We start from the raw sequence: 115343 nt of genomic DNA on the forward strand, positions 1-115343 counted from the left end.
CTGTGACGGGATAGTAGCCGTGAATGATGCAGCTGCCACAAATTCTATTTTAAAAGCCGCCTACAAAAACGCTTCAAACAAAAAAACCTTCGTGTGGACAATGGAAGATTGGCAAAAGAAATGCCAAAAAGTCTTAACCAGTGACAGCCGCTATTTTCTTATCACTAAAAATCCAATCGACATGAAAATGATACTCGTTGATCAAAAATTTGATCCCGGCATAAAAACAATAATAATCGGCCCGTGCAACGAGCGTCCCGGTTCCATCCAACTTGGCAACAACCAATCTATAACCAAGGACGAGGCCGTTGCCCTTGAAAGTATCATGCAAGCCGGTTACGAAGTTGAATTTGCCCTCATCAAAGAAAAAGCTATCGGTAACTGGAAAAAATTCCGCGGACAATTTGGATTTTCCTAATGATAAAAATTTTAGTTATATAAGCTTGTTATTGGAAATATCGCTATATTAATTAATTTTTTCTAAAACTACTATGATTAAAGAAAGCGAGTGAAACTTATGGAAATCAATATTTTTCAAGCTGTTTTACTGGGGATTTGCGCTTGCTTATCAAGCATGCCCGGACTTGGCGGTACCACATTCGGTAACTACACATTAGGCCGGCCCCTTGTCGCCGGTCTTGTGGTCGGACTAATATTAGGTGACATACAAAGCGGCATTATCATAGGCGCCGCAATACAGGTAATATATATAGCTCTCGTAACACCGGGAGGTACGGTTTCAGCCGATGTTCGTGCTATCAGCTATATTGGTATTCCCCTTGCTATCTGCGCCGTTAAAGGTATGGGATTGAATCCAGCGACCGCGCAAGCTCAGGCGATGGCCGCTGCATTAGGTGCAGCAGTTGGTACTTTAGGTACAGTTTTATTCTATGGCACAGCTACCATAAACCTTATCTGGCAGCATATCGGCTGGCAGGCAGTAGAAAACGGTGACTTTAAAAAGCTTTACCTCGTTGACATGGGTCTGCCATGGATATCACATATAATTTGTTCATTTTTGCCTACCGTCCTTATAACAATGGCCGGTGCCGGTATGGTAGATATAATGAAAGCCTATATGCCAATGGATGGAATAGCCATGAAAACACTATTCACAGTGGGAAGTATGCTGCCTGCTGTAGGGATTGCCATCTTATTGAAACAAGTAGTCGATAAGACAACGGACTTTATTACATTTTTTTTCGGTTTTACATTAGCTTCATGTATGGGACTTAATCTGATAGCATCTGCTATTATCGGTTCATTTTTAGCCATTTTAAATTATAAAATCACTATATTGCAAAGCAAAAAAGTCACTGCTGGCACTGATTCCGATAATGATGAGGAGGACATCTGAAATGAAAAAATTATCCCAAAAGACTCTGAATAAATCTTTCATAACATGGTTTTACGGCAATCTTACTTGTTTTTCCCAGGAACACATGCAAACCTTTGGTTATTTATGTGCAATGCTCCCTATCATTGAAGAACTTTACGATAAACAAGAAGATAGAAAATCCGCAATGCAGACATATACCGCATTTTTTAATACCGAACCACAGATCGGCAGTTTAGTGGTCGGCATGACAGCAGGACTTGAAGAAGCAAAAGCCAACAACCAGCCCATAGATGGTGAAGCCATTAATGGTATACGCGCTGGCCTGATGGGTCCTTTGGCCGGCATAGGTGATTCCATGATAGTCGGCACTCTAATACCGATACTTTTGGGCATAGGGCTTGGTCTTTCCGGTGGAGGCAGCCCGCTTGGCGCTATTTTCTATATTGTAGTATGGAATGTCCTAATGTGGTTCGGCATGAAATTTGCCTATTTTAAAGGTTACGAACTGGGCGGCCGGGCTGTTGAGATTTTAGTAGGTGAAAAAGCACAGGCAATTCGTGATTCAATCATAATGATTGGTACTATTGTCATCGGTGCTGTGGCTGCTTCATGGATAAATATTAATACTGCATTAATGTTACCCGGCGGCGGAGCACTGCAAAAAACTCTTGACGGAATATATCCGAAATTTCTTTCTGCGGCAGCTGTCATATTTTGCTGGTGGTTAATGAGCAAAAAAAATATTTCACCAACAATGGTAATGTTATTATTAGTCGTCATTGCCTTTGTGGGCGTTCTCATAGGTTTCTTTAATCCCGGTTTATCTTACTGATATAGGTAATAAACAACACAAACGGGCTGTCACAGGTAACCATTTTCATTCATAAACATGCAGTATTTTACTTTCTTTGCCTATTCCTAAAATGGCAGGGGCCCGCACAGCGGTGGTGGATTGCATCCTTATGAAGTCAATGCTGTTCATGTGACAGCCTCTTTTCAATGTTTTTGTAATGTTAATATCATTTGAAAAAACATTTTTTAATATAATAAAATATCATTTTTTATTTATTGCCAAAAATATCATCTTATATACAAAAAATTATTCAATATAAATGACATCAAAAGGATTTATCTGTTTGAATATTGAAATAAAGATAATATTAATACATCAGCATCAACAAAATTCAACCAAATTGTAATTTTATTAGTTTAACACTGATAACCTCTTATCTGCGAACTTAAAGCAACTTATACCTGTCAAAGGATGTAGTGTCATCTATGAATAAAAAATATCGTAAATGTTTATTTATATTAATAATAGCATTAATATTATTATATATATTTCATATTTTAAATATTTTCTTAATGAATGACGATTTTTCAATGCGCCATAATGAACATCGTAAAAAATTTGGTGCCATTTATATGACATTAAACAATCCATTTTATGAAATAATCGATGATGAAATACGAACTGCTGTCGAAAAAAATGGTGATATTCTGCTGACGCGTGATTCAGCTCTCAGCATAGAACGTCAAACAGCAGAAGTACAGGAACTTATCAATGACGGTATCGATCTACTATTTTTGAACCCTGTCGACTGGGAAAAAATGAAACCTGCAATTGCTTTGGCCCAAAAAGCCCACATACCAATAATTGCGATTGACACCGATATAGACGATACTGCCGTGACGTGTACTATAGTATCCGATAATTATATGGCGGGTGTCGAATGTGCCGAACATATGATCAACCACCTATCCGGTGGCAATATAATCCTTTTAAAACATTCACAGGCAAAATCTGCCGTCGACAGAATAAATGGCTTTACTGATACCATAAAACCATATCCTGCATTCAAAATAATAGACTCAGCTGAGTGTAAAGGACAACTTGAACTGGCTATGCCAGCAATGAAAGCTTTAATAAAAAAACATCATGATATAAATGTTGTCATGGCATTGAATGATCCTGCTGCAATGGGCGCAATGGCTGCTTTAAAAAGTGCCGGCCTTCTTTCCAGGGTCAGCGTATACGGTGTAGACGGTGCGCCCGAAACCAAAGAAATGATTGTCAATGGTAATATGACTGCTACTGCCGGACAGTCACCGCGTGAAATAGGACGTCTGGCATCTCAAAAAGCATATGAAATACTTAATGGTGTTAATAACGAAAAAATAATAAGACTGCCTACAACGCTTCTCACGCAAGATAATATTCCCCAATACAATATTGATGGGTGGAATTAATATGCTGCCTTTAAAAGCAACTGTAACTGAAGCAACGCTCGCTGTACACTATTTCTTATATATTTTCAATGCCGCAGTAATATTTTTTCTTGCTGGTTTTATGAGTATGACTCAATCAGCTGCATATCATACTGCGTGATAACGGTATCAGCTGTAAAACTATAACTCAAGGCTGGGGACTCAGGCACATGCAGGAACGAATAGAACTTCTAAAGGGAACCCTCCAATGCAATAATCTTACCGACGGTTTTATTATCAATGCAATGATACCAATAAATAAGGGAGGTAACTAGCAATGATAAAAATAATGATTGCCGACGATCAAGAACTTATCCGTGAAAGCTTAAAAATAGTATTAAATATGTCACCTGATATGAAGGTCATTGCCACAGCAGAAAATGGTATTGAAGCGATGGAATCCATAAAAAAGAACCATCCCGATATCGTGCTCATGGATGTACGCATGCCCAAACTTGACGGAGTACAGTGCACTAATCTCATCAAAGAACATTATCCACAAATAAAAATAATTATCCTTACGACCTTTGATGATGACGAATATATATATAACGCCTTAAAATTTGGTGCCAGCGGTTATCTTCTAAAAGGTGTTTCCGTCACCGAACTCACCACTGCCATTCGCACGGTAATAAACGGCGGTGCAATGATAAATCCCAATCTCATAACGAAAGTAATAAAATTATTTTCAGAAATGGCCCAAAGTAACTTTGCCGTAAGAGTTGAAAAAAATGGTAAAAAAAATCTTACACGTACAGAAAAAAAAGTGATTTATTTAGTCGGACGTGGATTATCCAATAAAGAAATAGCGGAAAAAATAAATTTATCAGAAGGTACTGTGCGTAACAATTTAAGTTCCGTACTAAGTAAACTAAACTTACGGGATCGCACACAGTTGGCAATATGGGCAATTCAAACCGGAATGATGCAGCCCATTGATTACGAAGCGTGATATCGCATGAATAAATTTAAAATATTGGCAATGTTTGCTCTCATATTTGCATTTATCTGTTTTTCCTACTATGCTTATACTAAAAGACAAAAACAAATAATAATCCATCTGGGGATCTTTACCGGCAGCAATTGGAATGTCCCGGCCGGTGACCCTTATGCTGTTGTTGATAATGCAATAAGTAATTTTGAAAAAACTCATCCCAACGTAAAAATTATCTATGTTAATGGCATACGAAAACAAGATTATGCCGAATGGTTGTCCGAACAAGTTCTTAAGGATAACGAACCCGATGTATTTATGGTTTTATCTGATGATTTCAATTTATATTCATCTATAGGCCTCTTGCAAAACCTTGATGATTTCATAAACAATGATACTGATTTTTCTTCCAATGCATATTATAAACCGGCTCTCGACTATGGAAAATACAAATTTCAACAATACGCATTACCCTTTGAAAGTGTTCCCACACTGATGTTTGTCAATAAAACTCTATTGGAACATGAGGGAATTCCTATTCCCAATAACAATTGGACCTGGCAGGATTTCCTCGATATATGCCGTGCAGTAACTAAAGATACTAATAATGACGGACAAATAGACCAATTTGGCTGCTATGATTATACTTGGCAGCAAGCTGCAATAAGCAACAACTTACAATTATTTAAAGAAGATGGTACTTTTTCCCATTTTGCCGATAACAAAATGAAAGAAACACTACAATTTATGATTGAATTAAGACAAATAAACCATGGCTGTATCGTCACTGCCAAAGATTTTGATATGGGAAAAGTTGCCTTCAGACCTTTTACTTTTGCTGAATATCAAACATATAAACCCTACCCCTGGCGAATAAAAAAATATTCTTCCTTTGAATGGGACTGCATTAAGATGCCTGCCGGACCATCGGGCACAAATATCTCACAACTTGATACATTACTTATTGGCATTAGCAGCCGCAGCAAACAAAAAACTTTGGCTTGGGAATTTTTAAAAAAACTCTGCTATGACAGTGAAACACAAAAACTGCTTTTAAGTAATTCCCAGGGTGTTCCTGTAATAAAAAGTGTCGTAGAATCGAACGAGGCCGGACAAGACTTGATGAGAGATGCCCCCGGTGATGAAAAAATGAATATTTCAACAATCAGTAATGTCATGGAAACAGCTATCTCACCGCCGAAATTCAAAAAATATTCTCTATCCATGCTTATAGCTGACAATGAAATCAAAAAAATAATTGACGGAACCATTCCGCTCAACAATGCCTTGAATAAGGTACAAAAAAAAGTTAACGATTTTTTACAAAATTAATTAATGGAGGTATTATGTCGTTTAAAATTATATTTTCCGACATCGATGGCACACTTCTCAATTCTCATCATCAAATTTTACCAAACTCAATTTCCGCCATACACACACTCAGTAAAGCAGGTATTACCTTTGTACCTGTTTCCGCCCGTATGCCGGCAGCAATCAAACCGATAATCTGCCAAATTGGCATCAAAACGCCCATCATAAGTTATAATGGTGCTTTAATCCTTTCTGCTCAAAATAAAAAAATATACAGCAAACAATTACCGCCTGACTCTTGCCATGCAATTATCAAAAAAATTCATCAGCAATGGCCGCAGTGCATTATAAATTATTACACCAATGATTGCTGGTATGTAGAAAATATTTCTCCTGCCAATATCCAAACAGAAATACAAATCACCGGTGTCACTCCAGTCATAAAAAATTTCCCTGCATTATTAACAAATAAAAATCTTTTACCGCATAAACTTTTATGCATGGCTTCCCCTATGGATTGCGCACACATGGAAACAATGTTATCTGATGTTTATCCCGAACTCACCATTGTACGTTCCAGTCCCACCTTGTTGGAGATAGTTGATAAATCAATATCCAAAGCCCGGGCAGTGAAGATTTTTCTATCCCACTACGCCGTCACACCAGCACAATCAATAGCTTTTGGGGATAATTACAACGATATTGGTATGTTAGCGGAAGCCGGTATAGGTATTGCCATGGGCAATGCCCCTCAAACCGTAAAGGCAAGTGCCGACAAAATAACAGCCACCAATGATAATGACGGAATATATGCTGCTTTGCATACACTCGGATTAGTATAATATTTATATATAAAGTACATTTGCGGCTAAATTGACAAACAAATAAAAACAACATATAATCAAAAGGAGTGTCAAGGTTGCTTGACACTCCTTATCGTATTTACCATTCAGGCCTTATTTACATAAAACTGGCCTGCGTCATCTATCCGGAATATTCCACCTTGCCGCATCATTTGCCATACAATAGTCATGTTTATGGTTTTATTTAGTGGACAAGTTCAATGGGTTGATGATTCCTAAATTTCAAGGGCAGTCAACACTCCTTTGAAATAAGAACTTCATTATAAGGGAGAAACATTATTATGGCAGAAAAACGCGGTATTCTAACCGAAGAAGGCTTAAAAAAAATTGAGCAGCAATTAGATAATTTAAAAAGTGTTCGCCGTATCGAAGTAGCACAGCGTATAAAACAGGCTATTGACTTTGGCGATATCAGTGAAAACTCTGAATATGACGATGCAAAAAATGAACAGGCATTTATCGAAGGTGAAATTCTCCGTTTGGAAAAAGTCCTGCGCGAAAGCGATGTCATCCATGATACCCAAGGCGATGGCAGCGGTATCATCCGGCTCGGTAACAAGGTAGTTATCCGTGATCTTGAATTTAAAGAAGATGAAACCTATACCATAGTAGGCTCTGCTGAAGCTGATGTCACTGATGGTAAGATTTCCAATGAATCACCGGTTGGTGCAGCAATTCTCGGGCACAAAGTTGGTGATACAGTTAACGTAAAAGTTCCTGCCGGACTATTAAAATACAAGATAATGGAAGTAAAATAATAATATTGGAGGATTTCAATGGCTAAGCATCAACCTCAGGAAAATCAGGATATAAATGAATTAATGATAGTGCGCCGTGACAAAATGCAGGCGTTTATTAATAAGGGAATAGAACCGTTTGGTAGAAACTACCCCGTAACACAGCACGCACAAGACATATTAAAGGATGCGGATAATTTAGAAAATAATGCTGCAGAAGTTCGTATAGCCGGACGTCTTATGGCTATACGGGGTCATGGCAAAGCCAGCTTTGCGGTTTTGGCCGACATCACTGGTGATATCCAGATTTATTTTAAATTGGATGTACTCGGTGAAGAGCGCTATGCTAATTTCAAATTATTGGATATTGGTGATATCATCGGTGTTACAGGAATTGTATTCAAAACGCATCGCGGTGAAGTGACCGTAAAAGTTCAGGATTTTTCCATTGAAGCCAAATCACTGCGTCCGCTGCCGGAAAAATTTCATGGTCTCAAAGACATTGAAACCCGTTACCGCCAACGTTATTTAGATTTAATCGTCAATCCGGCCGTAAAAACTACCTTCATCAACAGGACAAAAATCATTCAGGCAGTTCGCCGTTTTCTTGATAACAAAGGTTTTTTGGAAGTAGAAACGCCGGTAATGAATCCGATAGCCGGTGGAGCCAATGCGCGTCCTTTTATCACTCATCATAACGCATTGGATATGGATATGTATCTGCGCATAGCGACTGAATTATATCTAAAACGTCTTATTGTCGGTGGCCTGGAACGTGTGTATGAGTTAGGCCGCATCTTCCGCAATGAAGGTGTTGATAACCGCCATAATCCGGAATTCACTTCTGTTGAAACATATCAGGCTTTTGCCGACTATAATGAAGTAATGGATATGACCGAGCAGCTCATAGCTCAGGTTGCCAAAGATGTATCAGGCACCGCCAAAATAACCTACCAGGGTACTGATGTTGACCTCAGCCACATCCGCCGCATTACTATGATCGATGCCGTAAAAGAGGCTGTAGGAAAAGATTTTACCACGGTTACAACGCTTGAGCAGGCTCGTTCTATTGCTGATGAATTAAAAGTGCCATACGAAACTCATCATGGAATTTGGGAAATAATGTATCAAATTTTCGACGAAAAAGTTGAAGAAACACTCATTCAGCCAACTTTTGTAATACAATATCCCACAGCCGTTTCACCACTTGCTAAACGCAATCAGCAAAATCCCGATTTTGTCGACAGATTCGAATTATTTATCTGCGGCCGGGAACTGGCCAATGGTTTTTCCGAACTAAATGACCCAATCGACCAGAAACAACGTTTTATTGATCAGCAAAAACAACGTGAACTTGGCGATGCTGAAGCCCATATGATGGATAATGACTTTATTACGGCCCTAGAATATGGTCTTGCCCCAACCGGCGGACTTGGTATCGGCATTGACCGCTTGGTCATGTTGTTAACTGACAGTCCATCCATACGCGATGTAATACTATTCCCTCATATGAAAACAAAACCAATGGAATAATTAAAAAACTGACTTTTAATTTTAGATTTATAAATTTATAATCTGATTTTAAGAGCCAGTTTTTTTTACAGGCAAATCATCTTATGTTATTAATATTTAACCGTCATATACATCTACATGTAAGACCTGTCCAAGTGCCGCATATTTTCCAATTCACTGCTGCTATTGATACCTATTAGTATAAATAATGACAATCTTTTTCTGCGAAAAAAACCCATCTAATATAATTGTACTATAATAAATAATTTTTTTTATTATAAAGCTGTTTTTTTCCCTGAAGAGCTTTATAATAGTTATTAAATAATAATTATTATAAAGTCAATAATTAGTCTAAGGAGGAAAACAGCATGCTATTATTACATTTTGAAAAAGATAATCTATTTGCAAAAAAAATTGCCCATATTGCCGGGCAACAAGAATTTCTATATGAACAAGCTGACTGTTTCGAACAAGTGTATAAAAAAATCAGCAAAAGAACTTTTGATTTATTAGTCATCGATCAAAATATTAATAGAATACTGAATAATCATGTTCTAAAAGAACTGACATCAACGGGCTTTGTATATCCCCCTATTATTGTGATAACTTCAAAAGATAATCTTTATATAAAAAAACAATGTTTTAATATGGGAATACTGGCTTATTTTCAAAAAAATGCGTTTGATACAGCTCGTTTTACAAAATATTTACAAACCATAAAAAATGAACATGAAAATATTGATTTAATAAAGAATTTTAAAATTGCTGTAATTGATGATGACTGTTTTTCCCTTGAAACGATACAAACTTTTTTTCTTACATATGGAATAAAAAATGTAAATTATTACCAAAAACCATCTGAATTTTTAGTCCATGCACTGGAGTACAATTTTTTTCTGATAGATTTGGTGATGCCAGAATGCAACGGCGATGATCTTATCGCATATATCAGAGGAAAAAACGAAAATGCAATTATTATTTTGATCACAGCTTATAATAACGATAATATAATACCGCATTGTCTGAGCATTGGTGCAAATGATTTTATTCTAAAACCCCTTGACTTCAAATTATTCATGATCAGAATAAAATCCTGTATTAACCAGTATTATTTAAAAAAAGAACTCATATTTAAAAATGAAAAATTTTTTAATATGGCAACGAGAGATGCTTTAACGGGTTTATATAACCGTATATATTTCATCGAAACTTGTAAAAATAAAATAGAAGAGACCCGCAGGACTGCCCTTCCCCTTTCATTTCTTCTCTTAGATATTGATCACTTTAAAAGCATCAATGATGAATATGGCCATTTAAAGGGAGATTATGTTCTTAAAACACTAGCGCAAATTATGATAGATACTTTAAGGAAATCTGATATCATTTGCCGTTGGGGAGGTGAGGAATTTATTATCCTGCTAATCAATACTGATGCAAAAGCTGCGGAAAAGGCAGCAGAAAAATTACGAACAGCAATATCTTTTCATCATTTTGAAGATATAAATAAAATTACATCAAGTTTCGGATTGACCGAATATCAAAAAAATGATACTGACGAAAGTATCTTTAAAAGATTGGATAATTCTCTTTATCTTGCAAAACTAACCGGACGAAACAAAGTTATAAGTGATGAAGTTTTGAATATTGCATATGGCAAAAAACCAATGGCCATTGAATGGGGTCCTTTTTTTAAAAGTGGTAACTCTTTCATTGACAAAGATCATCATTTATTGATAAGTACATCCAATGAAATTATATACAGTTGTTTTTCTACGGGCAGGCCGAAAAACTTTTTAAATTTATTTAATTTATTATCTGACGAACTTGCAGAGCATTTTGATCGAGAAGAAAAAATTTTAAAAGAATTTCGTTACCCATTATATACTGATCACAAAAATATCCATCATGATTTACTGCAAAAAACAATTACTATGGTCAATAATCTTAATTCTCAAGAAATAAGCTTTATAGACGCTGCAAAATACTTAATACAAGAAGTAATAGTTGGACATATAATAAAAAGTGATTTTGATTTTTATTATATTTTAAATAAAAATCTGACTAAAAAATAATTTTCAAAACTATTTTATCTGTGCGCTTGATATAAATTTTATAATTATTATTTAATTTATACCCATGTATCAATTACCAAACTAACACTAAATATATTGTTTAACATTTGCATCTTTCAACAGATAATACATTGCATCCTGCGTAAGTACTTCAACTGTTCCAGATGGAGAATATTCATCACTGTAATATTGATTGTTTTTGTATATGCTATACGTATTTGTCCTTGCATCATAGACAACCAATTGTAAACCCACCCGACTGAACAAATAAGGATTTACATCATCATATACACCATATGTTATTTGCTGCATCATTGAGTTGACTTTAACTCCAATTATAAGATCCGCTCCGAGTGATTCAGCTAATTGTTTCATACCATCCTGTCCCATGACATTAACTTTTGCATTAATTAACCTGCTTGTCTCATCCGCAGTTCTTTTTTCATCAATATAAGTAATCCTTTTCAAAATACCATTCAACGGAACATGCAATGCTTTTTTCAAACTTTGGTAAATATATGCATCAGCCTGCCCATATTCCTCATCTGCCCCAATAACAGGCATAACGGCTGCTATTGTCGGTGATTTTGTCTGACTTGCCATATCCCCGATGACTTCTTGCGCTGTGCTTATCTTATATGGCATTACCAGACTAAATACTGATAAAAACATAACCAATCTTATTATTTTTTTCATTAAATCACCCGTTTTTATTTAAAAAATAATTTTTTTCCCGTAAAGGTATTGCAATATCTCTATGTATATGATATTATAATATCCGTTGCTGATGCTGACCTCGTTACGGTAAATTACATTAGTTAATCTGCTGAGGCAAGTATACAGTTTAATGGCGCCTTCGTCAAGCGGTTAAGACACCGCCCTTTCACGGCGGGTTCATGGGTTCGAATCCCATAGGCGTCACCATATTCGGGCGATTAGCTCAGCTGGGAGAGCGCTTGCCTTACAAGCAAGATGTCAGCAGTTCGATCCTGTTATCGCCCACCAATCACGGCCCGGTAGTTTAGTTGGTTAGAATGCCGCCCTGTCACGGCGGAGGTCAGGGGTTCAAGTCCCCTTCGGGTCGCCACTTTATTACTTACTTTTAGGTGATATATAAATATGCCTCGGTAGCTCAGTCGGTAGAGCAGGGGACTGAAAATCCCCGTGTCAGTGGTTCGATTCCGCTCTGAGGCACCATTTTTATATAGTTCTTTTTCCAGTTCAACATGCGGGTGTAGCTCAATGGTAGAGCCCTAGCCTTCCAAGCTAGTCACGTGGGTCCGATTCCCATCACCCGCTCCATTAAAAAGATATATGCCGGGGTGGCGGAACTGGCAGACGCACGGGACTTAAAATCCCGCGGATAGAAATATCCGTACCGGTTCGATTCCGGTCCTCGGCACCATCTTTTATTTATAGGCGGCCGTGGCGAAACGGCAGACGCGCTAGCTTCAGGCGCTAGTGAAGGCAACTTCATGGTGGTTCAAATCCACTCGGCCGCACCAATTTTTCTCGCCTTAATTTGTTTATATGCGGTCGTGGCGGAATCGGCAGACGCGCTACTTTGAGGGGGTAGTGACCACAAGTCATATGGGTTCAAGTCCCATCGACCGCACCAGCTTTGTATATTAGCCAAAATCTTTTGATTTTGGTTTTTTTGTATTTAAACCTTATATAAACATACTTTGCAATTTGCAAGCTGTCACACATAAACATTTTCATTCATAGATATCACTCATACAGCAATCGTTTATTTCATTTATTATGGAAATATAAGTACATATGGTGATTATCTCTTTGTTCCCCTTTAGAAGAACGGGGAACAGAGGACCGCGCAGCGGTGATGGGCTGCACATTTGCAATACTGTTCACACTGCAGCTTCAACTTTAGACTATTGTTATACAAGCATTGCAAAATCAACCTTGATATAATAAAATATATACAGTCTGTAATTTAAATTATTCTTTTGGGAGGCTTTTTATTATGAAAAAATGGATATGTTCCGTATGCGGTTGGATTTATGATGAAGAAAAAGGAGATCCCGATTACGACTTGGCACCAGGCGTTCCTTTTGCTGATTTACCAGATGATTTTGTCTGCCCCATCTGCGGTGTAGGTAAAGATCAGTTTGAAGAAGAAGCATAATTTATTAAACTGAATAATACTACTTAAGACACCTAAAGTAAAATATTTGCTTCAGGTGTTTTTTATTATAATTAGACACTTACCATATAACTATCATTTTTTTCGACAACTATGTTATAATATCTTATAGATATTTGTTTAATTATATTATATTCTAACAATTTATTTACTATGTGCAACTAATTGCCAAGGAGGGAATTGCTATGCCTGTAAAGAACTGCATGGAAGCTTTTGTATATGAAGCAATTGAAAATATGCTTGATTCATATCCTGGTATATGCACCTGTGAACAGTGTCAAAAAGATATAGCCGCTTATGCGCTCAACCATCTTCCACCCAAATATATACGGACCAATATTGGTGATATATATACACGGCTTGACCTATATGACAAGTCTCAATATACTCAAATCATGCGGGCAGTAGCTCAGGCAATTGAAGTTGTCAGTAAAAATCCGCACCATCAACCAGGTATCAATATCAACAAATAAAGGTGATAAACTTGCGTATTACCGCAAAAATAAAAAACGAAATGATCAGCCGGCTGGAAAAAATATATCATGATACAAAATCTGCACTCAACTTCAATAATCCTTTTGAACTTTTAGTCGCAGTTATCTTATCAGCCCAATGTACCGATGTACGAGTTAATGTAACTACCGGCCGTCTGTTTAAAAAAGCTGCTACTCCTGAAGCCATATTATCATTAGGATTAGATGGCCTGGAAGAAGAGATACGTGACTGCGGCCTCTTTCGCAATAAGGCAAAAAATATAATGAAAACCTGTCAAAAACTCCACGATGATTACGCTGACCAGGTCCCCAGCGACTATGATGAACTGCTATCTTTGCCCGGTGTGGGACGAAAAACGGCCAACGTTGTCTCCAGCATAGCATTTGGTCGTCCGGCTATTGCCGTTGATACTCATGTATTTCGTGTTTCCAATCGGTTAAAGCTGGCCGTAGGCAACTCACCGGAAGAAGTCGAAAAAAAACTTCAAAAGGCCATTCCTGTAGAAAAATGGTCTGCTGCACACCATTGGCTTATCTGGCATGGTCGAAAAATCTGCAAAGCCCGTCATCCGCTTTGCCAGAAATGCCCGCTTAATGACCTGTGCCCATCAGCGTCACTATTGGAAACTCCAATAGCCTAAAATATTGCATGTTATAATTTAACGAAAGAAAGTGTGATTCAGATAATTTACCGTAATGCCATACTATCCGATATAGAAGTCATTCACCCACTGGTCTATAAATATGCCCAGGAAGGTCTCATGCTGGCCCGTTCACGCAACCAATTGTATGAAACCTTACGTGACATGATTGTTGCCGAAGAAAATGGTGAAATATTAGGTGTTGGCGGTCTGCATATTGTCTGGGATGAAATAGCTGAAGTCAGGACATTAGCCGTTGCCAAGCAGGCTACCAGACGCCACATTGGTTCCGAAATAGTTTCCCGCCTGATAGCCGATGGAAAAAAGCTGGGTGTAAAGAAATTTTTCACCTTAACTTACCAGCCAGAATTTTTTAGCTCATTAGGATTTAAAGAGGTAACGAAGGATGAACTGCCGCAAAAGGTCTGGAAAGAATGTATAGACTGTCCCAAATTTCCCAACTGTGATGAAATTGCTATGATATTATCTGACTAAAAATCAACCGAGCAGCCCATAAGAATTTCACCTTATTCATCAGACCAGAAATTTGCCGCCAGTTTTCCTTTAGATCCCACCTCGCGCTGGAACATCCCTGCCTCCGGCTATGTTCTTCCCACTGCCGGATGGATTCGGACTTTCACCATCACCAGTTAGGAACGTGCGCCACCAGGCGCACCCATAATAAAAAGGTACTATGATCAAAATTCATAGTACCTTTTTTATTATGCCATATGTGCCGCTTGTTCTTTAAGCCGTGCTATCCGGTCAGCCGTAGCCGGATGAGTCGAAAACAAACTGGCAAAAGATATATCCTTACCCGCCAGCGGATTTATTATATACATATGCTCAGTCGCCTGTGATGCCTGCGGCATCGTACGATGATGAGCATAATAATCTATTTTCTCTAGAGCAGAAGCCAATGCCAATGGATCTCCACAGATTTTTCCGCCACCTTTATCAGCAGCATACTCGCGTGAACGGGAAATGGCAAGCTGAATGACTGTAGCAGCCAATGGAGCAACAATTACTGCTACCAACAGTCCAATTATCCCACCACCGTTATCTTCATCATCATTGCTGCGGCCAAAACCGAATATAGCTGCCCATTGAGCCATATTCGCAAGCATGGAAATAGCCCCGGCAAAGGTCGCCGCTATTGAGCTGATGAGAATATCACGATTTTTCACATGGGTTAACTCATGTCCCAGCACACCAGCCAGCTCTTCATATTCAAGTGCTTCCATAATCCCAGTTGTCACGGCCACAGCCGCATGACTGGGATTTCTTCCTGTCGCAAACGCATTAGGAACATCCGTATCGATAATATACACCTTCGGCATCGGTAAGCCGGCTCGCCCTGCCAGATCGGCAACCAGCTTATATAAACTAGGTGCATCTTCAGCACTTACTTCATGCGCCCCTGACATTTTAAGAACAATCGAATCACTAAACCAATAGGAAAAAAAATTCATTCCTACCGCCACTACAAACATTATCAAAGCACCGTGCTGTCCGCCAACAAGCCCGCCCACAGCTATGAGCAGCGCCATCAGCAATGCCATCAACGCAGTTGTTTTAAGCATATTCATAACATATATCCTCCATAAAACCATTATCAACAAATTAAAATCCTGCAGGCAAAACCTTTGTAATCACTAACCTACATGCAGAACAACTTAATCACATCCCCATAATCTTCCTATAACAATTATAACCTATATTAGCAATTATATAAATATAAAACTATATAAGAATAAAACCAGCAGGCAAACAACGCCTGTTGGTTTTATCATTAAAGTATTTCGCTGACTACACACGACCAGCCTTTACCCTTATAAGCGTTGTACCCACGAGAATTAGCGTAGCCATAGATTTTTGAATTGCCCCGGACATCACTTTCGATTTTATATCCATACTTGGCACCACTGATAACCTCCTGTACTGCCGCAATATTTTTTAAATTATTTTTCAACACATTACTGTGATCCTTGGCAGCAATTACCCATCCTTCTGAATTAATCACATAAATCTGCGCTGCTGTACCAATTTTAGCCGAATCAACAATATCATAGATATAATCCCAATTAAATCGCGATGAAAAGTAACCAATTATATCACCGTTATCTTCTAATATAGGTGTAGTATAAGCAACTGTGGGCTTATTTACCGTTGGTGATACATATAACTCCGAGGCAGATATCTTATTTGATTTCTTAGCATCACTAAACCAAACACGCTCATGCATATCCTCACCTATAGAGCTGTCATTCACGGCTGCCGCAACAACTTTGCCTGATAAATCCAATATATATAAATCAAGGTACACTTCGTAAATATTAACAATATTTTTCAAAAAAACACAGCCGGTTTGTATAACAGATGATGTATTATCTCTCAGACAATTTTTAACCGGCTCAAATTTTGCCCACGCCTGTGCATCACAGTTACGCTCAAAAAGATTGCGTTCAATTTTATCCATTATATCATAAGCTACGTCAGCTGTACGAACACCCATTACTTCATTAGCCTTGCTTACGATATTCTTAATTATCTCATCACTTTCCTTAGTCGAAGAAAGACTCCTTGTTGCTAATTTTTTTATTTCTTCAGCAACAACACTGAACCCTTTTCCCGCTTCACCGGCCCTGGCCGCTTCTATTGCCGAATTGAGCGACAGAAGATTGGTCTGTTTGGCAATTCCCTGGATAGATTTATTTACCTCACCCATTTTCTGAGTGGCTTCTTTCAATTCCACCAATAATAACGATGCATCAATTTCCTTATCCTTTTTCATCCAAACTGCCCCTTTTGTAAAATTACCTGAAATGTTAAATATCTTTATACTAATAAAATCATGAGGAAAAGCTTCTCTAGTTATAAGAGTATAAAGGAAAAACACTATTAAATCAATAAAAAATACACTCCAAAAGTAATTTTTGTCAATTTACACAAAAGTCAGCAGTTGATTTTAGTATCAATAACACTGCCTGACATCCCCAAAAATCAATCCAATGACTGAATAAGAACAATACCGGTTATCATGCACAAGATTCCGACCAAAGCACTTCCCTTGAGTTTTACATGGAAAAAAGTCGTATCAATAAAACTGGTCAGCAGCATTCCGGCCGCTCCCCACAAAGCATAAGCAATACTCAGATCCATTGTCCTAATTGCCTGCCCCAGCATAAAAAATGCCGTTACTATACATAATATAGCACTAATTCCATAAATCTTATTTCTAAAACCCGCTGATTTTTTCAGCAGAACATTTGATGCCATATCCAGCAGGACAGCCAGCAATAAAAATATAACTCCGTTATTCATGCTTTTCACCGCCAATCGTGCCTGTCTTTAACAAAAATATCCCTAAAAGTATTGCCGAAAATCCGACCAGTTTAGGCAGCGGCAGTGTTTCTTTAAACATAAGGCAACCGACAGCGGTAATGATCATCAATCCCAGACCTTCCCAAACAGCATATGCTGTACTCATCGGAATTAAAGTTATAGCCTTTGATAAAAGAAAATATGATAATCCAATCATACCAAATATGAAGAAATATCCTTCAATTGATTCACGTCCTCCTAGTATCTTCATCATCGTAGTTCCGGTAACTTCTGCAATGACAGCCAATATAAGTGCATACCATTGCTTCATAATATCTAACTCCTCACATAAGATCCCATTGCCCATCCGATAAAACTATTGTAAGATTTGATATGAGCACAACAGCTATGGACACTTGCCGCATTATCAACCTTTACTTTACATATATATTATATCATGATGTCATATGTATTGACGAACGGGATTAATCAAGGTTACTAAATCCTATCGCCGGCTATTTGCATCCAAGATAATTGGCGGCATTATTTCTCAGTTCTTCATCATTCTCCTTCATTTTCCTTACTTATTCATGTATTTTTTTTACCAATTAATGTTTTCTCAGAATGCATTTTAACATTATTTTTATCTATTTTTTTGTATTATTTACTTTTTTAATTTTATCTTACATCAATTGATTCTGGTTGTATTGCAAGAAAATGTATACTACAATATAATCATAATTTACTGTTGTTTCATTATATTTTCAAATATTCTGTCGCACGTAATCAATTTCATTCATACATATGCCATATACCGTTTTCTTTGTCCGCTCCGGAAAAGGAAGCAGTCAAAATGGGGCTATGAATTAATAGCGTTCGTGCAGCAGTCCTATATTCATGGAGGTGCCATTTTGTTTTCTTACAATAAAGCTTATCTGGCTGCTATAATTTATACATTTATAATCGGTTTTTCCTTTATGTTTGTCAAAATAGCCTTACTGACAGCTGATCCATCAGACATACTGGCACATCGGTTTACTGTTGCCGGTTTAGCTTCAATTATTGTATTTTCCTTTAATAAAACAAAACTTCGCATGCCAAAACAAGACTTCATCAAAATTCTGCCCTTAGCTCTGCTTTATCCGGCTTTATTTTTCTGTTTCCAAGTATTCGGTTTATTCTATACCACATCTGCCCAAGCCGGTATCATTCAAGCCTGCATTCCAATATTGACACTACTTTTGGCAGCATATTTTTTAAAAGAATATGCCAGCAGCAGGGAAAAACTTTTTACTTTTCTGTCAGTCACCGGGGTTATTTATATTTTTGCCATGAGCAGTTTTTCCGGTAAACAGGGAAATTTACTTGGTATCCTGCTGATTTTTTTATCAGCTCTGTCAGCCTCGTGCTATAATGTTCTAGCCCGCAATCTGACAAAAAAATATACTACTTCAACACTGACATATTTTATGACGATATTTGGCATGATCATATTCAATTTTATTGCAATAATTAAACATTTATCCACCCACACCCTGACAGACTATTTTATGCCTTTTACCAACAATAGCTTTTTATTGTCGATTCTCTATCTGGGTGTGCTTTCTTCTTTATTGACAGCCTATCTGTCAAACTATGCTTTATCCAAAATAACAGCTTCTAAAATGAGCCTTTTTTCTAATTTAGCCACTCTCATAACTATATTTGCCGGTATAATTTTCTTAAAAGAAACACTGCAATACTACCACATCATAGGAGCTGTATTTATCCTGGCGGGAATAATCGGAACAAACTGCTCTTCATCCAAGAAGTGATTTTTTCAGACAACTTTGCTTACTAAAAAAACACATTGACCAGCAGTTTTATGACAACTGCCAATCAATGTGTTTTTTATTGCCGATCTCATATTAACTTATGACTAAATTATTTATATTGCATTCTAATCCTGCCCGTCGAATATTCCCAAAATCTGTCCTATTTGCAAATTCACTCCGAGCACATTTACTGTAGGTTCCCCAAATACCCCTAGAAATCTATCTTGTGTATTATGCGCCACAATATCTTTCAATACATCTTCCGTAAGTCCTGTATTTTGCGCCAGTGCGGGAATCTGCACTGCAGCTGCAGCCGGACTGATCTGTGGATCAAGTCCCGAACCGGAAGCTGTCAGCAAATCCGTGGGGATATCTTCTTTGGCAATTGTCGGATTTGCCGCTAAAAAAGTATTCATGTCATTTTCCACTCGTTCTGCCAGTTCAGGATTAGTTGCTGAATAGTTTTTAGACCCAGAGCTCACTCCACTATAAGTACCATCATCTTTTTGTTCCTGAGTATAAGTATTGTAATCAACCGCCGAAGGACGTCCCTTCATAAACCGCGGATCACTAAAATCCTGCCCGACAAACTTTGATCCTACAGCTGTACCATTGACCTTGATTATACTGCCATTGGCCTGCACCGGAAAAATCAGCTGACTCAATCCGGTCAACAACAACGGATATCCCAACCCACACAACAGTAAAAAAAATATTGTCACTAAAAAAGGCCTTTTAAACCCCTTTATTACTTCAAGCATAAATATACCTCCCATTAGCATACATACCACTGTTATATTCCACATCGTCTTAGCACACAAAACTACTCAGGCATCTTTGCTATATCCTGCTTTTTATAAAACATGAATACATTACAGAAAATTTACTATCTGCACTTATCAACCAAAGCATGTTCAAGTATGACCGGCCAAATTGATTAAATTTGAGTCCCACAATGCGAATAATGTTTTTATTTATAAACCAATCATTGACAGTAATGGTGCAATTACCATATCAATTACTTTTATACCAATAAATGGAGCAATTATACCACCCAATCCATAAATCAGCATGTTATGGGAAAGCATTTTTTCCGCACGCTGCGGTTCATATTTTACCCCTTTCATCGCCAGCGGTATCAAGCAGGGAATAATAATCGCATTAAACAGTAGTGCCGACAATATTGCGCTATAAGGTGTAGCCAATGCCATTATATTTATCACTTTCAACTGTGGAATAACGACCATGAACATTGCCGGTATTATAGCAAAATATTTGGCAACATCATTGGCAATGCTAAACGTTGTTAATGAACCGCGCGTAATCAAAAGCTGCTTGCCGATTTCGACAACATCCAGTATTTTTGTCGGATCTGAATCAAGATCCACCATATTGGCAGCTTCCTTGGCTGCCGAAGTACCGCTGTTCATGGCAATGCCTACATCAGCCTGGGCTAAAGCCGGGGCATCATTAGTTCCATCGCCGGTCATTGCTACTACTTTACCTTTGGATTGTTCTTCTTTTATCGCTTTTATCTTATCTTCCGGTTTGCAGGCAGCAATAAAGCTGTCCACACCGGCTTCCTGTGCTATTGTGGCTGCCGTCAGCGGATTATCCCCCGTGCACATTATTGTCTTGATACCAACGGCACGAAGCCGTGCAAAACGTTTCACCAAACCGGGTTTTATTGTGTCTTTCAAATAAATAACACCATAAACCCTATTATCAACACTTACGACCAGCGGTGTTCCGCCTAGTTTGGCCACATCATTCACTTTTTCTTCCAAATCACTTGGTATATTTCCGCCATTTTCCTGTACATAGCGGCAAATGACATCATAAGCCCCCTTGCGTATTTTCCTGCCATCCGGCATATTTACCCCGCTCATCCTGGTCTGTGCAGTAAAGTCAATAAATTCCATATCCGATGAAACTGTTTGTTTCTTACCGCCTAAACCATACCCCAGCGTGATTATAGATTTTCCTTCCGGAGTGTTGTCTGACAAAGAACTGACGACAGCACTGTCTATCAATTCCTGTTGTGGTATATTACCTACAGTAATAAATTTTGCCGCCATCCTGTTACCATAAGTGATTGTTCCTGTCTTATCCAAAATCATCGTATCAACATCGCCGCAGGCTTCAACCGCTTTGCCGGACATCGCAATGACATTAAACCGCGTAACCCTATCCATACCAGCGATGCCGATTGCTGAGAGCAAACCGCCGATCGTTGTTGGTATCAGACAGACAATCAATGCTATCAAGGTAGAAATTTGCAACTGCACGCCACTGTACACGGCCATTGGATAAAGTGAAACGATAACAATTAAAAATATAATTGTAAGACTCACCAATAGTGTATTTAATGCTATCTCATTAGGTGTTTTTTTCCGTGCTGCCCCTTCGACAAGTGCAATCATTTTATCCAGAAAAGATTCCCCTGAATTTGCTGTTATCCTGATTTTCAACCAATCACTGATGACCTCAGTCCCCCCGGTAACTGAGCTGAAATCACCGCCATTTTCTTTTACCACCGGAGCTGATTCCCCGGTAATGGCTGATTCATCGACCGATGCTATACCTTCAATAATCTCACCATCATTAGGAATTATCTCACCGGCTTTGACCAATACTATATCACCTTTTTTTAATTTGCCGGCACTTTCTATTTCGTCTGTGCCATCAGCTTTTATAATACGAGCCTGCATATCTTTCTTAGTATGCTTCAGGCTTTGTGCCTGTGCCTTGCCGCGACCTTCAGCTACGGCTTCCGCGAAATTAGCAAACAATAATGTTACCAGCAAGATTAAACTCACAATGCCATCATATAAACGCAGGTTAGTTCCCTGATCACCAAACAATCCTGGAAAAAAAGTCAATATCAATGTAACAAAAAAACCTATTTCCACTACAAACATCACTGGATTTTTCATCATATAAGACGGATTTAATTTTACAAAAGAATCTTTTACCGCGTTTTTTAATATATCATCTGTGATAAATCTCTGTTTTGTCTTTCTACTCATCAATAGCAACCTCCTCAATTGAATAAGGCCAGATGTTCAGCAACAGGACCCAGTACCATTGCCGGGAAGAATGTCAAGGCCGCAATGATTAAAACTACCATAAACAGCGAAATGGCAAAGGTAGTTGTATCTGTTCGTAAAGTACCGATTGACTCGCTGACTGGCTGTTTCATTATCAATGAACCGACTATTGCCAGCTGGATTATCATTGCCAGATAACGGCCAAAAAACATTGCCAAACCAGTTGTTATATTCCAAAAATATGAGTTATCGGCGAGTCCCTCAAAACCTGAACCATTATTGGCTGCCGAAGATGCATATTCATATACTACTTGTGAAAGTCCATGGTAACCTGGATTGGTTATCCCCGCCAGACCGCCGGTCGTTGAAAGTGCCAGCGCCGCAAAAAACAATATAATAAACGGATGGATAATGATTGCCAATGCAGTGAGTTTCATTTCCCGACCTTCAATTTTTTTACCGAGGTACTCTGGTGTACGTCCAACCATCAGGCCGCAAATAAATACTGCCAAAATAGCATAAACCAGCATATTCATAAGGCCGACGCCTTTACCGCCGAACACGACATTGAGCATCATATTCATCATGGGTACAGCCCCCCCCAATGGTGTCAGCGTATCATGCATATTATCAACGGAACCAGTTGTAAACGCTGTCGTTACAGTTGTAAAAAGTGCCGACTGTGTTACGCCAAAACGATCTTCCTTTCCTTCCATACTGCCCATTGACTGACTCAATCCAATATTTGCTAATATCGGATTTCCCTTACTTTCTGCCGACCAGCATATACCAAGACCAATTATGAATATTGCTGCCATAACTGCAAAAATAGGACGTGCTTCACTGCCGAACCAGACTGCTTTTTCCTTGCCGTCAACAACAGTCTTTTTTCTGCGGCTGCGTACCATATGCCCAAAAGCAATCACACATGACCCCGGCATCAACATCATAGACATCATTTCTATCATATTAGTAAGTACATTAGGATTTTCAAACGGTGCTGATGAATTTGCTCCAAAGAAACCGCCGCCGTTAGTTCCTAAATGCTTGATTATTTCCATTGAAGCAACAGGCCCCATGGCAATATCCTGATAACGTCCTTCGATTGTCTGTACTGTTACATTAGGTGACAGATTCTGCGGTACCCCTTGTGAAACCAGCAACAACCCGACAACAATTGAAATTGGCAGCAATACTCTGGTAGTTATTCTCGTAAAATCAACATAAAAATTACCAAAAGTTTTTGTTTTACCTGCCAATCCACGAATAAAAGCCATTGCTACGGCGAATCCGGTGGCTGCAGAAGTAAACATCATAAAAGTAATCACTGCCATCTGGCTGAAATATGACAATCCTGATTCACCGGCATAGTGCTGGAGATTGGTATTGGTCATAAAACTAATAATTGTATTAAATGATAAAGTCGGCTCCATATTGCCTATTTCATTAGGATTAAAAACAGGCATCACCTGAATACGCAAAATCAAATAACCGACAAACACCATTACCGCATTAGTTGCCAGCATAGCCATTGCATATTGCTTCCAACCCATTTCTTCCTTTTTTATCCCGCACAAACGATAGATAAATTTATCCACCTTATCAAACACCGGATCAGCAAAGGTGTGTTTTCCTTCGGCAATATGATAGAGATATTTTCCCGTTACCATTATGAGGGCTATAAAAACTATTAAAAACAAAACTACTTGTGTCATTATTCCTTTTCCCTCCGTTAAAATTTTTCCGGATTAATTAACGCATATAGCAGATATATTGCCACTGCAATGATTAAAACGCCTATTAACAGCATGACTAATTCCTCCCTACGATCTTTTATTAAGCCGTTCACACCAGTCGGCTAACAACTTAATCAGTAGAAAACCGATTACCAGTACGCCAATCATCAAAAAATCCATCTTCAATTCCTCCTGTATCAACTTAATTCTTGAACATTGTAGCATCTAAATCATTAAGTTGGTGTAAGAGTTTCTTTCAGGAAATTAAGATCGTATTAAGATTAATTATTTTTTTAAACCCCTATTACAATAAAAATGACAATATATTGATCGTGCCGAAATAATTAATATTTATCCTGCGAACTTACACTCCCCGGTAAATTAAAGTATAATTATAACAATAGTAATTTTACGAGGTGAAAAATCTTGGTTGAATTCATAATAGGAACTGCCGGAACCGGTAAAACCAGTCGCTGTCTCAGCGATATCCAACAACAGCTGCAAAAGTTTCCTGAAGGAACCCCTTTATTGATGATCCTGCCGGAACATATGACATTTAAAATAGAACGCCGCCTGGCTATATTAATGAATGATAAAGGTGGTTTTTCCCGGGCTTTTATTTTCGGATTTCGTCGGTTATGCCAAAACATTCTAAACCGCGAGGGCGGAGCCATCACACCGCATATCACTGAAACAGGTAAAAATCTGCTATTGTCACGCATTGTCCTTGAACATAAAGACGAGCTGACTGCTCTTGCCAAAGCTGCCCGGCAGCGCAATTTTACTGTTTCTTTAAATACCATAATCAGTGAACTAAAAACCTATGGCGTATCGGCCTCAGCATTGCAAAAAACGGCTAAAACTCTTACCGATGAAGCCTTGCAGCAAAAATTAAATGATATTTCTATACTCTATGACGCTTTCAACGCAGCCACTGACGGACATTATAATGACTCCGAAGACATGCTTGCGGCAGCAGCACAAAAAATAACTGCCTCCAGCTGGCTAAATAAGTGTGAAATATGGATAGACGGATTCATCTTCTTTAATCCACAGGAACTGGCTATTTTAAAGGCTTTATTTAAAATAGCCAGTACTATCCACGTCACTTTATGTATTGATAGTCTGCAGGATACAGCCAACAGCAGTGAAACCGCCCTTTTTCACCGTCAATATCAAACGTATCAGGAAATACACAGTATATGCCATGAACTTAATCTAAAAACAAAAATTACACTACTCACCGCCACACCTCGTTTCCTGATGCCGGCGCAAAAAGCTATTGCCCGGAACATGTTTTACTTTCCACTGAAAAAAGCTGCCGAAGCTGATGGCATTATTATAGCCGAAGCCGCCAACCGGCGCTTGGAAGCCGAAGCGGCAGCCATTGATATCATTCGTTTATGCCGCGAAGAAAAATTTACTTATAATGATATCGGCATCATCACCCGCGATCCGTCCTATGATTTTTTACTGCAGGCAGTGCTCAATGACTACCAGATTCCTTTTTTTAGTGACAGTAAACGGTTGTTTATTCATCATCCGCTGGCCGAATTACTGCGTTCCTGTCTGGAAGCAGTCCGTACCTGGCAATATGAACCACTAATGAGGTGTTTTAAAACAGATTTCTTTCCGGTAACACGTGATGATGTCGATTCATTAGAAAATTATTGCCTCGAATTTGGTATTCGCGGCAAAAAACAATGGCTGTCGGCTGAAGACTGGCATTATACCCGTCGACCGTTATCCGACAAGCCATTATCCGTTGAAGAAACGGATTATCTTGCCAAAATAGACAATATACGCCGCCGATTAACAGCTTCACTGCAGCTGTTGTCTACCGGATTGAAAAATGCTGCCACAGCGCGGGATATAACGCAAGTGCTTTATCAATTTCTCACTTTGCTCAATGTTCCGGACAAACTTACCCTATGGCAAAAGCAAGCCGAAAATTCCGGTGAGCTTGCACTGGCCGAAGAACAGCAACAAATCTGGTGTGATGTTGTTGAACTTTTTGATGAAATTGTCGAAACCTGCGGTGATGAAGAACTTTCCTTAAAAGAGTATTCTGCCATATTGAATGATGGCTTGGAAAGTCTGCAAATTGCTTTGATACCTCCGGGACTCGATTATGTAACTCTCGCATCCTTTGATCAAAATAGTCTGGAAAATAAAAATGCCATTTATATAATCGGCGCCAATGATGGCATTATGCCCCGTCGTGTAAAAAATGAAGGACTGCTGACCGATTCCGACCGGCTCTATTTATGCCAGTCAGGCATTAACCTGCCGAACGGTACTGGCGCTGACAACTTTTTAGAAACTTTCCTGTTATATAAAGCTTTTACACTTAGCCGCTGCTATCTGTGGGTATCTTACGCATTAGCCGATACTGAGGGCACTGCTCTAAATAAATCTATGCTTATAGATCGTCTTCGCTTTATTCTGCCCCTGAAAAAAAACCAGCTAATCTCTGTCTTACTCGGAAATAACTCCGCCGCCGGTGAAACACAGTATGTAGTAACACCGCGCCGCAGTATTTCCCATCTGACAATGGCACTGCGTCAATATAAGGAAAAAGCCACGCTTGCCGATTTTTGGTTTGACGTCTATAACTGGCTTTTAAACCAGCCGGACTATCAGGCACCGTTATTTACCGCACTGGCAGGCTTATTTACCACCGCACCGGATACATTGCTCCCACCCGGGCTTACTTCGCGCCTTTACACTAAAAACGGTTTTCTCAGCGGCAGTGTCACTCGTTTTGAAGAATTTCACAACTGTCCTTTCAAACATTTCGCCAACTATGCTTTAAAACTGTCTGAACGGCGGGAGTTCAGTTTTGCAGCACCTGATCGCGGTATTCTTCTGCATGAAACTATGCGGACATTCGGAGAATTACTATTACAGCAAAAGCGCCGCTGGAATGAAATAACCAGACAGGAACGCCACGTTCTTTGTCAAAAAATTGTAGCTGAACTTTCCTCCCGTCTGCAAAATAAAATATTACTTAGTACCCGTCAGTATCACCATCTCACTAAAAGGATTGCTCAGACAGCTGAACAAGCTATTAACCGTCTCAGTGAATTTTCCGCTCATAGTGATTTTTCCACCATTGCCTTGGAAAAAGCTTTTGGCGCCGGCAGTATTTCTCTGCCGCCACTCATTTATGACCTGGATAATAATCATAAAATCAGTCTTATTGGTCAAATTGACCGTATTGATGCTGATAGCAGCGGCCGTTACTTTCTCATAATAGATTATAAATCCGGCAATGCTTACATTAACCTGACTGAAGTTTACTACGGTCTCAGATTACAGCTTTTAACCTATCTTCTTGCAGTGCAAAATGGCGCGCAGGACCTGAAACTTGCTGCTGATACCATACCCGCCGGTATCTTGTACTGCTTCTTAAAAAGTACCCTTTTGACCTTCGACCGGCAAGTATCTGACGAACAAATAAAAACCGAGCTGATAAAACGTATGCGTATGCCCGGCTGGGTTCTAATGGATCCGGACGTGATAAAAAAAATTGACGACTCAGCTTCATTTATCAAAGTCCGTTTCAATCGTGATGGCTCGATAAGCAAAATCAGCCGTTCTACCGTGAAAAGCACCGATGAGTTCAATGCTTTGCTGGAATATATGGATAAACTGCTGGTAGACACCGGCAATCGCATCTTATCAGGAGAAAATTCCGTTACCCCTTACAAATTAAAACAAAATGTTGCCTGCACATTTTGTCCTTACATGGCATTATGCCGGTTTGATATAACCGTCCCCGGTTATCATTACAATGAATTGCCTGATCTTGATGATGACACGATAATGCGGCATATCACCAATAAAACTCATTAATTACAATATATGTACTATATATGTACTATCCCATAAAAAAACCTTGATTGAAAAATTTTCAATCAAGGTTTTTTTGCCAATTGCAACAATTATTCCCCGGAATATACATCAACAATAAAATTACTCACCGTGACCGCCTTGCATTTTTTCTTTATTACCGCAGCCCTCGATGCAAGATTAGTCAATGTTATTCCTGCTTTTTTATTAATGCGGATCACCGCCAGTGAAACTGTCATCAATGGATATCTTTGCATATTTTCTTTTCTGTCGTGCGCCATAATGTATTTATTTGCCTGGTCTTCCGGTGAATAAAATTTCTTTGTTTTACAATCAAAACTATCTATTATCATCTGACATACTGTCGTAATCTTATCAACCGAAATAATTGCTATAAAATCATCACCACCAATATGTCCCAAAAAAAACTTGTCAGCATACTTACAAAGTGTTTCATTAAGTAATTTTGCGGCAGCGACCAGTACTTTGTCACCAGCTTCAAAACCATAGCTGTCGTTATATGCCTTAAAATTATCTATATCAACATAGATAACACCAAACGGCATATCTTTTTTTAAACAGTGTATTAAATTCCATTCTATAGCATCATTTCCTGGTAAACCTGTTAACGGACTGGCGTGCCGGGCACTATTCAATTTAACTTTAGTAGTAATTTCGAGTAACTTTTTTATCGTAACAGTCCCATAATATTTACCGTCTCTTACTACGATTATCGAATCATACATGTACCGTGCCTGTCTGTTCAATGCCTTCTGCGCAACTTCCTCTATTGAAGTTTCATAATCTACCACCAAAGGATTTTTATCCATAATTAATCTAATTGGTCTGTTGCAGTAAAGCGACATTCCATATGCAGTAGCTAATTGCTGATAAAAAATATTGTGGTTCAATATTCCTACCGGAACAGTCTCATCAACAATGATTACATCCAGCGGTTCCTTCAGGGACTTAAGATACTCCAAAATAATATAACCCGGTGTATCAGAGCTAAACGTATCTTGCCTGATAATTATTTTCCCAATAGTTATATTAAGCAGAGTATTCATACTAATAATTTCCTTATTCTCATATGCTTTTTTTATCTGCCCTACGACACAATCACTTATTTCTTCCAGTCTCGGTTTTGGTTTAGCAAGGAAAAAACCCTGTCCATAATCAATTCCCAATTCTATTAAAAGTTCCAGTTCCTCTTTTCTTTCAATACCTTCAGCTATTATTTTAATATTCGCCGCATGAGCAAAATCGACCAGTGCCTTCACTACCGATCTTTGAACATAATTTTTGTCGATATTACTTATCAAGCCAATATCAAGCTTGATAAATTGCGGTGATATCTGCACCAACAGGTTAAGTCCGCTGTACCCTGCGCCAAAGTCATCTATTGCTATTTGATAATTTTGACATTGATAATTTTTCAAAACCGAACGAAATATTTCATAATCATCTACCGCAGTTTTTTCACTTATTTCAAAAACAATATTCTTAGTATTTAAATTACATTGTTTTAAAAATCTGGCTGTTGTTCCCTGATGAAAATTATTGTCATACAAAATTTTCGCATCAACATTCAAAAACAATTCTCTGTCGTTAATACTCTTTTCAGCGTGGCTGATTGCCATACTGCGGCAAAGATAATCAAGCTGCCACAAACATTTTTCCATCTTGGCAGCGGCGAACAACTTATCCGGATGGTACAGACTGCTGCCTTCCGGGCCACGGCTAAGCGCCTCATAAGCAAAAATCATTCCTGTCCTTAAGTTAACAATCGGCTGGTATACTGGTGTAATAAGCTTGTTACATAAAATTTTCTTAAGCTCCCTGCCTTCATCCAATAATAATCCTTCTCTCCCTATCAACTGATTCGATTTTACCAGATTATTATTATACCTTTATTAACAAATTGTAAATTATCCGCTAAAATAATGCTGCAATTTCATATTTGCTGCTATAGAGAAAATGAATCTACAATATGTTTAAATGCCAAATAAAAACAGACTGAAATTACTGAAAAATAAACAGCCAAATTCATATAACCTGTAACTGAACTCACACTCTATCAAAAAATGGTGATTTTCCCTTAGCCGCAAGTGGAATACCGATGACTTGACGGGCTGTTCCGCCCAGAAATTTCAGATTCATACCGGCTCGACCCGCCGAAAACATTACTCTGTTATCAATCCTGTTATCCGCCGCTACAGACACTGCCGAACCGATTGCAATTCCCAGATCCATCGGATCATATGCGCATAAAGCCCCATTTGACAGTGCTTCCTGACAATTTTTAAAGTTACAGTATCCACAAGCTTCATTGAGTCCCCGTACACTAAGCCTGACTCCCAGCAATACAACAGCAGCACTGCTGCGTATGCATTTGGCATCACGCAGGAAAAATGCCAAGTTATTCTCTTTACCGATTCGTTCCATTTCAGCCGCCATGCGGTCTTTTTCTTCTGCCGTGATTATGCAGGTCAGTATATGATCCGTACCTCTCGTTTTTGGTGCAGTGCGGGCAGCTGTACACATCTTTTCGGCAACAGCCAAAATGACTTTTTCTTCTGCTTCATTTCCCATGATAAGCATTATATTCTCTCCCCCATTACAGATAAATAAACATCGGATAAATATTAAACCCGATGTTTTTTCTATATATTGCCTCTTTATATTAATTACCCAGTTAATGCCTTTATTATACTTTATTTACCTGCGCAATGCAAAATCAATTGACCTACTATTAAGCAGAAAAAAAGTCCCCTACAGCAAAAAACAAATAAATTTGCCATAAGGGAACCAATTCACCAGAATAACTCATAATATCATCAAAACTATAAAATTTACAATTGACTCAATAGCTTTTGTACTGCCGGCAAATAACTATTCCAATCAAAATTGAACACTTCGCCGGTTTTACGTACTTTCACCTCAATTATATTTTCCTTAACAGCCTTAGGCCCTATCGTGATTCTCACCGGATAACCGATTAAATCAGCATCCTTGAATTTTACACCGGCCCGTTCTTTTCTGTCATCCAAAAGGACATCTATTCCGGATTTTTCCATTGCGGTATAAATTTCTTCCGCCAATTCCATCTGGACACTATCTTTTGCATTTATTGCTACTATAACAGCTTCATAAGGTGCTATCGCCCTCGGCCAAATAATGCCGTCAGCATCATGATACTGCTCTATTGCAGCAGCCATCGTCCGACTGACTCCAATACCGTAGCATCCCATAACAAATGGCTTTTCCCTGCCGTTTTCATTAAGGAAAGTTGCCCGCAAAGAACCTGAATATTTTATTCCCAGCTTAAATACCTGTCCGATTTCGATACCACGTGTCAGCTGCACCGGAGCTCCGCAATGCGGACAGGGATCCCCATCCTTTATCTGGCGGATATCCTTTACCAGAACATCGCCAAAATCACGCTGCGGATTAACGTTTATATAATGCTGTCCTTCCTCATTGGCACCACAGCAGGCATTTTTCATATTCATTACACTTTGGTCAATTACAATAACCGTATCCTTCTTAAGCCCTATAGGCCCGGTGAATCCCGGCACACCACCAAGTGCTATAATAGATGCTTCTTCAGCCATATGCAGTTCTACTGCACCTACAGCATTTTGCAGCTTTACATCGTTTACATCATGGTCACCACGGATGAAAGCAAAAATCACTCTGTCCTTTTCATCCTGGAACATTACTGCTTTAATGCTCTTTTCAATCGACAGATGCAGATATTCTATAACCGCTTCTATAGTCTTTGTACCTGGTGTGGCAACTTTTTTCAATTTCTGTTCAGTTTCATCACCGGATTTAATAGCTGACAGTTCAGCTTTTTCAACATTTGCCGCATAATCGCATTTTGTACAGACAGCTATCTGTGATTCACCCGTCTTGGCCAAAGCCGTGAACTCATGAGTATTGCTGCCACCGATGGCACCACTGTCGGCTTCCACCGGCCTGAATACCAGCCCACAGCGGCTGAATATCTTAGTATAAGCATCATACATTTTCTTATATGATACATCAAGCCCGGCTTCATCTTTATCAAAAGAATACAAATCCTTCATAATAAACTCACGGCCGCGCATGAGACCAAAACGAGGACGTATTTCGTCACGATATTTATTTTGTATCTGATAAAGCAGCAACGGCAGCTGTTTATAAGAACGCACTTCATTGCGTACCAAATCAGTAATTATCTCTTCATGCGTCGGGCCAAGGCAAAATTCGCGGCCATGCCGGTCATTTAACTTGAACATTTCTTCACCGAACACATCCCAGCGGCCCGATTCTTTCCAGAGCTCTGCCGGCTGCATAATCGGCATGGCAATTTCCTGCCCACCGGCCGCATCCATTTCTTCACGGATTATCCGTTCAATTTTACGTAAAGTCCGCCAAGCCAGCGGTAAATACGTATAAATGCCGCCAGCCGCTTTTCTTATAAAACCGGCTCTGAGCATCAGCTTGTGACTCGGTATTTCGGCTTCTGCCGGTACCTCTCTCAATGTAGGGGCGTAAAGATTAGATGCACGCAATTAAAAAAACTCCTCTTTTGATAATTTACGGTCCGCATATTATAGGATTCGATCAATTTCTTTAAACAGCTCTTCTACTAAATCGGCCTCCGGTACTTTCCGAATTATTTGGCCTTTGCAAAACAGCAAGCCTTCACCCTTGCCGCCGGCAATACCCAAATCGGCATCGCGGGCTTCCCCAGGACCATTTACCACACAACCCATAATAGCAACTTTTATTGGTGCCTTTACATCAGCCAGTTTCTTTTCGACTTTATCAGCTATCGCCTGTAAATCAATATTACAACGACCGCAGGTCGGACAAGACACCAAAGTTGGTCCATATTCTCTCAAATCCAGTGACTTTAAAATTTCATTAGCCACTTTTACTTCATTTACAGGATCACCGGTCAATGAAATCCGAAAAGTATCACCGATACCTTCCGCAAGCAATGCGCCGATACCGACTGCCGACTTGATAATTCCCGTATGTACAGTTCCCGCTTCAGTTATACCAAGGTGCAGTGGATAGTCAGCCGTCTCACTCATTAAGTGATAAGCAGCAAGTGTCAATGGAACATCATGTGCCTTCAAAGATATCTTAATATCATGAAAATCCATGTTTTCCAATATCCGCACATGCTGCATAGCACTTTCAACCATTGCCTCCGGCGTCACCTGACCATATTTTTCCATTATCTTTTTATCAAGTGAACCGGCATTCACTCCGATACGTATAGGGATATCTTTCTTTTTAGCTGCAGTCACAACTTTGCGCACTCTGTCAGCATCACCAATATTACCGGGATTTATCCGCAGCGCATCAATGCCGCGTTCAATTGCCGTCAATGCCAACCGATAATCAAAATGAATATCGGCCACCAAAGGCATATTAGTATTTTCTTTTATATTACTTATATTTTCTGCTGCCGTCATGTCCGGTATTGCCATACGCACAATATCACAGCCGGCTGCCGCCAATTCGTTTATTTGATTTATGGTTGCCTCAGTATCCTCAGTCTTTGTATTAGTCATCGACTGCACAGAAATGGGTGCTCCGCCGCCAATCTTAACCTTACCGATATGAATTTGTCGGGTAGGCCTTCTCTTTATCATTATTACGCGTTTTCCCCCCACTCATTCAGATATCTTGAATACATCACAAAACAACTTTAAGGTACACAAACATGCTAAAGATTTTAACCAAATAACCGAGTAAAATCCTGTGCTGTTGCAAAGAACATCAGCATTAGCAGTAATGCCAGACCTACAAACTGTGATTTACGCATTAAATCCGGACTGAGAGGTTTGCCCCGCAGAGCTTCTACCACCAAAGTAAAGAAATGTCCGCCATCAAGCGCCGGAACCGGCAACAAATTGATTATTCCCAGGTTGATACTCAGCAAAATCATAATATTAAGCACTGATTGAACTCCCAATTCAGCTGCCTGACCAATTATCGTGGCTACACCAATCGGTCCGGCCAAATCAGCATGAACAGTTCCCATAACCATTCCGCCGATAGCCGCAATCATTGCATAAGTGATATATACGACCTGCTTGCCGGCCATCACCACTGCATCAGGAAAGCTTATCGGTGTATGCCTTGTTGCCGCCATTACTCCGACCATGGCTTGTTTGGCTGTTTTATCATATTCCGGTATCACACTGGCCGAATGTTCTTCTCCATTACGCAGATAGTCCATTTGCAACACTTGTCCATCAGAATTCTTTACTTTTTCGGCAAAATCTTCCCATGTTGCAACTTTCTCACCATTTATTGCCACGATCACGTCACCCGTCTTCAAACCCGCTTGTGCCGCCGGTTTTTGTGACACGACACTGCCAAGTTCCGCCTGCGTTACCGGTGTTTGTATACCTGATGTGACAAGAATTCCAAAAATCAATACATAAGCCAAAAATATATTCATCGCCCCACCGGCGACAATGACAATCATTCTTTGCCATACCGGTTTTGCCCAGTAAGCACGGTCACCGGCCTCTTTATCATCCTGCTCCATACCGGCTATTTTATTAAAGCCGCCTAACGGTATACTCCTTATGGAATAGACTGTTTCCCCCCGCTTAAAACTGCACAGCTTAGGGCCAAAACCTATGGCAAATTCATCTACCCGCATACCGGTAAGTTTAGCCGTAATAAAATGTCCCAGTTCATGAACAAGAACCAATACGCCGAACACTACCACCACGGCAACTACCATTGTTATACTAAACATAAGTATCCTCCATCATAACAAAACATTCTACAATGAACATGCCAAATATTATCCGCTGCCGGCCCAAATTATCTCACAGATAACTTTTCTACCAATTTGCGGGCAAAACCACGCACCGCCGCATCAACTGCAAAAAATGTTTCAGCCGTCACATTTTGGATAACGTTGTGCTTTTGCATCGCCTGCTCGATTATCGAATAAATATCCAAAAATTTGATTTTCCCCTTCAGTAACGCATCAACTGCCACTTCATTGGCCGCATTAAGGACACACGGCATTGTACCACCGATTCGTCCGGCTTCATAGGCAAAATCTATACCCTTAAAAGTATCGGTATCCGGTTGTTCAAAGGTCAGCTGCGGCATATTCCAAAAATCAAGTTTTTGTGCCGTCAGACCAAAACGCTGCGGATAAGTCAATGCATACTGTATAGGCAGGCGCATATCAGCAGTCCCCATCTGCGCCATTACAGTACCATCCACATACTCTACCATTGAATGAACAATGCTTTGCGGATGGACTACTACTTGAATTTTATCATAAGACATGTCATAAAGCCAGTGGGCTTCAATTATTTCTAAACCTTTATTGACCAAAGTAGCGCTGTCAATGGTTATTTTCCTGCCCATTGACCATGTAGGATGATGCAGACATTCTGCAATATTAACATGCTCGAGATCTGCCGTCTTTTTACCGCGAAACGGTCCACCGGAAGCTGTAAGTAATAGCTTGCTTACTTTATCCCGCTCATTTCCCTGTAAACACTGAAAAATAGCACAATGCTCACTATCGACCGGCAGAATACTGACATTTTTCCGAACGGCTTCCTGCATTACTATCTCACCGGCTACAACCAGAGTTTCCTTATTTGCCAATGCAATATTTTTTCCTGCTTCAATCGCAGCCAATGTCGGCCTAAGACCGGCAAATCCCATCAATGAAGTTACCACAGTATCAGCTTCATCGATCACAGCCGCTGCAATAAGGCCTTCCTTGCCTGACAGAATTTTAGTTGTTCCGCTATAGCGGGCTCTCAGGCGATCCGCTGCATCTTTATTATATAAAACGGCTGATGCCGGCTTAAACTCATTTATCTGCTGCTCCAATAATTCATCATTATTATTGGCAGCCAACGCACTTATACTGAATAAATCAGGGTGCTGCCTTACTACTGATAACGTCTGCGTACCGACAGAACCAGTGGAACCCAGTACAGAAATATTCTTCATTTATTTACCTTTCCTATATCAAACACCAGGATATAGTAACCACTTTTTTAAATATTTTATAAAACTGCCAGTCAAAAAATCTCCGTTCAAAAATAGCAAAACGTAGTGAGTGTCTTTTACACTCTACGAAACCATTTTACTCCCAAATCATTCTTCAAAATATTGGAGTGTGTGATAATTTTTCTTTCTACTTTATAAGAATCACTTACCCAAAAGCTCCCCTCCAATGTACTGGAATACAATGTATATCTTAATACTACCAATGCAGAACAATTGGCAGAAATTTTGTCTGGAATACAATGTGTATCTTCTAACACCCAAATACTCCAATTGAAACGTCGAAACATGGTAAGTGTCCTCCAATATGTTGTAAGAAATCACTAACCTAAAGGCTCCCTTCCAGGGGAGCTGTCGGCGCAGCCGACTGAGGGGTTACCCTTAAACAAAACGATATTTTAATGCGAAAGTTTAAGAATAAACCCTCCCGCCATGGCTGCCATGCCACCCTCCCTGTCAAGGAGGGCTTTAAGATGCGTACTTATTATATATCTAATAAATAGTGATATCAAAACAGTTAACCATTAAAAATAAAATTCAACATATTGGAAAATGCAATAAATGTTTCTTTCTACTTCATAAAAAACACTAATCCAAAGGTTCCCTTCAAGATGCTGAAATATGATAAGTGTCTTCCAATATGTTGTAATAAAGTACTAACCCGAAGGCTCCCTTCCAGGGGAGCTGTCGGCGCAGCCGGCTGAGGGGTTACCCTTAGACAAAACAACATTTTAATGCGAAAGTTTAAGAATAAACCCTCCCGTCATGGCTGACGCCATGCCACCCTCCCTGTCAAGGAGGGCTTTAAGATGCGTACTTATTATATATCTAATAAATAGTGATATCAAAACAGTTAACCATTAAAAATAAAATTCAATGTATTGGAAAATGCAATAAATGTTTCTTTCTACTTCATAAAAAACACTAATCCAAAGGTTCCCTTCAAGATGCTGAAATATGGTAAGTGTCTTCCAATATGTTGTAATAAAGCACTAACCCGAAGGCTCCCTTCCAGGGGAGCTGTCGGCGCAGCCGACTGAGGGGTTACCCTTAAACAAAACAATATTTTAATGCGAAAGTTTAAGAATAAACCCTCCCGCCATGGCTGACGCCATGCCACCCTCCCTGTCAAGGAGGGCTTTAAGATGCGTACTTATTATATATCTAATAAATAGTGATATCAAAACAGTTAACCATTAAAGAATAAAATTCAACATATTGGAAAATGCAATAAATGTTTCTTTCTACTTCATAAAAAACACTAATCCAAAGGTTCCCTTCAAGATGCTGAAATATGATAAGTGTCTTCCAATATGTTGTAATAAAGTACTAACCCGAAGGCTCCCTTCCAGGGGAGCTGTCGGCGCAGCCGACTGAGGGGTTACCCTTAAACAAAACGATATTTTAATGCGAAAGTTTAAGAATAAACCCTCCCGCCATGGTGCTGACGCCATGCCACACTCCCTGTCAAGGAGGGCTTTAAGATGCGTAATTATTACATACTAATGAGTAGTAATATAAAAACAATTGACCATTAAAAAATAAAATTCAACATATTGGAAAATGCAATAAATGTTTCTTTCTACTTCATAAAAAACACTAATCCAAAGGTTCCCTTCAAGATGCTGAAATATGATAAGTGTCTTCCAATATGTTGTAATAAAGCACTAACCCGAAGGCTCCCTTCCAGGGGAGCTGTCGGCGCAGCCGGCTGAGGGGTTACCCTTAAACAAAACGATATTTTAATGCGAAAGTTTAAGAATAAACCCTCCCGCCATGGCTGACGCCATGCCACCCTCCCTGTCAAGGAGGGCTTTAAGATGCGTACTTATTATATATCTAATAAATAGTGATATCAAAACAGTTAACCATTAAAGAATAAAATTTAATAATATATGCAACTATTAATTATAAAAATACCAATTTAAATAAAATACTGGCTGAATCTATTAAAACAGACACACAGCCCAACGTCCGCCCTTAGAAGAGCAAAAAACCACACGCAGTGTGGTAAAAGTGCGCTGCATCATCCAACTTCGCCGGTGCCTATTAATGAACATATTATAAATCAATTATCTATTCATACCGACATTGCTAATATATCCTTAATACAAGAACCTTATTGTCCTATTTTTAACTCATTTAAGTATATATGCCTGACCCAGCATATAAAAATAATAAACCAACGGTGCCGTGAACAACAGACTATCAAATCGATCCAGTACACCGCCATGTCCGGGAATCAAATTCCCCGAATCCTTTATCCCAGTGCAACGCTTAAACATTGACTCCACCAAATCGCCCAAAGTAGCCACTATAGCAATGACGATCCCCAGCAGTGCCATCGGCAGCAGTTCAAAACCAAACAACATTCCCAGCAGCATAAGTGCCACAGCTGAGCCGGCAGTACCCCCGATAAGCCCTTCTATTGTCTTTTTAGGGCTTACCTCAGGGCATAATTTATGCCGGCCAAAAAAATACCCCGTAAAATAAGCAAATGTATCACTTGCCCATGTACCAATAAGCGCGATCCATAAGAACAGACAACCAATTGAAATACCATACGGTTCAACCAACTTATCAGCAAACATCAGCCGTAGCTGGGTTATGTAATAAAAACCGCCGCCTATATAAAAGATACCGGTTATTGCAATACAAGCTTCAATTGGTGAAAAAGTCTTATGGCAAAAAACCATCTTCAATAAAAATATTGCCAGAATAATTGCTGCTATAGGCATAAAAAAGCTTAAATCAATATTGCTCTCTACCGTGCCACTCAATGTCAGGCACGCCGCGGCAACAGTCCCGGTCCAAAGCGGTAAATTCATGTTCTTATGTTTAAAAGCGCGGACATACTCCTGCCATGCCAATACCGCCAAAGCGGCACTGCACAGCATAAACAAAAAACCACCCTGCATTATCACTATAAAGGCTGCGATAATACCGATTATTCCCGATATTATTCTCGTTTTCACTCTCAGTCCTCCATATCATTTACTCAGGCCGCCAAACCGCCGGTCCCTTGTCTGATAGCTCTGCACCGCTGCTGCAAAATCATCCGGCTGAAAATCCGGCCAATTTTTCTCTGTAAACCAAAGCTCGGCATAAGCGCACTGCCACAGCAGAAAATTACTGATTCTCATATCCCCGCCGGTCCTTATCAGTAAATCTACCGGCGGCTGATATGCCGTATACAGATTATTATCCACCATCTGCTCATCTACAGCAGATGCATCTACTTTTCCCACAGCGGCCATCTGAGCGATTTTCCTGACCGCCATAACTATTTCATCGCGGCCGCCGTAATTGACCCCTACATTTAAAGTGAGCCCGGTATTCTCTGCCGTCCTGTCTTCTGCATTATGTACCTGTTTTTGCAGATTTTCCGACAATTTTTCTACATAACCAACCACTTTGAGCCTTACATTATTTTTATTCATTTCTTCTATCTCCGAATCAAGATAGTAAGAAAACAATTTCATTAAAAAATCCACTTCAGTTATCGGACGCTTCCAATTCTCCGTGGAGAAAGCATAAACAGTGAGATATTTTATATCAATGGCAGAAGCTGCCTTAACGATTTCCCGCAGAGCATCGACTCCTTTTTTATGGCCGGCTGTACGGGGAAGGCCGCGCTTTTTCGCCCAACGTCCATTACCGTCCATTATCACGGCAACATGAACCGGCAGCAAAGCTTTGTCCAGATTGTCTAAAGCTGCTTTTCCCTCATTTTTTTCATTTTTATATAAAAACTTCTTCCACATACTTATAATAACCTCTTCGTTATGTCTAATACAAAATAGGTCCCTCTCCACAATAGCTAAAAAGAGAAGAGGGACCTTTTATCAGGGAGCTTCAATAGCTGATGCCGGGCAGGCAGCCTGACAGGCACCGCATTCTATGCAGGTGCTTTCATCAATTTCATAATGTTTTTCACCTTCGGAAATAGCGCCTACCGGGCAGGTAGCCGCGCAGGTGCCGCAGGAAATACATTCATCAGTGATCTTATATGCCATAATTTACACCTCCTTTCGCATTTTGGCGGCAGCCATAAGCTGCAAAACACCATTTTCAAGGTATTTTTCCCTTACGACATAAAGTATATCTGGATTTACCCTGAAAAAACCTCTATCCGGTGGAACGGTATAATCTATGACAAATTCCTTTTTCTTACTTTGCAAATCTATAACAGCGCTTGTCAAAAGCTGTCCCACATATTCCATAATCAAACTTCCATTATTTCTTTTTCTTTGCCGGTCTTTATATTATTAACTTCACTGACATATTTGTCAACCAGTTTCTGCATATCTTCCTGAGCCTTTTTGGTTTCATCTTCCGTCACTTCTTTTGCTTTTTCCATTTTTTTGACGGCGTCATTGGCATCGCGGCGCAAATTGCGCAGCGCTATTTTTGCTTCCTCTGCTTTCTTATTGACCGTTTTGACAAGTTCAGCCCTACGTTCCTGAGTCAGCTGCGGAATAGAAAGCCGTATAACATTGCCGTCAGAGTTGGGGCTAAGCTCCAGATCTGATTTCATAATAGCCTTTTCGATAGCATGCAGCAACGATTTTTCCCACGGTGCTATCACTATCATTCGTGGTTCCGGAACCGAAACATTGGCCACTTGATTGACCGGTGTCGGTGTTCCATAGTAATCCACCATGACTCTTTCCAGCAGTGCCGGTGTAGCCCGACCGGCGCGCAATGAACTATACTCCCGTTTCAACGAGTCGATTGTCTTCTTCATTCTATCTTCACTTGATGTGAATATATCCTTTATCATCATTTTTCCCCTCCGATGACCGTACCTATAGATTCTCCCAAGGCCGCCTTCAAAATATTGCCAGATTTATCAATATTAAATACAATAAGAGGAATCTTATTATCCATACACAAACTGGTAGCCGTAGCATCCATGACTGCCAAACCGCGCTGCAGTACCTCAATATATTCCAGTGTGTCAAACTTTTTGGCATCAGGATTGCAATTAGGATCACAATCATATACGCCATCGGTGTTTTTCTTGGCCATGAGAATAACGTCGGCTTCTATTTCTGCCGCCCGCAAAGCCGCCGTCGTATCTGTAGAAAAATACGGATTACCGGTCCCGGCGGCAAATATCACTACCCGTCCTTTTTCCAAATGGCGCACAGCACGTCTTCTGATGTAGGGTTCTGCCACCTGACGCATTTCAATGGCCGATTGAACACGTGTCGTAACATTGATCTTTTCCAAAGCATCCTGCATTGCCAAAGAATTCATCACTGTGGCAAGCATCCCCATATAATCGGCAGTTGTCCGATCCATTCCCTTAGCACTGCCGGCAAGTCCCCGCCAGATATTACCGCCGCCAACTACAATGGCTACTTCCACACCTTTTTGATAAACTTCCTTTACCTGCTGGGCAATTGATTCCACAACTACAGGATTTATTCCAAATCCCTGATCTCCAGCCAAAGCTTCACCGCTTAATTTCAAAACCACACGTTTATATTGTTTTACCGTCAACGATACATCCTCCGTCTAATATTAAATTGTTAATCAGGCATAATCATTTTCTATCCATTATTATATAATATCTCATATCTTCAAAAAAGAGAACACAAACTTTGTGTTCTCTTTTTGTTTTTTCCGTATATTATCCCTTCGCCGCAGCCATTACTTCAGCGGCAAAATCGTCAGACTTCTTTTCAATCCCTTCGCCCAGCTGATAACGGGTAAAACGGCGTATGGAAATATTTTCCCCGACTTTGGCAATCTTAGCCGTAACCAAATCAGAGATACTTTGATCTGGATCTTTAATGTAAGCCTGATCCATAAGGCATACTTCCTTATAATACTTTTCGATACGACCGTCCACCATTTTTTCAACGATTTTTTCCGGTTTGCCTTCAGCCAGAGCCTGTTCACGCAAAACCTTGCGTTCATGATCGAGTTCCGCCGGATTGACTTCTTCACGACGAATGCATTTAGGGTTGGCAGCAGCTATCTGCATAGCAATATCACGGGCAAATTCTTTAAAATCATCCGTACCGGCAACAAAATCGGTTTCACAGTTCACTTCCACCAATACACCAATACGGCCATTACCGTGAATATAAGAAGTAACAACACCTTCTGCCGCTACACGATCAGCTTTTTTAGCCGCGGAGGCCAATCCCTTTTCCCGCAAAAAGTCAACGGCCTTTGCCTTATCACCATCACATGCCGTCAAAGCCTTCTTGCAGTCCATCATTCCTGCTCCGGTCTGTTCACGCAGTTCCTTTACCATTGCTGCTGTAACATTTGCCATTAATGAAACTCCTCCTGTAAAAAAAGGGGCAAAGGGATAACATTCCCCTTACCCCCTCTTATATTTTAATTTTATTGTTGATTAATCTTTTACCGTTTCAGCTTCCTGGTCAGCTTCTTCTTCAGCATCTTCGCCGCCTTGACGGCCTTCAAGAACTGCATCAGCCATGCATTCAGTCAAAAGTTTAACTGCACGGATAGCATCATCATTACCAGGAATGACATAGTCGATTTCATCCGGATCACAGTTAGTATCAACGATTGCCACGATTGGAATATCGAGCTTTCTGGCTTCAGCCACGGCAATATGTTCCTTGCGCGGATCAATGACAAACAAAGCTCCCGGCAGTTTATCCATTTCTTCAATACCGCCTAATGCTCTTTCCAGTTTATCCTTTTCCCGGCGCAGCATCTGTACTTCTTTTTTGGTAAGAACTTCAAATGTGCCGTCTTCTTCCATAGCTTCGAGTTCTTTCAAACGGTTAATGCTCTTTCTGATCGTACCAAAGTTGGTCAGCATACCGCCGAGCCATCTTTCATTTACATAGTACATGCCGGCCTTTTCAGCTTGTTCTTTTACTGATTCCTGAGCCTGCTTTTTGGTACCGACAAATAATACCGATTTACCTTCTTCAGCAATTGAACGAACAAAGTTATAAGCCTCGTCGATCTTTCTTACTGTTTTTTGCAAATCGATGATATAGATACCGTTTCTTTCAGTGAAAATGTACTTAGCCATTTTCGGATTCCAGCGTCTGGTCTGATGACCAAAATGAACGCCTGCTTCTAATAATTGTTTCATGGAAATAACTGCCATGATAGTGCACCTCCTGTTTTATCCTCCACATATCTGTACTGCGGTTACAAACCTTGTAACAGGCACAGCGCCGCATATAATATGTGTGTGTTTTTACACCGTCAAATATTATATCATAAAAAAAATCCGCTGGCAACTAAAAAAACAGCCTCCGCTGTTTGCGGAGGCTGCCATGCTATGACCCATCAAGCCATAGTCAGATATTACTAATAAACTAAGTGCGTCAAGATCAGAAGAAGAATTCAACAGCACCATAAAGTTTGTTATAGTCACCCTTGTAGCCAGAGAAATCATTCGACAAATCTTTACCATCATAGTAACGTAATGTAGCGAGTATGTTCTGTGCAACAGTGTATTGTGCGCCTACTTCCCAACCTTTAGTTCCACGGGTTGAAGCATCATAAGTCGGGTTAATTGTAGCGAACTGCCCTAAATAACGATAAGCTGTGTACAATCCCCAAGAACCAGCTTTGGAAGCATCTGCACCTTTATAAGATAACGTAATATCATATGCCTTATCCTGAGCATCACCCTTATAACCAGTTACCGCATCAAGATTACTCTTAGCATAGATACCATATATGTTTACATTCTTATCAAACTTATAACCTAAGCCTGCTGCCCAAATTCCATCATTATCGGAATTGCCCTTGTTAAGGGTATCGATCGTACCATCACCCCTATTACCAGTTGCAAAATCACCATTCTTAATATTTCTTAAAGTATAGTATCCTGCCATAGCACTAAGTCCCTTAGCCGGTTTATAACCAGCTTCGAAAGAACCGTAGTTACCAGTACCATCATAAGCATTATGAGCAGCTGAAGCAGCATTTGATGCTGAATCAAAATCATAACGACCAACAACGGCTTTTACATAGCTAGTCTTGTCTTTGCCCATATTCCATTTGAACTGGGCACCGCTGATATTATCATCGATGATCATGCCTGAACCGAAGGTATCATCACTGTAGGTATCGAGTTTACCGAGTTTGGTATCAGCGCCGAATAAAGGACCTTCAACATAGATACGATCAACAACTGTATCGCTCTTATCCGTACCGCCATTAGCATTATTGCTGCCGGTTCCATTCGTACTGCCGCTGTTGTTGGCAGAATTGGCATTGGAATAGTATCTGATACGGGCATTAGCAGTCCAGCCGCTGTTGCCGATAAAAGCTTTTGGTTCAAGACGGAATTCATAAGTATTATTGTTCTGACGATCAGATGTTTTATCAACATAACTTGTTCCTGCTGTATCTTTTGCTGGTGATTTAATACCTGCATAAGAATACTTTAATTCGCCGCCCCATTTAACATTGTCGGATTTCTTTTCGAGATCTGATACGCGAACACCGAGGTTGTCGAGTTCTTCGGAGAATTCAGCAGCCAGTTTGTCAACAAGAGCTTTATCAGCTTTGTCGATATCGGTCTTGGTCATGGCTTTTGCTACGATCTGGGCCATTTCATAACGGGTCATTGTTTCCTGGCCCTTGTATGTGCCGTCGCCATAACCGTCAACGATACCGTCAGCAGCCAGTTTTGATACAGCGTCATATGCCCAGCTGTCAGCCGGTACATCGCTGAAAGGATTAGCTGCAGCAAAAGTTGTGCTGGCAGCACCGATGACTAAAGCACCGGTAATCATTGATACGAGAGTTTTTGTTTTCATCAAAAATTCCTCCTAAAATTTTGTGTCCAAAATCTCAGCAGGGAAATCGTATGAGTATCCACGTTTCCTCAACATTTTCGCCTTGCCTGTTTCGAACCTGTGACCATATTACCATATCGTTAAAAAAAAAGCAAGCTATTTTGAATTTTTTCTGACATATTTTTATCCGTTGTTTATCTTGTCGTTTCAAGCTATTTTATATAAATAGTTCATACTTAATTACTTTTTTCCAGAATTGTAAGCGTAAATAATCTGTATTTTTCTAATTATAAAAATAAATTTCAATATATTGGCGAACGTGATAAATGCTTCGTTCTATTTCATAGGAGAATTCATAAGAAAACACTAATCCAAAGGTTCCTTTCAAGATATAAGAATACGATAAGTATCTTCTAACATGTTGTAATAAATCACTGACCCGAAGGCTCCCTTCCAGGGGAGCTGTCGGCGCAGCCGACTGAGGGGTTACCCTTAAACAAAACAATATTTTAATGCGAAAGTTTAAGAATAAACCCTCCCTGTCAAGGAGGGCTTTAAGGTGCGTAATTTATTATATATCTAATAAATAGTGATATCAAAACAGTTTACCATTAAAGAATAAAATTCAACCTATTGGGAAATGCAATAAATGTTTCTTTCTACTTCATAAGAAAACACTAATCCAAAGGTTCCTTTCAAGATATAAGAATATGATAAGTATCTTCTAACATATTGTAAGAAATTATTAATTTAAAGGCTCCCTTCCAGGGGAGCTGTCGGCGCAGCCGACTGAGGGGTTACCCTTAAACAAAACAATATTTTAATGCGAAAGTTTAAGAATAAACCCTCCCTGTCAAGGAGGGCTTTAAGGTGCGTAATTTATTATATATCTAATAAATAGTGATATCAAAACAGTTTACCATTAAAGAATAAAATTCAACGTATTGGAAAATGCAATAAATATTTTCTTCTACTTCATAAGAGAATTCATAAAAGAACACTAATTCAAAGGTTCCTTTCAAAATATAGGCATATTGTAAGAAATTACTAATCCAAAGGCTTCCTTCAAGATATAAGAATATGATAAGTATCTTCTAACATATTGTAAGAAATCATTAATTTAAAGGCTCCCTTCCAGGGGAGCTGTCGGCGCAGCCGACTGAGGGGTTACCCTTAAACAAAACAATATTTTAATGCGAAAGTTCAAGAATAAACCCTTCCCGTCAAGGAGGGCTTTAAGGTGCGTAATTTATTATATATCTAATAAATAGTGATATCAAAACAGTTTACCATTAAAGAATAAAATTCAACGTATTGGAAAATGCAATAAATATTTTCTTCTACTTCATAAGAGAATTCATAAAAGAACACTAATCCAAAGTTTCCCCTCAAGATGCTGACATATGGTAAGTATCTTCCAATATGCTGTAAAAAATCACTGATTTAAAGGCTCCCTTCCAGGGGAGCTGTCGGCGCAGCCGACTGAGGGGTTACCTTCATTAAATATAGATGTCAATAAATACTAATATACATTATCAACTTTATAAAGAAAAAAGGAACCCTTATCCTTAATTATTACTTCCAAAAATTATACTTCAGAGACAGTACCAATAAATATTATTTATATTTTTTTATAATTGTTTCTTTATATATATTTGTTATCTTAATAAATAATCTAATATTTTTTATGCTTATATGAAATGAATATTATTTTTATTAACATTCCTATAACATATCGTTAATACCCTGTTAATCAATATTTTATATTGTATTTTAAAAATGAATTCGTAAATAAATACATACATATATTAGCTTTTTCCCTAATATATAAGGATTTACAAATGTCAAAAATAAATTCTCTTTAAAATTTATACATTTGCCTACAATTATAAATAATGATAATATGTTAGTAGGTCAGAATTAAGAAAATAATTTTTGAGGGAACACGGTAACTCAATTATTTTTTTCTCCAATCTGTCCAACACAATTTAGGAGGAATCTTTAATGAAAAAAAGAACTCTCGTCTCAATGATTACCGGTGCTTTAGTCATCGGTGCTGCCAGTACGACCTTTGCTGCGGCTAATCCGTTCAGTGATGTACCAGCCGACAGCTGGGCATATGACGCTGTATCAAAACTGGCTGCTGACGGTATCGTTGACGGTTATGGCGACGGCACATACAAAGGCCAGGAAACAATGACCCGTTATGAAATGGCCCAGATCGTAGCAAAAGCCATGACCAAGACCGATATTGACAAAGCTGATAAAGCTCTTGTCGACAAACTGGCTGCTGAATTCTCCGAAGAACTCGACAACCTTGGCGTCCGCGTATCAGATCTTGAAAAGAAATCCGACAATGTTAAATGGGGCGGCAGATTAAGATACTATTATCGTGGCATTAAAGATGATAATGTGCGAAATGCTAATGGTTCAGTAGCAGACAGAACCAATAATACCCAGTATGAATTCCGTCTTGAACCTAAGGCTTTTATCGGCAACAGCGGCTGGACAGCTAATGCCCGTATCAGATATTATTCCAATGCCAATTCTGCCAACAACAGCGGCAGTACGAATGGAACCGGCAGCAATAATGCTAATGGTGGCACAGATAAGAGTGATACAGTTGTTGACCGCATTTATGTACAAGGCCCATTATTTGGTGCAACTGCCAAACTTGGTAAATTACCGACATACAGTGATAACACCTTTGGAACCGGTATGATAATCGATGACAGCATCAGCGGTGCCGAATTCAATTGGAGTCTCAATAAGGACAAATCAGCTTATGCTATTGCCACCATTGGCCGCTATGACTACAACAAGAGTGCCAACAGCCTTGCTGCTGCCACAGCAGTAAACGCTTATGATGGAACTGCTGATTATGATTCCTTAGAAATAGGTTATAAGGCAGCTACCAAAGGTTTTAGCGGTCTAGCCGGCTACTATTCTTTGCGCAATATGAATGCTGCTTTTGCTACTAATAAAGACAGTGGGGGAAATACTGTCCAGATCCAAAAGGCCGGCGCTGATAAAAGTAATTTCTGGGTTGGTGGTTTAGGTTATAAATTTGATAAAAATGTCCAGTTATTCGGCATTTACGCTAAAAGTAATATGGATGAAGCTTCAAGCTATAAGGGTGATGACCAAAGCAAAGCCTATGATATCACCTTAAAATATAAAGGTGCCGATATAACTAAACCCGGCTCTTATGACATCTACGCTGCCTATCGCTATCTGGGCCAGTTTGCAACTGTTAACCCTACCTATGATATCAGTGCCCGCGGCACCAAGGGCTGGCAGATAGGAACTGACTATACAGTAGCCCAAAATATTCTGGCTACCGTTGAATATTATAAAGGCAAACAGTTATTTGCTGATTACAGTGGCAGTGACGCCGACTACAATGCTATTTACGGTCGTATCGACTTCTTCTTCTGATTAATTTCAGCATATATATTATTTCGTTATTATTTTGTTAATCGATTAATTTAATAGGTAAAAAACCGCGTAATGAAAAGTTTATGGCCTTTCATTACGCGGTTTTTATTTATAGGTTCAATCAATAGCTATTTTAAAAATACACTTTTTCACTTTATTTTGCAGTTCAGCATGAATTGCTGTCTTATGTATATCCTCCGGATAGCAGATAAGGAAATCACCTGCCCGCAGCATATACACTGAAGCTTGGGCTTCACCGGTCAATGTGAGCATATCTTTTTGCTCATCATAGGGATTTTCCCGCATATTTTCCTTAAAAGCAGTGTCTATGCGCTCGGTTCCCTTGATCAATACATGTACATCTATATATTTTCTATGTCCCTCCCAAAACCTTTCCTGTTCCGGCTGTGTCTTATATTCATCAATATTGACAAATATCCGATGGTCTTCTATTTCATATGAACCCGGTTTGATACTTGCCAAGTCATTTTGTTTATAGTATTGGAAACATTTTTTTATATCCGGACCCAAAACTGCTGTTTGATTATAATATAAATTGCCAAAAATCATTTAATCTCTCCTTTATATAAATTAATTGATGATTTACATTGCCTCGGTTAAATAACGACCTGCAAAAACAAATCTGTCTGCCTCAAGAATAACCAGCCTTTTAGATTGGCAACGGTCCTGATAATTTATTCTTACCTTATTTATCCTAAAGCCGCCACGCTTATACCACTCTGTAATGGGAGGTTTTGAATATACCAGTACAATATAAAATTATAATATATATTACACCAATAAACCTTTAAAGTCATTAAATGAATCGCACTTTTTAATCTCCTCAGTCATGACTGGAGCAGAAAAAATTGATATAAGAGACTCATACAGCTTACGAAAAATACTGATGTTCATTTTATTTATTGCCAATAAAAAAACTACATGTACCGGCTCGATTTCATCCCCCCACTTAATCCCTTTTTTAGATACCACCACTGAAACACATGTCTTGATCGCATCCATTTTTATAGAATGCGGTATTGCGATACCCGCAAAAGCTGTGTTGGCAGCAGCTTCTCGCTGAATAATATCATTTTCAAAATTTTTTTCCACATATTTTAGTTTTTGCAGATTTTCACAAAGAAAATGAATTATTTCTTTTCTGGAAAAAAGATCAATGTCACTAAAAAATAATTCTTTTTCAAAATATTGATCAAAATATTTCTTCAATAACTCATTTTTTCTATTTCTCCATACCTTATTAATTGCATCCTGAATAACACCCAGATTATTCTCAATAGAATAAGGCAAAATTTCCACCACAATTTTATCGCAATATCCTTTCGGTAATTTTATCCCGGTAAAAAGAATATCATATCGCAGTGACTTTAGGTCATCCATAGTATCGGCCACATCAACAAAATTCAACTGATTGCCAAAATTTATCATCAATTTATTCTGCAGATATGATGTTATATTAAGATAATTTGGACAGAAAATGACAGCGTCAATTTTATCTTGTGTTTTATTCTGCCGCTCAATTTCACCAGCTATATGTATAGCCAAAAAGGCTGTCTCATCCTCTGTTATATTTACCTTGAAATCTTTTCCGATGCATAATGCCATATATATTGCAATATCATAAATTATCGGACTCTTAATTTTTATATCACTTGTCATAGGATTAGCCAAAATTTTATTATCCTTCAAGCGAAAAATCATATTGCGTACATGAAGTGCAAAAGGGATGACGAATGCCTTATTCGATAAATCTACAAAATACATTTTTTCTGCCGATTTTATATAACTATTTATCTTATTTATAAAATCCTTGCCGATTGCTTCGACAAGGCCCTTGATTGATTTGGGATAAGAAATTATTGTATTTGACTTTATCAGCAAATATATATCATATTTATCTGCTGTATCCAGCAAAATATCAAATTCATTTTCTAATTTTACACACAGTGTCCTGCTGAATGAATTTTCCATTTTTGTCCCTGGACTAATATTATTTTCCACATTGATTATATTGTTATTTTTTTTACGATAAATAATAATAGCTAAATGCAATAGTACGAAATTAAAACCAAAATCATTTATATAAATATTATGACTGACAAAAAATGCTCTTACTAAAGAACTAAGCTTTTCCAGATCCACTTTTGTAAAATATTCTTTAAAGCGATAAATATCCATAAATGAATTTTTATCATTGTTATATATCCATGAACTTACCCATTTACGTATATCTTTTTCTTTTCCCGATAATAAAATCTGTTCATTTTTTACTATTATATTAACCCTGTATGGTGCAAATATTTTATTCAAATTAGCTATGTCATTATTTATTGTTGAATAACTAATATCAAGTTCTTCACATAAATCAAATATATCAACGGATTTATCATGCATCATCAAAATTTTTTTTACGATATAATCACGCCGTTCATCCGATGTTTTTATATTATCATTATTTTGTTCCTTTATTATATCTTCTGTTGGCATCTGCGGATTGATACGATAACCCCGATTTGTTGAAATTATAATTTTTTTGCCATATTTTATATTGATTTTTTTTATATAACTTTTTATGGTTCGTGTGCTGACACCAAAATCAACAGCAATTTTTTTACTGGTTGTAAAATCTTTTTGCCTGCTTAAATACAGATATATATCGAGTGCCTTCAATGCCATATACAGTCTTCCCTTCATGAAACAACTATCCAGTCAGCAATAAAACTCATAATGAAATGATATTTATCACCGGCTGGATAATCTTTTCTCTTAAACATGAAAACCAATTATTGGATACCCTTCAAGGCATTAATCTCGTCATTCATATTTTTATAAACTCTAATAAATGACTCTGCTACGATTTTGAACATTTCCGCTCCGATAAGCAAATCTTCTGCGTGAATCAGCAACAATGACAATTCATTTTTTTGTCCGGCAGATTCTTTTTGTATCATCTTAAAATGTACTTTGTGCCCTTCGGCATAAAGCTTATCACCTTCTTTTATCAATTCCGACGCTTTTTCAAAATCTTTTTTTTCAGCATAGCTTACAGCTTCTATATAAGACGAACGTGCGGCACCTGCGTTGGACAATAATGTCAAAAATTGTGTTTCCGTACTTTCCATATCATTATTCCTTTCCTGCTAATATTGCTAATGCCCATTTCAACACTTTTTCTCCCTGCATACGGCCATAATCGGCAATATTAATAATTTCAACCGGTTTATCGCCCAGTATTTTCTTATATTCATTATACTTAAACTTTAACTGCGGTCCAAGTAATACAATATCTGCCTCGTTAAAATTATTATGGGCTTCTGCTTCCGATACCGCCCATATTCTCACAGCGATATTATCTTTTTGTGCTGCTTTTTCCATTTTCTGTACCATCAGGCTGGTTGACATCCCGCCTAAACAAACCAACAAAATATTTTTCATCTTCATTCATCCTTTCCTTCTGTCTGGCTTTCCAATTCATAAGTTCTTATTGATACTCTTTCACTTATCTTTAAAAACGGCAGATAAAACATTGTCGTCACTACAATGATTACCACCTGAAGCAAAACAACCTTCCAGTCACCACCGCTTGACAGGAATCCCGACAGCAGAGGTGGCGTTGTCCATGGCACATAAATGAACAAAGGTTTTACAAATCCCACGGCGGTGGCAAAATAGCCTATACATGAACCAATAATAGGTGACAAGATAAACGGTATTATCATCGGGATGTTAAAAACAATCGGCAGTCCGAAAATAATCGGTTCATTGATATTAAAAATTCCCGGTGTAAGTCCCAGTTTACCAACATCTTTATAAGGTTCATATTTGCTGAATATAAAGATTGCCAGCAACAGTGATATTGTCAATCCAGTCCCACCCAATTATGCGTAACATGTCTGAAAGTCCGCATTGATTATATGCAGAGCCTGCTGCCCTGCCTGCACAGCCTGCATGTTTTCATTCATGTTGACCAGCATCACTGGATCAAGCAGTGAACCATTTATGACAGATTGATGTATTCCCAAGGCAAAAAGCAGATTGCCGCATGAATATATCAGCAAATATCCCGGTAAAGATGTATTTATTGAGCGCAGCGGTTCCTGTACCATTGCCGATATTACTTGTATTAAATCAGTGTTCATCACGACCTGCAGAAAACTTGACAGCATCCCCATGATTACAAGAGTAAGCATCGATGATAACAATACACTGAAAGTCTTTCCTACCTGCGGTGGAACACCTTCCGGCATATTTATCTGCATGCATTTTAACTCAGTCAATTTAATATACAGCATCGACGATACAAGTCCAATAATTATTCCGGCAAACATTCCCTTTGTTCCTATGTGATTGAACAGCAGCACCCCGTTGGTAATTGACATCGCACCTTCACCGCCGTCCGGTGTAATGGAAACAGTACTTGCCATCATTATTATCAGACTTGACAGTGAAATAACCACTGTAGAAATCGGATTTTTAAAATTTCTATTAACTGAATATAAATATGCTATCATCACTGCAATAAGCAGTCCGGCTATATTCAACGTTCCGTTTGTTAATACGTTACCAAATAACTGCAGTTTTTTAAGGCTTTCCCCCTCAGCTATCAACGGAAATATTACATTATTGATCATTACTGCCAGTCCGGCCAATATAAACACCGGCATTATAGTTATAAATGCATCCCGCAAAGTCCTCAGGTAGATGTTATTGCCGATTTTAACAGCTATTTCAGCAAATTTATCGCTTATCTCATTAAATTTTTCTCCATTCATTATACTTCCCCCCTACATATCATTCCCACCAGATGCTATTACCTTTTTAAACCAAAAATAACTCTTTTTCGGTACCCGCTTCATATCACGCAAGTCACGGTTCCCCCTGTTCACATAAACCAAACCGTAGCGTTTTTCCATATCACCGCCTGAACTCAATATATCTATAAGTCCCCAGCCCAGATAACCGAGCACTTCAACTCCATCCTTATTGATTGCCTTCAGCATTGCATCTATATGTTCCTTATGGTACTTTATCCGGTAATCATCTTCAATTATATTTTCCCCATCCCATTTTTCCCGCACGCCTATACCGTTTTCTATGGGAAATACCGGTATCCGATAGCGCTGATACATTTTATTGAGTACATTCCTGAATCCTGCTGGATCTATCTGCCAGCTCCATTCTGTGGAGTCTATATAAGGATTTACTTTCTTTCCTTTTATCAAAAAATAATTTGGCACTGTTTCTTCGGTAATATTTGTCGAATCGACCGTCGTTGACGCATAATAACTAAAACTCAGAAAATCATTTTTTAAGTCAGCAATATCTTTTAATTCTTCCGGCAGCATCTTCATATCGATATGCTTGGTTTTTACCAGCTTTAACATGGCCGGTGAATATCCCTGTCCGGCAAAACAATCCAGCAAAGAAAAATTTATAAATTCGTCCCACTGTCTGGCACACTCAACATCCTTTGGCCGGCATGATGCCGGATATACTTCACTGTATGCGAGCATCCCGCCGATCTTTGCGTCAGATGTTTCATGGATAAAATTTGATATCTGCGCATGTGCCGTCATTACATTATGCATTATTTGGTACAATTCATCAGTAGTTTTATCGCCTTTAACATATCCTGCTATCCTGAAGGCTATATCTGGCTGTGAATAAAGATTCTGCTCATTGAAAGTTATCCACCATTTGCATTTTGCAGAAAAGCGTTTTACCATTTCCTTACCAAAGCGAACAAATGCTTTTACTGTTTCTTTACTTAAAAAACCATTATACTTTTCTGCGAGATAAAGCGGCATGTCAAAATGGTATAAGCATATCATTGGCTCAATACCACGTTTTATCAATTCATCAATAAAATGATCATAATATTCAATTCCTGCTTCATTCCATGCGCCGGTACCGTCTTTTACGACACGCGACCAGCTTATTTGGAAGCGATACATATTCATCCCGGCATCTTTCATCAAATCAAAATCTTCTGCAAAATTATGAAAATTATCATTGGCAAAATGCCAGTCACTTAAATCCTTTGCCGGTTTTTGCGCGTCATATACTGAAAGACTTTTACCACCTTCATTCCAGCCTCCTTCTGTCTGCATGCTGCTCACACTGTTTCCCCAGAAAAATTTATTTTGCATAGTTATTCATTCTCCTTTATTAGTCATCCTTTATTAATCATATTTTATATAATTTCCCCTTCACCATTCAACTTACAAATTGCACTGTACAGTGCAATTTACATAATTTATACAATTTCCATTTTACCAGTCCCTAAACATTTTTATTATTTTTAGTTTGTTTATTTTCAGTTAACTGCTGCAAATTTTTTCTCAACCGTTCCGGTATCGGAACCCCGGCATTAGCCGCATTTTCCAAAATAGACAAGCCTTCATTACCAATGAAAAAAAATACTATCAATGTGCGGATATTATCCTGTCCTGTAACATAATCCGTGAAATGGGCAACAGCAACCAGTAATAAAATCATCACTTTCCTGCCTATCCCCCAAAAACCGCGTCTGCTGTTAAGTTTTTGCCGGGGATTCTCATATGCAGCAATAACACCGCTAACATAATCAATTGCCATAAAAACTAGTAAAGTTTCCATAGATTTATCAAAGCCTCCCCATAGATACGAAACGGTTTTTCCAATCAGTGACGCTGCTATGCCCGCTTCCCATTCAAGCTTTATCGGAATAAGATTTCTCAGCATTTTTATATCATCTCCTTTCTGAAATCCAAATCTGTCCATGAACATTTTTCTTCTTCCCACCGGCCGGATAGTCTTTGTATATTGAATGTTTTCCCGTTATGCTGTTGACAGCGCAAAATACGAGAGGCCGGCTTCTCACTATAAGGTGAGAACATGTATACAACTGATGAAAAAAATCTGGAATCTTTATTGAAGAACTATCAAGGTTTACTGCGTAAAGCTGCCGGTCAAAATCATTTACGTTCATTCTATGAAGAAGCTTACGCACAAGCTGTACTAAGCTTCTGCGAAGCTGTCCGGCAATTCGATGCAAGCCGTTCCATACCATTTGCCGGATACGTAAAAGCCAAAATCTACGGTGACCTTTATACTCTTTTCAAAAAGCAGCGCCGCAGCTGGCAGCGGGAACTCCCTTTAGAACAGGTCGATGACAACAGCAGTTCACTAATTAATCTGCAGCTCAATTTTGAAGATCGCATTATTGATAAAAATATCTTGGCGATAGCTTTGAAACAATTGTCTACGCGTCAGCGTCAGATTATTGATTACACACTGCTGCAGGGTTTTACACAAACCGAAACTGCCGGATTTCTGCAAATATCGCAGCAAGCCGTTGCTGCCGGTCAAAAGCAGGCACTTGCCTTACTAAAAAAGACATTAACCTAAAAAGAAAAACTGCCAAGGCTGAAAATGCCCTGGCAGTTTTTGTGTCAGATAAAGTTAAAGTTCAACAGTATCTGTCGCTTTCACATAAATCCCCTCTATCCGGGATGCAGCTGAAGCGTTTTTCAAAATGACATTTTTGGCAATCATATCATTCATTACACCTTCCACCGCTGCTCTGGAAATGTCGTCTTTAGGTTCAGCCAGATTATAACTGGCCTTTTTGCCATCTTCCAGTAAAAATACCATTTGTAAATTTTTCTTAGCAGCCATTTTTTCACCTCCTCATTCATAAAAATACAGTTTCATCACGCCTCATCAAGCGTGCATACATCCTGGCGCATTATCACGCCTGCAGGATATTTCTGCAGTTCACTGATGGATTTTCCAACTGTGAGTAACCCATCATCGGCTGTAGCCGGATTGATGGATGCAAAGCTGCGCTGGCTGTATTTTGCTTTACCGCTTTCGGTTACACCAGTTTGGACCTTAATTATGAGCTTTGTGCTCTGGTCAGTTTTTATTGCTGGCATCTTCATTCCCCCTTTCACTTATATACATGCCTTGAATCACAAAAAATACAACTATAACTTTATTTTTATTTATGCCGGTAAGAAAAAATATGATAAATCTGCTAAAAACTTTGACAAAAAATAACATGATCCGCCATGCGGAAATAATTTATTTCCTGTTCTTATAAAGCAAACTTACACAATTATCTATATCTATATAGTAAAAATGCCTTTTGCCGTCATGTATATATATGAAATAATAATAAACAGGAGGTACTAACATAATGAAAGTTTTTATAAATCCCGGTCACATGCCCGGTATTGACAGTGGTGCCGTCAATGGACATCTTTTACTGCGTGAATGCGATATTGTACTTTCACTTGGCCGACTGCTTGCCAGTAAGCTGGAAAGTGCCGGCTGCGCTGTTATGCTGCTGCAAAGTGATAATCTATGCGGTGAAGCTCCTGCTTTTCCCAATGTCTGCCATGCTGCCAATAACTGGCCGGCTGACATATTTATATCGATGCACTGCAATGCTTATAATACTACAGTCCGTGGCACAGAAATTCTTTGCCGAAAGGAAAAAAGCCAAGCTGGTATATTAGCACAGCATATCCGACAGCAACTCAGCAAAACCCTGCACGGCATTGATTCCGATATACCTGACCGCGGCATAAAGGAACGCTTGGATCTGATTGTTCTAAACCATACTGTTATGCCCGCAATATTGATTGAAGTTGCTTTTATTGACAACGATGCTGATGCCCGCATCCTGGTCGAAAAGCAAAATTCTTTAGCCTCTGCCATAGCTCGCGGTATCACTGACTATTGGTGCCATCTGAATTAATAACTGATATTATCTTTCTTTATGTGATATAGTTCAAGTAAGTGTTATTGCATGAGCAGCATTGACACCATAAAAATGTACTCCGCTCCACCACTGTGTGCGATCGCCACCATTCTAAATGTGGATAAAAATTGTGGTATATTGCATACTTATGAACAGAAATGCAGCTTATTGTTATGAATAATTATAATTATGCAATTATTCACAACAAACTGATTCATATATTGACTGCATATTGTATACATGATACAATATTTAATATTCGATAAACATAATACACAACTTGTATCACACAAGGGAGACGAAATCAATGAGATTATGTAAACAGATTGTAAAAATGGCTGATGCAATGCAACCACAGCTAGTGGAAAGACGCCGTGATATTCATCGTCATCCTGAACCGGGCTGGACTGAATTTCGTACAGCTTCTTTAGTAGCTGATGAACTTACAAGATTAGGCTACACGGTGAAAACCGGTGAAGCAGCAATAAAAAAATCTGCCATGATGGGTGTTCCAGACGAAACCATCCTTAAGGCGGCTCAAAAACGTGCTGTGGATCAAGGAGCAGACAAGACCTGGGTTGAAAAAATGAGCGGCGGCCTGACCGGTATTATTGGCACAATGAATTTTTCCAATAATGGCCCGGTTGTTGCACTGCGTTTTGATATGGACTCAAATGATGTTTCAGAAACACAAAATGAACAGCATCGTCCGTACCGAGAAGGTTTTTGTTCCATAAATCCCAATGCAATGCATGCTTGCGGTCATGATGGACATACTACGGTAGGCTTGGCAGTGGCCGGTATCCTATCCAGTCTCAAGGATGAACTCAAGGGAACTATCAAACTTATTTTTCAACCAGCTGAAGAAGGCGTCCGTGGTGCCAGAGCAATGGTAGAAAACGGTGATGTCGATGACGTAAATTATATGCTGGGTGCCCATTTCGGATTCAAGATGAGAAAAACCGGCAGTATTGCCTGCAATGTCAAAGGATTTTTAGCTACCAGCAAATATGACGCATATTTTACCGGCGTACCGGCACATGCCGGAGCCGCTCCGGAAACAGGGAAAAATGCACTTTTAGCGGCAGCTTGTGCAACTCTTAATCTCCATGCTATCTCTCGTCATTCTGAAGGTGTATCACGCATAAATGTTGGCACACTTGAAGCGGGCAGCGGACGCAATATTATTGGTGATAAAGCTTTAATAAAACTGGAAACCCGCGGTGGTTCCAGTAATATCAACAAATATATGGAAACCGAAGCACAACGCATATTAAAAGCAGCTGCGCAAATGTATGATGTCAAAATACAAATTGAAAAAGTCGGTGGTGCTGCCGGTGCCAACAATACGCCCGAATTAGCAAAATATATTCACAGTCAAGCCGAAGAATTAGGCATATTTAACAATATAGTTGATGACTGCGATTTTGGTGCCAGTGAAGATTTCTCCTATTTTATGGAACGTGTACAGGAAAACGGTGGGCAAGCCGCTTATGTAATGGTCGGCGCTGATCTGGCAGCCGGACATCATGATTCACATTTTGATTTTGATGAAAAAGCACTGGGCTATTCAGTAAAGGCACTTACTTGTACAGCAGCCGGTTTGCTGCTCGGTGATAACAAATAATCCGGCTAAGCATAAATATAAAATAAACAATTTAATTTTTAGGGACATTTTTCATAAGGAGTATTTTTAATCACGCTGGAAATTTATTTATGGTATGTTGTAAATCAATTATACTGTTAATCTTTATTTAGCTTCTTTTGAAAAATGTCTCATTTTGTCTATAAATTTATTTATATATCAATGTTTATCGAAAATACAGGCAGATTTTGCCACAAAATTATAAAAATACTTTATTGAAAAGTAATTCAAACAGAGGTAATTTAAATGATTATAGCAGGTGTTGTGCTGATCGTTCTAACTTTCGCAGCAATCGTCAAAAACTACGAAACCAGATTGGTACTATTTATTTCAGGTATAATTATGTGTTTCATCGGCGGTGATGTAGGTGCAGGTATAACTTCATTTATCAACGAATTCACCAATGCCGGATTAGTTCCTACAATTTGTACTGTTTTGGGATTTAGTTATGTCATGGAATACACAACTTGCTCAAAGCATATGGTATACCTTATCTCATCAATTTTAAAAAAATGCAAGGTAATAATGATCCCCGGTGCTGTTCTTGTAACATTTTTCATCAATATCGCTTTACCGAGTGCAGCTGGCTGTGCAGCCGCTGTCGGTGTCTTGCTGATACCATCCCTCATTTATTCCGGGGTACATCCGGCCATGGCAGCTTCTGCTGTTTTTCTAGGAACATGGGGCAGCGTAATGAGTCCGGGACTTATGTTTAACCCTCAGGTTGCCCAGCTGGCAGGGACAGATGTAATGACCGTAATCGGACGATTTTCCTTGCAAGTAATAATAGCAGCTATTGCCGCAGCCATCATCCTGGCCATTATTGCTGTAGTGAAAAAAGAAAACAGTGGCTATATCATAAATGCTGCTGAAGCTAAGGAAGTTGAAGAATTCCATCTGAATTATTTGTATGCCATAATTCCGATACTACCACTTGTACTTCTGATCATCAGCAGTAAACAACTGCATCTGATACCTTATATTTCTGTTCCGGTCGCCATGATAATCGGAACGGCTATCGGTTTTGTAGTTACCCGTCCCAATGTCAAGCAAGCGACAAAACAATTCTTTAAAGGCATGGGTGATGGGATGGGTGACGTCGTCGGATTAATTGCCGCTGCTGCATGTTTTACTACCGGTATGACCGTTATTGGTATAACCGGGGCATTGATTGATGTGATGAAAAACTCACAGCAGATAGCTCAAATAGTATCTGCTTTCGGTCCCTTCTTAATAGGTGCGCTTTCTGGATCCGGTAACGCTGCTGCTTTGGCATTCAACGGGGCAATCACACCACATGCTGCTGATTTTGGCTATGGAATTATCGAACTCGGTTCAATGGCTCAAATTGGTGCCGGTCTGGGACGCTGTATGAGTCCTGTAGCCGGTGCTGGTATCATTATCGCTAAAATGGCTAATATCAATCCATTAGAATTAACCAAGCGCAATACCATACCGACGATAGCCGCAACCATCATTGTCATGTTATTATTACTGTGATCCGGACATTAATATTCTCTGATTACTAAAATATTCTCCCTATATAATTATAAAAAAAATATATTAAAAACACATGCATTATTTATATAAATGCGTTATAATGTACTCAAGATATTGCTGTATACATTATACAATATACTGATAGATATTAATTTAACAACTAATCTATGACATAAAGAAAGGTGTTATTAAAATGAGAAAAGAACGCGATTTTTTAGGTGAATTAGAAGTACCGGACGATGTGTACTATGGTGTACAGACACTTCGTGCCAAAGAAAACTTTCATATCACCGGCCAGACCATTGATCCGGATTTTGTACAAGCTTTCGCCAAGGTAAAAAAAGCTGCTGCCTTAGCCAACATATCCACCGGCCGTCTTGATAAAAAAATAGGCAATGCGCTGATTCAGGCTGCCGATGAAATAATCGCCGGTAAAATGCTTGACCAGTTCCCGGTTGATCCTATTCAAGGCGGAGCCGGTACATCCGTCAACATGAATACCAATGAAGTACTGGTAAATCGCGCTTTAGAAATAATTGGAGAAGCCAAGGGCCGTTATGATATCATTTCACCAAACAATGATGCTAACATGGCTCAATCCACCAACGACTCTTTTCCTACCGCTATTAAAGTCTGTGTAAGCCATAAGAGTAAAAAACTTATTGCTGCTCTGGAACGTCTGGCCGGCGAACTGGACAAAAAATCCGTAGAATACAAGGATATCTTAAAGATGGGACGCACTCATCTCCAAGATGCCGTTCCTATTACGCTTGGTCAGGAAATGGCTTCATACGCTTCTGCGGTACGCCGCGGCATCAAGCGTATCAAAGCTGCTGTTGATTCCATCCATGTGATAAATATGGGCGGTACTGCTGTCGGCACCGGTCTCAACGCTGAACCGGAATATATCAAAACCGTTGCCCAAACACTTTCCGACGTAACCGGTGAAGCCTTCAAGACTGCTGACAATCTGGTCGATGCCACCAACAACACCGATGGTTTTGCTGATGTATCCGCCTCGCTGCGAGTTACTGCACTTACTTTAATTAAGATGGCTAATGACTTTCGCCTTATGGCTTCCGGTCCACGCTGCGGTTTTAATGAATTAAAACTGCCGGCCCGCCAGCCAGGTTCTTCCATCATGCCAGGCAAAGTAAATCCTGTTATCGCTGAAGTGCTTGATCAAAGCTGCTACCAAGTAATAGCTAATGATCTGGCCATTAACCTCGGTGTGGAAAACGGTCAGTTTGAACTTAACGTAATGGAACCTGTAATCTCCTTCAATCTATTTAATTCCATGAACTACATGACCAATGCCGTCAACACCTTTGTCGATAAACTTCTCATCGACCTGCAGGCAAATAACAGACAGTGCCAGACCTGGCTTGACAATAGTGTCGGCGTTGTAACTGCCTTGTTACCGCATATCGGTTATGAAAAATCAGCAATGCTGGCCAAAGAAGCTTACACTACCGGCAAACCGATTCGTGATATAGTCATCGCCAAAAATCTGATGCCGAAGGAAAAACTGGAACACATATTATCTCCGCAGCAAATGACCCATCCCGGCATTGCTGAATAACTTTATAATTTAATCGGCTTTCCTGTCAAGATTGCGGCAATCCAGCATTGCTACAATCTCTTTACATACAACGAGACTTGGATTTTACTTTCCAAGTCTCGTTTTTATTTTGCAATATTTTTTTATTATTATAGCTGACATCCCAATCATTATCCACAAATATTTTTTACTATTAAATTTTGCTAATCTTCATCAAGTTTTCCATAGGCTTATTTATAACTTTCGATATACAAAGTACGAATAAATTTTTTACTGTTTATATGTGAGTTGGAAATTTGCGGTTTTTCATCTTTTTCCAAGGTACGCATCAATGCATACACCTCTGCTAAATCAAAATAACGGGATGCATAATCATCAAATTTGGGATTGGTACAATCGACAATCCCCATTGATGCAATATTTACCATAGCCTGAAAAATAGTGCGGCGCACACGTTGCTCCACAGCCTTAATTTTCTTACAATCGCCTTCCTGTGGTGTTTTTTCGTTTACCAATTGTGTAAAAATGGTTTTCAAAGAGGGAAAGTCATTTGCATTGCTGTCAAGATTTTTCCCTAACCAGTCAATAACTTCCAGTAAGTCTTTGCTGCCCGCCTCACTTTCAATTCCCAAATCCCGTAAAACCATATTTCCCCGCTCTGTAATTGTCATTTTTTTATCACTTTTATCTTTATTAATACCACGCTCATAAGACAAATTATGTAAATCATTTTGAATATTACTGACAAATTTTTTTAAGCAGATATGTTTGCTTACTTCTTTGATTACACCGACCACTTCATTACGGTTTATCGGTTTGGTTATATAACTGTCAACACCAAGTGAATAAGCATTTCCCACCATTTCTTTATTTTCCACCTGTGAAAGCATGATGATCTTACCCAAAAAATCTGTTTTTATACTTTTTACTGTCGAAATACCATCACGCACCGGCATCAGTAAATCAATTATTAGAATATCTATTTTTTCGGCTGTTAATAATTCGTTATCAATATCAACTGCCGAATCCAGTGAACTTATTACCTTTCCCAGCTCACAGTCTTCGATAATATCCTGCAGCATAAACCTCGTTGCCGAATCATCATCAACAATCATAAATCGCATATAATGTTATCCCCTTTTTATCTTATTTAATGGAATCAATAATTTACATTCAACATTATTTACACCGTCAGAATTAATAGTGACCATACCGCCCAAATTTTTTACATGATTTTTTAAATAGGACAGTCCTACACCGGTTGAAGCATTTCCATTACTATCAAATTTTGTCGTATAACCCGGCTGGAAAATAAGCTTCAATCTTTTAATAGGAATAAAGCTTCCTGTGTTGTCCACTAAAATTTGCAGCATATCATCTTTTTCCGCCAGAGATATCTCCACAATTCCCCGTGAGAATATGCCTTCAACTGCATTTGACAATAGATTATTCAACAATGACAACAATGTATATACATGAAGCAGCGGTAATTCTGCCGAAATTTTTGTATAAAATTTTATTTGCTTATTCAATGATTTGGCATATCTGGTATATGTGTCTACAGACAGCTTAATTATTTCATCTGCACTCATATAATCTTCTGTCTTACTATCATTCTTATTAGTCAGTGCCATAAGATTTACATATATTCTCTGGTTGTCTTTTTTTATCGAATGTACGGTTCCCGCCAATGCCAGCATCTTTTGTGCCAGTATCTTTTCTTCTGGTGTGGCAGCTTTTTGATTTATTTCCTCGTATATTTTATAAAACTCACGCGTGGCATTTTCAACATTATTTTGCGACTCATGCAGCTGTACTACTTCATCATAGAGATTGGTTATCATCAACAGCATCCGTTCTTTTTCCTTTCTTTCCTGCTGCATTCGCGATTCTATTGTATAAATCTGTGCCAAGAAGAAAAAACTCAATATAAAAAAACAGCGCAAAACTGCTATGAACATCAGTTTCAAAAGCATCGGTACTGTAACAAAATGCCAGGAATTATTAACCAAAACATTTGTTGCTGAAAGTTCTGCCACACTGGCTACAACTTCAGCCAAAACCGACCAGACTGCAACTTTTACAGCATTGCTGTAAATATATTTGCGGTCAAATCGCGCCAGGGAAAAACATCCCGCATAAAAAAAATAATAAAAAAATGTAGCGGCATGCATCAACAGCGCCCGGGAAAATATATCACATGTTGAGTATACATCAATTACTGCCCGAAAAATCACAACTACCACGCCCATGCAGGCACCAGTAAAAAGTAACGAAGGCCGCCGCATAAATAGAATAAACAGTAAAAAAGTCGGCGAACCCAGACTGACTTGAAATCTGGAAAAATAACCACCGAATGGGTGAAACTTCAATTCTCCGGCCAAAGAAACACATATGAGCATGAACAAAAACAGCAATATATCACGTCGATACCTTTTCAAAAAACTCCTCCTGATAATTCCTTATATTTTATATGTTACATTTATTTTAACATGATAATTGTTTATTAAAAATAAAATGTTGCATAAAAAAATAAATTTTTTTGTATTCTATGAATTTTGTATATATTTCTGTAGAATCTGGTAGGGCAAATTATATATATATTACGAGCTCATTAATAAGATTAAGGTTTTCATATAAATTGTTTATCGTCATAGTTTTTATGATAACTATTGTAAATACCGGTATCTACGTAGTCTGTGACATTCTATAAATCCTTTAAGGAGGAAATCATATGGATAGTAAAAAGACTCCTAAAAACTTTCTGGTAAAAAGTCTAATCTGTTTAGCCATTGGCGTAATACTCTGGTTTATTCCCGCTCCCCAGGGAGTGACACCTCAAGCATGGCATCTACTGGCAATCTTCATTGCCACTATCGCCGGTTTTATTCTCCAGCCGCTACCAATAGGGGCCATCGCAATTATTGCTTGTACTGCTTTAGTCTTGTTCAATGTATTAAAAGCCGGTGAAGCCCTGGCCGGTTTCAGTAACACTGTAATCTGGCTCATCGTATCGGCTTTCATGTTTGCCGAAGGATTCATAAAAACAGGACTTGGCAAACGTATAGCTTATATGCTGCTGGCAAAGTTTGGCAGCAGTTCTTTGCGGGTGGCCTATATAATGAGTGCGGCTGATTTTGTTATCGCTCCATTCACACCATCCAATACAGCCCGCGGTGGCGGGATTATCTACCCGATAGTCCGCAGCATCTGTTCTGCTATAGGTGCAGAACCAGATCAGGAAAAAAATCGCCGTACAGGTGCTTTCCTGATTTTCAGTTCATACTGCGCTGTTATCACCTCAGCCTGTATCTTCCTCACCGGTGCTTCCAACAATGCTCTTGCCGCTTCACTATCCAGCACATTATTCGGTGTCACAATAACCTGGACAGACTGGTTTATCGCCTGTATAGTACCGGGCCTGATTCTCACAGTTCTGACCCCGTGGCTGTTGTATAAAATTATTAATCCGGAACTAAAAGCTACCCCCAAGACCAAAGAATTGGCAACCGAACAGCTTGGTAAATTAGGTCCAATGTCCCGCGCCGAAAAAATACTTTGCGTAATCTTCATTTGTGCTTTGTTATTATGGGCAACCGGTCCTATTCACGGTATTGATTCCGCATTTGTAGCTTTACTTGGTCTCAGTGCAATGCTCTTTACTCACGTACTTGACTGGGACGACATTCTTAAACAAAAGGGTGCCTGGGACGTTCTGGTATGGATGGGCGTATTAGTCAACATGGCTGCTTACCTTTCCAAGCTGGGTCTCATGGGATATCTGGCCAATATTGTCAGCAACAGTCTTGCCGGCACTTCCTGGGGTGTAATGCTGGTAATCCTCTCCATTATTTATGTTTACGCACATTATATTTTAGCCAGCAACAGTGCTCATATCATGGCTTTATTTGCCGCTTTCGCCACAATATTGATAGCAGCCGGTGCACCAGCCTTAGGTGTACTCATAATTTTAGGCGTATTAGCTAACAGCTGTTCCTTCCTCACTCATTATGGCTGTGGTGTAACACCGATATTCTTTGGCGCAAACTACATGAGCCAGGGAAGATGGTGGAAAATAGGTTTTCTGATCACTACGCTTCACATCGTAGTATGGCTGGCAATCGGCTTGCCTTGGATGAAATTTGTCGGGTTCTTCTGATGAATCGCAATCCCAAACAGTATTTACAGTATCAATTAGATAAACAGTATTAATTATTATAGAAGATTAAATTTAAAAGAAGGGTGTTAAAATGAGAAAAGAACGTGATTTTTTAGGTGAATTAGAAGTACCGGACGATGTGTACTATGGCGTGCAAACACTTCGCGCCAAAGAAAACTTCCATATCACTGGTCAGACCATTGATCCGGATTTTGTACAAGCTTTCGCCAAGGTAAAAAAAGCTTCCGCTTTAGCCAATCTATCTACCGGCCGTCTTGATAAAAAAATCGGCAATGCACTGATTCAGGCTGCCGACGAAATAATCGCCGGTAAAATGCTTGACCAGTTCCCGGTTGATCCTATTCAGGGCGGAGCCGGCACATCCGTCAACATGAACGTCAATGAAGTCCTGGTAAATCGTGCTTTAGAAATAATTGGAGAAGCTAAGGGGCGTTATGATGTCATTTCGCCGAACAATGATGCCAACATGGCTCAGTCCACCAATGATACTTTCCCCACTGCCATCAAAGTCTGCGCAAGCCATAAAAGCAAAAAGCTGATTGCCGCTCTGGAACGTCTGTCCGGCGAACTGGACAAAAAATCCGTAGAATACAAGGATATCTTAAAGATGGGACGCACTCATCTCCAAGATGCCGTTCCTATTACGCTTGGTCAGGAAATGGCTTCATACGCTTCCGCGGTACGCCGCGGCATCAAGCGTATCAAAGCTGCTGTTGATTCCATCCATGTGATAAATATGGGCGGTACTGCTGTCGGCACCGGTCTCAACGCTGAACCGGAATATATCAAAGCCGTTGCCGAAACACTTTCCGACGTAACCGGCGAAACCTTCAAGACTGCCGACAACTTGGTCGACGCCACCAACAACACCGATGGATTCGCCGATGTGTCCGCATCACTTCGAGTCACCGCACTTGTTCTGATAAAAATGGCCAACGATTTTCGTCTTATGGCCTCCGGCCCGCGTTGCGGGCTCAATGAATTAAAACTGCCGGCTCGCCAGCCAGGTTCTTCCATCATGCCAGGCAAAGTAAATCCTGTCATCGCTGAAGTGCTCGACCAAAGCTGCTACCAAGTAATAGCCAATGACCTGGCTATTAACCTCGGCGTGGAAAACGGTCAGTTTGAACTTAACGTAATGGAACCTGTCATTTCCTTCAATCTGTTCAACTCCATGAACTACATGACCAATGCCGTCAATACCTTCGTCGATAAACTTCTCATCGATCTGCAGCCAAACAACAGGCAGTGCCAGACCTGGCTTGACAACAGTGTCGGCGTTGTAACTGCCTTGTTACCGCATATAGGTTATGAAAAATCGGCAATGCTGGCCAAAGAAGCTTACACTACCGGTAAACCGATTCGTGATATAGTTATCGCCAAAAATCTGATGCCGAAGGAAAAACTAGAACATATATTGTCTCCACAGCAAATGACCCATCCCGGCATTGCTGAATAATTCATTGTAATACACTTCATTAACAGCAAAAGCTTATAATCATTGAATGTAACTGTACTCCCCTGTAAAGTTATATAAAGGGGCTGTCACACGTAACCATTTTATCCATAAAATGTATATTCCACTTTCATCTGCCTTCAAAAAGGTAAAAACCGTGCAGCAGTGGTGATATTACATCTTCATGATATTATGTTATTCGTGCGGCGGCCCCATTTTTGCTTTAAACTTTAAATAGTCAATCACAAAAGCTATTTACGACAAATATGCTGTTTATTTTGCCAAATATCTGACGAACACAGATCATATCAATTGTTATCTAATTATCCAATCATTGACATTCTTACATAAAATCAGTATAATAACATCGTAGTACCAATATAGTCATTTGCGGTATCAAAGGGTGTGACATAATGAATGAAAGAGTAATCCTGGCTGCATTAAAAGAAATAGAGATACATTCTCTGCGATTTAGAATGATTGATTTAACACGCCGCTTACATATCAGTAAGACCTCATTGTATAAAATCGTGGAATCAAAAGATCAACTGATCTATGAAATAATAAATTACCTAATGAATAATTTTAATCAAAAGGAAAAGTCTATCCGCAGCGCCGACCTGCCAGTAAAACAAAAAATCATTGCATTTGTTTGTTTATATACGGAAGCATTTAAGCGCTTTGATAAAAGTATTTATACTGATTTACGAACTGATTACAGCAGTGAATGGCACCGCTGGTCTATTTTTCGTGAAAAAAAAATCAATGTCTTGATGGATATATTACAAGAAGGCATCCAAAAACATGAATTCAGAAAAGTCAATTTGGATGTTATGCATCAATGTTTATTAGTAACATCAGAAGCCTTGTCCGAATACAATTTTTTAAAAAAAAGCAATCTTACTTATAGTGAAGCATTAAAAAATTTAGGTGATATCATATTTTTTGGATTGGAAAATAAATAATTCGATACAACAATTTCTTAAAGCGATAATTCACTATTCCAATTCAATTATAATTTTAAACATTACACAATAAAAAAGGGCTGGCGCACAAACAGCATTGGTCTCATAAAGATACAATCCACTATCGCTATGCTTTTCCCTGCCATTTTGAGATGGGATAAGGAAAGCGGTCTATTGATCTTTATGAATGAAAATGGTTATGTGCGACAGCCCTCAAAAATATGCCTGAGTACCCATTATTACATATATAGTATCATTGGTAGCAAGATACCGGACGTTATTATCGAACAATTGTATTATACTGGCTAAACACCAGATAAATACCATAAAATCACATCCGGCTATAACATTACAGGAGTTATATCATCATGAGAAAATTTTTGGAGATTGTGCGTTATGAACATCATGCACTTTGGCGCCGGCCCTTTCCGGCAGCATTATTTTTTTTAACACCACTGTTATTTTGTATATTTTTTGGCATGATATATAAGGAAAACACCGTTCGTCATATTCCTGTGGTAATTTATGACCAGGATCAAAGCAATTTAAGCCGCAGCTTTATTAAAGTATATCGCGATTCTGATCGATTTGATATTAAATTTTACGCAGATACTCAAGAACAAATGACCGAATTGCTCAGTGATGGTAAAGTTCAGGTTGGACTTGGTATCCCGGCTGATTTTTCCGAGCAAATAAAATCAGGCCGCAGTGCTGATATTATTTTACTACTTAATTCAGCAAATAATATTTTTGCTAATTCTGCTTTGGTTTCAATACAGGAAAATAATCGTACTTTTTCTGTTGGCCTGGCTCAAAAATTGGTAGAAGGTCTGGGAGTTTTGCCAAATGCAGCTTTGAACATGGTATACCCGGTTCATATCGGCGTGCGTCTGCTTAACAATCCTACAACCGGATATACTCCTTTTATGCTGCCGGGTATAGTATTAAACGGTCTGCAAATTGCTTTGCTGGTGACAGTTACTCCGCTTCTAAGTGCACTTTGCCGACGTAACATTTATGGTTTGGACTATTCATCGCTTTTACTGATGACAGCTAAGGCTATTCCGTATTGGTTTTTGGGACTAATCAGTTATGCTGTTTCATTAGCCGGATTAACTTATTTATGGGCTGTACCAATCCGCGCACAAATGTGGAAATTGCTTTTACTTGGCGGATTTTTTATATTTGCAGTAATCGGTGTATTATACCTGTTTTCCGCTATATCTCCGGATGAAACTTTTGCCGTACAATTGCCATTATTGTATATCATGCCAGGATTATTATTCAGCGGACTTTCCTGGCCTCTATTATCCATGCGCGGATTCAGTAAATGGTTTTCATCGACTATGCCTATCACTTATGCAGGCGATTGTATGCGTGATCTAATGCTGGCGGGTTATTGTCCTGATTTTTCATATAACCTCAGGATGCTGCTTATAGTAGGTATTACCGCCGGTTCAATTGCCTGGTGTATATTTACCCTGCGCCGTTATATATCCAATAAAACTGTGTAAAAGTGAGGCATAAACAATGAATTTATGGCAAATTATAAAACGGGAACTCAATGAAATATTTCTTAAAGATCCACGGCGGATAATTTTTATTTTTGGTGCCATATTAATATATCTGTTTTTATTTGGTTCTCTCTATGAACCGGGTATTGTAAAACATGTACCTGCTGTAATTTACGATGAAGATCAGTCACGCCTAAGCAGAAATCTTATAAAAAGCATCGATGACAGTGAAACTTTCAAAATTGTGCAAAACGCCTCCAGTGAAGAAGCTATGCTGCATACATTGGCTGATAAAGAAGCATATGCGGCGATTCAAATTCCCAAGGATTTTTCTAAAAATATTGCCCAAGGTTATCCTGCCACAGTACTTTATATGGTAAACGGGGCCAATCTCGTTTTTGCCAATACTACAGCCACGGCTGCCCAGGATATAATCAACAGTTATTCTGATAATATTGCCATTAATTACACCTCACTGCGGTTAGGACTGTCACAAAATATCCTGACACCAAAAATCGTTCCTATTCACTATAATTTACGAATGCTGAATAATCCTATCCAAACATATATGTTTTTCTTTTGCATCGGACTATCTATGACAGCATTTGAACAAGGACTTTTTTTTGCCATAGGAGCATCCGTTCACTATGATTTTAATCACTTATCCGAATTAAATAATACACCCATCAGTAAACTTATACTCGGTAAGCTGCTGTTGCATTGGTCACTCGCAATAATAGCCTTTATAAGCTTTTTATTTTTAGCCGGACATATATGGCATATTCCTATAAAAGCTCCATACATCAAACTTATGCTTCTTAGTGGAGCTTTTTGTTTTGCAGTACTTTGCCTCGGTCTTTTTGTTGCTGCTTTCTTCATTACAGAATTAAAATTTGTAAAAGTATCTTTGGTTTATGTAGTCCCTGCGTTCATTTTTTCCGGATACACCTGGCCTTTGGAATCAATGCCGGCTTCAATGCAGCTGATAGCCAAAATTTTTTTCCCATTAACATGGATGTCTAATCCTATACGTGATCTGCTTTTATCAGGAACAACAAGCAATTTAATACAGGATATTTTAATGCTTGCCATTATAGGCGGTACCTGCCTGCTGTTTTCTGCAAAAGCTTTTAATTATGGTCGTAAAAAACATGAACGTGTGGCAGCCAAGGCAAATGTAAAATTCAATTTATAATAATTATAGAGGCTGTAACAAAATGAAAAATCATTTTGTCACAGCCCCTAAATAAGATTGTTTTCAATATGCTATTGGTTATGGAACGTAAGCTGGAAAATTTCTCAGGTATTTTTATTTATACTTATCTGTCCCAGTCACCATGCATCGGACCATCATGCATCGGACCAAAATCCTGCCGGAAACTTGCCCTATTCACCCCAAGTGAATCAGCTACATCTTTCCATGTATTATTTACTTTTTTCATTGCCATTACATCATCGATCGATTTTGAAGAAGCCTTAGACAGTTCAGCCGCTATCATAATATCACGTCCATTATAGCCCTGTTTAAACAGATTTGTTATCGCACTTTTATCTACACCGGTACGCTGCGAAATTCCGTCGGTAAATAAATCCTGATGAACTTGTCTGAGTTGGTCATCGGTAACATTGACCTTTCCCATGACATAATGCCATGTAGTATCTGCCGTCTTATAGCTAATAACCTTGTCAAGCGATTTACCGCTTGCCTTAGCTATGATTGCAGCGTGCATAACATCTCTGCCGCTGTATCCTTTTGTCCTGTAATTATCGAAATCTGCCTTGCTGATATTCAATTCCTTTTCCATTTCAGCAAACATCCCATTCTTATGATGACCGCCAATACCCTGGCCTTGATAACAATCATACGGACTGCCATAGGCATCGTTTTGGCTTGCCGCAAAAGTCAATGCGGGAAAAGCTGCACCAAATGTCATAACTGCTCCTACAGCAAGTGCGCCCATTTTTTTCTTTGATAAATTAATCATTATTATCATCCTCCAAATATATTTTCTAATCCATCTGATTCATTTGATTTATCCTTATAATACAAGTAAATTTTGACAAAAATAAGGCAAAAATAAAATTTATTTGTGACAATTATTTTATTTTTAATAATATTAGCGAAAACTATATAATGAATCAAATATCATTTTGCTTTATAATAAAGAATAATGAATTATAAATGAGATGATAAAATGTTTACCAGAAAGAATATATTAACAGCTCTCAATAAACAAAAAAATAATCATCATCACATCATTGGTGCTGTTGTAGGAACCGGTATAACGGCTAAATATGCTGCTATGGGCGGAGCAGACCTGCTTTTAGCGTTGAGCGCAGGCAAATACCGATCCATGGGGCAGGGTTCCTATGCCAGTTATTACTGTTATGGCAACAGCAATGATCTCATCATGGAAATAGGCAGCCGGGAAATATTACCAATGCTGAAAACCGTTCCTGTATTATTCGGACTTTTTGCCAGTGATCCTTTCATCAATCTGACCGAATATATAAAGAAAATTAAACGTGCCGGGTTTTCCGGAATAGTCAACTATCCTACGTTATCACTTATAGACGGCAAGTTTCGTGAAGCTTTAGAAGAAGACGGTAATACCTTCGAACAAGAAATCGAAGCCATCAGCTTAGCCCATAAAATGGATATGTTCACCCTGGCCTTTGTTATCAATACACATCAGGCACAGCAAATGCTTTTAGCCGGTGCTGACATTATCTGTCTGCATCTGGGACTGACCAAGGGTGGTTTTCTTGGTGCCAAAAAATATATTTCCATCGATGAGGCGCGAAAAATATCCGGCACGATATTTAAAGTATGTACCGCATTAAACCCTGACGTAATAAAAATGATTTATGCCGGACCGGCAAACACACCTCTTGATATGGAATACATTTACCAAAGCACTGAATGTCAAGGTTATATAGGCGGCTCCACATTCGACCGTATCCCAACAGAAAAAGCCATACTAAAAACCATTCAATCCTTTAAATACTACAATGACTTTGAAAAAAAGAAACCAGCTGCTAAAATTCATAACAATTGGAATAATAAAGATTATGCCGATTTCATAAAATACTATATCAAAGAACACTATACCGAAGAAATACATCTTAGTTCATTAGCTTCTGCTATACATGTATCCAAAAACTATCTGAGTATTCGCTTCAAAAAAGAAGTTGGCTGCAGTTTTTCTGAGTACTTGGTGCGTTTCCGTGTTAATAAAGCCAAAGACTTACTGCGTCACGGCTGTGTATCCTGCAAAGAAGCCGCTGTCAATGTCGGTTATACTGATTATGTACAATTCTCTAAAATGTTTAAAAAATATACAAGATTCACTCCCAGTGCATTTGCCAAGGACACAGCTGTTAATAAGTAGAAAATTATAAATATTAATAAAAGTACTTAAACACAATATAAAGAAACATAAATACATTTACTTCCCTCCTGCCAAAACATAATATATATATATAAGATATGCATATCGGAAAAATATTTTATAATAATCAAAAGGAGGGAATATCCTTGAAAACACTCGCAATAGCGGGCACTTTTGATACCAAGGGAATAGAATACGAATATGCGAAAAAAATTGCCGAGACTATCGGCTTAAAAACACTCACCATTCACACAGGCATATTTGCTCCGGCTTTTTCCCCTGATGTTTCCAACAAAGAAGTAGCTGCAGCAGCCGGTTATGATATACAGGCAATTGCAGCAAGAAAAGATCGCGCCCTTGCTACTGAAGCTATGTCCAATGGTATGAAAAAGATTGTGCCCTTATTATATGAACAAAAAAAATTTGACGGGATAATTTCTTTTGGCGGCTCCGGCGGCACATCTTTAGTTACTCCGGCAATGCGCCGGCTGCCTATTGGTGTGCCTAAAGTAATGGTGTCGACCATGGCTTCCGGTAATGTATCACAATATGTCGGCACCAGTGACATTGTAATGATACCCTCAATCGTTGATGTAGCTGGATTGAACAAAATATCCAAGACCATTTTCAAAAATGCTATTTTCGCCATAAGCGGTATGCTTACTGCCGGTAATAAATTACCGGCGGACCCGCCCGATACTAAACCTTTGATTGCTGCCACAATGTTTGGTGTAACCACCCCCTGCATTGACCAGGCGAAAAATTATCTGGAAAAAGCCGGCTATGAAGTCTTAGTTTTCCATGCCACCGGAACAGGTGGAAAAACAATGGAATCTCTGATCAATCAAGGTTTTTTTAAAGGTGTGCTGGATTTGACAACTACTGAATGGTGTGACCAGATAGCCGGAGGTGTTCTCGCAGCCGGAGAACACCGTTGTGAAGCTGCCATAAAAAACAAAATTCCCCAGGTAATATCCGTTGGGGCTCTGGATATGGTAAACTTCGGTCCAATAGACACTGTACCGCCGCAATATCGCAACCGCAGCTTATACAAACATAATCCCACTGTAACGTTAATGCGGACTACTGCTGAAGAAAACATAGCTATTGCTAAAAAGCTGGCCGAAAAACTGAATAGTGCTGCAACTAAAACTATTCTCATGCTGCCTCTAAGAGGAGTGTCAGCTATTGATGCCGCGGGCCAGCCCTTTTATGGCCCATCTGAAGATAAGGCTTTATTTACAACCTTAGAACGTGAAATAAGTAATCCCCATGTCAAATTTCTCAAAATGGATAATAATATCAATGATAAAGTTTTTGCTGAAACTGCTGCCCAAAACCTTATTGATCTGCTGAACGCTTAATATTTATCACGGGAGTGCCATTCAGTGATGACTCAAAAGACACAATATAGTAATCAATAAAAAGTTTATATTTATTCGTAATATTTTTCATAATACCATTTGTAAAATTTTGACAAATCTCTATGCTGGAGAAATATTCCCAGCCATGGCTGGGAATATTTTATTCCACTATATACATTACGCAACTATACATTAATTACACAGCAGCTCATTATAATAATTATCGCGTCTGACGGTTCCCGCAGGCCAGCAATATTCATCAAAAGGTCCGGCAGGATACTCCGACCTCTACAGGCGGAGAGGAATGCCGTCAAAATTATTTCTAAATAAATCTAAAAACACATAAGTTCTCAAAATAAGCATGATACAATGAATATATAAGAGCAAATAATCCCAAAATAAAGAGGTGAAAGAACATGCCGGACCTGACAAAAACCATTAAACTAAAACTCAATGTCAATCAAGACCAGATCGAATTATTAAAAACAATGACCGAGCTGTACCGTCAGGTCTGCAACAGTGTATCAGCATATATCTTCGAGCATGACTTTGAGCTCAGCGCCAACAGCTTGAACCATGAACTCTATCGTGATATACGCCGCCAGTTCGGGCTTAAGTCCCAGCTTACCCAGTCTGTATTCCGGACAACCACGGCAAGATATAAGACCGTGAAAAAACAGCTGCTCCAGCACCCGTTTAAATATAAAGGCGAGGACGGTAAATGGCATCATATCAACAGGACACTGGAATGGTTATGGCGGCCTATAAAATTCAGGCGCCCGCAGGCCGATCTCGTCCGTGGGAGAGACTACTCTTTTGTAGACAATGGGAATATGCTGTCTATAAACACCCTCGAAGGGCGAATCAAAGTCACATATGAAAGCAAGCATTTCTCTGAATATCTCAATAATAAGAACTGGCAGCTTGGTACTGGTAAGATTGTCGAATATAAAGGCTTTTGGTATATCCATATCCCCGTCAAAGGCAAAGTAAAGGAATTTACCAAAAATAATGTGCGCCATACTGTCGGTATTGACCGGGGGCTGCGTTTCCTTGCCGTGTCATATGACGAACAGGGCAAAACAGAATTCGTATCCGGCAGGCAGATACTAAGAAAGCGCAGCAAGTTTCTGAAAACACGCAGTCAGCTTCAGGCAAAGAAAACCAAGTCAGCCATGAGAGCATTGAAACGTATCTCAGGGCGAGAGAACCGCTGGATGGCTGATGTGAACCATCAGATATCTAAGACACTCGTCGAAAAATACGGACCAAATACGCTCTTTACGATAGAAGACCTGTCCGGAGTATCCTTTGAAGAAAGCAACCTGTCTAAAACTGCCAAGCATAATTATGAAATCAGGAGCTGGTCTTTCTACCAGCTTGAGCAGTTCCTTATTTACAAAGCACATGAAAACTGTTCTAAGGCAATAAAGGTTCCGGCAAAGTATACTTCCCAGCGCTGTCCTAGATGCGGGGCAGTATGCAAAGAGCAGCGCAGCCATGATACCCATGAATATATCTGCAAGTGCGGCTACAGGTCTAATGATGACCGTATCGGTGCTATGAATATCCAGGTACTTGGAACACGGTGGGCATCAGGCGAAGAAAACCCTAAGTTTAGTAAATTAACGGCTTCTGAGTAAATCTCGGAAGTTAAACGGGCAATAGTCAGTCGTCCGACGATGCGGCGGAGTGAGGGAGATCCTTATTGTATCGTTACCACCTCTGTTGTCCCGAGCCGCAAGCCCCCTTCCTCAAACAGCGTCAGCTGTTAGGAGGGGGACTGATCTTTGACTAAATAGTAATCACTTTAAACAAACTGTAAAGGGGTAATTTATATGTTGAGAAAATCAAGAACAGAAATCTTAGCTGATTTTAAGAACCAGATACAAACCGGAAAAATCTTGGTTGGTGTCGGTGCTGGTACCGGCATCACTGCGAAATGCAGTGAAAAAGCTGATGTTGATATGCTTATTATTTATAATTCCGGACGTTTTCGCATGGCAGGACGTGGTTCCTTATCCGGACTTTTATCTTATGGCGATGCCAATCAGATAGTTCAGGAAATGGGCCGCGAAGTGCTGCCGATAGTTAAAAAGACACCTGTTTTAGCCGGAGTATGCGGTACTGATCCCTTCCGTGTAATGGATCTATTTTTACAAAAACTCAAGGATCAAGGTTTTAACGGTGTCCAAAACTTCCCTACCGTTGGTCTCATCGATGGCAAATTCAGATCCAATCTGGAAGAAACCGGTATGGGATACGGTTTGGAAGTAGACATGGTAAGACAAGCTCACAAACTTGATATGCTGACCTGCCCATATGTATTTGATCCGGAACAGGCAAAAGCAATGGCACAAGCCGGTGCCGACATTCTGGTTGCCCACATGGGACTTACTACCAAGGGCAGCATTGGTGCCGAAACAGCAGTCACTCTCGATGATTGCTGTGAAAAAATCCGGTCAATCATTAAGGCTGGTCGCGCCGTCCGTTCCGACATAATGGTAATCTGCCACGGCGGCCCTATTGCCGACCCGGAAGACGCTGCTTATGTTATAAAACATGTTCCTGAAATCGATGGTTTTTTTGGTGCTTCTTCCATCGAACGCCTGGCCTCAGAAAGAGGCATGACCGCTCAGGCCGCTGCTTTTAAAGCTATAACCAAATAATAATATTAGTTAAATCAAGGGGCTGCCCGCGCGAACGGCATTGACCTCATAAAAATGCAGCCTACCACCGTATGGCTTAATTTCCTACTGAGAAATATTCTAAGGGAATATTGCAACTGCATATTTATGAATGAAAATGTCAACGTACGACAGCCCCATTTCTATTCAGCAATGGGGCTCTATTTTATTAACAGTCTTTCTCCATCATCGGCATCTCCCGACGCGGCAGAGAAAAAAAGAAAGATGCTCCTTTTCCCGGTGTACCGGTAAGCCATGCTTTGCCACCCTGCCGCTGCAATATTCTCTGACAAATGGCGAGTCCTACACCGCTGCCCTCAAATTCCCGCTCGGAATGAAGCCGTTCAAACACATGAAACAATCTGTTAACATACCGCATATCAAATCCAATTCCGTTATCCTTAATAGAAAAAACAAAATAATTTTCAGTCAAACGACAGTTGATTTCAATAACTGCACAATCTTTTTTTCTTGTATATTTTAAAGCATTGGACAAAATATTTTGACATAAAAGTTTAAAAAGAACCGGATCTGCATATATACATGGCAGATTTTCTACCTGGAAACAGACTTTTCTGGAGGGTTCTAAAGCACGCAGGTTCTTATACATATCAGTAAAATACTGCCTTGTATCGATTTTACTGATATGTATTTTTTTGCTGCCCGCATGAGAAAGTTCCAGTAAATGATCAATAATCTCTGTTACCTCAGTGGTTTTTTCTTGTATTTTTGCAGCAAGTTCTTTCCCATCAGCCGTAAAAATTTCATCATAATCCTGTAACAAGAAATCTATCAACCTCCGGATGGAAAGCAATGGTGATTTTAGATCATGAGCCACAGAATAACAAAAACTGTCAAGATTTTTATATGCGTTTTCCAATTCTTCAGTTCGCTGCGTCAACTTCAGGTGTGTGTTGACGCGCGCAATCAACTCTGCCGGTTTAAAAGGCTTCGTGACATAATCCTGTGCACCAAGTGCAAACGCTTTTCTTATACTTTCCTCCTCATCACTGGCCGTTAGAAAAATAATGGGAATTTTTTTATATTGGACATTATTCTTTAACAATCGGCAAAAATCAAAACCATTCATTTCCGGCATATTGACATCGAGCAGTATAATATGCGGTATCTGAAATTGAATCAATTTCAATGCTGAATTTGCATTCTTAGCAATACGAATCATAAAATCGGACCGTTTTAAAATACAGCTCACAAGTTCAATACTTTCCGGTGAATCATCAATAATCAGAATTTGTTTTTCATAGGGCACGGGCATAAGAACACCTGTTTCTTTACTTTTAGTTATTATTTTAACATACCCATTGTTTTACGCAAGAGTACTAAAAAATAATACATTTGTCATTTTTTAGTGATTGGATTATAATATGAGAATAGATTTTTGGCAATGGAGCCTGACCAATCACCGGTCAGGTTTTTTTTATGCATAACTTTGTAATGGGGATATTAACATGAAAAAAAATTTTGTTATGACACAATCACGTCTCAGTCGTTTTATGGCAATCAGTTTTTTCATGATTACTGCCCTGCTTGCCATCAGCAGCATATATATGAATATAAACATCAAAGCTGAAAAGACAGCCGAAGAACACCGTATAATGTTTCAACAGCTGGGAGAATCACTGGCGGAAGCATCTGATTATCTGACCGCCGAAGGACGAAAATATGCAGTTACCGGTGATCGTTCCCATATGGATAATTATTGGCGGGAAATCCAAGAAACCAGAACCCGTGATTATGTCATAGAAAAAATGCAGGAAGCTCATGCACCGGCAAATGAATTATTATTACTTGAAGAAGCAAAAAAATTTTCTGATGAATTGGTCGAAACAGAACGTCGTTCTATGCGTTTAGTATTAGAATCAGAACATGTACCTGAAGAACTAATGCCTGCACCAGTATCTATAAAAAAACTCAGTGACAGTGACACCGCTTTATCAGACAGTGCCAAAAAAACTAAAGCAGTTGAAATCATGTTTGATAATAACTATGACCTGAGCAAAGAACATATCATGAATCCCATTGCTGCTTTCCAACAGTCAATGAACGATCGCTTGGAAAATGAGTTGTTACATGCCCGGCAAAATCTTTATCATGCTTTTGTTCTGCAGGTAATACTGGCCTGTTTGATAATTGCTGAAATCTTGGGATTGATGCGCATATTCATGTTATATATAACGCATCCCATACGTAATTATACTAAAAACCTGGAAGGTTTTTCCCTGCAGCAGCATTTTAAGTTGAAGGCAGAAGGTACAAAAGAACTTTGTATTTTGGCAGATACTTTCAACACTTTATATACATCTTTTCAAAGCGAACTGAAAAGACGGCGGGAAACAGAAAAACGTATGCTGCTTGCCAAAGAGGAAGCAGAAAAAGCCAACGCTGCCAAAGGTGAATTTCTTGCTAATATGAGCCATGAAATACGAACACCATTAAACACAATTATCGGCTATCATTATATGCTCGAACAGCAGCATCCTTCAGCAAAAATATCGGATTATAGCAATAATATTGGATTAGCTGCTAAAAATTTATTATCGATTGTCAATGAAATCCTGGATTTTTCTAAAATCGAATCAGGAAAAATAGAATTAGAAATGGCCCCGTTTAGTCTAAGACAGGCAATAAAGGAACTTTATACAATGATTGAAGTTGAAACAAGAAAAAAGGGATTAAAATTCTTTTTAGAAATTGATAAAGCTGTCCCTGATCTAATTTGCGGTGATTCCTTCCGCTTAAAAAGAGTTGCTTTGAATTTGCTGTCCAATGCCGTAAAATTTACCGAGCAGGGTTTCATCCGTTTTAAGGTTTCTTCATGTATATTGGATAATCATGAATGGATATACATGTCTTTTACCGACAGCGGCATAGGTATAGCCAAAGAAGCTCAAAAGCATTTATTTGAGGCCTTTACACAGGCTGATATTTCCACGTCACGCTGCTTTGGCGGTACAGGTCTGGGACTCGCTATAAGCCGGCAAATCGCCCTACTAATGAAAGGTCATATAGTATTAAACAGTGAACCAGGACATGGAACAACCTTTATCTTTTCTTTTCCCGCAAAACGTACAAACGATACTATCCCACAAAAAGACAATGTCTCTCCCAATATGAATTTTCACGGCATCCGGCTTTTATTGGTTGAAGATAACACAGTCAATCTGCACATGACTGAAGAAATTCTCTCTGGATTAGGGTTTACTGTCACTGCTGCCAGTAATGGTAAAGCCGCACTTAATCTGGCCGAAAAAAACAAATATGATATTATTTTGATGGATATCCGCATGCCCATAATGGATGGCTATGAAACAACAGCCCATATACGGAAAAACTCACAAAACACCACTACTCCAATCGTTGCTTTATCTGCTGATGTACTTGGCAACGTCCAGGAAAAAGTTCTTGCCGCTGGGATGGCAGCATATTTGGAAAAACCATTACAGCTGGATAAACTGGGAGAAATTTTATCCGGTGTATTGAAAATACCCATAAATTCTGAACCGTCATCTGATCTGCCATCCCTTTCCTTTTTTGCACCACAAGATATCATAAAAAAACTGAATGGCAAAACAAGCTCCTATCAAAAAATTCTGCAGCTTTTTTATGTAAACCATCGAAATGATGCCTGTACTATTGAACAATATGTTCTAAAACAAGAATATCGCAAGGCATCTAATTGTTTACATGAATTAAAAGGAGCTGCAGGCAACATCGGCGCAAATGGACTATATTCTGCAGCAATGACATTATCCAATGCCCTGAAAAAAGACAATAAAGAAAGCATAAAAAATTTCTTGCCTATATTTCAACAAACAATACAATGCATTAAACGATACCTGGCGATTTCTTCTAATGCAGCAGAAAAATCACCGATTTTCTCATCAACCACAACTGACGCAGAACTACACGAATTACTCACACTTTTACAAAATGGTGATTTCTCAGCTAAAGAGACATGCCGCAGACTGCAAGAATGCTTATGCGCACTATTTGGCAAGGTTTTCTACAATCGTTTATGGCATGAAGTAAATATATATGATTTTCCCGCAGCAGCTGTATTATTATCTGCTGCGGTACAAAAAACAGGCAAGGAGTAAATTATGTATAAGGTATTGTTAATTGATGACGACAGTGCCGAACGGTATATTTTAAAACGTTTCGACTGGAATTCATCCGGATTCTGCATAGCAGGCGAAGCTGCCGATGGAAAAGAAGCACTACAATTTTTAGCCCGGCAGGAAGTCGACCTAATTATAACTGACATACGAATGCCTGGTATGGACGGTCTGTCATTTCTTCAAGAACTGCGCCGGAAAAGAATCAACAACTGTATAATTTTGTTAAGTACTTACAGTAATTTTGAATATGCACAGCAAGGGATACGTCTGGGAGTCTTCGATTATATGACCAAACCGCCGGATGATAAAGACCTTCGTTCATTATTACAGCGTGTCCGCAGTCACTTAAACAGTAAAACATATCTGCAAAAAAAATTAGCTGAAAAATACGAATTAAATAATGACAGCATTGCTGTAAAAATCTGTCGCTTTATTCTCGATCATATTGAAGATGATATCACTTTAGACAGTTTTGCCCAAGAATTTGCCATAAGCCGTGATTATGCCGGAAAATATTTCAAACAAAAACTAGGTGAAAATTTTAATGAATATTTAACAAAAATGAAAATGGAACATGCCAAGTATTTGCTGCGCAGTGGTAAATACAAAAATTATGAAATAAGTAATCGGCTTGGTTATGCCAGTCCGGATTACTTTCGCCGTTTATTTAAAATCTACACCAAAATGACTCCCGGTGAATATAAAAAAAATATTAATAATTAATAATAAATATTTAAAAACCGAAATTTGTCATTTTTTTACTGGAAAATGACTTTTTTATATGGTTTTCTCCCTCAGCAAAAATTGCTAAACTAATATTGTAATTAAAAACAATATAACAAACAGCAAAGGCGCTGTGATATGTATAATCTATGTACATATCGCAGTGTCTTTTCATTTTGCTGTTGCATGGAAGGAATGAAATCATATGAACATGGGACTTTTTGCCAAAATGAAAAAAAGTGCCTCCCTAGCAATGACCGCTCTTTTTATTTCATCAGTTTTTCTTAGTGGCTGCGGCAACTCGCAGACATCACAAAGCTCCGGCAGTTCTACTGATTCCAAAGGTACGATTAAAGTTGGTATCCTTCACTCTTTGAGTGGCACAATGGCAATCAGTGAAGTTTCTGTGAAAGATGCCGAAATGATGGCAATTGATGAAATCAATGCCAAAGGCGGCGTACTTGGTAAAAAACTTGAAGTGGTGACAGAAGATGGCGCATCAGATCCAGCTGTTTTCGCCGAAAAGGCGAAAAAACTTCTACAGCAGGATAAAGTGGCAACCGTTTTCGGCTGCTGGACATCAGCCAGCCGAAAAGCCGTATTACCCGTATTTGAAAGCAATAACGGTCTTTTATGGTATCCTGTCCAATATGAAGGGATGGAATCATCCCCCAATATTTTTTACACGGGTGCCGCTCCTAATCAGCAGATTGTTCCTGCCGTTGACTGGCTGCTAAAAAACAAAGGCAAAAAATTCTTCTTAATCGGTTCTGATTATGTATTTCCGCGTACTGCCAATAAAATAATCAAAGCTGAATTAAATGCTGAAGGCGGACAAGTCGTAGGAGAAGAATATACCCCAATGGGTCATACAGATTATAGTACAATAATCAACAAAATCAAAGAAGAAAAACCGGACGTAGTCTTTAATACACTCAATGGTGACAGCAACGTAGCTTTCTTTAAACAGCTTAAGGATGCCGGAATAACTTCAAAAGATCTCATTACTTGTTCCGTCAGCATTGCCGAAGAAGAAGTACGCGGCATAGGCGCAGAGAACATGACCGGACAACTTGTTTCCTGGAATTACTACCAGACAACAAATACTCCGGAAAATAAAACTTTCGTTGCCAACTATAAGGCTCGTTATGGACAAGATCGTGTAACGGATGATCCTATAGAAGCTGCCTATGATGCTGTGTACCTATGGGCCGCTGCCGTAGAAAAAGCTGGTTCGACCGATGTCGATAAAGTAAAAGAAGCAGCAAAAGGTCTGGAATTTAAAGCACCTGAAGGAACTGTAAAAATTGAAGGTGAAAATCAGCATCTCTGGAAAACAGTACGTATCGGCGAAGTTCAGGCAGATGGTTCAATCAAAGAAATCTGGAGTACACCAGATCCTGTTCGTCCTGATCCATATCTGAAAACATATGACTGGGCAAAAGGATTGTCCAATTAATTGAATAAAAAAATAAAGCGGTATGCCAAAAATATGCCGCTTTATTTTTATTAATAAACGGAGGCAGCAGTAAAAACAATGGATACTTATCTTCTTCAATTTTTTAACGGCATAAGCGTAAGTTCAATTTTCATGCTGGCCGCGCTGGGACTGGCAATCACCTTTGGTCTTATGAAAATAATAAATATGGCCCATGGTGAATTCATAATGATTGGGGCATATGCAGCCTACGTCATCCAAAATATATTCAGCCAATATCTGCCTGCTTCTATTTTCGATTTTTACTTTTTTGTTGCTATTCCTGCTTCTTTTTTGGCAGCTGGCATATTCGGCTGGGTATTGGAAAAGCTTGTCATTTGCCGCTTATATGGCCGAGCTCTTGATAGTATACTGGCCACTTGGGGTGTAAGTCTTATATTGCAGCAATTGGCCCGCAGCATATTTGGTGCCCCCAATGTTGATGTTAAAAGTCCCGACTGGTTAAACGGTGCCCTTTTAATTCATCCTGGCCTGCAGCTTCCTTATAAACGTCTTTTCATCATGCTTATGGTAATTATCTGCATGACAGCTATTTATTATCTGATGTATCGCAGCAATTATGGCCGAAAAATCCGAGCCGTCATGCAAAACCGGGCTATGGCAGCCAGCCTTGGTATAAACACCCGCAAAATAGATGCTTATACTTTTGCCCTTGGTTCCGGACTGGCCGGAATTGCCGGCTGTGCCTTGACCCTGCTAGGCTCTATAGGCCCAACACTAGGCACCAATTATATAGTCGATACCTTTATGGTTGTAGTCCTTGGTGGTGTAGGCAGCTTATGGGGAACTATTGCCGGCGGTTTCCTTATTGGCACCGGCAATACCACCCTGGAATTTTTGACAGACGCAACCTTGGGAAAAGTCCTGATATTTACTTTAGTTATCTTATTTTTGCAATGGCGACCTAAAGGACTGTTCACTATCAACAGCCGCTCATTAGACGAATAAGAAAGGCGGTACCTATGACTACAAAAACTTTTTTTAAAACAAATCAGATCTTTTTCATTATTATATTATTGCTTTTACTGGCACCATTATTTCTATCCGTATTTAGAATAAACCTGCTTGGTAAATTTATTGCATACGCAATTTTGGCACTCGGTATCGATCTTATCTGGGGATATACCGGTATTTTGAGCCTTGGACATGGTGTCTTTTTTGGATTAGGTGCTTATGCCATGGGAATGTACTTAAAAATGGAAGCCGCCCATGGCAAGCTGCCCGATTTTATGTCGTGGAGCGGTCTGGAAAAACTTCCGGCACTTTGGACGCCCTTCTCCAGCCCTCTGTCTCTTGCTCTAATCATTATCATACCAGCTATTTTGGCTGCCATTATCGGTTTTCTTACCTTTAAAAACCGTATTCGTGGTGTTTATTTTTCTATATTATCGCAAGCTTTGTCACTGATTTTCGTGATACTTTTTATTGGACAACAGGCCTATACAGGAGGAACCAACGGTCTTACCGGTTTCCGCACAATGTTTGGTTTGCCGCTGGCAGCAGACAATACTAAGTATTTATTATACTATGCTGCTATATTTTTCTTGGTTATAGTTTATCTATACTGTCGATTTCTTGTCAGCCATCGTCTTGGCAAAATCCTGATAGCAATTCGTGACGGCGAAAACAGAGTAAGGTTTTCTGGTTACAATCCTGCCGCATATAAGATTTTTGTATATATATCTTCTGCTGTCATCGCCGGAATCGCTGGAGCAATCTTTGTACCCCAGGTTGGTATTATATCACCGGCCGAAATGGGAATCGTCCCCTCAATAGAAATGGTAATATGGGTAGCTATCGGAGGCAGAGGTACATTAATCGGAGCCGTCATTGGAGCAATTCTCGTAAATGGCCTAAAAAGCGGCATCAGTGAATCATTCCCTGAAGTGTGGTCATATTTTTTAGGTCTGGCCTTTATCATAGTCGTCATTTTCATGCCGGAAGGGCTTATTGGTCTCGTTAAAAAATACTCAACCCGTGTAGTATGGCATGTCAAAAAGGAAAAAGCTGCAGAAAAATCTCCGTCGATAAGTCGATAAATTGAGGTGTGTTATGAAAACAATTCTCGAAATTAGGGATCTAACAGTATCATTTGATGGATTTCGCGCATTAAATGGTGTTACTACCAAAATAGAAAAAGGTGAAATCCGCTTTTTTATCGGACCTAATGGCGCCGGCAAAACGACCTTACTGGATGCTATATGTGGACGAATACATCCTCAGCAAGGAACCATAGTTTTTAACGGTGACAAAAACATCATGCGTTATCCTGAACATAAATTAGTCAATATAGGTATTGGCCGCAAATTTCAAGTACCTTCGGTTTTCACGAGCTTATCCGTCCATGAAAACATGGAAGTATCCGTGGTTAAGAAACGTGGTATTTGCTCCTCACTGCTACAGAAGCTAACAAGACAACAGGAACAAAAAATAGACGAAATACTGACCTTGGTAGATTTAAAAAACTATCGTGATAAAATGGCATCTGAACTTTCACATGGACAAAAGCAATGGCTGGAAATAGCTATGCTTTTGGTCCAAGATCTAAAGCTCATCATGCTTGACGAACCAGTTGCTGGAATGGGCCGCAAAGAAACCACCAAAACAGGTGAACTGTTAAAGAAAATAGCCCAGCACTGTACTGTTATCGTCGTTGAACATGATATGGAATTTGTCCGGGAATATGCCACTAAAGTGACAGTGATGCATGAAGGACGTATATTGGATGAAGGCAGTATAGACCAAATACAAAACAATCCCAAAGTAATTGATGTCTATCTGGGCAGAGGGGGTGAAAACTGTGCTTGAGGTAAAAAATTTACAGGCTTTTTATGGTGAAAGTATCATACTAAAAAATATCAACCTTGATGTACAAGAAGGACGCATAGTATGTTTACTGGGAAGGAACGGTGTCGGAAAGAGCACTTTTCTAAAAAGCATCATGGGACTGGTGAATACTCCCTGCGGCAGTATCCGTCTACAGGGCAGAGAAATTATCGATCAGCCGACTTACGCTCGTGCCCGTGCCGGTATCGGTTATGTGCCCCAGGGACGGGATATTTTTCCTCATATATCGGTAAAGGAAAATCTACAGCTTGGCCTGGAAGTAAATAACGGCAAAGGCAGTATTCCCACCGAAGTTTACGAATTATTTCCCATATTAAAAGAAATGCTCTCGCGCAAAGGGGGCAATTTAAGCGGTGGTCAGCAGCAACAGCTTGCCATTGCCAGAGCACTGACTGCCCGTCCCAAACTATTAATGTTTGACGAGCCGACTGAAGGAATACAGCCATCGATTATCAAAGATATCGGCAAAGTCATTCTCCATCTAAAAAAAGAAGGCTACACGATTTTAATCGTAGAACAATATTTGGAATTTATACTTGACATTGCTGACTATTACTATGTCATGGACAAAGGTACCATAGTTGCCCAAGGTTTCGTTTGTGACATGGATAAAGAGACAATTCAACATAAAATTTCCATTTAAACAAAGAGGTGAACATTATGCATTTAGTACCTAAAGATATGGAAAAATTATTGCTGCATTATGCCGGTACTGTAGCTAAAGAACGTAAAGAACGCGGCATTAAACTTAATTATGTGGAATCTATAGCTTATATCAGCAGGCAGCTGCTGGAATCAGCCCGGGAAGGCAGAACAGTGACACAGCTGATGCAGTCCGGGCGTAAAATACTGACTTCCAATGATGTCATGGAGGAAGTCCCTTCAATGATACATGAGGTCCAGATTGAAGCTACTTTCCCCGACGGGACAAAACTGGTAACTGTCCATAATCCCATTCAATAAAAAGAAGGTGTAAAGATGTTGATCCCTGGAGAAATCATAACTGCTGACCGTGATATAGAACTAAACAGCGGACGTCCCACTATGACAATACTCGTCGGTAACACCGGTGACAGGCCGGTGCAGGTAGGTTCGCATTTTCATTTTTTCGAAGTGAACCGCTGCTTATCTTTCGACAGAAATGCAGCCTTCGGTATGAGACTTGATATTCCTTCCGGTACATCAGTACGTTTTGAACCCGGTGAAAACAAGACCGTACATTTAACCGCTATTGGCGGTAATAAAAGGGTATTCGGTTTCAATGCCTTGACCTGCTCTCATATAAACGACGACACCCGGCGTCTGGTCTTGGAACGAGCAGAAAAAGCCGGTTTTATACAGAAAGGAGTAAATTATGAGCCGAAAAATGAAAGCCGCTGAATATGCAATGATGTTTGGTCCAACAACAGGTGATAAAGTCCGCCTAGCCGATACGGAACTTTTTCTTGAAGTCGAAAAAGATTATACCTACTACGGTGATGAAGTAAAATTTGGCGGCGGGAAAACACTGCGCGATGGTATGGGACAATCAGTAAACACCCTTAGCAATGACGGTGACCTCGACCTTGTCCTGACAAACGCCTTAATCATTGATGCATACAATATATGTAAAGCCGACATAGGTATTAAAAACGGTAAAATTGCCGGTATCGGCAAAGCCGGCAATCCTGACATAATGGACAATGTAACTCCCGGGATGACGATTGGCGCTTCAACTGAAGCTATTGCCGCCGAAGGTATGATTGTCACTGCCGGCGGCATTGATTCACATATCCATTTCATCAGTCCACAACAAATCGATACGGCACTTTATAGCGGCATAACCACAATGATCGGCGGCGGCACCGGACCCGCCGACGGAACAAATGCCACCACATGCACACCCGGGCCATGGAATCTGGCCCAGATGCTGCGGGCCGCTGATGAATATCCGATGAATCTGGGATTTTTGGCTAAAGGGAATTGTTCCAATATACAGCCTTTGGAAGAGCAAATATTAGCCGGCGCCGCGGGCTTAAAAATTCACGAAGACTGGGGAGCAACACCGGCCGTAATTGATGCCTGCCTGCAAGTCTCCGACAAATATGACGTTCAAACAGCCATCCATACCGACACCCTTAATGAAGCCGGTTGTGTAGAGGATACATTGAAGGCCATAGCCGGCAGAACTATCCATACTTATCATACAGAAGGAGCCGGCGGCGGACATGCTCCCGATATTATAAAGGCTGCCGGATTCCATAATATTCTGCCGTCTTCCACCAATCCGACAATGCCTTTTACTGTCAATACCATTGATGAACATCTTGACATGCTGATGGTGTGCCATCATCTCGACAGCCGCATACCCGAGGATGTCGCTTTTGCCGATTCACGGATACGTCCGGAAACAATTGCCGCAGAAGATGTCTTACATGACATGGGAGTTTTCAGCATGATGAGTTCCGACTCACAAGCCATGGGCCGTGTCGGTGAAGTAATCACCCGTACATGGCAGACAGCTGACAAGATGAAAAAAGAACGCGGTCGTTTACCGGAAGAAAAGGGAGAAAATGACAATTTTCGCATCCGTCGTTATATTGCAAAATACACAATCAATCCCGCCATAATGCAAGGAATTTCTGAATATGTCGGCTCTGTCACTAAAGGTAAATTTGCTGACCTTGTCATCTGGCACCCTGCTTTTTTTGGCGTGCGCCCTGAAATGATTATAAAAGGCGGTATGATTGCCGCAGCTAAGATGGGAGATCCCAATGCATCCATACCTACACCACAGCCGGTTTTTTATCGTCACATGTTTGGTGCAGATGGTAAAGCAAAATATCCCAGCTGCATAACCTTTGTATCCAAAGCAGCCTGGAAAAATGATATCCGGAAAAATTTAAAACTGGAAAAAACAGTGCTCCCGGTTCATGGCTGCCGCACAATCAGTAAAAAAGATATGGTGCTCAATGATGCCACACCGCATATTGATGTAGATCCTGAAACATATGCCGTACACGTTGATGGCATCCGCTTGATCAGCAAACCAGCCCCAAAGCTGCCATTAGCACAATTGTATAATCTATTTTAATAGGGAGGTACCATCATGCTGATTGACCATATACTCGGAAACATAAACGATGAAAAATTCAAAAATTATCCTATGGACATAGTAAATATCGAATGGTATGACAGCAAAAAGAAAATCCATCGTCTGACAAGCCATAAGGGACGTGATGTTGCTGTACGCTTATCAGACAAAGAACAGCAGCGTGGTTTATGGTATGGTGATGTGCTGGCAGTTGCCGATGACAGTGATGCTATTGTTGTTGAGATTATTCCCAGTAAATGCCTGACAGTACCATGCCACAGCAAACTGGAAATTATCACGTTATGCTATGAAACCGGCAATCGTCATGCACCTTTCTATTATCTGCCCGATAATGAAGAATTCATTATCCCTTACGATCACCCTTTTGAGGAATTGCTGAAAAAATTGCATATTTCTTTTGTTATAGAAAATCGACGCCTTGACAATCACTGGCGCATTGGCGGCTCAACCGTACACAATCACCACCACACAGCGGAGACTACAAATGAATAACATTGAGCAAAAATTTTTATTATTGCAGATAAATGATGCTCTTTTCCCAATAGGAACCTATATTCACTCTTACGGTCTGGAAACTTATATACAGCATGAATTGGTAACTGATGCTTCAAGTATGCAAGAATGGCTTACACAATATATGACATCAGCTTTTTTACACAGCGAATTATTGGCTGTCAAGCTTGCCTATGAACAAACTAATAACCACGATTTAGCTGCTATTGATTATCTGGAAAAAATTTTTTTAACCGCAAAAGCCCCTTTAGAGCTTCGTCAGGCCGCCATTAAATTAGGTTCGAGGTTTATAAAAACAGTCCAATCCCTGCCATTACCTTCAATTGATGATAATTTTTACCGATATATATCACAGTCCCGGCTTCACGCCCACCCGATAGCTTACGGTGTTTTCTGCTCGGCGGCAGACATTGCACTGCCGGATTCCTGCCTGCATTACATTTACGCACAGGCAGCCAGTCTCATAAACACATGTGTGAAAAGCATCCCATTAAGTCAAACTTCCGGCCAGCAAATATTGCGCAGCTGCAGTGTGCAATGGCCGCAACTGTTAGATAAGCTTCATTCTCTTTCAATAGACGATTTCTGTTTGTCAACACCGGGATTCGATATTCGGGCAATGCAGCACGAAACATTATACTCTCGCCTATATATGTCATAAAAAAGGAGATTATTCATGAGTTATATAAAAATCGGTGTAGCCGGTCCGGTCGGTTCCGGCAAAACCGCATTAATAGAAGCACTCACCCGTATATTATCAAATGATTACAGCATCTGCGTCATTACCAATGATATCTATACACAAGAAGATGCCGAATTCCTGATTAAAAATTCGGTAATGGAAAAAGAACGCGTAGTCGGCGTGGAAACCGGCGGATGTCCCCATACAGCCATCAGAGAAGACGCTTCAATGAATCTTGATGCTATTGAAGTAATGAGTGAAAAATTCCCCGATGTACAAATTTTTTTCATTGAAAGCGGCGGTGATAATTTATCTGCTACTTTCAGCCCTGAACTCGCCGACAAAACGATATTTGTCATTGATGTAGCTGAAGGTGATAAAATTCCCCGCAAGGGCGGTCCCGGCATAATGCGGTCAGATCTTTTGCTTATCAATAAAATTGACCTGGCACCATATGTCGGAGCTGATCTTTCCGTAATGGAACGCGACGCCCGAAAAATGCGCGGCAGCAAACCTTTTTTATTCACCAACATTCGGGAAAACAAGGGTATCGATAAAATCATAGCATGGATAAAGCATGAGGCTCTGCTTGAAGATGTCTAAGCAGAAAAATATCAATAGTGCCTATGGAAAACCTTCCTGTCTGTCTTTAAAATTTTGTTGCCGACTGGGAAAAACCCTTCTTAATGATGTCTACTTTACAGCCCCCTTCAAAGTAATGCAACCATTTTGCTCCGTCCCGATTACACGCTATATGATTTTAACTGCCTCTGCAGGCATCATGTCTGGTGATCAGCAAAAGATAACCATCTGTCTGCAAAAAGGAACCAGTGTAGAATTAACTTCACAATCATATGAAAAAATCCATAAAATGCCTGATGGAGAAGGCCGGCGCAGTACCAGGATCATCTTAGCGGAAAACACGTTACTTTTTTATATGCCGCAGCCCGTCATTCCCTTCGCCGAATCCGCTTTTGCCAGTGATACTGTCATTCATCTTACTGATAATACCGCAAAACTTTTTTACAGTGAAATATTGAGCAGCGGCCGGACTGAACACAAGGAACACTTTCTTTATAAAAAATACACTGCTTTACTAAAAGTCTACGAAGGTACACAACTTTGTTACTTTGAAAATACCCGTTATTTCCCTGATCAGCAAAAACTGGCATCATTTGGCTTTTATGAACGATATACCCACCTGGCAACAATTCTTTTATTCAACTTTGAAAATGTTGACAAACTGATCAAAAAAATCCGGGAATTTATCAATACACAGACAAACATTGACAGTGGTGTGAGTCTCCTCAGCACTAATCATTTATGTATAAAAGCATTTGCCTATTCCAGCGAAATCTTAGTAGACCTCATCGATTTGATAAAAAACATGTTAAAACCACAAAAAAACTATCACACATAAACATTCTCATTTATAAATATGCAATTTCATAGCTACCCTTCTAAGGGAAGTCATGGAATTGCATATTTGTGAGGTCAATGTCGTTCGTATGATAGTCTTTTATTTTACTTATTTATTTTTATTACACCTAAATTATCTTCTATTTTTATCTTTGTTCCATATTTTTCCGATAACGCAGCTATCTCATTCAATATGCGCTTACCATTTGCCGCATCGGCGAACTCCGGTTTGCCCCGTTGTGCCCGTCCATTTTTAAACCCTAATGTCAATGGTCTTATCTGTATGTCGGTGATATTTCCATCTTCAACAAAAAAGGCTGCTGCTGCCGATTCGAAAACACGTCTGTCAGCTGCCAGGCCGCGGGTATCATTAGCACTGCGGATATCCAGTCCATCAGCTACAGTATTCTCACTGTCCAGATTATAAAGATTATAAAACTCAGCAGGCTGCCGTTCAACTAAATCATTCTGGAAAATAAAATTTCCCAGACTATAAAAGATCGGTTTTTGTTTATATATCTCAATACCGCGCCAAATATGAGGTCCATGACCAATATAGGCCTGCGCACCATTGTCAATGCATAAATGGGCAAAATCCCTGGCGAAATCAGCCGGCAGCTGTTTATCAAGACCCTTTCTCTCATGAGTATGATGGCTTACAATGACAACATCAGCCTGGCGTTTTGCCTCTTGTATCGATCTTACAATTCGCTGCGCATCCTGCATATTCATTTTCGTTACTGTACCCGGTTCAGCACCGGCTTTAATGCAGATATTGTTTATAAAAAAGCCGTCTTTTAATGGTTTTGTGAAACCTTCCTTTTCATTCAGTAGACGGTTGGAATTTATTTCTGTCTGGTCAATTATTTCCCGTAACGTTTCCAGCTGCTCAGGCAAAACAATATGCTCTGCCTGATAACGAAGCACATTTGCCCCCGGCCTTCCCAAAACATCTGCTCTTGGATAACTGGCCATTCCCCACTCTGATATGGTCGAAGTAACACCTATCAGCGCCAATCGTCCATTAGATGTATCAATATATCGCGGCTGCGCCGCTTCCGCCAGGTTACGACCCACTCCGGCATTAACCAGGCCGCTTTCTTCCAAGTGCCGCAATGTAGTCAATATCCCTTCAATATTCCAGTCGATATTATGGTTATTTGCCCATGCTACAATATTAAAGCCAAGATCCCTTATATCTTCCGTCACGTACGGTCTTGCAGCCGCCCATGTGCCTCCGCTGACAGGTGCCGGATAAACTTCAAAATCATGTAACAATACCTCAAAGTTAGTAAATCTGACATCATACTGCAAAAAATAATCACGCAGATCCGCAAATTTTGCATCATGCGGCAAATGCTGTGTAATGAATGAATCCCCAACAGCAGCTATGCTTATTCGCGACAAAATCAACCCTTCTTTACTAAAAGATCTATACTTCTAACTTCCCAATAATCTCATTCAACCCATGTATATTATTTTTTCTCATATATCTTTCAATGCCATCGGTCACATCTTTTACTGCCCGCGGATTAGCAAAATTTCCCGCCCCGACTGCCACTGCACTGGCTCCTGCCAGTAAAAATTCTATGGCATCTTCACCGTCCGTTATTCCACCCATACCAATTATTGGTATTTTAACACTCTGGGCAGTCTGCCATACCAGGTGCAAGGCGACCGGCTTTACTGCCGGGCCGGACAATCCACCGGTTATATTTCCCAGCAAAGGTTTTCGTTTATTAATATCTATTACCATTCCGGTGATAGTATTTATCAATGACACCGCATCCGCGCCGGCAGCTTCTACGGCCCTGGCCATACAGCTTATATCAGTTACATTAGGTGACAGCTTAACTATTACGGTTTTTCCCGTATGTTTTTTTACCGAAGACGTAACCGCGGCAGCCGAACGAGGATCAGTTCCAAAAACAATGCCACCTTCTTTGACATTAGGACAGGAAATATTTACTTCCAGTGCATCTACACCGACAATATCCAATTTTTGTGCCATTTCACCATAATCTTCAACTGTTCCCGCCGATATATTGACAATAATCGGTACACGATATTTTTTTATTTTAGGCAGTATATCCCTGATAAATGCATCCACTCCGGGATTTTCCAAACCAATGGAATTGAGCATTCCCGCCGGTGTTTCAGCAATTCTCACACCTGGATTTCCCTCTCTTGGCAAAGGGGTAAGCCCTTTAGTAACTATTGCACCTATCTCATCAACGGCAAGGAAATCTTCATATTCCTGACCAAAGCCAAATGTTCCTGATGCCCCCATTACCGGTTTTTTTAAATGCAGTTTGCCTATATCCACCGTCAAAGATATTTCATTCATAATCAAATACCTCCTCAGCCGGGAATACCGGACCATCAACACAAACTTTACGCCGCTTACCGGTAATTTTGTCGGTAAAGGTACAGCCCAGGCATACTCCTATTCCGCAAGCCATTCTTTTTTCCATGGATACTTGACAGCTTTTCCCATATTTTTTAGCAATCCGGGCAACCGAATGCATCATAATGTCAGGCCCGCATGTATAAATATCGTCAACAGCGTTATCCTCTAAAATCTTTGGCAGCAGCTGTACTGTGAATCCCTTAAATCCCAATGAACCATCATCAGTGGTCACATAGATCTTATCAGCATACTTTTCCATATATTTAGGCCAAAATACTTCCTGTTTGGTTTTCCCCCCGACAAGGACCAAGGGTTTCTTTCCTTGTAATTGCTCTGCCAAGAAAACAAGCGGTGCCATACCCATTCCCCCGCCGACAACCAATGGCCGGCCTTCTTTAATCGTAAATCCGTTGCCGATCGGTCCGACTATACTCAACTGTTCACCTGTTGTCATAGCTGCATATTCCGCCGTTCCCCTGCCGATTATCCGGTAAATTAAACTTATTGTGCCCTTTTTCTTATCAACCTCTGCTATTCCTAATGGCCGCCGCAAAAAATTGATACTGTTGTTTTTCTTAACATGCACAAACTGTCCCGGTTTTGCACAATCAGCTATCTCTGGTGCTTCTAAAAGCATATAATAAACATCATCAAGGATTTTTTCATTAGCCAAAATTTGTCCTTCAATGAAAAATTTTTTCAAACACACTACCTCCCTTGTCTGACAATATAATCAAAAGTATTCACACAGTTACGCTTCAAGCCATTTTTGATTGAATACGATATTTTCTGTCACTGATACGGCAGACATGACTCCGTCAATGACCGGCAGTTTATATAAATCAAACAACGGTTTCATCGCAAAACTCATATTTATATCATCTATTATGACAGAATCCAATCGATTGGTATCTGTCATTTTTTCTATCGCCTGCCGCATATTTTCCAATACGGTTTCTTCATTATTACTGCCTATATCGATCGGCAAAAGTTTTACATCAGCAAGAATACTTTTTTTATAATCATCGATAAGTTTCTGCATTATAGCTGTTTGTTTTTTATCCACAAACATTCCTATTCTTTTCCCCAATGGAAAAGCAGTATAAACAGCAGAATAACTTATGCCAATGACGGTTTTTTTCAAGGCATCTTTTAGGAAATTGACTCCTGCATCGCTGCTGTGCGCTATTATGATTCCGTCATATGCATGCGCGATTGGCTGGAGTGCCTTCAAAATCAAATCCGGCAGATTTGCCAAACTGTCTGCTGTGTTGAGTTCTCCGGCGGCATCAGCGATGTTTATCACCGATATATTAGTATGATCCTCACTGTTTCTGGCCGTTATTTTAGCAGAATAAATTGCTCTGTCATAAATCTTATCATTAAGACCCTTATTACCTGTTGGATTTACAATTAATAAATTCATTTTACCGGCTTAAAGCCTTTCCTCCTTAAATCAATAATTGGCACGCAGGAACCTTCCTTCTGGTTTATTAAGTATTTCTCCATCACCTGCTATTAAAATACCCCGCAAATATGTTCTTTGCGGCCAGCCTGTGACTTCAAATCCGTCAAACGCCGTAAATGGTTCCTTACTATGCAAATTTTTATTCAGTATTTTTTGTTTTTTGTTCATATCCAAAATTACTAAATCAGCATCATTACCAACTTTAACAGCACCCTTTCGGTCATCGATCTTATACAGACCTGCTGCTTTTTCCGATAAGACTTGTACCAAAAAGGGTAATGTTATTTTCCCTTTGCTGACTTCATTGAGCATAAGAGGCAAAGTGGTTTCTACACCACACATCCCGGAAGGAATTTCAAATAAGTCACCCTTTTTTTCTCTTACTGCGTGCGGTGCATGGTCAGATGAAACATAATCCAATGTGCCATCTTTAAGTCCCTCCCATAATGCCAGCCTGTCGGATTCGCGTTTTATTGGTGGATACACTTTCATCCCTGATCCAATTTTACCATAATCTTTGTCCGATAAGAACAAATAATGCGTACAAGTCTCTGCCGTAACATTTATATTTTTAGCTTTGGCTTCACGGATCAGGTTCACTCCCATACTTGACGTTACATGCAATATATGAAGATGGGCTCCCGTCGCTTGGGAAAACGCAATTGCTGTTTGTATAGTAAGTACTTCAGCCAATGCAGGACGCGCTTTCAATAAAGCTTCATAATCATTTTCCCCATTTTCTCTGACTCGTTTTGTCAGCATGCTTATTAACTCATTATTTTCAGCATGTATCGCCAAAATATGTCCATTACTGGCTATTTGTTCAAAAATTTTATAAACTTCACCATCATCAAGCGGAGGTATAACACCGTTTTGTCCCGGCACATAATTATATATTAATGCATTTGTATCTTTATTAATAGCATATCCCCAAAAAAATTTTATTCCTACCCCGCCGGCTTGTTTTATTTCATCCAGTGTATTTAAATTTAAGTCTCCCAGAGATAACCCCCATAATCCGTAATCAACAAAAGCTTTATCAGCAAAATACTTTTTTTTATAAATAAAGCTTTTTTCGTCAAGAACTGCCGGATTGGTATTGGGCATATCAAAAACAGTTGTCATTCCCCCAACCGCTGCGGCAGCTGTACCATGGCTAAAATCTTCTTTATATGCAGCACCGGGATCACGAAAATGACAGTGTGGATCTATTCCTCCCGGTATAACAAAAGCATTATCTACGTCATCAATATGCTCTGCTTCCAAATTTTCATCAGAAATTTTTACAATTTTACCATCTTTAATATAAATATTAGCTTTTTTTATTTCATTACCCGAAACTATTTTTCCGTTTTTTATGGCTAAATCAAACATATTAATTACCTTCTTCTATTATTCTATATCTACACCTTTTGTTTCTGGTATCATAAGCAACATACATACTAATGCAACGGGATAAATAACAAACACCAGACTCATTGCACTCAATATATTTCCGCCGACAGCAAGATAGCCAATAATAGAAGGACCAAAACCGGCTAATCCTCTGCCAGTACCAAAAATAAGATTTTCTGCCGTGGATCTTGCTTCTGACGGATAGTTTTCTGCTATTACAGCACCATATCCCCCCATCATGCCATTTACTGTGAAACCCAGAAGGAAACTGCCCCATAACAAGCTGGCCTGGCTGGTAAATAAAAAGAAATATAAGACACAATAAATCGTACCGCCTACGTACCACATTGCAAATGTTTTCTTTCTTCCTATTTTATCTGCCAATATGCCAAATAAAGTTATTCCCACAATCATACCGGCAATAGAAATAATCATCCAGCCGCTTGTCTTAGCCAGACTGTATCCGTATTTCTGTGACAAAACAGTAGGCATCCAGCTGAATATGGCATAATAACCAAAATTTTGTACCAGGCACATAACTGTCAGCCCAATAGTAGTTATCGTCACTTTAGTACTGGAAAACAATTTTTTTAAAGGCATACCGGCAATATGATAGTATTCTTTTTCCTCTTCAGCTGAAAGACAATTATTATTCTTCTTTGTTTCTAGTTCTATCTGGCGATTACGTCTTTTTTGCCACAATATCGGTTCTTTTAAATGCATCCGTACATAAATGGCCACCAAAGCCGGAATAAGCCCCACTAGAAATACTGCGCGCCAGCCAAAAAACGGAACTATTGTAGCCGGCACTATCGCTGCGACCAATACACCGCCCTGCCAGCCGAGTGATACCCATGAAGTTGCTCTCGCCCTCATTTTAGGTGCCCATGTTTCAGTAACCATTGCCATGCCTATACCAAATTCACCTCCGATACCAAGGCCGATCAAAAATCGCAGTGTCAGTAAAACCGTATAATCATTGACAAAATAAATAGCACCAGTACCGATTGCATATAGTATTATTGATAATGACAACGTCTTTGTGCGACCATACTTATCTGCCAGATATCCGAATATATAAGATCCAACCCACATACCGATCGTAGTGGCTAAAGTAAGATTACCGGCCTGCGCCGTAGTCAAATTAAAATCTTTTATTATAAAAATTAAAACAAAGGATAACAAAAAGACATCCAGTCCATCAGCAGCATAACCTAAAACAGCACCTATAAGTGTCTTTATGTGTTGTCCTTCCTCGCCCTCAACATGATTTTTTCCCATTTTATCATTCCCCTTCATATCTCATAAAATTTCTGCATTATAAACTCCTTCACACTATAACAAAACATTTCATTTTAATTATATTTTCTTTATAATTCCTTTTAAAGAAACTTCGTTCCGTTCAACGGAATTAAAAAATGGTATATACAATTTGTGCATTACTATGCGTCATTGCATATACCATGGTGTGTTTTCTATAGTGTACTTTTATAATAGATAATTATCACTTGCTTGTCAATATGATTTCAAAATCTTTTTCGATTTTTATATCATGGTCGTCAAAGTATTTGCAATAGATATATCGTCGCTAGCCCTTTTACTTATATCAAGCAATATTTTCTTCAATTCTATCTGATTTTTCATAATATATTCATTGTTTCCCACTATAGAAAAACTATATTCCACCTTATTCCCTTGAGAAAATACCGGTACGGCCATGGCAGATACATTTATTTCCATTTCTTCCCGACACCATGCAATATTCTTCTCCCTGATCTCAATCAGCTCTTTTTTCAGCCTTCCACTATCAATAATAGTATTTTTAGTATAGATTTCCTTCTTCCCCTTCAGTATCTTATCAATAAAAACCAATGGTTGAAAAGCCAATACTGCTTTAGCGCAAGCCGAACAATGCCATGGCATCATCTGTCCTATGCCGACAAAATATGTGTGCCCTTCCAACAAAGGCTGCCGCGTAACGATGCAGTATAATTTATCGGCGGAAAATCTACATAAAAAAGAATACAGCTTAGTCTTTTCTGCTAACTCAGTACAATATTTCCCCAAAAATTTGGCTACATTTTGTCCTTTTATGAAGTTGCTGCCCCACACCATCGCTCTGGGACCAAGCTGATATTTCTTAGTTTCAGCCTGTTGAAGAACTAAATCATGGCTAATCATATTTTGAAGCATACGATGCAAGGTGCTTTTGCTGATGTCACACTCTCTAGATAACACAGTTATTCCTATCCCGCCCGAATATCGCTCGGATGATAAAATATCCATAACTTGCACAAAACGATCCAACCATTCCATAAAATACCCCATTACAAATTTATAATAATAAATCAATTTATTGTTTATTTTCAAATATTATATCACAGTTGCGCTTTTAAACCCATATGAAATAAACAATATCCTCTGTTACCACCTCATCGCATTATTAATTAATATTTGCTGCATGTAAATTTATAATTATTATTTATTTGTTATGATATTAATATTCATCGAATATTCTTTGTATATCTGTTAAATTATGTGTTTTTAACAAAGACAACTGTAACAAAATGCGTGCTTTTTGTGGATTCAATGTCCCACCATTAAGAAAATGTTCATTAATATATGATTGTTCTGCAGCAATAACAGCTCCATTACTCACTCTTGAACTTCTTACAACTACTATTCCCAAGGTTGTAGCCTTTGCCAACTCCGCTTCATCGGCTTTATGAACACTGCCGTTGCCTGTACCTGCATAAATAATACCCTTAACCCCTGCATTTATGGCAGCATCAATTAATGCTTTATCTTCGTCAGCATGTCCATAGATAATTGCCACATAAGGCAAAGCTGTGACTTTTTCTACAGAAAATTCACTATTGATAGTATTTCTGCGTGTTGTTTCGCGATAAAAAACAGGCGTACCATCTTCGATATATCCCAAAACACCTAATTCCGGAGCTTTAAAAGTGCTCGTTGCCAATGTATTGGTCTTAGTAACATCGCGTGCCGCGTCAATTTCATCATTCATTGCCACAAGCACACCCTTACCGATTGCCCGACTGCTTGCCGCCACACGTACCGCATTCAAAAGATTCATCGGTCCGTCAGCACTGATTGCCGTTGCCGGACGCATCGCCCCGACAATCACGACCGGTTTTTTGCTTTTTATCGTAAGATCCAAAAAATATGCCGTTTCCTCTAATGTATCGGTACCGTGGGTTATTACAATACCATCCACATCATTTTTACTCAAAAGCTCATTTATCCTGTCGGCAAGTTTAAGCCAAACTGCATCTGTCATATCCTTGCTGTCAATATTGCAGATTTGCTCACCTGATACATTAGCATAATCCTTGATTTCGGGTACAGCATTTATCAGTGCATTCACCCCGATTGCCCCCGCTTTATACCCTGTTGTAGCCGTATCTGATGCTGCACTGCCAGCAATAGTGCCGCCTGTAGCCAATATTACAATATTGGGTTTGCCAGCCTCTGCAAATACAGTCGACATTCCAAATATTACCATAAGCGCAGCCATAAACAAAACAGAAATCTTCCCCTTCATTATTCATCTCTCCTCTTAAAAAATATATTGTTTAAGAAATTATAATATATTTCTACAGTTTTTTACTTAATACTACAAATAATGAAAATATTTTATTTTTTCATATTATTCATTGTATTTATTATAATTTATATGATTGACTTTTATTGCATTTATTGACAAAATCTTTTTCTACACATATAATTACTAATAATAATTATCAATGATAACTATCAGGAGAAATTATGAATTCTAAACTAATAAAAAATTTTCTGGATGCATGTTTTACCGCTAAAAAGATGGGCAGCCTTATGCCTCCCCTGCCAAAAGATCTACGAAAGCCCCGCCTTATCAATATCATAGATACCGTGCACACTCTTTCAAAACAAAAAAAATATATTAAAATAAGTGATATCAGTAAAAGTTTAAAAATAACCGCTCCCAGTGTAACTAAACTGATTAATGAACTAGAACAAAAAAACATTCTGCAAAAGCACCAGCAAACCGATGACAAGCGCGTCATTACTGTGACACTCACCACACTCGGTGAAAAATATTATGATATTTACATCAATAAGTATCATCAATGGCTCTGCACATTATTTAACGACTTTGTCGATGAAGATATATTGACTACTATACGCACTATAAACAAAGCCTATAAAGTCATGCAAAACAATCGGCTGAATATAAATGATTTACTTTAATGAGAGACTATCTCAGATTTTTAACCAGATACCATAATTTAGTCAACATTTATCTATATAATATTAATTTATCCAGTATTATTAAAGAATATGCGAAAGAGAGTATATTATGAACTTAAAACCCAAACATCTTACACTACTTTTTTCCTTTTCTCTTATTTTTTCTCAAACGACTATCGGTCAATGTCAAAGTTTATCTATTGATCAGGCTGTACAAATGGCTCTGCAAAATAACTTAGACATAAAAATCGCCTCACAAAAAGAAAATCAGGCTCAGGCAGAACTCAACGGCACGAAAGCCAAATATGGCTTTACCATCACACTCGGCAATACGACTACTGTCTCCAACGGTGCTGATGCACATTATGAACGTGACAACAATACCAGTGTGTCGGCTACTTACCCGTTATATACTGCCGGGAAAAAACAACTCAACACAGCTATAAAAGAACAATCGATGACCCAAAGCACCCTTAATACCCAGCGCACTATTGAAAATATAAAATACGATACAGTAAAAGCCTATTACGATATTTTGGAGGCACAGCAAAACATTGATGTCGATCAGGAATCAGTTAACAACTATGACAAGCATCTAACAAATGTACAACAGTTATATAGTGCCGGCAGCGTTCCAAAATCTGATTTATTACGCTCGGAAGTAGCCTTGTCCAATGCTAAGCAGGACCTGATAAAAGCTCGCAATAGTTACGACATATCGGTAATAACCTTTAAAAACATCATTAAAATGAATCGTGATGAACCGTTGCAGCTCACTGACACTTTCCGCTACATTCCATTTGATTATCAAATGCCCTATTGTCTTTCCTATGCTGCTGATAACCGCAAAGATTTAACAGAAGCAAAATTAGACTATGAAATCGCACAAAAAAACGTAGAACTCGCTAAAGCTGATTACAAACCGACGGTTGACGCCTCTGTCAGCTCTAACTGGGACAAGCAAGTCCTGCCCAGTGACATGGACCATGACTATACCATCGGCGTATCGGCCAGCTGGAATGTTTTTGATAACGGACTCACCAAAGCCAATGTAAACGCTGCCGAAGCAGAACTCAACCAAGCCCAGCTGACATTACAGCAAAAAAATGACTCCATCGACCTCGAAGTGAGACAGGCTTACCTCAATATGCAGGAAGCTGAAAAACGTTTTAATTCAACTCAAACAGCAGTTGCCCAGGCAGAAGAAGATTTTTTCATTGCCCAGGAAAAATACCGGGTTGGTGCCGGAACGACCCTTGATGTTACCGATGCCCAACTTGCTCTCTCCACAGCAAGATTAAATTACATAAGTGCCCAATACGATTATGCCCGTTACAAAGCCGAATTGGAAAATACGATGGGATTAGATGACGACGGAGAAACGATTAAATGAAAAAATTACAAAGAAAATCAATCATAAAAATTGTAGCAGGACTGATAATATTGGCCTTAATCGGCTTCGCCGGTTACAAATACTGGCAAAGTAAACAGGCGACAACCAACAGTATATCCAGTGACAATATCTATACCGTACAACGCATGGACCTGAAATCAGTAGTATCCGGAACTGGTACTGTATATCCGGTAGAAGCGGTCGATGTCAGTTCTAAAATTACCGGACGCATCAAAACCGTACTTGTTAAAGAAAATGATAATGTTAAACAAGGACAGACAGTTGCTACATTGGACAGCACCGATTTAGAAAACGAACTTAAAAAAGCCCAGGAAAAAGTAACTAATACATCATCGAAATATAATCGGGCCAATTATCTATATTCCATCGGTGCTGAATCAAAAGCCGATTTTGAGGACGCTGAGTACAACTATGAAACTGCTAAAAGTGATGTGGAAGTAGCCAAATACAACTTAGATGAAACTGTTATCACCTCCCCTATGGACGGAATAATCGTTGGTAAACCGCAGACACCTGGCACCATGGCTGTGCAGGGAACCAGCAATCCTACTGTTATAATGCGCATAGCCGATTTATCACGCAAACAAATTCTGGCTAAAATCGATGAAACCGATATCGGCAATATAAAAGTCGGACAAGAAGCTACATTCACCGTCGATGCCTATACCAATAAAAACTTCACCGCGAAAGTTACCAAAATATCCCAGACTGATACCGACAACTCATGGGATACTGCCTCATCTTCATCATCCACTTCCTCGTCATCTTCCTCATCCTCATCGGTAATCTATTACTATGTTACTTTGGATATAGATGACGATAATGGTTTACTTAAACCTGGCATGACCGCCCGTGTTGACATAAACACCGCTGATAAGCCCAATGTATTGGCAGTACCGCTTGCCGCACTTAAAACAGACAGCAACGGTTCATACGTAGTATTGATCGACGATGCCGGAAAAACAACAAACCAATATATACAAACCGGTATTTACAGTGATGATTATGTTGAAATTACCGATGGCCTAAGTGAAGGTGATAAAATAGCTCTCACTTATACCGCTCCCAAAACCACTTCAACGTCATCAAGTCATGGAGGTCCACCGTTATAAGATAGCAATCCTCACGGCGTCCTTAAAAGGGCAGGTGTATTATCACAGCAAAATTTTCTTAATCTCTAAGAATTTTGAACCGTACGCATTTTAAAGCCCTCCCTAACAGAGAGGATGGCATGGCGTAAACGCCATGCCGGGAGGGTCTACTTCCTTTAAACTTTTGCATCAAAAATATTGTCTTATTTTAAGATAACCCCTCAGCCGGCTGCGCCGACAGCTCCCCTGGAAGGGAGCCTTTGGACTAGTCATTCTTTTATAAAGTAGAAAGAATATTTATTGCATTTTCCGGTACATTGAATTTTATTTTTTAATGATTAACTGTTTTGATATCACTACTTATTAGATTATAATAAGTACGCATTTTAAAGCCCTCCCTAACAGAGAGGATGGCATGGCGTAAACGCCATGACGGAAGGGTTTACTTTCTTTAAACTTTTGCATCAAAAACATTGTCTTGTTTTAAGATAACCCCTCAGCCGGCTGCGCCGACAGCTCCCCTCGATGGGAGCCTTTGGATTAGGCATTCTTTTATGAAGTAGAAAGAATATTTATTGCATTTTCCGGTACATTGAATTTTATTTTTTAATGATTAACTGTTTTGATATCACTACTTATTAGATTATAATAAGTACGCATTTTAAAGCCCTCCCTAACAGAGAGGATGGCATGGCGTAAACGCCATGACGGAAGGGTTTACTTTCTTTAAACTTTTGCATCAAAAATATTGTCTTGTTTTAAGATAACCCCTCAGCCGGCTGCGCCGGCAGCTCCCCTGGAAGGGAGCCTCTGGATTAGCCATTCTTTTATGAAGTAGAAAGAATATTTATTGCATTTTCCGGTACATTGAATTTTATTTTTTAATGATTAACTGTTTTGATATCACTACTTATTAGATTATAATAAGTACGCATTTTAAAGCCCTCCCTAACAGGGAGGGTGACATGGCGTAAACGCCATGACGGAAGGGTTTACTTCCTTTAAACTTTTGCATCAAAAATATTGTCTTGTTTTAAGATAACCCCTCAGCCGGCTGCGCCGACAGCTCCCCTCGATGGGAGCCTTTGGATTAGGCATTCTTTTATGAAGTAGAAAGAATATTTATTGCATTTTCCGGTACATTGAATTTTATTTTTTAATGATTAACTGTTTTGATATCACTACTTATTAGATTATAATAAGTACGCATTTTAAAGCCCTCCCTAACAGGGAGGGTGGCATGGCGTAAACGCCATGACGGAAGGGTTTACTTCCTTTAAACTTTTGCATCAAAAATATTGTCTTGTTTTAAGATAACCCCTCAGCCGGCTGCGCCGACAGCTCCCCTCGATGGGAGCCTTTGGATTAGGCATTCTTTTATGAAGTAGAAAGAATATTTATTGCATTTTCCGGTACATTGAATTTTATTTTTTAATGATTAACTGTTTTGATATCACTACTTATTAGATTATAATAAGTACGCATTTTAAAGCCCTCCCTAACAGGGAGGGTGGCATGGCGTAAACGCCATGACGGAAGGGTTTACTTCCTTTAAATTTTCACATCAAAAACATTGTCTTATTTTAAGATAACCCCTCAGCCGGCTGCGCCGACAGCTCCCCTCGATGGGAGCCTTTGGATTAGGCATTCTTTTATGAAGTAGAAAGAATATTTATTGCATTTTCCGGTACATTGAATTTTATTTTTTAATGATTAACTGTTTTGATATCACTACTTATTAGATTATAATAAGTACGCATTTTAAAGCCCTCCCTAACAGGGAGGGTGGCATGGCGTAAACGCCATGACGGAAGGGTTTACTTCCTTTAAATTTTCACATCAAAAATATTGTCTTGTTTTAAGATAACCCCTCAGCCGGCTGCTGAAGTGGTAAACTAAAACTAGACACAGAGGGGGTGGTAAAAAAGATTAATAATGTACTATTATAATAATAATAAAAATACATTATCAGTCATGCTGCCTCCAAATTATGGACAAAGGGGTTTACCATGAAATACACAAAAGAAGAAAAACTGGACATTGGGCGTCGGATTTACGACGATGAAATTAATAGGAATACTGCTTCAGAGATGTACGAAATCAGTACTAACACAGCTCGTGAATATATGCGCTACTATAGAGATTTAAATCATCTGCCACCTAAGAACAAGAAAACTATTGCATCTTATGCAGATAATACCGCAATTGCACCAGCAATGGGAATGAACGAACTAGAATCAATGACTAAGGATGAATTAATTCGTGAATTAATTAAGGTACGGATTAATGAATCCAGACTAAAAAAAGGCTATCAAGTGAAAGAAGATGGTGTCAACAAAAAATACATTCCTTTAGACAACAGGAGTATCAAGTAATCATGGAACTTTCCGGTGAATTTCCAATAAAATTGCTTTGTGAAATAATGCAAATTAATCGAAGCAGCTTTTATCTTTGGAAAAGTAAACTTTCTAATCCGTCACGACGCACAAAAGATTTTATTAACAATAGTGCATTATTTGCTGAATATCATATCAAGTATCCATCACATGGGTATCGCTGGCTGAATGCCAAAATTTGTTTAGACACTGGATTAATTCTTTCAGATCCTTATGCCCATAAGTGCTGTAAGGCAACAGGAATCAAGAGTACTGCAAAACATTATAAATATAAGAAACCCGGCAATCCATTACGCACATTTCCCAATCTGTTATTAAGTGAAATGAATATAAGTGGTCCTATGCAGTGCATTGTCAGTGATATGACTGCTTTTACAGTACATGGTATCTATTATGAATTAACATTATATATGGACCTTTGGAATAATGAAATAATATCACATGCTCTTTCATCTAAACGCGGTGACAAAATGACTTATATCAATGGATTAACAGATTTAATAGCATTAAAAAATAAAATGAATGCATGCGAAACAATTCTTCATTCAGACCAAGGTTCAGTATATTCATCTAAAAAGTTTAATGACTTGCTTCCTGCATATGGGATTGTACATTCGATGTCCCGTGCCGGAACACCTACGGACAATGCTGCTATGGAAGCTATTAATGGCTGGATTAAAGCTGAGCTTTTTGAAGATTTACATGTAACTGGTGAAAATAATGTTGAAAAAGAAATTTCAGATTATATTTCATTTTTCAATGAACAAAGACCTGCATATTCGTTGAAATACCTTACACCAAGACAATATAAAGAATATTATTTTCAAACAATAAACGTTTCATAATTTCACAATAATTTTTTTATTTCGTGTCTAGTTTTTGTTGACTAGTGCAATGCACCGGCAGCTCCCCTGGAAGGGAGCCTATGGATTAGTCATTCTTAAAAATGTCTGCCTATAAAAGGACGGACATTGGAACCACGCGCAGCGTGGTAAGCTGCATATTTTTCTAAAATCATTCTCAACAATAACTATGCTATGGCACAAAAATTTCACCACTTAAACATCAGACAAATTACAATTATTATTGAAATTCATTTTCTGGAAGGCAGGGATAAAATGACAATCTCCCTTGAAGGAATAAAAAAAATATATCAAATAGGTACTCAGGAAGTTGCCGCTTTAAATGGCATTGACTTGAACATAGCGAAAGGTGAATTTGCTGCCCTGATGGGTCCTTCCGGTTCCGGTAAGTCCACCCTCATGAATATTCTTGGCTGCCTTGACCGCCCCACAGTCGGTTCATACCGACTGGATGGTGATGAAGTATCTCATCTCAGCGATGACGCCTTGGCTAAAACCCGCAATAAAAAAATTGGGTTCGTATTTCAAAACTTTAACCTGCTTTCCCGTATAAGTGCTTTGGACAATGTAGCTTTACCGCTTGTCTATGCAGGCATAGGCCATAAAGAAAGAATCGAACGTGCTTCATTTTTTCTAAAGGCAGTAGGTCTTGATACCCGTGCCGACCATCAACCTAATGAGCTATCCGGAGGACAACGCCAGCGTGTTGCCATCGCCCGGGCACTGGTTAATGATCCCAGTATAATCATGGCCGATGAACCGACCGGTAATCTCGATACAAAGTCCACCAGAGAAATAATGGAAATCTTTATCCAGCTGCATAAACAGGGAAAAACTATTATTCTCGTCACTCATGAACCCGAGATTGCATCCTGTGCTTCAAGACAGTTACTGGTTCGTGATGGTAAAATAACACGTGATGCCGGTAAGGGGGAACGAATGGATGTTGTTTAAAGAAAGTGTAACAATTGCCCTAAAAGCTTTATTTTCCAATAAATTGCGTTCTATTTTGACCATGCTTGGCATAATAATTGGCGTTGCTGCCGTAATAGCAATGGTATCGCTCGGTATGGGCGTACGAAAAAACGTTCAAAATTCAATTGCCAGTCTCGGCAGCAACATGCTCATTGTGCAGGCGGGTGCCCCCAAGGTCAATGGTGTGAGACAATCCGCCGGCAGCGGCGAAACACTAAAGCTTGATGATTCTGATGCCATAAAAAAGAAAATCAAAAATATCGATTATGTTGCTCCCAGCGTACAAAGCTCAAAGCAGATTATTTATAGCAACCAAAACTGGAATACCGTCGTCTATGGTATAACTTCAGATTATATGGCAATACGTTCGCTCAGTGTAGCCAGTGGTTCATTTATAACCACCAATGATATGCAGACACGCTCACGTGTTGCTGTAATTGGTACTACTGTTGCCTCAAATTTATTTGGCAGTGTCAATCCAGTGGGAAAAACCATCCGCATAAATAACGATCCTTACAAAATAATTGGCGTATTGGCAAGCAAGGGACAATCTTCTATGGGGCAGGACCAAGATGACTGTGTACTGATCCCGATCAGCACCGCCATGGAAAGATTGATGGCTATTACCTATATCAGAACAATAAATGTGCAGGTTTCTTCCGCAGATAAAATGGACCAAGTCCAAAGTGAGATTGAGACTTTACTGCGTCAGCGTCATAAGATCAGTAATCCCGATGATGACGATTTTCAAGTGCGAAATCTCACCAGCCTGATGGAAACAATGACCAATACCACAACCATGATAACACTGCTGCTGGGTAGTATTGCCGCCATTTCCCTAGTTGTCGGCGGTATCGGCATTATGAATATAATGATGGTGTCCGTAACAGAACGCACCAGAGAAATTGGTATAAGAAAGGCTCTTGGCGCCACTTTCAACAATATCATGATGCAGTTTCTTATCGAATCCATCGTCGTGAGCGTCATCGGTGGATTAATTGGTATATTACTGGGTTGTGGAGCATCATTGGCAATAGCCAAATTTGCCGGATTTAATACTGTGATAACACTCTTGCCGATATTGCTTTCTTTTTTCTTTTCTGTCGGTATAGGCCTGTTTTTTGGCATTTATCCTGCCAGAAAAGCAGCCAAATTGGATCCAATTGAAGCCTTGCGTTACGAATAAAACACACTTTCAACGTATCTTTTACCTTACATGATTACAATTGACTTTTTGTCATTTTATGCTATAATATTACTATATTAACGGACAGTTGGTAAGTTGGTAATTAGTCGCTCAGCTCGTTTAAATATAGTTATATGCACTAAAAGCTGAGCAATCATTGTTTCAGCTTTTTTTATTGTGGGAAGATACGACGTAAATCGGCTATCGATAACTCAAATTTCATAACATAATTATAACTTTGAGCTTTTTCAGCGCCTATCATCCCGATAGGCGCTTTTATTTTACATATTAACTCCAATACTTCTTTAGCAGCGTAGCTGAAACATAATGATTAAATCATAAACTGTCCTTGAATTACAAAAATTACAATCACACTAATTGATATTACAATAAAATGAATGGAGTGATTATTGTGAGCATAACCGACAAACTAAAAACTCTCACTGTAAGCAAGGGACTTGAACTTATCTCCGAATATCTTGAAAAAGACCCAGAAGAAAACATTCCCAAAGTAATGAATATGGTAGACAAGATTTTCCCACATGACTTATACAGTGTCGCGCGTGAAATGATTCACGAAACCATCGACAAAAAAGATAACATGTATCAGCTTATTTTGTATGCATATCAACTTGATGCCGGTGTAAGAAGAGCTTTTTTCAACAATTTTTTTGTCAATGCCACTTTGAATGGCAGCAAAATACAAGATGAATATGCTGCCAAATACAATTGCAATGTACCGTGGGCCATCCTGCTTGACCCGACATCTGCCTGTAATCTGCACTGCACCGGCTGCTGGGCAGCTGAATATGGACACAACTATAATCTCGACTATGACACTATCGATTCCATCATTAGGCAAGGGAAAAAACTTGGCATCTACATGTATATCTATACCGGAGGTGAGCCAACAGTACGAAAAAATGACCTCATGAAACTATGTACAGCTCATTCTGACTGTGAATTTTTGGCTTTTACCAACGGAACATTAATAGATGACTCTTTCTGCAACGAAATGCTGCGCGTCAAAAACTTTATCCCTGCTATCAGCTTGGAAGGTTTTGAAGCTGCCAATGACAATAGACGCGGTAAAGGTGCTTACCAAAAGGCTACCCATGCAATGGCACTATTAAAAGATCATAAGCTACCGTTTGGTCTTTCTGTGTGTTATACTTCTGCTAACTTCAATGATATCAACAGTGAAGCTTTTTTTGATAAAATGATCGATATGGGTGCCATGTTTAGTTGGTTCTTCCATTACATGCCTGTGGGCAATGATGCCGTTCCATCTTTGATGGTAACACCGCAGCAGCGTACCGCATTATATCGACACATTTGCCAGATAAGAAATACCAAACCACTGTTTTGCATGGACTTCCAAGATGATGGAATACACGTTGGTGGCTGCATCGCCGGTGGACGCCGCTATCTGCATATCAATGCCAAGGGTGATGTTGAACCTTGTGTATTTATTCATTATTCCAATACAAACATTCACAATACTACCTTATTAGATGCCTTAAGAAGTCCTATTTTTCAAGCTTATCATGATAATCAACCATTTAACAGTAATCATTTCCGTCCTTGTCCTATGCTGGAAAACCCACAAGAATTACCAAGATTAGTAAAAAACAGCCATGCTGTCAATACCGATTACTGTAGTCCTGAAAGCGCCGAACACCTTTGTCATAAATGCGAAAAATATGCTGCTAACTGGCAACCGGTTGCCGATGAACTTTGGTCAAAACGAATTGCAAAATAAATATATTAATACTAAAAATACCATGTAATATATCGTCTACATGGTATTTTTTAGTGTATTTCTGAAATTTTTTTTTAAAAAAATTGGCAAATTATTGAAATAAATATTATAAGGTGTTATCATATAGGTATGAAAATTAATCTATTTATTAATTTAATGTGAGATGATATTATTGAATATGCCAATTGTTCGCACAATTCAAGAACAATTAAACGCTTTAACTGAGGCAGAACAAAAAGTAGCTAATTTTGTAATCAAATATACCAGAGATGTACTTAATCTAACCGTGAGTGATTTAGCCAGTAGATGTAATGCTAGTGAAGCAACAGTTGTACGTTTTTGTAAATCTTTGGGTTATAAAGGATATCAAGACTTCAAAATTAATTTAGCAAAATATATAATAAATCCTCAGCAAATTATTCTTGAAGATCTCAATATTAACGATACTCTTCCCGTTGTTAAAAGTAAAGTATTTCACTCTAGAATACAAGTTTTATCCGATACATTAGCAGTCTTAAATGACAATGAATTTGAAAAAGCAGTACAAGCAATGACTGTTGCAAAAAGGATAGAATTATACGGAGCAGGTGCATCAGCTTATGTCGCATTGAATCTGAAACATCAATTTTTAAAAATTGGTGTAAAATGTGGAGCAGATTTAGATGCGGATACTCAGGCAATGTCTGCCAGTTTACTAGGTCCTGACGATGTAGCTATTGGTATTTCACATACGGGTGGCAGCAAACAGACAATTAGTTGTCTGGAATTAGCAAAAAATGTTGGAGCAACAACAATTGCAGTAACTAACAAAGCAAAATCATCCATCTTAAAATTTAGTGATATCGTATTATTTACAGCAGCTAAGGAAACTATCTATAAAAGTGAAGGTTTTGCCTCCAGAATCGCTGAAATCACAGTTTTAGATGCTTTACTGGTAGCAACTTCTCTGCATCAATATAAAAAATGTGAAAATGCAGTATATATTACGAGAAATGCAACGTCGGGCAGAAAAATATAATCTATATCGGAGATTTTTATCATGAAGGCTATTGTGTTATCCAAACCATATGAATTTTCATTACAATATCTTCCTACCCCTATTATCAATGATAATGAAATCCTTATAAAAATTGCCTATTGTGCTATTTGTGCCACTGACATAAGAATTCTTGAAGGGAAAAAAATTCAAGATATTTCATATCCGTGCATCATTGGTCACGAAATATCTGGAACAATATCTCAAGTTGGTTGTAATATTAAACATCTACACACTGGAGAATCAGTTAACATTGCACCCATAATCCCTTGTAATAAATGCAAATGCTGTTTATCTGGTCGTGAAAATATTTGTTTACACAGAACAGCATTTGGTTACCAACTCAGTGGAGGTTATGCTGAATATATTCGCATAACCTATGAAGGAATAAAAAACAATAATATTACCAAACTGACCAATAATATATCGTTAAAAGATGGTACACTTATTGAACCCCTTGCTTGCTGCATCAATGGTATTACTAAAGCCAATTTACAACCGACTGATACCGTTTTAATTGTCGGTGCAGGTACAATAGGTCAGATACATTTAATGCTGTGCCGTTTGCATAATGTGCATCTAATCCTCGTGAGTGATCCATCTTCACTGCGCCGTAAAAAAGCAAAAGAATCAGGTGCAGACATAACAATAGATCCCACTCAGGATAATATCCACATTATTATGCAAAAATATAAAATACAAAGTTTTGACAAAATAATTATTGCCTGTGCCGCTAATACAGCTGTAGGCGAAGCTATAAAGCTTTGTTCTACAGGGGGAAGAATCATTTTATTCAGTGGCTTTGCAAAAACAGACAGCTACGCTATTAATTTAAATTATATCCATTATAAAGAAATTGAAATTATTGGTTCTAGAGGATATACACGAAATAACTATCTCTCAGCTATTACTCTTATGGACAGCAAAAAGATTAATTTGACAAGCCTTATTTCGGCTGTTTACTCCATAGAAGATTTTCTCCAAGCATATAACCAACAAAAAAGTGGTAATCATTTTAAAATATTAATTAAACCATAGCAAATAATTTTTCTGATTATTTAAAGGAGGTGAAAAATATTGAATATACTTATAAAATATTCTATCAAAAATAATTATTATTCAACAGGATAATATATTTTTTTGCCCTTTATGAAACTTTTTTTCTTATAATATTTATTTTTTTAAAATTTTTTTTTATAAAAGGAGAATAAACTACATGAGTTTTTTAGGAAAAGAAATAAGAATGAATAGATTAATCAGCAAGAAGGATAATCGTTATTTTGGTTTGACAGTTGACCACGCAATGGCGCGTGGTGTATTGCCAGGTTTAGGTGATATTAAGAATACCTTAGATAAATTAATTGCCGGTGGACCTGATTCAATAACTATGCACAAGGGTATTGCTGATACTTGTTTTACATCTCATGCAGGTAAAATACCTCTAATTTTAAAATGCTCCACATTCTCACCATATCAACCAGATGCAGACACAGTAGTTGCCGATGTTGAGGAAGCAGTACGTTATGGTGCCGACGCTATATCTATAGGTTGTATAGTTGGTGGAGACACACAATCTACCCAAATAGCTGCTGTAGGAAAAATTGCCAAAGATGCTGCATCATATGGAATGCCGCTGGTAGCGCATATTTATCCACGTGGTAATCGTATTAATCAATCTGATCGATGCAGTGAAAAAGCAGTAGCCTATGCAGTACGTGTAGGAGCTGAACTAGGAGTAGACATAGTCAAAACAAACTATACTGGCAGCATTGACAGTTTTGCGAAAGTTGTTGAAGCATGCCCAGCCAAAGTCGTCGTCGCTGGTGGTACTTTGGGGAATACACCAAAAGATTATTTTCAACTAGTACATGATGCTTTATCCGCAGGTGCCATTGGTATTACCTTTGGCAGATGTGTTTTCCAATATCAAGACCCCACCTCATTAATAAAATCAATATCAGCCTTAATTCATAAAAATCTATCCATAACGGAAGCTCTGCAAATGCTTGATGATCTGGAACATCATCAATAATTATACCTACTTCACTACAGGAGGAAAAACATGGAAATACAATTTAACAGATCCCGGCCTATAGATGTGATAGCAGTAGGACGCGCCACGATTGACTTATATGCTAATGAAATAGGGCCATTGGAAAAAGCATCAACATTTACCAAATATGTCGGGGGATCACCAGCAAATACCGCAGTTGCTATGTCTAAAATGGGATTAAATGTCGGATATATTGGTAAAGTTTCCTCTGATCCACTCGGTAAATATATCAAAATATATCTTTCACAAAAAGGAGTTGATGTTTCCCATATTTATTTTGCCGAAAAAAATATTCGTACAGGAATAACTATTGGAGAATTAAAGTCTCCATCTGAATGTAATTGTTTTATGTACCGTAACAATGCAGCAGATTTGCATATTTCTTGCTCTGAAATTGACGAATCATACGTCAAACAGGCCAGTGCCATCTTGATTTCTGGTACTTCTTTAACTTCCGGGCCAGCCCGTGAAGCAGTTTTCACACTTATTGAATATGCAAAAAAGAATAATGTCCGCATTATATTTGATCCCGATTATAGAAAATATACTTGGAATTCACCTGTTGAAACAGCCGTTTATTACTTATTAGCAGCAGAAAAAGCTGATATTGTACTAGGTACACGAGAAGAATTCAATTATCTGGAAGCACTAATTATGCCAGGGAACACCGATGACAATAAAACGGCGAAAAATCTCCTTTCTCGTGGTGTCTCATTAATATCTAT

The 115343-nt window shown here is 39.1% G+C and carries 102 protein-coding genes, 8 tRNA genes and 1 pseudogene (2 of these 111 only partly in view); 65 read left to right on the plus strand and 46 right to left on the minus strand.

Annotated elements, in window-relative coordinates:
- The 10 genes from F8M42_RS08620 to F8M42_RS08665 all read left to right on the plus strand — a co-directional run.
- On the plus strand, positions 1-418 hold the 3' portion of the coding sequence (locus tag F8M42_RS08620; protein ID WP_182186002.1) for a PTS system mannose/fructose/N-acetylgalactosamine-transporter subunit IIB. The gene continues 77 nt to the left of window position 1, outside the view; 418 of the gene's 495 nt are visible here — the last part of the coding sequence; the start codon falls outside the window, past its left edge; it ends in the stop codon at positions 416-418.
- Between the two features lie 99 nt (positions 419-517).
- On the plus strand, positions 518-1357 hold the full coding sequence (locus F8M42_RS08625; RefSeq protein WP_182186004.1) for a PTS mannose/fructose/sorbose/N-acetylgalactosamine transporter subunit IIC: 840 nt from the start codon (positions 518-520) through the stop codon (positions 1355-1357).
- Between the two features lies 1 nt (position 1358).
- On the plus strand, positions 1359-2171 hold the full coding sequence (locus F8M42_RS08630) for a PTS system mannose/fructose/sorbose family transporter subunit IID (protein WP_196598675.1): 813 nt from the start codon (positions 1359-1361) through the stop codon (positions 2169-2171).
- Between the two features lie 446 nt (positions 2172-2617).
- Entirely contained in the window at positions 2618-3589 is a 972-nt protein-coding gene (locus tag F8M42_RS08635) for a sugar ABC transporter substrate-binding protein (protein WP_182186005.1), read from the plus strand.
- A 295-nt stretch (positions 3590-3884) separates the two neighbouring features.
- On the plus strand, positions 3885-4559 hold the full coding sequence (locus F8M42_RS08640; RefSeq protein WP_182186007.1) for a response regulator transcription factor: 675 nt from the start codon (positions 3885-3887) through the stop codon (positions 4557-4559).
- A 6-nt stretch (positions 4560-4565) separates the two neighbouring features.
- Positions 4566-5873 carry an ABC transporter substrate-binding protein gene (locus tag F8M42_RS08645; protein ID WP_229711313.1) on the plus strand — a complete coding sequence of 436 codons (1308 nt, stop codon included), beginning with the start codon at positions 4566-4568 and terminating at the stop codon, positions 5871-5873.
- Positions 5874-5887: 14 nt separating this feature from the next.
- Positions 5888-6694 carry a Cof-type HAD-IIB family hydrolase gene (locus tag F8M42_RS08650; protein WP_182186009.1) on the plus strand — a complete coding sequence of 269 codons (807 nt, stop codon included), beginning with the start codon at positions 5888-5890 and terminating at the stop codon, positions 6692-6694.
- 302 nt (positions 6695-6996) lie between these two features.
- Positions 6997-7473: a transcription elongation factor GreA gene (greA, locus tag F8M42_RS08655; RefSeq protein ID WP_182186011.1), complete on the plus strand. Its 477-nt coding sequence runs from the start codon at positions 6997-6999 to the stop codon at positions 7471-7473.
- 18 nt (positions 7474-7491) lie between these two features.
- Positions 7492-8985, plus strand: coding sequence for a lysine--tRNA ligase (gene lysS / locus F8M42_RS08660; protein ID WP_182186012.1), 1494 nt, complete (start codon positions 7492-7494; stop codon positions 8983-8985).
- 347 nt (positions 8986-9332) lie between these two features.
- Positions 9333-11036, plus strand: a complete 1704-nt coding sequence (locus tag F8M42_RS08665) for a diguanylate cyclase (RefSeq protein WP_182186014.1) — start codon at positions 9333-9335, stop codon at positions 11034-11036.
- Positions 11037-11123: 87 nt separating this feature from the next.
- Here F8M42_RS08665 and F8M42_RS08670 read toward each other — a convergent pair whose 3' ends face one another.
- Positions 11124-11732, minus strand: coding sequence for a hypothetical protein (locus F8M42_RS08670; protein WP_182186016.1), 609 nt, complete (start codon positions 11730-11732; stop codon positions 11124-11126).
- 153 nt (positions 11733-11885) lie between these two features.
- On the opposite strand from F8M42_RS08670, the gene F8M42_RS08675 reads away from it, so the two are divergent.
- The 12 genes from F8M42_RS08675 to F8M42_RS08730 all read left to right on the plus strand — a co-directional run bounded on the left by F8M42_RS08675 (position 11886) and on the right by F8M42_RS08730 (position 14830).
- A tRNA-Glu gene (locus F8M42_RS08675) sits at positions 11886-11960 on the plus strand.
- 5 nt (positions 11961-11965) lie between these two features.
- Positions 11966-12041 (plus strand) — tRNA-Val (locus F8M42_RS08680).
- A 5-nt stretch (positions 12042-12046) separates the two neighbouring features.
- Positions 12047-12123: transfer RNA gene (locus F8M42_RS08685), tRNA-Asp, on the plus strand.
- Between the two features lie 34 nt (positions 12124-12157).
- Positions 12158-12233 (plus strand) — tRNA-Phe (locus F8M42_RS08690).
- Between the two features lie 31 nt (positions 12234-12264).
- Positions 12265-12338, plus strand: a tRNA-Gly gene (locus tag F8M42_RS08695).
- A gap of 14 nt (positions 12339-12352) precedes the next feature.
- Positions 12353-12441 (plus strand) — tRNA-Leu (locus F8M42_RS08700).
- Between the two features lie 14 nt (positions 12442-12455).
- Positions 12456-12541 (plus strand) — tRNA-Leu (locus F8M42_RS08705).
- Between the two features lie 27 nt (positions 12542-12568).
- A tRNA-Leu gene (locus F8M42_RS08710) sits at positions 12569-12654 on the plus strand.
- A 366-nt stretch (positions 12655-13020) separates the two neighbouring features.
- Positions 13021-13182: a rubredoxin gene (gene rd / locus F8M42_RS08715; protein WP_182186017.1), complete on the plus strand. Its 162-nt coding sequence runs from the start codon at positions 13021-13023 to the stop codon at positions 13180-13182.
- Positions 13183-13385: 203 nt separating this feature from the next.
- Positions 13386-13673 (plus strand): late competence development ComFB family protein, encoded by a 288-nt coding sequence (locus F8M42_RS08720; protein WP_182186019.1) that lies wholly within the window; start codon positions 13386-13388, stop codon positions 13671-13673.
- An 11-nt stretch (positions 13674-13684) separates the two neighbouring features.
- Complete coding sequence (gene nth, locus F8M42_RS08725; RefSeq protein WP_182186021.1) at positions 13685-14335, plus strand: endonuclease III; 651 nt, start codon at positions 13685-13687, stop codon at positions 14333-14335.
- A gap of 42 nt (positions 14336-14377) precedes the next feature.
- The gene (locus F8M42_RS08730; RefSeq protein WP_182188696.1) at positions 14378-14830 is read left to right on the plus strand and encodes an N-acetyltransferase; all 453 of its coding nucleotides are present in this window, start codon (positions 14378-14380) and stop codon (positions 14828-14830) included.
- Between the two features lie 227 nt (positions 14831-15057).
- On the opposite strand, the gene htpX is transcribed toward F8M42_RS08730, so the two are convergent.
- The 4 genes from htpX to F8M42_RS08750 form a co-directional block, all read right to left on the minus strand.
- Complete coding sequence (gene htpX, locus F8M42_RS08735; RefSeq protein WP_182186022.1) at positions 15058-15924, minus strand: zinc metalloprotease HtpX; 867 nt, start codon at positions 15922-15924, stop codon at positions 15058-15060.
- 203 nt (positions 15925-16127) lie between these two features.
- Positions 16128-17129, minus strand: a complete 1002-nt coding sequence (locus F8M42_RS08740; protein WP_182186024.1) for a methyl-accepting chemotaxis protein — start codon at positions 17127-17129, stop codon at positions 16128-16130.
- Positions 17130-17338: 209 nt separating this feature from the next.
- Positions 17339-17659 (minus strand): SMR family transporter, encoded by a 321-nt coding sequence (locus tag F8M42_RS08745; RefSeq protein ID WP_182186026.1) that lies wholly within the window; start codon positions 17657-17659, stop codon positions 17339-17341.
- Positions 17652-17990, minus strand: coding sequence for a DMT family transporter (locus tag F8M42_RS08750; protein WP_182186028.1), 339 nt, complete (start codon positions 17988-17990; stop codon positions 17652-17654). The genes F8M42_RS08745 and F8M42_RS08750 overlap by 8 nt, the downstream gene beginning before the upstream one ends.
- A gap of 580 nt (positions 17991-18570) precedes the next feature.
- Here F8M42_RS08750 and F8M42_RS08755 point away from each other — a divergent pair.
- On the plus strand, positions 18571-19473 hold the full coding sequence (locus tag F8M42_RS08755) for a DMT family transporter (RefSeq protein WP_182186030.1): 903 nt from the start codon (positions 18571-18573) through the stop codon (positions 19471-19473).
- Positions 19474-19598: 125 nt separating this feature from the next.
- On the opposite strand, the gene F8M42_RS08760 is transcribed toward F8M42_RS08755, so the two are convergent.
- The 4 genes from F8M42_RS08760 to kdpF form a co-directional block, all read right to left on the minus strand.
- Positions 19599-20234 carry a K(+)-transporting ATPase subunit C gene (locus tag F8M42_RS08760; protein WP_182186032.1) on the minus strand — a complete coding sequence of 212 codons (636 nt, stop codon included), beginning with the start codon at positions 20232-20234 and terminating at the stop codon, positions 19599-19601.
- Positions 20235-20447: 213 nt separating this feature from the next.
- Positions 20448-22502, minus strand: a complete 2055-nt coding sequence (gene kdpB, locus F8M42_RS08765) for a potassium-transporting ATPase subunit KdpB (RefSeq protein ID WP_182186034.1) — start codon at positions 22500-22502, stop codon at positions 20448-20450.
- Positions 22503-22516: 14 nt separating this feature from the next.
- Positions 22517-24238 (minus strand): potassium-transporting ATPase subunit KdpA, encoded by a 1722-nt coding sequence (gene kdpA / locus F8M42_RS08770; RefSeq protein ID WP_182186035.1) that lies wholly within the window; start codon positions 24236-24238, stop codon positions 22517-22519.
- Positions 24239-24255: 17 nt separating this feature from the next.
- The gene (gene kdpF, locus F8M42_RS13860) at positions 24256-24333 is read right to left on the minus strand and encodes a K(+)-transporting ATPase subunit F (protein ID WP_182188697.1); all 78 of its coding nucleotides are present in this window, start codon (positions 24331-24333) and stop codon (positions 24256-24258) included.
- A gap of 352 nt (positions 24334-24685) precedes the next feature.
- On the opposite strand from kdpF, the gene addB reads away from it, so the two are divergent.
- Positions 24686-28117, plus strand: coding sequence for a helicase-exonuclease AddAB subunit AddB (addB, locus tag F8M42_RS08780; protein WP_229711314.1), 3432 nt, complete (start codon positions 24686-24688; stop codon positions 28115-28117).
- 89 nt (positions 28118-28206) lie between these two features.
- Here addB and F8M42_RS08785 read toward each other — a convergent pair whose 3' ends face one another.
- The 16 genes from F8M42_RS08785 to F8M42_RS08860 form a co-directional block, all read right to left on the minus strand.
- Entirely contained in the window at positions 28207-29967 is a 1761-nt protein-coding gene (locus tag F8M42_RS08785; protein WP_182186037.1) for a GGDEF domain-containing protein, read from the minus strand.
- A 214-nt stretch (positions 29968-30181) separates the two neighbouring features.
- Positions 30182-30715, minus strand: coding sequence for a ferredoxin domain-containing protein (locus F8M42_RS08790; RefSeq protein WP_182186039.1), 534 nt, complete (start codon positions 30713-30715; stop codon positions 30182-30184).
- Between the two features lie 251 nt (positions 30716-30966).
- Entirely contained in the window at positions 30967-32673 is a 1707-nt protein-coding gene (locus F8M42_RS08795) for a proline--tRNA ligase (protein WP_182186040.1), read from the minus strand.
- 39 nt (positions 32674-32712) lie between these two features.
- Positions 32713-33768 (minus strand): flavodoxin-dependent (E)-4-hydroxy-3-methylbut-2-enyl-diphosphate synthase, encoded by a 1056-nt coding sequence (gene ispG / locus F8M42_RS08800; RefSeq protein WP_182186042.1) that lies wholly within the window; start codon positions 33766-33768, stop codon positions 32713-32715.
- An 83-nt stretch (positions 33769-33851) separates the two neighbouring features.
- Positions 33852-34889, minus strand: a complete 1038-nt coding sequence (gene rseP, locus F8M42_RS08805; RefSeq protein WP_229711315.1) for an RIP metalloprotease RseP — start codon at positions 34887-34889, stop codon at positions 33852-33854.
- A 68-nt stretch (positions 34890-34957) separates the two neighbouring features.
- Positions 34958-36118, minus strand: a complete 1161-nt coding sequence (locus F8M42_RS08810) for a 1-deoxy-D-xylulose-5-phosphate reductoisomerase (protein ID WP_182186044.1) — start codon at positions 36116-36118, stop codon at positions 34958-34960.
- Positions 36119-36234: 116 nt separating this feature from the next.
- On the minus strand, positions 36235-36465 hold the full coding sequence (locus F8M42_RS08815; protein WP_182186046.1) for a hypothetical protein: 231 nt from the start codon (positions 36463-36465) through the stop codon (positions 36235-36237).
- 1848 nt (positions 36466-38313) lie between these two features.
- Positions 38314-39150, minus strand: coding sequence for a phosphatidate cytidylyltransferase (locus F8M42_RS08820; protein ID WP_182186047.1), 837 nt, complete (start codon positions 39148-39150; stop codon positions 38314-38316).
- Positions 39151-39165: 15 nt separating this feature from the next.
- Positions 39166-39939, minus strand: coding sequence for an isoprenyl transferase (locus tag F8M42_RS08825; protein ID WP_182186049.1), 774 nt, complete (start codon positions 39937-39939; stop codon positions 39166-39168).
- Between the two features lie 81 nt (positions 39940-40020).
- The gene (locus F8M42_RS08830; protein WP_182186051.1) at positions 40021-40191 is read right to left on the minus strand and encodes a DUF362 domain-containing protein; all 171 of its coding nucleotides are present in this window, start codon (positions 40189-40191) and stop codon (positions 40021-40023) included.
- Between the two features lie 3 nt (positions 40192-40194).
- Positions 40195-40398, minus strand: coding sequence for a hypothetical protein (locus F8M42_RS08835; RefSeq protein ID WP_182186052.1), 204 nt, complete (start codon positions 40396-40398; stop codon positions 40195-40197).
- Positions 40399-40400: 2 nt separating this feature from the next.
- Complete coding sequence (gene frr, locus F8M42_RS08840) at positions 40401-40958, minus strand: ribosome recycling factor (protein WP_182188700.1); 558 nt, start codon at positions 40956-40958, stop codon at positions 40401-40403.
- Positions 40958-41683, minus strand: coding sequence for a UMP kinase (gene pyrH / locus F8M42_RS08845; RefSeq protein ID WP_182186054.1), 726 nt, complete (start codon positions 41681-41683; stop codon positions 40958-40960). Before pyrH ends, frr begins: the two co-directional genes overlap by 1 nt.
- Before the next feature lie 130 nt (positions 41684-41813).
- On the minus strand, positions 41814-42467 hold the full coding sequence (gene tsf, locus F8M42_RS08850; protein ID WP_182186056.1) for a translation elongation factor Ts: 654 nt from the start codon (positions 42465-42467) through the stop codon (positions 41814-41816).
- Positions 42468-42548: 81 nt separating this feature from the next.
- Positions 42549-43283, minus strand: coding sequence for a 30S ribosomal protein S2 (rpsB, locus tag F8M42_RS08855; protein ID WP_182186057.1), 735 nt, complete (start codon positions 43281-43283; stop codon positions 42549-42551).
- A 229-nt stretch (positions 43284-43512) separates the two neighbouring features.
- Complete coding sequence (locus F8M42_RS08860) at positions 43513-44952, minus strand: S-layer homology domain-containing protein (protein ID WP_182186059.1); 1440 nt, start codon at positions 44950-44952, stop codon at positions 43513-43515.
- A gap of 1983 nt (positions 44953-46935) precedes the next feature.
- On the opposite strand from F8M42_RS08860, the gene F8M42_RS08865 reads away from it, so the two are divergent.
- Positions 46936-48369: an S-layer homology domain-containing protein gene (locus F8M42_RS08865; RefSeq protein WP_182186061.1), complete on the plus strand. Its 1434-nt coding sequence runs from the start codon at positions 46936-46938 to the stop codon at positions 48367-48369.
- 117 nt (positions 48370-48486) lie between these two features.
- Here the strand turns inward: F8M42_RS08865 and F8M42_RS08870 are convergent, their stop codons facing one another.
- From F8M42_RS08870 to F8M42_RS08900, 7 genes and pseudogenes are all read right to left on the minus strand, one after another.
- Positions 48487-48939 (minus strand): YhcH/YjgK/YiaL family protein, encoded by a 453-nt coding sequence (locus F8M42_RS08870; RefSeq protein WP_182186063.1) that lies wholly within the window; start codon positions 48937-48939, stop codon positions 48487-48489.
- Positions 48940-49161: 222 nt separating this feature from the next.
- Positions 49162-51066 carry a BglG family transcription antiterminator gene (locus F8M42_RS08875; RefSeq protein ID WP_182186064.1) on the minus strand — a complete coding sequence of 635 codons (1905 nt, stop codon included), beginning with the start codon at positions 51064-51066 and terminating at the stop codon, positions 49162-49164.
- Between the two features lie 107 nt (positions 51067-51173).
- Positions 51174-51512, minus strand: a complete 339-nt coding sequence (locus F8M42_RS08880) for a PTS lactose/cellobiose transporter subunit IIA (RefSeq protein ID WP_182186066.1) — start codon at positions 51510-51512, stop codon at positions 51174-51176.
- 4 nt (positions 51513-51516) lie between these two features.
- Positions 51517-51825 (minus strand): PTS sugar transporter subunit IIB, encoded by a 309-nt coding sequence (locus tag F8M42_RS08885; RefSeq protein ID WP_182186067.1) that lies wholly within the window; start codon positions 51823-51825, stop codon positions 51517-51519.
- Positions 51826-51827: 2 nt separating this feature from the next.
- A pseudogene (locus F8M42_RS08890) lies at positions 51828-53162 on the minus strand (PTS sugar transporter subunit IIC).
- Positions 53163-53174: 12 nt separating this feature from the next.
- Positions 53175-54539, minus strand: coding sequence for a glycoside hydrolase family 1 protein (locus F8M42_RS08895; protein ID WP_182186069.1), 1365 nt, complete (start codon positions 54537-54539; stop codon positions 53175-53177).
- A gap of 133 nt (positions 54540-54672) precedes the next feature.
- Complete coding sequence (locus tag F8M42_RS08900) at positions 54673-55113, minus strand: phage holin family protein (protein ID WP_182186071.1); 441 nt, start codon at positions 55111-55113, stop codon at positions 54673-54675.
- Positions 55114-55266: 153 nt separating this feature from the next.
- Between F8M42_RS08900 and F8M42_RS08905 the strand changes: the two genes are divergently transcribed.
- Positions 55267-55779 (plus strand): sigma-70 family RNA polymerase sigma factor, encoded by a 513-nt coding sequence (locus tag F8M42_RS08905; RefSeq protein ID WP_182186072.1) that lies wholly within the window; start codon positions 55267-55269, stop codon positions 55777-55779.
- Positions 55780-55833: 54 nt separating this feature from the next.
- On the opposite strand, the gene F8M42_RS08910 is transcribed toward F8M42_RS08905, so the two are convergent.
- Together F8M42_RS08910 and F8M42_RS08915 are read right to left on the minus strand one after the other, a co-directional pair.
- Positions 55834-56049, minus strand: coding sequence for a DUF2922 domain-containing protein (locus F8M42_RS08910; protein ID WP_182186074.1), 216 nt, complete (start codon positions 56047-56049; stop codon positions 55834-55836).
- A gap of 35 nt (positions 56050-56084) precedes the next feature.
- Complete coding sequence (locus F8M42_RS08915) at positions 56085-56309, minus strand: DUF1659 domain-containing protein (RefSeq protein ID WP_182186075.1); 225 nt, start codon at positions 56307-56309, stop codon at positions 56085-56087.
- 263 nt (positions 56310-56572) lie between these two features.
- Between F8M42_RS08915 and F8M42_RS08920 the strand changes: the two genes are divergently transcribed.
- From F8M42_RS08920 to F8M42_RS08935, 4 genes are all read left to right on the plus strand, one after another.
- Complete coding sequence (locus F8M42_RS08920) at positions 56573-57136, plus strand: N-acetylmuramoyl-L-alanine amidase family protein (protein ID WP_182186077.1); 564 nt, start codon at positions 56573-56575, stop codon at positions 57134-57136.
- Positions 57137-57446: 310 nt separating this feature from the next.
- Complete coding sequence (locus tag F8M42_RS08925; RefSeq protein ID WP_182186079.1) at positions 57447-58766, plus strand: amidohydrolase; 1320 nt, start codon at positions 57447-57449, stop codon at positions 58764-58766.
- A 264-nt stretch (positions 58767-59030) separates the two neighbouring features.
- Positions 59031-60284 carry a C4-dicarboxylate transporter DcuC gene (gene dcuC, locus F8M42_RS08930; RefSeq protein ID WP_182186080.1) on the plus strand — a complete coding sequence of 418 codons (1254 nt, stop codon included), beginning with the start codon at positions 59031-59033 and terminating at the stop codon, positions 60282-60284.
- 193 nt (positions 60285-60477) lie between these two features.
- A complete protein-coding gene (locus F8M42_RS08935; RefSeq protein WP_182186082.1) occupies positions 60478-61866 on the plus strand; it encodes an aspartate ammonia-lyase in 1389 nt (462 codons plus the stop codon).
- A gap of 209 nt (positions 61867-62075) precedes the next feature.
- Here F8M42_RS08935 and F8M42_RS08940 read toward each other — a convergent pair whose 3' ends face one another.
- Positions 62076-62969, minus strand: a complete 894-nt coding sequence (locus F8M42_RS08940) for a response regulator (protein ID WP_182186084.1) — start codon at positions 62967-62969, stop codon at positions 62076-62078.
- A gap of 6 nt (positions 62970-62975) precedes the next feature.
- Positions 62976-64286, minus strand: a complete 1311-nt coding sequence (locus F8M42_RS08945) for an ATP-binding protein (protein WP_182186086.1) — start codon at positions 64284-64286, stop codon at positions 62976-62978.
- 293 nt (positions 64287-64579) lie between these two features.
- Between F8M42_RS08945 and F8M42_RS08950 the strand changes: the two genes are divergently transcribed.
- The 5 genes from F8M42_RS08950 to F8M42_RS08970 all read left to right on the plus strand — a co-directional run bounded on the left by F8M42_RS08950 (position 64580) and on the right by F8M42_RS08970 (position 71155).
- Positions 64580-66004, plus strand: a complete 1425-nt coding sequence (locus F8M42_RS08950; protein WP_182186088.1) for a DASS family sodium-coupled anion symporter — start codon at positions 64580-64582, stop codon at positions 66002-66004.
- A gap of 91 nt (positions 66005-66095) precedes the next feature.
- Positions 66096-67484 carry an aspartate ammonia-lyase gene (locus tag F8M42_RS08955; RefSeq protein ID WP_182186089.1) on the plus strand — a complete coding sequence of 463 codons (1389 nt, stop codon included), beginning with the start codon at positions 66096-66098 and terminating at the stop codon, positions 67482-67484.
- Positions 67485-67894: 410 nt separating this feature from the next.
- Entirely contained in the window at positions 67895-68446 is a 552-nt protein-coding gene (locus F8M42_RS08960; RefSeq protein WP_182186091.1) for a TetR/AcrR family transcriptional regulator, read from the plus strand.
- A gap of 368 nt (positions 68447-68814) precedes the next feature.
- Positions 68815-69960 (plus strand): ABC transporter permease, encoded by a 1146-nt coding sequence (locus tag F8M42_RS08965; protein WP_182186093.1) that lies wholly within the window; start codon positions 68815-68817, stop codon positions 69958-69960.
- A gap of 16 nt (positions 69961-69976) precedes the next feature.
- The gene (locus F8M42_RS08970; RefSeq protein WP_182186095.1) at positions 69977-71155 is read left to right on the plus strand and encodes an ABC transporter permease; all 1179 of its coding nucleotides are present in this window, start codon (positions 69977-69979) and stop codon (positions 71153-71155) included.
- Positions 71156-71279: 124 nt separating this feature from the next.
- Here F8M42_RS08970 and F8M42_RS08975 read toward each other — a convergent pair whose 3' ends face one another.
- Positions 71280-71945 (minus strand): hypothetical protein, encoded by a 666-nt coding sequence (locus tag F8M42_RS08975; protein ID WP_182186096.1) that lies wholly within the window; start codon positions 71943-71945, stop codon positions 71280-71282.
- A gap of 210 nt (positions 71946-72155) precedes the next feature.
- Here F8M42_RS08975 and F8M42_RS08980 point away from each other — a divergent pair, with 210 nt between their 5' ends.
- The 4 genes from F8M42_RS08980 (at position 72156) to F8M42_RS08995 (ending at position 77385) form a co-directional block, all read left to right on the plus strand.
- On the plus strand, positions 72156-73352 hold the full coding sequence (locus F8M42_RS08980) for a phosphoenolpyruvate hydrolase family protein (RefSeq protein ID WP_182186097.1): 1197 nt from the start codon (positions 72156-72158) through the stop codon (positions 73350-73352).
- Positions 73353-73498: 146 nt separating this feature from the next.
- Positions 73499-74716, plus strand: a complete 1218-nt coding sequence (locus F8M42_RS08985) for a Tm-1-like ATP-binding domain-containing protein (protein ID WP_182186098.1) — start codon at positions 73499-73501, stop codon at positions 74714-74716.
- A 416-nt stretch (positions 74717-75132) separates the two neighbouring features.
- Entirely contained in the window at positions 75133-76359 is a 1227-nt protein-coding gene (locus F8M42_RS08990) for an RNA-guided endonuclease TnpB family protein (RefSeq protein WP_182186099.1), read from the plus strand.
- Between the two features lie 195 nt (positions 76360-76554).
- Positions 76555-77385 (plus strand): phosphoenolpyruvate hydrolase family protein, encoded by an 831-nt coding sequence (locus F8M42_RS08995; protein ID WP_182186101.1) that lies wholly within the window; start codon positions 76555-76557, stop codon positions 77383-77385.
- Positions 77386-77572: 187 nt separating this feature from the next.
- Here the strand turns inward: F8M42_RS08995 and F8M42_RS09000 are convergent, their stop codons facing one another.
- A complete protein-coding gene (locus F8M42_RS09000) occupies positions 77573-78679 on the minus strand; it encodes a response regulator (RefSeq protein WP_182186102.1) in 1107 nt (368 codons plus the stop codon).
- Positions 78680-78872: 193 nt separating this feature from the next.
- Between F8M42_RS09000 and F8M42_RS09005 the strand changes: the two genes are divergently transcribed.
- The 14 genes from F8M42_RS09005 to F8M42_RS09070 all read left to right on the plus strand — a co-directional run bounded on the left by F8M42_RS09005 (position 78873) and on the right by F8M42_RS09070 (position 92319).
- Complete coding sequence (locus tag F8M42_RS09005; protein ID WP_182186104.1) at positions 78873-81521, plus strand: hybrid sensor histidine kinase/response regulator; 2649 nt, start codon at positions 78873-78875, stop codon at positions 81519-81521.
- 3 nt (positions 81522-81524) lie between these two features.
- Positions 81525-82265 carry a response regulator transcription factor gene (locus F8M42_RS09010; RefSeq protein WP_182186106.1) on the plus strand — a complete coding sequence of 247 codons (741 nt, stop codon included), beginning with the start codon at positions 81525-81527 and terminating at the stop codon, positions 82263-82265.
- Between the two features lie 205 nt (positions 82266-82470).
- Positions 82471-83724 (plus strand): urea ABC transporter substrate-binding protein, encoded by a 1254-nt coding sequence (gene urtA, locus F8M42_RS09015; RefSeq protein ID WP_229711316.1) that lies wholly within the window; start codon positions 82471-82473, stop codon positions 83722-83724.
- A gap of 78 nt (positions 83725-83802) precedes the next feature.
- Positions 83803-84711 (plus strand): urea ABC transporter permease subunit UrtB, encoded by a 909-nt coding sequence (gene urtB, locus F8M42_RS09020; protein WP_182186108.1) that lies wholly within the window; start codon positions 83803-83805, stop codon positions 84709-84711.
- 14 nt (positions 84712-84725) lie between these two features.
- On the plus strand, positions 84726-85802 hold the full coding sequence (gene urtC, locus F8M42_RS09025) for an urea ABC transporter permease subunit UrtC (protein WP_182186109.1): 1077 nt from the start codon (positions 84726-84728) through the stop codon (positions 85800-85802).
- Between the two features lie 13 nt (positions 85803-85815).
- On the plus strand, positions 85816-86571 hold the full coding sequence (gene urtD, locus F8M42_RS09030) for an urea ABC transporter ATP-binding protein UrtD (RefSeq protein ID WP_182186111.1): 756 nt from the start codon (positions 85816-85818) through the stop codon (positions 86569-86571).
- On the plus strand, positions 86564-87253 hold the full coding sequence (gene urtE, locus F8M42_RS09035; protein WP_182186113.1) for an urea ABC transporter ATP-binding subunit UrtE: 690 nt from the start codon (positions 86564-86566) through the stop codon (positions 87251-87253). Before urtD ends, urtE begins: the two co-directional genes overlap by 8 nt.
- Before the next feature lie 17 nt (positions 87254-87270).
- Entirely contained in the window at positions 87271-87573 is a 303-nt protein-coding gene (gene ureA, locus F8M42_RS09040; RefSeq protein ID WP_182186114.1) for an urease subunit gamma, read from the plus strand.
- 15 nt (positions 87574-87588) lie between these two features.
- A complete protein-coding gene (ureB, locus tag F8M42_RS09045) occupies positions 87589-87990 on the plus strand; it encodes an urease subunit beta (RefSeq protein WP_196596303.1) in 402 nt (133 codons plus the stop codon).
- Positions 87965-89683: an urease subunit beta gene (ureB, locus tag F8M42_RS09050; protein WP_182186115.1), complete on the plus strand. Its 1719-nt coding sequence runs from the start codon at positions 87965-87967 to the stop codon at positions 89681-89683. Before ureB (F8M42_RS09045) ends, ureB (F8M42_RS09050) begins: the two co-directional genes overlap by 26 nt.
- A 15-nt stretch (positions 89684-89698) precedes the next feature.
- On the plus strand, positions 89699-90196 hold the full coding sequence (locus F8M42_RS09055; RefSeq protein WP_182186117.1) for an urease accessory protein UreE: 498 nt from the start codon (positions 89699-89701) through the stop codon (positions 90194-90196).
- Positions 90189-90878, plus strand: coding sequence for an urease accessory protein UreF (locus F8M42_RS09060; protein ID WP_182186118.1), 690 nt, complete (start codon positions 90189-90191; stop codon positions 90876-90878). Before F8M42_RS09055 ends, F8M42_RS09060 begins: the two co-directional genes overlap by 8 nt.
- 15 nt (positions 90879-90893) lie before the next feature.
- Positions 90894-91502: an urease accessory protein UreG gene (ureG, locus tag F8M42_RS09065; RefSeq protein WP_182186120.1), complete on the plus strand. Its 609-nt coding sequence runs from the start codon at positions 90894-90896 to the stop codon at positions 91500-91502.
- The gene (locus F8M42_RS09070) at positions 91495-92319 is read left to right on the plus strand and encodes an urease accessory protein UreD (protein ID WP_182186122.1); all 825 of its coding nucleotides are present in this window, start codon (positions 91495-91497) and stop codon (positions 92317-92319) included. The genes ureG and F8M42_RS09070 overlap by 8 nt, the downstream gene beginning before the upstream one ends.
- Before the next feature lie 104 nt (positions 92320-92423).
- On the opposite strand, the gene F8M42_RS09075 is transcribed toward F8M42_RS09070, so the two are convergent.
- From F8M42_RS09075 to F8M42_RS09110, 8 genes are all read right to left on the minus strand, one after another.
- Positions 92424-93725 (minus strand): CapA family protein, encoded by a 1302-nt coding sequence (locus tag F8M42_RS09075; RefSeq protein WP_182186124.1) that lies wholly within the window; start codon positions 93723-93725, stop codon positions 92424-92426.
- Between the two features lie 25 nt (positions 93726-93750).
- Positions 93751-94665, minus strand: a complete 915-nt coding sequence (locus F8M42_RS09080) for a dihydroorotate dehydrogenase (RefSeq protein WP_182186126.1) — start codon at positions 94663-94665, stop codon at positions 93751-93753.
- On the minus strand, positions 94658-95431 hold the full coding sequence (locus tag F8M42_RS09085) for a dihydroorotate dehydrogenase electron transfer subunit (RefSeq protein WP_182186128.1): 774 nt from the start codon (positions 95429-95431) through the stop codon (positions 94658-94660). The genes F8M42_RS09080 and F8M42_RS09085 overlap by 8 nt, the downstream gene beginning before the upstream one ends.
- A gap of 48 nt (positions 95432-95479) precedes the next feature.
- The gene (locus tag F8M42_RS09090; RefSeq protein WP_182186130.1) at positions 95480-96154 is read right to left on the minus strand and encodes an aspartate/glutamate racemase family protein; all 675 of its coding nucleotides are present in this window, start codon (positions 96152-96154) and stop codon (positions 95480-95482) included.
- Positions 96155-96184: 30 nt separating this feature from the next.
- Positions 96185-97570: a dihydroorotase gene (locus tag F8M42_RS09095; protein WP_182186132.1), complete on the minus strand. Its 1386-nt coding sequence runs from the start codon at positions 97568-97570 to the stop codon at positions 96185-96187.
- An 18-nt stretch (positions 97571-97588) separates the two neighbouring features.
- Entirely contained in the window at positions 97589-98872 is a 1284-nt protein-coding gene (locus tag F8M42_RS09100; protein ID WP_182186133.1) for an MFS transporter, read from the minus strand.
- Positions 98873-99136: 264 nt separating this feature from the next.
- Complete coding sequence (locus tag F8M42_RS09105) at positions 99137-99907, minus strand: IclR family transcriptional regulator (protein WP_182186135.1); 771 nt, start codon at positions 99905-99907, stop codon at positions 99137-99139.
- 181 nt (positions 99908-100088) lie between these two features.
- Complete coding sequence (locus F8M42_RS09110; RefSeq protein WP_182186137.1) at positions 100089-101156, minus strand: type II asparaginase; 1068 nt, start codon at positions 101154-101156, stop codon at positions 100089-100091.
- 224 nt (positions 101157-101380) lie between these two features.
- Here F8M42_RS09110 and F8M42_RS09115 point away from each other — a divergent pair, with 224 nt between their 5' ends.
- The 12 genes from F8M42_RS09115 to iolC form a co-directional block, all read left to right on the plus strand.
- Positions 101381-101842: a MarR family winged helix-turn-helix transcriptional regulator gene (locus tag F8M42_RS09115; RefSeq protein WP_182186139.1), complete on the plus strand. Its 462-nt coding sequence runs from the start codon at positions 101381-101383 to the stop codon at positions 101840-101842.
- Positions 101843-101951: 109 nt separating this feature from the next.
- The gene (locus F8M42_RS09120) at positions 101952-103235 is read left to right on the plus strand and encodes a TolC family protein (RefSeq protein WP_182186141.1); all 1284 of its coding nucleotides are present in this window, start codon (positions 101952-101954) and stop codon (positions 103233-103235) included.
- Positions 103232-104368, plus strand: a complete 1137-nt coding sequence (locus tag F8M42_RS09125) for an efflux RND transporter periplasmic adaptor subunit (RefSeq protein WP_182186142.1) — start codon at positions 103232-103234, stop codon at positions 104366-104368. The genes F8M42_RS09120 and F8M42_RS09125 overlap by 4 nt, the downstream gene beginning before the upstream one ends.
- 1988 nt (positions 104369-106356) lie before the next feature.
- A complete protein-coding gene (locus F8M42_RS09130) occupies positions 106357-106722 on the plus strand; it encodes a hypothetical protein (RefSeq protein ID WP_182186144.1) in 366 nt (121 codons plus the stop codon).
- A gap of 2 nt (positions 106723-106724) precedes the next feature.
- Complete coding sequence (locus tag F8M42_RS09135; RefSeq protein ID WP_182186146.1) at positions 106725-107588, plus strand: IS3 family transposase; 864 nt, start codon at positions 106725-106727, stop codon at positions 107586-107588.
- A gap of 273 nt (positions 107589-107861) precedes the next feature.
- Positions 107862-108560, plus strand: a complete 699-nt coding sequence (locus F8M42_RS09140) for an ABC transporter ATP-binding protein (RefSeq protein WP_182186147.1) — start codon at positions 107862-107864, stop codon at positions 108558-108560.
- The gene (locus F8M42_RS09145; protein ID WP_182186149.1) at positions 108550-109767 is read left to right on the plus strand and encodes an ABC transporter permease; all 1218 of its coding nucleotides are present in this window, start codon (positions 108550-108552) and stop codon (positions 109765-109767) included. Before F8M42_RS09140 ends, F8M42_RS09145 begins: the two co-directional genes overlap by 11 nt.
- Before the next feature lie 412 nt (positions 109768-110179).
- Positions 110180-111529 (plus strand): radical SAM protein, encoded by a 1350-nt coding sequence (locus F8M42_RS09150; protein WP_196607072.1) that lies wholly within the window; start codon positions 110180-110182, stop codon positions 111527-111529.
- Positions 111530-111707: 178 nt separating this feature from the next.
- Positions 111708-112547 carry a MurR/RpiR family transcriptional regulator gene (locus tag F8M42_RS09155; protein WP_229711549.1) on the plus strand — a complete coding sequence of 280 codons (840 nt, stop codon included), beginning with the start codon at positions 111708-111710 and terminating at the stop codon, positions 112545-112547.
- A gap of 21 nt (positions 112548-112568) precedes the next feature.
- Complete coding sequence (locus F8M42_RS09160; protein ID WP_182186155.1) at positions 112569-113603, plus strand: alcohol dehydrogenase catalytic domain-containing protein; 1035 nt, start codon at positions 112569-112571, stop codon at positions 113601-113603.
- A gap of 178 nt (positions 113604-113781) precedes the next feature.
- A complete protein-coding gene (locus F8M42_RS09165; protein WP_182186157.1) occupies positions 113782-114597 on the plus strand; it encodes a class I fructose-bisphosphate aldolase in 816 nt (271 codons plus the stop codon).
- A 30-nt stretch (positions 114598-114627) separates the two neighbouring features.
- Positions 114628-115343, plus strand: partial view of a 5-dehydro-2-deoxygluconokinase gene (iolC, locus tag F8M42_RS09170; protein WP_229711317.1) — the 5' portion only. 286 nt of this gene lie beyond the right edge of the window; the window shows 716 of its 1002 coding nt (coding positions 1-716); its start codon is at positions 114628-114630; the stop codon falls past the right edge of the window.

Origin of the sequence: Pectinatus frisingensis (assembly GCF_014076555.1) — a bacterium.
Classification (GTDB): Bacteria; Bacillota; Negativicutes; order Selenomonadales; family Selenomonadaceae; genus Pectinatus; species Pectinatus frisingensis.

Bases quoted from the DNA above. Each gene is read 5' to 3' on its own strand.
- F8M42_RS08625 (WP_182186004.1), top strand. From the start codon at position 518: ATGGAAATCAATATTTTTCAAGCTGTTTTACTGGGGATTTGCGCTTGC.
- F8M42_RS08630 (WP_196598675.1), top strand. From the start codon at position 1,359: ATGAAAAAATTATCCCAAAAGACTCTGAATAAATCTTTCATAACATGG.
- F8M42_RS08635 (WP_182186005.1), top strand. From the start codon at position 2,618: ATGAATAAAAAATATCGTAAATGTTTATTTATATTAATAATAGCATTA.
- F8M42_RS08640 (WP_182186007.1), top strand. From the start codon at position 3,885: ATGATAAAAATAATGATTGCCGACGATCAAGAACTTATCCGTGAAAGC.
- F8M42_RS08645 (WP_229711313.1), top strand. From the start codon at position 4,566: ATGAATAAATTTAAAATATTGGCAATGTTTGCTCTCATATTTGCATTT.
- F8M42_RS08650 (WP_182186009.1), top strand. From the start codon at position 5,888: ATGTCGTTTAAAATTATATTTTCCGACATCGATGGCACACTTCTCAAT.
- greA (WP_182186011.1), top strand. From the start codon at position 6,997: ATGGCAGAAAAACGCGGTATTCTAACCGAAGAAGGCTTAAAAAAAATT.
- lysS (WP_182186012.1), top strand. From the start codon at position 7,492: ATGGCTAAGCATCAACCTCAGGAAAATCAGGATATAAATGAATTAATG.
- F8M42_RS08665 (WP_182186014.1), top strand. From the start codon at position 9,333: ATGCTATTATTACATTTTGAAAAAGATAATCTATTTGCAAAAAAAATT.
- F8M42_RS08670 (WP_182186016.1), bottom strand. From the start codon at position 11,732: ATGAAAAAAATAATAAGATTGGTTATGTTTTTATCAGTATTTAGTCTG.
- rd (WP_182186017.1), top strand. From the start codon at position 13,021: ATGAAAAAATGGATATGTTCCGTATGCGGTTGGATTTATGATGAAGAA.
- F8M42_RS08720 (WP_182186019.1), top strand. From the start codon at position 13,386: ATGCCTGTAAAGAACTGCATGGAAGCTTTTGTATATGAAGCAATTGAA.
- htpX (WP_182186022.1), bottom strand. From the start codon at position 15,924: ATGAATATGCTTAAAACAACTGCGTTGATGGCATTGCTGATGGCGCTG.
- F8M42_RS08740 (WP_182186024.1), bottom strand. From the start codon at position 17,129: ATGAAAAAGGATAAGGAAATTGATGCATCGTTATTATTGGTGGAATTG.
- F8M42_RS08745 (WP_182186026.1), bottom strand. From the start codon at position 17,659: ATGAATAACGGAGTTATATTTTTATTGCTGGCTGTCCTGCTGGATATG.
- F8M42_RS08750 (WP_182186028.1), bottom strand. From the start codon at position 17,990: ATGAAGCAATGGTATGCACTTATATTGGCTGTCATTGCAGAAGTTACC.
- F8M42_RS08760 (WP_182186032.1), bottom strand. From the start codon at position 20,234: ATGCTTGAAGTAATAAAGGGGTTTAAAAGGCCTTTTTTAGTGACAATA.
- kdpB (WP_182186034.1), bottom strand. From the start codon at position 22,502: ATGAGTAGAAAGACAAAACAGAGATTTATCACAGATGATATATTAAAA.
- kdpA (WP_182186035.1), bottom strand. From the start codon at position 24,238: ATGACACAAGTAGTTTTGTTTTTAATAGTTTTTATAGCCCTCATAATG.
- kdpF (WP_182188697.1), bottom strand. From the start codon at position 24,333: ATGCTGTTAATAGGCGTTTTAATCATTGCAGTGGCAATATATCTGCTA.
- F8M42_RS08790 (WP_182186039.1), bottom strand. From the start codon at position 30,715: ATGCTTATCATGGGAAATGAAGCAGAAGAAAAAGTCATTTTGGCTGTT.
- ispG (WP_182186042.1), bottom strand. From the start codon at position 33,768: ATGATAAAGAGAAGGCCTACCCGACAAATTCATATCGGTAAGGTTAAG.
- rseP (WP_229711315.1), bottom strand. From the start codon at position 34,889: ATGTTTAGTATAACAATGGTAGTTGCCGTGGTGGTAGTGTTCGGCGTA.
- F8M42_RS08810 (WP_182186044.1), bottom strand. From the start codon at position 36,118: ATGAAGAATATTTCTGTACTGGGTTCCACTGGTTCTGTCGGTACGCAG.
- F8M42_RS08815 (WP_182186046.1), bottom strand. From the start codon at position 36,465: ATGTTTCGACGTTTCAATTGGAGTATTTGGGTGTTAGAAGATACACAT.
- F8M42_RS08825 (WP_182186049.1), bottom strand. From the start codon at position 39,939: ATGTGGAAGAAGTTTTTATATAAAAATGAAAAAAATGAGGGAAAAGCA.
- F8M42_RS08830 (WP_182186051.1), bottom strand. From the start codon at position 40,191: ATGGCATATAAGATCACTGATGAATGTATTTCCTGCGGCACCTGCGCG.
- F8M42_RS08835 (WP_182186052.1), bottom strand. From the start codon at position 40,398: ATGGAATATGTGGGACAGCTTTTGACAAGCGCTGTTATAGATTTGCAA.
- frr (WP_182188700.1), bottom strand. From the start codon at position 40,958: ATGATAAAGGATATATTCACATCAAGTGAAGATAGAATGAAGAAGACA.
- tsf (WP_182186056.1), bottom strand. From the start codon at position 42,467: ATGGCAAATGTTACAGCAGCAATGGTAAAGGAACTGCGTGAACAGACC.
- rpsB (WP_182186057.1), bottom strand. From the start codon at position 43,283: ATGGCAGTTATTTCCATGAAACAATTATTAGAAGCAGGCGTTCATTTT.
- F8M42_RS08860 (WP_182186059.1), bottom strand. From the start codon at position 44,952: ATGAAAACAAAAACTCTCGTATCAATGATTACCGGTGCTTTAGTCATC.
- F8M42_RS08865 (WP_182186061.1), top strand. From the start codon at position 46,936: ATGAAAAAAAGAACTCTCGTCTCAATGATTACCGGTGCTTTAGTCATC.
- F8M42_RS08870 (WP_182186063.1), bottom strand. From the start codon at position 48,939: ATGATTTTTGGCAATTTATATTATAATCAAACAGCAGTTTTGGGTCCG.
- F8M42_RS08875 (WP_182186064.1), bottom strand. From the start codon at position 51,066: ATGGCATTGAAGGCACTCGATATATATCTGTATTTAAGCAGGCAAAAA.
- F8M42_RS08880 (WP_182186066.1), bottom strand. From the start codon at position 51,512: ATGGAAAGTACGGAAACACAATTTTTGACATTATTGTCCAACGCAGGT.
- F8M42_RS08885 (WP_182186067.1), bottom strand. From the start codon at position 51,825: ATGAAAAATATTTTGTTGGTTTGTTTAGGCGGGATGTCAACCAGCCTG.
- F8M42_RS08895 (WP_182186069.1), bottom strand. From the start codon at position 54,539: ATGCAAAATAAATTTTTCTGGGGAAACAGTGTGAGCAGCATGCAGACA.
- F8M42_RS08900 (WP_182186071.1), bottom strand. From the start codon at position 55,113: ATGCTGAGAAATCTTATTCCGATAAAGCTTGAATGGGAAGCGGGCATA.
- F8M42_RS08905 (WP_182186072.1), top strand. From the start codon at position 55,267: ATGTATACAACTGATGAAAAAAATCTGGAATCTTTATTGAAGAACTAT.
- F8M42_RS08910 (WP_182186074.1), bottom strand. From the start codon at position 56,049: ATGGCTGCTAAGAAAAATTTACAAATGGTATTTTTACTGGAAGATGGC.
- F8M42_RS08915 (WP_182186075.1), bottom strand. From the start codon at position 56,309: ATGCCAGCAATAAAAACTGACCAGAGCACAAAGCTCATAATTAAGGTC.
- F8M42_RS08920 (WP_182186077.1), top strand. From the start codon at position 56,573: ATGAAAGTTTTTATAAATCCCGGTCACATGCCCGGTATTGACAGTGGT.
- F8M42_RS08925 (WP_182186079.1), top strand. From the start codon at position 57,447: ATGAGATTATGTAAACAGATTGTAAAAATGGCTGATGCAATGCAACCA.
- dcuC (WP_182186080.1), top strand. From the start codon at position 59,031: ATGATTATAGCAGGTGTTGTGCTGATCGTTCTAACTTTCGCAGCAATC.
- F8M42_RS08935 (WP_182186082.1), top strand. From the start codon at position 60,478: ATGAGAAAAGAACGCGATTTTTTAGGTGAATTAGAAGTACCGGACGAT.
- F8M42_RS08940 (WP_182186084.1), bottom strand. From the start codon at position 62,969: ATGCGATTTATGATTGTTGATGATGATTCGGCAACGAGGTTTATGCTG.
- F8M42_RS08950 (WP_182186088.1), top strand. From the start codon at position 64,580: ATGGATAGTAAAAAGACTCCTAAAAACTTTCTGGTAAAAAGTCTAATC.
- F8M42_RS08955 (WP_182186089.1), top strand. From the start codon at position 66,096: ATGAGAAAAGAACGTGATTTTTTAGGTGAATTAGAAGTACCGGACGAT.
- F8M42_RS08960 (WP_182186091.1), top strand. From the start codon at position 67,895: ATGAATGAAAGAGTAATCCTGGCTGCATTAAAAGAAATAGAGATACAT.
- F8M42_RS08965 (WP_182186093.1), top strand. From the start codon at position 68,815: ATGAGAAAATTTTTGGAGATTGTGCGTTATGAACATCATGCACTTTGG.
- F8M42_RS08970 (WP_182186095.1), top strand. From the start codon at position 69,977: ATGAATTTATGGCAAATTATAAAACGGGAACTCAATGAAATATTTCTT.
- F8M42_RS08975 (WP_182186096.1), bottom strand. From the start codon at position 71,945: ATGATTAATTTATCAAAGAAAAAAATGGGCGCACTTGCTGTAGGAGCA.
- F8M42_RS08980 (WP_182186097.1), top strand. From the start codon at position 72,156: ATGTTTACCAGAAAGAATATATTAACAGCTCTCAATAAACAAAAAAAT.
- F8M42_RS08990 (WP_182186099.1), top strand. From the start codon at position 75,133: ATGCCGGACCTGACAAAAACCATTAAACTAAAACTCAATGTCAATCAA.
- F8M42_RS08995 (WP_182186101.1), top strand. From the start codon at position 76,555: ATGTTGAGAAAATCAAGAACAGAAATCTTAGCTGATTTTAAGAACCAG.
- F8M42_RS09000 (WP_182186102.1), bottom strand. From the start codon at position 78,679: ATGCCCGTGCCCTATGAAAAACAAATTCTGATTATTGATGATTCACCG.
- F8M42_RS09005 (WP_182186104.1), top strand. From the start codon at position 78,873: ATGAAAAAAAATTTTGTTATGACACAATCACGTCTCAGTCGTTTTATG.
- F8M42_RS09010 (WP_182186106.1), top strand. From the start codon at position 81,525: ATGTATAAGGTATTGTTAATTGATGACGACAGTGCCGAACGGTATATT.
- urtA (WP_229711316.1), top strand. From the start codon at position 82,471: ATGAACATGGGACTTTTTGCCAAAATGAAAAAAAGTGCCTCCCTAGCA.
- urtB (WP_182186108.1), top strand. From the start codon at position 83,803: ATGGATACTTATCTTCTTCAATTTTTTAACGGCATAAGCGTAAGTTCA.
- urtC (WP_182186109.1), top strand. From the start codon at position 84,726: ATGACTACAAAAACTTTTTTTAAAACAAATCAGATCTTTTTCATTATT.
- urtD (WP_182186111.1), top strand. From the start codon at position 85,816: ATGAAAACAATTCTCGAAATTAGGGATCTAACAGTATCATTTGATGGA.
- ureA (WP_182186114.1), top strand. From the start codon at position 87,271: ATGCATTTAGTACCTAAAGATATGGAAAAATTATTGCTGCATTATGCC.
- ureB (WP_196596303.1), top strand. From the start codon at position 87,589: ATGTTGATCCCTGGAGAAATCATAACTGCTGACCGTGATATAGAACTA.
- ureB (WP_182186115.1), top strand. From the start codon at position 87,965: ATGAGCCGAAAAATGAAAGCCGCTGAATATGCAATGATGTTTGGTCCA.
- F8M42_RS09055 (WP_182186117.1), top strand. From the start codon at position 89,699: ATGCTGATTGACCATATACTCGGAAACATAAACGATGAAAAATTCAAA.
- F8M42_RS09060 (WP_182186118.1), top strand. From the start codon at position 90,189: ATGAATAACATTGAGCAAAAATTTTTATTATTGCAGATAAATGATGCT.
- ureG (WP_182186120.1), top strand. From the start codon at position 90,894: ATGAGTTATATAAAAATCGGTGTAGCCGGTCCGGTCGGTTCCGGCAAA.
- F8M42_RS09070 (WP_182186122.1), top strand. From the start codon at position 91,495: ATGTCTAAGCAGAAAAATATCAATAGTGCCTATGGAAAACCTTCCTGT.
- F8M42_RS09080 (WP_182186126.1), bottom strand. From the start codon at position 94,665: ATGAATGAAATATCTTTGACGGTGGATATAGGCAAACTGCATTTAAAA.
- F8M42_RS09090 (WP_182186130.1), bottom strand. From the start codon at position 96,154: ATGAATTTATTAATTGTAAATCCAACAGGTAATAAGGGTCTTAATGAT.
- F8M42_RS09095 (WP_182186132.1), bottom strand. From the start codon at position 97,570: ATGTTTGATTTAGCCATAAAAAACGGAAAAATAGTTTCGGGTAATGAA.
- F8M42_RS09100 (WP_182186133.1), bottom strand. From the start codon at position 98,872: ATGGGAAAAAATCATGTTGAGGGCGAGGAAGGACAACACATAAAGACA.
- F8M42_RS09105 (WP_182186135.1), bottom strand. From the start codon at position 99,907: ATGGAATGGTTGGATCGTTTTGTGCAAGTTATGGATATTTTATCATCC.
- F8M42_RS09110 (WP_182186137.1), bottom strand. From the start codon at position 101,156: ATGAAGGGGAAGATTTCTGTTTTGTTTATGGCTGCGCTTATGGTAATA.
- F8M42_RS09115 (WP_182186139.1), top strand. From the start codon at position 101,381: ATGAATTCTAAACTAATAAAAAATTTTCTGGATGCATGTTTTACCGCT.
- F8M42_RS09120 (WP_182186141.1), top strand. From the start codon at position 101,952: ATGAACTTAAAACCCAAACATCTTACACTACTTTTTTCCTTTTCTCTT.
- F8M42_RS09125 (WP_182186142.1), top strand. From the start codon at position 103,232: ATGAAAAAATTACAAAGAAAATCAATCATAAAAATTGTAGCAGGACTG.
- F8M42_RS09130 (WP_182186144.1), top strand. From the start codon at position 106,357: ATGAAATACACAAAAGAAGAAAAACTGGACATTGGGCGTCGGATTTAC.
- F8M42_RS09135 (WP_182186146.1), top strand. From the start codon at position 106,725: ATGGAACTTTCCGGTGAATTTCCAATAAAATTGCTTTGTGAAATAATG.
- F8M42_RS09140 (WP_182186147.1), top strand. From the start codon at position 107,862: ATGACAATCTCCCTTGAAGGAATAAAAAAAATATATCAAATAGGTACT.
- F8M42_RS09145 (WP_182186149.1), top strand. From the start codon at position 108,550: ATGTTGTTTAAAGAAAGTGTAACAATTGCCCTAAAAGCTTTATTTTCC.
- F8M42_RS09155 (WP_229711549.1), top strand. From the start codon at position 111,708: ATGCCAATTGTTCGCACAATTCAAGAACAATTAAACGCTTTAACTGAG.
- F8M42_RS09160 (WP_182186155.1), top strand. From the start codon at position 112,569: ATGAAGGCTATTGTGTTATCCAAACCATATGAATTTTCATTACAATAT.
- F8M42_RS09165 (WP_182186157.1), top strand. From the start codon at position 113,782: ATGAGTTTTTTAGGAAAAGAAATAAGAATGAATAGATTAATCAGCAAG.